The 85,163-nt window shown below is 67.9% G+C and carries 71 protein-coding genes and 8 pseudogenes (1 of these 79 cut by a window edge); 27 read left to right on the forward strand and 52 right to left on the reverse strand.

Annotation, left to right across the window (positions count from 1 at the left end; translation table 11 throughout):
- Positions 1-1,867: the 5' portion of an alpha-L-rhamnosidase gene (locus AB0472_RS26765; protein ID WP_366359753.1), read on the reverse strand. 1,034 nt of this gene lie to the left of the window's left edge; 1,867 of the gene's 2,901 nt are visible here — the first part of the coding sequence; it begins with the start codon at positions 1,865-1,867; the stop codon falls past the left edge of the window.
- A gap of 381 nt (positions 1,868-2,248) precedes the next feature.
- On the opposite strand from AB0472_RS26765, the gene AB0472_RS26770 reads away from it, so the two are divergent.
- Complete coding sequence (locus AB0472_RS26770) at positions 2,249-4,081, forward strand: glycoside hydrolase family 76 protein (protein WP_366359755.1); 1,833 nt, start codon at positions 2,249-2,251, stop codon at positions 4,079-4,081.
- Between the two features lie 218 nt (positions 4,082-4,299).
- On the opposite strand, the gene AB0472_RS26775 is transcribed toward AB0472_RS26770, so the two are convergent.
- From AB0472_RS26775 to AB0472_RS26790, 4 genes are all read right to left on the reverse strand, one after another.
- Entirely contained in the window at positions 4,300-5,355 is a 1,056-nt protein-coding gene (locus AB0472_RS26775) for a glycoside hydrolase family 19 protein (protein ID WP_366359757.1), read from the reverse strand.
- A gap of 999 nt (positions 5,356-6,354) precedes the next feature.
- Entirely contained in the window at positions 6,355-6,876 is a 522-nt protein-coding gene (locus AB0472_RS26780; protein ID WP_366359759.1) for a hypothetical protein, read from the reverse strand.
- A 43-nt stretch (positions 6,877-6,919) separates the two neighbouring features.
- Positions 6,920-7,477: a hypothetical protein gene (locus AB0472_RS26785; RefSeq protein WP_366359761.1), complete on the reverse strand. Its 558-nt coding sequence runs from the start codon at positions 7,475-7,477 to the stop codon at positions 6,920-6,922.
- Between the two features lie 126 nt (positions 7,478-7,603).
- Positions 7,604-9,463, reverse strand: a complete 1,860-nt coding sequence (locus AB0472_RS26790) for a SpoIIE family protein phosphatase (RefSeq protein WP_366359763.1) — start codon at positions 9,461-9,463, stop codon at positions 7,604-7,606.
- A 352-nt stretch (positions 9,464-9,815) separates the two neighbouring features.
- Between AB0472_RS26790 and AB0472_RS26795 the strand changes: the two genes are divergently transcribed.
- A complete protein-coding gene (locus AB0472_RS26795; protein WP_366359765.1) occupies positions 9,816-10,286 on the forward strand; it encodes an SRPBCC family protein in 471 nt (156 codons plus the stop codon).
- A complete protein-coding gene (locus AB0472_RS26800) occupies positions 10,279-11,868 on the forward strand; it encodes an NAD(P)/FAD-dependent oxidoreductase (RefSeq protein ID WP_366359767.1) in 1,590 nt (529 codons plus the stop codon). Before AB0472_RS26795 ends, AB0472_RS26800 begins: the two co-directional genes overlap by 8 nt.
- 509 nt (positions 11,869-12,377) lie before the next feature.
- Here AB0472_RS26800 and AB0472_RS26805 read toward each other — a convergent pair.
- Together AB0472_RS26805 and AB0472_RS26810 are read right to left on the reverse strand one after the other, a co-directional pair.
- Positions 12,378-13,550 carry an AI-2E family transporter gene (locus AB0472_RS26805; RefSeq protein WP_366359769.1) on the reverse strand — a complete coding sequence of 391 codons (1,173 nt, stop codon included), beginning with the start codon at positions 13,548-13,550 and terminating at the stop codon, positions 12,378-12,380.
- Positions 13,551-13,801: 251 nt separating this feature from the next.
- A pseudogene (locus AB0472_RS26810) lies at positions 13,802-14,101 on the reverse strand (iron-containing redox enzyme family protein); the annotation flags it as partial.
- Between the two features lie 17 nt (positions 14,102-14,118).
- Here AB0472_RS26810 and AB0472_RS26815 point away from each other — a divergent pair.
- Positions 14,119-14,190, forward strand: a pseudogene (locus AB0472_RS26815) (dCTP deaminase); the annotation flags it as partial.
- A gap of 181 nt (positions 14,191-14,371) precedes the next feature.
- Here the strand turns inward: AB0472_RS26815 and AB0472_RS26820 are convergent.
- The 7 genes from AB0472_RS26820 to AB0472_RS26850 form a co-directional block, all read right to left on the reverse strand.
- Positions 14,372-15,664 carry a PP2C family protein-serine/threonine phosphatase gene (locus AB0472_RS26820; RefSeq protein ID WP_366359771.1) on the reverse strand — a complete coding sequence of 431 codons (1,293 nt, stop codon included), beginning with the start codon at positions 15,662-15,664 and terminating at the stop codon, positions 14,372-14,374.
- A gap of 201 nt (positions 15,665-15,865) precedes the next feature.
- A complete protein-coding gene (locus AB0472_RS26825; protein ID WP_099054839.1) occupies positions 15,866-16,021 on the reverse strand; it encodes a DUF6131 family protein in 156 nt (51 codons plus the stop codon).
- Between the two features lie 87 nt (positions 16,022-16,108).
- Positions 16,109-16,717, reverse strand: a complete 609-nt coding sequence (locus AB0472_RS26830; protein ID WP_366359773.1) for an alkaline shock response membrane anchor protein AmaP — start codon at positions 16,715-16,717, stop codon at positions 16,109-16,111.
- A gap of 28 nt (positions 16,718-16,745) precedes the next feature.
- On the reverse strand, positions 16,746-17,429 hold the full coding sequence (locus tag AB0472_RS26835; protein WP_366359775.1) for a DUF6286 domain-containing protein: 684 nt from the start codon (positions 17,427-17,429) through the stop codon (positions 16,746-16,748).
- A gap of 52 nt (positions 17,430-17,481) precedes the next feature.
- Positions 17,482-17,889 (reverse strand): Asp23/Gls24 family envelope stress response protein, encoded by a 408-nt coding sequence (locus tag AB0472_RS26840; RefSeq protein WP_366359777.1) that lies wholly within the window; start codon positions 17,887-17,889, stop codon positions 17,482-17,484.
- A complete protein-coding gene (locus AB0472_RS26845) occupies positions 17,886-18,053 on the reverse strand; it encodes a hypothetical protein (protein WP_030645371.1) in 168 nt (55 codons plus the stop codon). The genes AB0472_RS26840 and AB0472_RS26845 overlap by 4 nt, the downstream gene beginning before the upstream one ends.
- Positions 18,054-18,136: 83 nt before the next feature.
- A complete protein-coding gene (locus tag AB0472_RS26850; protein WP_366359891.1) occupies positions 18,137-18,625 on the reverse strand; it encodes an Asp23/Gls24 family envelope stress response protein in 489 nt (162 codons plus the stop codon).
- Between the two features lie 155 nt (positions 18,626-18,780).
- On the opposite strand from AB0472_RS26850, the gene AB0472_RS26855 reads away from it, so the two are divergent.
- From AB0472_RS26855 to AB0472_RS26865, 3 genes are all read left to right on the forward strand, one after another.
- The gene (locus AB0472_RS26855; protein WP_366359780.1) at positions 18,781-19,371 is read left to right on the forward strand and encodes an RNA polymerase sigma factor; all 591 of its coding nucleotides are present in this window, start codon (positions 18,781-18,783) and stop codon (positions 19,369-19,371) included.
- A gap of 62 nt (positions 19,372-19,433) precedes the next feature.
- Positions 19,434-20,042 carry a hypothetical protein gene (locus AB0472_RS26860; RefSeq protein WP_366359782.1) on the forward strand — a complete coding sequence of 203 codons (609 nt, stop codon included), beginning with the start codon at positions 19,434-19,436 and terminating at the stop codon, positions 20,040-20,042.
- Positions 20,039-20,407: a hypothetical protein gene (locus tag AB0472_RS26865; RefSeq protein WP_366359784.1), complete on the forward strand. Its 369-nt coding sequence runs from the start codon at positions 20,039-20,041 to the stop codon at positions 20,405-20,407. The genes AB0472_RS26860 and AB0472_RS26865 overlap by 4 nt, the downstream gene beginning before the upstream one ends.
- Positions 20,408-20,782: 375 nt before the next feature.
- Here AB0472_RS26865 and AB0472_RS26870 read toward each other — a convergent pair.
- From AB0472_RS26870 to AB0472_RS26895, 6 genes and pseudogenes are all read right to left on the reverse strand, one after another.
- Positions 20,783-21,963, reverse strand: a pseudogene (locus AB0472_RS26870) (IS256 family transposase).
- 84 nt (positions 21,964-22,047) lie between these two features.
- Positions 22,048-22,173: pseudogene (locus AB0472_RS26875) on the reverse strand (IS110 family transposase); the annotation flags it as partial.
- 143 nt (positions 22,174-22,316) lie between these two features.
- Complete coding sequence (locus AB0472_RS26880; RefSeq protein WP_366359786.1) at positions 22,317-22,841, reverse strand: transposase; 525 nt, start codon at positions 22,839-22,841, stop codon at positions 22,317-22,319.
- A 432-nt stretch (positions 22,842-23,273) separates the two neighbouring features.
- On the reverse strand, positions 23,274-24,731 hold the full coding sequence (locus AB0472_RS26885; protein ID WP_366359788.1) for a benzaldehyde dehydrogenase: 1,458 nt from the start codon (positions 24,729-24,731) through the stop codon (positions 23,274-23,276).
- A gap of 58 nt (positions 24,732-24,789) precedes the next feature.
- Positions 24,790-26,406 carry a thiamine pyrophosphate-dependent enzyme gene (locus tag AB0472_RS26890; RefSeq protein WP_366359790.1) on the reverse strand — a complete coding sequence of 539 codons (1,617 nt, stop codon included), beginning with the start codon at positions 26,404-26,406 and terminating at the stop codon, positions 24,790-24,792.
- Positions 26,403-27,239 carry a GntR family transcriptional regulator gene (locus tag AB0472_RS26895; RefSeq protein WP_366359792.1) on the reverse strand — a complete coding sequence of 279 codons (837 nt, stop codon included), beginning with the start codon at positions 27,237-27,239 and terminating at the stop codon, positions 26,403-26,405. The genes AB0472_RS26890 and AB0472_RS26895 overlap by 4 nt, the downstream gene beginning before the upstream one ends.
- Positions 27,240-27,474: 235 nt before the next feature.
- On the opposite strand from AB0472_RS26895, the gene AB0472_RS26900 reads away from it, so the two are divergent.
- The 7 genes from AB0472_RS26900 to AB0472_RS26930 all read left to right on the forward strand — a co-directional run bounded on the left by AB0472_RS26900 (position 27,475) and on the right by AB0472_RS26930 (position 34,363).
- Positions 27,475-28,326 carry a hypothetical protein gene (locus AB0472_RS26900; protein WP_366359794.1) on the forward strand — a complete coding sequence of 284 codons (852 nt, stop codon included), beginning with the start codon at positions 27,475-27,477 and terminating at the stop codon, positions 28,324-28,326.
- Between the two features lie 96 nt (positions 28,327-28,422).
- A complete protein-coding gene (locus AB0472_RS26905; protein WP_366359796.1) occupies positions 28,423-29,361 on the forward strand; it encodes a fumarylacetoacetate hydrolase family protein in 939 nt (312 codons plus the stop codon).
- Between the two features lie 19 nt (positions 29,362-29,380).
- A complete protein-coding gene (locus tag AB0472_RS26910) occupies positions 29,381-29,962 on the forward strand; it encodes an NAD(P)H-dependent oxidoreductase (RefSeq protein ID WP_366359798.1) in 582 nt (193 codons plus the stop codon).
- Entirely contained in the window at positions 29,959-31,434 is a 1,476-nt protein-coding gene (locus tag AB0472_RS26915) for a DHA2 family efflux MFS transporter permease subunit (RefSeq protein ID WP_366359800.1), read from the forward strand. Before AB0472_RS26910 ends, AB0472_RS26915 begins: the two co-directional genes overlap by 4 nt.
- Complete coding sequence (locus AB0472_RS26920) at positions 31,431-31,862, forward strand: heme-binding protein (RefSeq protein WP_366359802.1); 432 nt, start codon at positions 31,431-31,433, stop codon at positions 31,860-31,862. The genes AB0472_RS26915 and AB0472_RS26920 overlap by 4 nt, the downstream gene beginning before the upstream one ends.
- Before the next feature lie 171 nt (positions 31,863-32,033).
- Positions 32,034-33,584, forward strand: a complete 1,551-nt coding sequence (locus tag AB0472_RS26925) for an MFS transporter (protein WP_366359804.1) — start codon at positions 32,034-32,036, stop codon at positions 33,582-33,584.
- 11 nt (positions 33,585-33,595) lie between these two features.
- Positions 33,596-34,363 carry a dienelactone hydrolase family protein gene (locus tag AB0472_RS26930; RefSeq protein ID WP_366359806.1) on the forward strand — a complete coding sequence of 256 codons (768 nt, stop codon included), beginning with the start codon at positions 33,596-33,598 and terminating at the stop codon, positions 34,361-34,363.
- Here AB0472_RS26930 and AB0472_RS26935 read toward each other — a convergent pair.
- The 8 genes and pseudogenes from AB0472_RS26935 to AB0472_RS26970 form a co-directional block, all read right to left on the reverse strand.
- A pseudogene (locus AB0472_RS26935) lies at positions 34,266-35,332 on the reverse strand (acetylxylan esterase). The gene AB0472_RS26930 and the pseudogene AB0472_RS26935 overlap by 98 nt on opposite strands.
- Positions 35,333-35,344: 12 nt before the next feature.
- Complete coding sequence (locus AB0472_RS26940) at positions 35,345-36,187, reverse strand: hypothetical protein (RefSeq protein WP_366359807.1); 843 nt, start codon at positions 36,185-36,187, stop codon at positions 35,345-35,347.
- A 157-nt stretch (positions 36,188-36,344) separates the two neighbouring features.
- Positions 36,345-36,452 (reverse strand): annotated as a pseudogene (locus AB0472_RS26945) (SDR family NAD(P)-dependent oxidoreductase); the annotation flags it as partial.
- Positions 36,453-36,725: 273 nt separating this feature from the next.
- Positions 36,726-37,484 carry a DUF998 domain-containing protein gene (locus AB0472_RS26950; protein ID WP_366359809.1) on the reverse strand — a complete coding sequence of 253 codons (759 nt, stop codon included), beginning with the start codon at positions 37,482-37,484 and terminating at the stop codon, positions 36,726-36,728.
- Between the two features lie 225 nt (positions 37,485-37,709).
- On the reverse strand, positions 37,710-38,480 hold the full coding sequence (locus AB0472_RS26955; RefSeq protein ID WP_366359811.1) for a hypothetical protein: 771 nt from the start codon (positions 38,478-38,480) through the stop codon (positions 37,710-37,712).
- A 256-nt stretch (positions 38,481-38,736) separates the two neighbouring features.
- Positions 38,737-39,564: a GntR family transcriptional regulator gene (locus AB0472_RS26960; protein ID WP_366359813.1), complete on the reverse strand. Its 828-nt coding sequence runs from the start codon at positions 39,562-39,564 to the stop codon at positions 38,737-38,739.
- Between the two features lie 355 nt (positions 39,565-39,919).
- On the reverse strand, positions 39,920-40,606 hold the full coding sequence (locus AB0472_RS26965; RefSeq protein WP_366359815.1) for a GntR family transcriptional regulator: 687 nt from the start codon (positions 40,604-40,606) through the stop codon (positions 39,920-39,922).
- 626 nt (positions 40,607-41,232) lie between these two features.
- On the reverse strand, positions 41,233-41,685 hold the full coding sequence (locus AB0472_RS26970; RefSeq protein ID WP_366359817.1) for a DUF3237 domain-containing protein: 453 nt from the start codon (positions 41,683-41,685) through the stop codon (positions 41,233-41,235).
- A gap of 586 nt (positions 41,686-42,271) precedes the next feature.
- Between AB0472_RS26970 and AB0472_RS26975 the strand changes: the two genes are divergently transcribed.
- From AB0472_RS26975 to AB0472_RS26990, 4 genes are all read left to right on the forward strand, one after another.
- The gene (locus AB0472_RS26975; protein WP_366359819.1) at positions 42,272-42,928 is read left to right on the forward strand and encodes a TetR/AcrR family transcriptional regulator; all 657 of its coding nucleotides are present in this window, start codon (positions 42,272-42,274) and stop codon (positions 42,926-42,928) included.
- Positions 42,929-43,138: 210 nt separating this feature from the next.
- Positions 43,139-44,356: a serine hydrolase domain-containing protein gene (locus AB0472_RS26980; protein ID WP_366359821.1), complete on the forward strand. Its 1,218-nt coding sequence runs from the start codon at positions 43,139-43,141 to the stop codon at positions 44,354-44,356.
- A 60-nt stretch (positions 44,357-44,416) separates the two neighbouring features.
- Complete coding sequence (locus AB0472_RS26985) at positions 44,417-45,280, forward strand: sugar phosphate isomerase/epimerase (protein ID WP_366359823.1); 864 nt, start codon at positions 44,417-44,419, stop codon at positions 45,278-45,280.
- A gap of 153 nt (positions 45,281-45,433) precedes the next feature.
- On the forward strand, positions 45,434-45,700 hold the full coding sequence (locus AB0472_RS26990; RefSeq protein ID WP_366359825.1) for an alpha/beta fold hydrolase: 267 nt from the start codon (positions 45,434-45,436) through the stop codon (positions 45,698-45,700).
- A 171-nt stretch (positions 45,701-45,871) separates the two neighbouring features.
- Here the strand turns inward: AB0472_RS26990 and AB0472_RS26995 are convergent, their stop codons facing one another.
- Positions 45,872-46,414, reverse strand: coding sequence for an ATP-binding protein (locus tag AB0472_RS26995; RefSeq protein WP_366359827.1), 543 nt, complete (start codon positions 46,412-46,414; stop codon positions 45,872-45,874).
- Positions 46,415-46,820: 406 nt separating this feature from the next.
- On the opposite strand from AB0472_RS26995, the pseudogene AB0472_RS27000 reads away from it, so the two are divergent.
- The 3 genes and pseudogenes from AB0472_RS27000 to AB0472_RS27010 all read left to right on the forward strand — a co-directional run.
- Positions 46,821-47,508, forward strand: a pseudogene (locus AB0472_RS27000) (transposase); the annotation flags it as partial.
- Positions 47,509-47,969: 461 nt separating this feature from the next.
- The gene (locus AB0472_RS27005; RefSeq protein ID WP_366359829.1) at positions 47,970-48,632 is read left to right on the forward strand and encodes a helix-turn-helix domain-containing protein; all 663 of its coding nucleotides are present in this window, start codon (positions 47,970-47,972) and stop codon (positions 48,630-48,632) included.
- Between the two features lie 204 nt (positions 48,633-48,836).
- Entirely contained in the window at positions 48,837-49,502 is a 666-nt protein-coding gene (locus tag AB0472_RS27010) for a GntR family transcriptional regulator (protein WP_366359831.1), read from the forward strand.
- A 442-nt stretch (positions 49,503-49,944) separates the two neighbouring features.
- Here the strand turns inward: AB0472_RS27010 and AB0472_RS27015 are convergent, their stop codons facing one another.
- The 19 genes and pseudogenes from AB0472_RS27015 to AB0472_RS27105 form a co-directional block, all read right to left on the reverse strand.
- Complete coding sequence (locus tag AB0472_RS27015) at positions 49,945-50,538, reverse strand: TetR family transcriptional regulator (RefSeq protein ID WP_366359833.1); 594 nt, start codon at positions 50,536-50,538, stop codon at positions 49,945-49,947.
- Between the two features lie 729 nt (positions 50,539-51,267).
- On the reverse strand, positions 51,268-51,819 hold the full coding sequence (locus AB0472_RS27020) for a DoxX family protein (RefSeq protein ID WP_366359835.1): 552 nt from the start codon (positions 51,817-51,819) through the stop codon (positions 51,268-51,270).
- Positions 51,820-51,994: 175 nt separating this feature from the next.
- Positions 51,995-53,668 (reverse strand): FAD-dependent oxidoreductase, encoded by a 1,674-nt coding sequence (locus AB0472_RS27025; protein WP_366359837.1) that lies wholly within the window; start codon positions 53,666-53,668, stop codon positions 51,995-51,997.
- 874 nt (positions 53,669-54,542) lie between these two features.
- The gene (locus AB0472_RS27030) at positions 54,543-55,418 is read right to left on the reverse strand and encodes an amidohydrolase family protein (protein ID WP_366359839.1); all 876 of its coding nucleotides are present in this window, start codon (positions 55,416-55,418) and stop codon (positions 54,543-54,545) included.
- 39 nt (positions 55,419-55,457) lie between these two features.
- Complete coding sequence (locus AB0472_RS27035) at positions 55,458-56,249, reverse strand: aldolase/citrate lyase family protein (protein ID WP_366359841.1); 792 nt, start codon at positions 56,247-56,249, stop codon at positions 55,458-55,460.
- 76 nt (positions 56,250-56,325) lie between these two features.
- The gene (locus tag AB0472_RS27040; protein ID WP_366359843.1) at positions 56,326-57,516 is read right to left on the reverse strand and encodes a DUF5624 domain-containing protein; all 1,191 of its coding nucleotides are present in this window, start codon (positions 57,514-57,516) and stop codon (positions 56,326-56,328) included.
- 58 nt (positions 57,517-57,574) lie between these two features.
- Positions 57,575-58,666, reverse strand: coding sequence for a hypothetical protein (locus AB0472_RS27045; protein ID WP_366359845.1), 1,092 nt, complete (start codon positions 58,664-58,666; stop codon positions 57,575-57,577).
- The gene (locus tag AB0472_RS27050; RefSeq protein ID WP_366359847.1) at positions 58,663-59,652 is read right to left on the reverse strand and encodes an NAD(P)-binding domain-containing protein; all 990 of its coding nucleotides are present in this window, start codon (positions 59,650-59,652) and stop codon (positions 58,663-58,665) included. The genes AB0472_RS27045 and AB0472_RS27050 overlap by 4 nt, the downstream gene beginning before the upstream one ends.
- A complete protein-coding gene (locus AB0472_RS27055; protein ID WP_366359849.1) occupies positions 59,649-60,383 on the reverse strand; it encodes an ABC transporter ATP-binding protein in 735 nt (244 codons plus the stop codon). The genes AB0472_RS27050 and AB0472_RS27055 overlap by 4 nt, the downstream gene beginning before the upstream one ends.
- On the reverse strand, positions 60,380-62,215 hold the full coding sequence (locus tag AB0472_RS27060) for a branched-chain amino acid ABC transporter ATP-binding protein/permease (RefSeq protein WP_366359851.1): 1,836 nt from the start codon (positions 62,213-62,215) through the stop codon (positions 60,380-60,382). Before AB0472_RS27060 ends, AB0472_RS27055 begins: the two co-directional genes overlap by 4 nt.
- The gene (locus tag AB0472_RS27065; RefSeq protein ID WP_366359852.1) at positions 62,212-63,099 is read right to left on the reverse strand and encodes a branched-chain amino acid ABC transporter permease; all 888 of its coding nucleotides are present in this window, start codon (positions 63,097-63,099) and stop codon (positions 62,212-62,214) included. Before AB0472_RS27065 ends, AB0472_RS27060 begins: the two co-directional genes overlap by 4 nt.
- Entirely contained in the window at positions 63,099-64,310 is a 1,212-nt protein-coding gene (locus tag AB0472_RS27070; RefSeq protein WP_366359854.1) for an amino acid ABC transporter substrate-binding protein, read from the reverse strand. Before AB0472_RS27070 ends, AB0472_RS27065 begins: the two co-directional genes overlap by 1 nt.
- Positions 64,311-65,043: 733 nt before the next feature.
- Positions 65,044-66,240, reverse strand: a complete 1,197-nt coding sequence (gene fahA, locus AB0472_RS27075) for a fumarylacetoacetase (protein ID WP_366359856.1) — start codon at positions 66,238-66,240, stop codon at positions 65,044-65,046.
- The gene (locus AB0472_RS27080; RefSeq protein WP_366359858.1) at positions 66,237-67,097 is read right to left on the reverse strand and encodes a hypothetical protein; all 861 of its coding nucleotides are present in this window, start codon (positions 67,095-67,097) and stop codon (positions 66,237-66,239) included. The genes fahA and AB0472_RS27080 overlap by 4 nt, the downstream gene beginning before the upstream one ends.
- Positions 67,094-68,292, reverse strand: a pseudogene (locus tag AB0472_RS27085) (homogentisate 1,2-dioxygenase). Before AB0472_RS27085 ends, AB0472_RS27080 begins: the two are co-directional and overlap by 4 nt.
- Positions 68,293-68,307: 15 nt before the next feature.
- Positions 68,308-69,513: a 4-hydroxyphenylpyruvate dioxygenase gene (gene hppD, locus AB0472_RS27090; RefSeq protein ID WP_366359860.1), complete on the reverse strand. Its 1,206-nt coding sequence runs from the start codon at positions 69,511-69,513 to the stop codon at positions 68,308-68,310.
- Between the two features lie 262 nt (positions 69,514-69,775).
- Positions 69,776-70,078 (reverse strand): NIPSNAP family protein, encoded by a 303-nt coding sequence (locus tag AB0472_RS27095; RefSeq protein ID WP_366359893.1) that lies wholly within the window; start codon positions 70,076-70,078, stop codon positions 69,776-69,778.
- A gap of 216 nt (positions 70,079-70,294) precedes the next feature.
- On the reverse strand, positions 70,295-70,462 hold the full coding sequence (locus tag AB0472_RS27100; RefSeq protein WP_366359862.1) for a hypothetical protein: 168 nt from the start codon (positions 70,460-70,462) through the stop codon (positions 70,295-70,297).
- Between the two features lie 55 nt (positions 70,463-70,517).
- The gene (locus AB0472_RS27105) at positions 70,518-72,134 is read right to left on the reverse strand and encodes an AMP-binding protein (protein ID WP_366359864.1); all 1,617 of its coding nucleotides are present in this window, start codon (positions 72,132-72,134) and stop codon (positions 70,518-70,520) included.
- A gap of 89 nt (positions 72,135-72,223) precedes the next feature.
- On the opposite strand from AB0472_RS27105, the gene AB0472_RS27110 reads away from it, so the two are divergent.
- Entirely contained in the window at positions 72,224-72,802 is a 579-nt protein-coding gene (locus AB0472_RS27110; RefSeq protein ID WP_366359866.1) for a PadR family transcriptional regulator, read from the forward strand.
- 55 nt (positions 72,803-72,857) lie between these two features.
- Here the strand turns inward: AB0472_RS27110 and AB0472_RS27115 are convergent, their stop codons facing one another.
- Both AB0472_RS27115 and AB0472_RS27120 read right to left on the reverse strand, forming a co-directional pair.
- Positions 72,858-74,324, reverse strand: a complete 1,467-nt coding sequence (locus tag AB0472_RS27115; RefSeq protein ID WP_366359868.1) for an MFS transporter — start codon at positions 74,322-74,324, stop codon at positions 72,858-72,860.
- A 129-nt stretch (positions 74,325-74,453) separates the two neighbouring features.
- A complete protein-coding gene (locus AB0472_RS27120) occupies positions 74,454-75,878 on the reverse strand; it encodes an FAD-dependent monooxygenase (protein ID WP_366359869.1) in 1,425 nt (474 codons plus the stop codon).
- A gap of 345 nt (positions 75,879-76,223) precedes the next feature.
- Here AB0472_RS27120 and AB0472_RS27125 point away from each other — a divergent pair, with 345 nt between their 5' ends.
- Both AB0472_RS27125 and AB0472_RS27130 read left to right on the forward strand, forming a co-directional pair.
- Entirely contained in the window at positions 76,224-76,775 is a 552-nt protein-coding gene (locus AB0472_RS27125; protein ID WP_366359871.1) for a YceI family protein, read from the forward strand.
- 235 nt (positions 76,776-77,010) lie between these two features.
- Positions 77,011-78,540, forward strand: coding sequence for a carboxylesterase family protein (locus tag AB0472_RS27130; RefSeq protein WP_366359873.1), 1,530 nt, complete (start codon positions 77,011-77,013; stop codon positions 78,538-78,540).
- A gap of 410 nt (positions 78,541-78,950) precedes the next feature.
- Here AB0472_RS27130 and AB0472_RS27135 read toward each other — a convergent pair whose 3' ends face one another.
- Complete coding sequence (locus AB0472_RS27135) at positions 78,951-80,255, reverse strand: dihydrolipoamide acetyltransferase family protein (protein ID WP_366359875.1); 1,305 nt, start codon at positions 80,253-80,255, stop codon at positions 78,951-78,953.
- Positions 80,256-80,287: 32 nt separating this feature from the next.
- The gene (locus tag AB0472_RS27140; protein ID WP_366359877.1) at positions 80,288-82,465 is read right to left on the reverse strand and encodes a thiamine pyrophosphate-dependent enzyme; all 2,178 of its coding nucleotides are present in this window, start codon (positions 82,463-82,465) and stop codon (positions 80,288-80,290) included.
- A 205-nt stretch (positions 82,466-82,670) separates the two neighbouring features.
- Between AB0472_RS27140 and AB0472_RS27145 the strand changes: the two genes are divergently transcribed.
- From AB0472_RS27145 to AB0472_RS27155, 3 genes are read left to right on the forward strand one after another with little or no spacing between them, the layout of a single operon-like run.
- Entirely contained in the window at positions 82,671-83,909 is a 1,239-nt protein-coding gene (locus AB0472_RS27145) for an alpha/beta fold hydrolase (protein WP_366359879.1), read from the forward strand.
- Positions 83,906-84,445 carry a VOC family protein gene (locus tag AB0472_RS27150; RefSeq protein WP_366359881.1) on the forward strand — a complete coding sequence of 180 codons (540 nt, stop codon included), beginning with the start codon at positions 83,906-83,908 and terminating at the stop codon, positions 84,443-84,445. The genes AB0472_RS27145 and AB0472_RS27150 overlap by 4 nt, the downstream gene beginning before the upstream one ends.
- Positions 84,442-85,011 carry a VOC family protein gene (locus AB0472_RS27155; protein WP_366359883.1) on the forward strand — a complete coding sequence of 190 codons (570 nt, stop codon included), beginning with the start codon at positions 84,442-84,444 and terminating at the stop codon, positions 85,009-85,011. The genes AB0472_RS27150 and AB0472_RS27155 overlap by 4 nt, the downstream gene beginning before the upstream one ends.
- Positions 85,012-85,163: the final 152 nt, after the last annotated feature.

Below are 85,163 nucleotides of genomic sequence, written 5' to 3' on the forward strand. Positions count from 1 at the left end.
AGTAGGTGCCGGCGGCCGGGTCGCGGGACCAGGAGGCGTCGACGGCGCCCTGCCACAGGGTGATGCGGCCCTCGGCGCTGGTCAGGTCACCGGGGTGCGGCACGAAGCGGTAGGCGCCGGTCGCCGACTCGGGTGCGGTGCCGAGCACGTCGAAGGTGAGGGCGGAGGTGGGCGCCGAGGACCAGCCGTGGGCCAGGCTCATGAACGAACCGCCGTACGCGAGACCGCCGTCGGCCTTCACGCCCTCCCAGAAGGTGCTCTTCGTGCCGATGTCACTGTCGAGCATGTGACCCCAGGTGCGCCGGATCTGGTCCAGCGCGGTGTAGTCGTCGTTCGCCGCGAAGCGTGCGTTGAGTTCCATGCCGCCCGCGAACGGCGAGACGTTGCCTCCCCATTCGGGGGTGGTGGGGCCGTACGCGCCCCAGTTCTTCCCGAGCCCCGCGACGACACTCCGCGCCTTGGCCGCCGAGTCGGTCAACCCGTACCAGACCGCGAGGGAGTTGCCGTCCTGCGGGTACAGGCCGCTGCTGGGGTTGTCCTTGTACAGGCCCTTCGAGGCGTCCCACAGACGGGAGTTGACCGCCGCCTTGATCGCGTCGGCGCTGGCGGTCCAGCTCGCGGCCAGACTGCTGTCGCCCTCGACCGTGGCCAGGGTCGCGCCGCCCCTGAGCGCCGCGTAGAGCAGTGCGTTGGCGGAGAGGTTCTCCCCGCCCTGCCCGACCCGGGCCCAGTCCTGGGTACGGGTCACGTTCAGCAGGCTGTTGGCGTCGACCTTGTCCGTGATGAAGGCCATCCCGCGCTGGTAGCCGGCCCATTCCGAGTCCAGCCACGCCCGGTCGGCGGTGTACGTGTAGTACGTCGACGTGCCCAGCAGCGTCCAGGTGTGGTACGTGTCCGAGCCGGTGAGATCGAACGGCGGCCCCGACCAGGGGATTTCACCGTCCGCCGACTGCGCGTCGTACATCGTCGTGAGCGCGTTGCGGGTCGAGGTGAGGTCGGCCGAGTACGCGTACTGCGTGGGGACGGCGATGCCCATGTCGCCGGGCCACACCGTGCGGTCCCGCTTGGCGCCGTCGACCAGGACGGAGTCGCCCACGCCGACGGTCGCGCCGTTGTCCCACGCCGAGGCGGGCGGGGGCCAGGCGCGGCCCTGATCCGAGGCGATCGTGTCGAGCTGCACGGTGTAGGCCCCGGCGTACCAGATCCGGTTGAGCAGGTCGTCGCTGGAGTGGAAGTAGTTGGGGTAGTCGGCCGGGTCGGACGTCCCCGGTGCCGGGGTGAAACCGAGGCTGACGTCCTTGAGGTCGACCCAGCCCGAGGTGTCCAGGAAGACGGTCACGTACCGGAAACCGCCCCGGAGTTGAGTGGTGGGGACGGTGTAGGTGCCGTTGGCGGGGACCGTGGTGTACAGGGCGCCGTCCTCACCGTCGCGGCCGCTGCTGCGGTCGCTGTCGGTGCCCACGTACAGGGAGGACTCGCTGAAGGCCAGACCGACCCGTTGACCGCTGTCGCTCGCACTCCCGAAGGACAACGTTGTCACGCCGCCGACCTCCTTGCCGAAGTCGAGGGTGACGGCGGACTGTGAGCCGGAGATCCGGGTCGGCTGTCCGCTCAGCACGTTCTGCGGGTTCGCGACGCTGCCGGACGTCCGGTAGACGGCGGTCGGCTTGAGGGTGCGGGAGGCCGGCGAGTAGTTCAGGGGGTCGGCCGCCGCGGTCCGGGCGTCCGTCGGGGCCTGCTCGGCGGGCATCGGTACGGCCCCGGTGGCGGGAGCCGGGCCCGTGGCGAGCGCGGTGGCCGTGAGGACGGCGAGGCAGAGCAGATGGTGCCGGCCCGGCGGTCTGCTCAGTGGTGAGCGACGGCGCATGGAGACCTCCTGGATGGGCGCGGGTGCCTGGTGACAGAGTCTCTGAAACGATTCAAAATCGTGCCGGGTGAAGCCCCGTGTCTGGTAAGGCAGTTGGATGCACGAGGAGCCTCGCGGAAGTGCCACCGATGATGGGCGCCCGAAAACGGGGTGTCAAGCCGTCGTGGCCGTCTCCCGACTCCCGTGGATCGGTGCGCCCTTGTGGCATTGACAGGGCCTCGCCAAGCCGGTTCACTGCCTCGCAGGCAGGTATGGACCAGTGCTCGATTCCGGCCCGGCCCGACCAGGGCCGCGGGCCCCCGTCACGTGCGCCGACCGTCATCCCCCACCGAGAGATCGAGGCGAGCCCCGGTGCCCTCACGTCGCTCAGACATCGTTGTCATGTCGCGCCTTCCCGGCCTTCTCCTCGCGGCCGCGCTCGCGTTCGCCGCCCTGGTGCCGGTCGCGACGCCCGCGTCCGCGGCCACCCAGGTCTGCGTCCTGGCCTGCGACACGCTCGACCCCTCGCAGGCCCGGCAGGAGACGTTCCCCGTGCCGGACAAGGACCTCAACGGCCGTCGCCTGGAACTGCACGTGTCGGACGCGGACGACATGGCGTGGGCCGGCATCGACGACGGCGTGACCGGGGACTCGGTGTGGCTGGACCGCTCCTGGGACGGCGGCGCCACCTGGGAGGGACTGCTCGGCAAGGCGAGCATCCCGGGCACCTGGACCGGCACCAGAACGCTGATGTACAACATCACCGACCCCCGGAACCACCGCCGCGGACTCGTCAGGGCCTGCGGCGACGCGGCTGGCGTCGGCTGCACGAACTGGGTCCATCCCGCCGTCTGCGACACCCTCTGCGACGGCACGAGCGCGGGCCGGGCCGCCGGCGACGACCAGCCGGTACCGTCCACCACCCTCTACGGCCGCACCATCCGGCTCCACGTCGACCAGCCGGACTCCATGGCCTGGGCGAGCATCGACAGCGGCGGCGCCGGTGACGAGATCTGGCTCGACCGCTCCTGGGACGGCGGCTCGACCTGGCCGGACGGCTCCTCCCTCGGCCGTACCGCCACCCCGTCCGGTGCCACCGGCACCCGTACCGCGATGTACGCCACCCGGGACCCGCGCGGCCTGCTCTACGGCGGTGCGGTGCGCGCCTGCGGCCGGGAGGCGAGCCACAACGAGGGCAGCTGCACCGCATGGGTCAGGCCCGCAGCGACCAGGGCGCGCGCGGCGGCGGACGCGCTGATGACCTCGTACGACCCCTACGACGGCTGGTGGCCGAGCAGTTGGTGGAACTCGGCGGCCACCCTCACCTCCCTCGTCGACTTCGCGAGGACCACCGGCACGCACGACTACGACTGGGCCGTCGCGCGCACCTTCGACCGGAACAAGGGCGCCTTCGCCGCCGGGGTGCGCAGCTCGGACGCGATCGAGGGCGACTTCGTCAGCCGGTCCATCGACGACTCGGGCTGGTGGGCCATCGCCTGGATCGACGCGTACGACTACACCCACGACCACCGGTATCTCGACGAGGCGGTGACCATCGCCGACTACGTCCAGCAGTACTGGGACACCGGCACCTGCGGCGGTGGCGTGTGGTGGGACCGCGAGCGGACCTACAAGAACGCGGTGACGAACGGGCAGTACCTGTGGCTGACCACCGCGCTGCACCAGCGCATCCCGGGCGACACCGTGTGGCTCCAGCGGGCGACGACGTCCGCGGCCTGGTTCAAGGCCAGCGGGATGATCGGCCCGTCGGGGCTGGTGAACGACGGGCTCACCTCGGCCTGCGCCAACAACGGCTCCACCGTGTGGAGTTACAACCAGGGATTGGCCATCGGCGGCTTCACCGAACTGTGGAGGTCCACCGGCGACACCTCGTTGCTGACCACCGCGCGGACCCTCGCCGACGCCGCGATCGGCAACCCGGCGCTGACCGTCGGCGGCGTGCTCACCGAGTCCTGCGACGTCGGCACGGCGTCCTGCGACGACAACCAGAAGCAGTTCAAAGGGATCTTCATGCGGAACCTCGCCGATCTCGCGACCGCCACCGGCTCCGGAACGTACCGGAGTTACGTCCAGAAGCAGGCGGACACCCTGTGGGCGCAGGACCGGACCTCCCTCAACGCCCTCGGCGAGCGCTGGGCCGGCACCGGCCGGAACCAGTCCGACTGGCGGACCCAGGCGAGTGCCCTGGGAGTGCTCACCGCCGCCGCGGGCTGACGCCGGGTCGGAGGGCGGCCCGGGTGACTGGGCCTGCCCCGCGGCCGGCCCGGTCCCCACGTCGAGATGCCCTGGACCGTGCGCCGGGTGTCGAGTCCTGCTCGATGACGACGACTTCGGGTACGGGCGGAGCGAGGACCGACCGTGTCGGCTCCGTTCCGCGCCCCGCGCGGTCGGCGGGCATGCGCCCGCCGGCCGTCGTGATCTCCTCGGGGCGGTCAGCAGGTGAGATTGGAGCCCGCCGGGACGCCGAGGACGGAGGTGAAGGAGAGGTAGTCGTTGACGCGGTCCTGCATCTCGGCGGTGTTGCCTCCGTTGCACTCGATGCTGCCGTTGATGCTGCGGATGGTCTCGCCGAAGCCCGCGCCGTTGACCATGGCGTTGTGTCCGGTCATGGAGCCCGGGCCGGTCTGGGTGTTCCAGTACCACAGGCCGGTCTTCCAGGAGACCGCCGGGTCGGAGGCGACCAGGCCGGGGTTGTCCAGCAGGTCGATGCCGAGGGCGTCGCCGGCGGCCTTGTAGTTGAAGTTCCAGCTGAGCTGCATCGGGCCGCGCCCGTAGTAGGCGTAGGTGCCGGCGGGGCAGCCGTAGGGCTCGCTCGCGCAGTAGTTGCCGGACTGGTCGACCTCGTTGATGTAGACGAGGCCGCCGGTCTCGTGGTCGACGTTGGCCAGGAACGCCGCGGCTTCCTGCTTCTGCACGGTGGCGCTCCCGGTGGTGGCGAAGCCGGGGTAGGCGCTGAGCGCGGCCACCAGGCCGCTGTAGGTGTAGAAGGAGTTCCGGTTCGGGAACATCTGGTTGAACTGGGCTTCGCTGACCACGAATCCGCCGGTGCCGCCGCCCCCGCCGCCACCGGAGCCTCCCGTGCAGCTGTAGGGGGACCAGTACCAGGTGCTGATGGTGGGGTCGTATCCCGGGTTGTCGTGGGTGGCGACGTAGTACTGGCCGTTGGGGGTGTACCGCACGACGGCGCCGGTCGTGTAGGACTGTCCGGCCACCCAGGCGGGGTAGTCGCAGGTGCTCCCGGTGCCTCCTCCGCCGGAGCCGCCGCAGGCTCCCTGATCGGCCCAGACCTCGGCGACGCCGGGCGTCTCGCCCTGGGTCCACCACTTGGCCTGCCAGTTGTCGCCGTGGTAGGAGGCCGTCATGCCGCCGGTGTAGACCGCGCCGGAACTCCAGGCCGCGGCGCAGTCCGCCGCAGCCGCGGGGCGCGCGGTGCCGAGAACGGTGAACGCGCCGAGGAGGCAGGCCAGGACGGCCAACAGTGCTGTCATGCACCTGCCATGCAGAACTCTGCGGGACCCGCCGGGCATGGTTGTGCTCATGTGCCACTCCGGAGGTAGGGGGTGAGTGGTGACCCCAGCAGCAAAGCGTGATTGGTCCAGACCAGTCAAGGGTCAGGTGCAGACTTTTGTCAGGGCATGGGAAGCGGGTCCTTCCCCCGCCTCGCGACCGGAACGGAGGCGGACGACGGACGGTTTCCCGCGGGCCACCGGGGTTCGACAACCAGCTGCCAAGGGGTATCCGGAGCAGCAGTGGGTGTACCGGGTGACCCGGCCGGTGCCCGTGCAGACTGTCTCTGGCCCGGTCGAGTGGAGCCGCTTCGGGCAGGAGCCCTCTGGCCGCCGGGGGAATTCGCCGGGGGAGAGTGCTGACCTCCTCCGCAGCGGTCACTCACCTCAAAGCCGTTCGATCATCGCGTCGAAGGCCAGGCCACGAGGCATATTCGGTTCGGCAGAGGCCGGCTGATCACGGCACGGTCATCGCTCGCCTGCCCTCCGCACCGGCTTCGAGCGTGTCCCGCGCAGTATGTCGTGCCGTCAGGACTGCGGCCCACGGCTCCGTCGATCAGCCGGCGGGCATTCCGGCGCTCCTCCATGAGGACCGTGAACCGCCCTCTGTCGCCCGGAAGTGGCGGGCTACAGGTGGGATCATGTCCGGTGGGTCCGGCCCGTGGCGCACGGGGCGTCGCACTGCATGACGTCGCCGAGTTGCGCCTGCAGCTCTCTCGCCCTTTTCCGACCCGCCGCGATCACGGCGTAGGGCAGGGCTTGGCGGTCGGAGGCGATGTCGAGGGCCAGTCGCCCGCCGCCGCTGCATTGACACCTGTGGGGCCGTCGCCGTCGTGATGCCGGACGAGGGCGTCCCTCCTGGAGCGGTGGCCCCTCTGCCTCAGCGATGGACCGCGGCGGGTCAGTGGTCGCGGAACTGGGCTGGGTGCGGACCTGGACCCGGGCGATGGCGACCGGGTCGGACGGACAGCGGAAGGAGTCTCACGTGGTGAGCAGCCGGTTGAAGAAGGAGCGATAGCGACGCAGAGCCCTGCGCAGCTCCTCCGTGTCGACCTGCTCGCCCTGCCCCCACTGGTCCTCCAGGTCCCTCTTGTGCTGAGCGAACGTGGTGGCCAGGGTCTGCATGACGTCTGCGACGAGAGCGTCGGCGCCCTGCACGGCCTCGCGGGGGTCGTCCACGAAGTTGTTCTGGATCCTCTGCCAGCGGTCACGGAAGCCCAGGTCCTCGTCCTCCGTGAGCAGCGGCGGAGCCTGGTCGTCCGAGGTGTCCGGGGCGCGCGCGGCGTCCGTGGCGGCGGCCGGCGCGTCGGACCGGTCTGCGTCGGGGACTGAGGCGGGGCCTCTGGTCTGCGGCGTCGCGACGCTCTCACCGGGGTACATCGGGGCTCTTCCGGAGCCGCCCTCTGCTGCTTCGGGCGTCCCCGTGGTGGCGCCGGAGGGTTGTGCGAGATCCTCGGTGGTCAGGCCGCTGGTGGCGCGGCTCGTGTCGTCGTTGTTGTCCATGGTGTTCTCTCCGCCCAGGTCAAAGCCGAGGTCGAGGTCGGCGTCAGGAACGGGTGGGCTGGGCCTGGCCGCCGTCGGTGAGCAACTCGTTGAACAGCGTGCGGTAGTGCACCATGGCGCCCCGCAGTTGCTCGGTCGTCGCCCGGCTGTGGGTGCTGAGGGCTTCCACCTCGTGTGCGGCGCGATAGTGCTCGAGGGTGCGCCCGTGCTCCACCGAGAGGTCCTTCGTCTGCTGATCGAACCCTTCGGTCGGGTAGCCGCGGTCGTGCATCAGCGAGGTCACCAGCTGATCCGCGTCGTGCACCGCGTCTTGCGGCCGGTCCACGAACTCGTCCTGGACGTTGCTCCATTCACGTGTGTAGCGGTCGCGCGAGGCCGCAGGCAGCGGTTTGATGTCAAGCGCGTCGTGCCGCTTCTCGCGTTCCCTGAGTTCTCGTTCGGCGGCGAGCCGACCGCCGGAGCTCTCCATGGTCCGTTCGTACTCCGGGCCGAAGCGCTCACGGAGATGGCGGCGTCGCGCCATGAGCGCGATCACTACAGCGGCAACGGCCAGCACCACTACGACCGCAATGATGATCGTCAAAAGTGTTCCGGTGGACATGAGCACAGGCTCCTTGCGGAGAGGTGAGGTACCTCGTCCGAGTTCCCGTTTATCCGACATTCACCACTTTCGTACCGAATGGCATATCGGGAGACACCGCGACGTGGGCGACGAGACCCGACGGCATCAGGGCACGCGCACGGCGAGCACGACCACGTCGTCCCCGGGACGTGGGTCCGCCAGCCGCTTGCTGATTCGCTGGACCAGCTGGTGCAGCGGCTCGTCCCCATGGCGGGCCAGCAGGTCGACGAGGCGCGCGATGACGGCGTCGATGTCCTGCCCGGGGCGCTCGACGAGGCCGTCGGTGTAGAGCAGCAGGGTCGAGTTCGGAGGGAGTGCGAGCCGGTGCTCGGTGCGGGTGGACGGACCGAAGTCCTGGTGCAGGAGGATGTCGTGCTGGGTGAGGAGGGCGACGTGGCCGTCGGGAGTGCGGAGGAGCGGCGGGGGGTGTCCGGCGTTGGACCAGGTCAGGTTCCAGCCCGGGCCGTTGGCGACGGGGTCCAGGCGGGCGTGGACCAGTGTGCCGCCGGCCTCGATGGGCAGGACGGCGCAGGCCGCCTCCAGGGCGGTGACAGCGGTTGCGGGGCTGTAGGGGGGATGGTCGAGCGTGGCCTGTCTCAGCATGCTTCGGACCTGGCCCATGACCGTCGCGGCGTGCATGTCGTGGCCGGTGATGTCGCCCACCGTGATCATGAGAGGAGCCGGTCCGCCGGAGGGGGCGGATTGCAGGTGGTAGGCGTCGTACCAGTCTCCGCCGATCATGTTGTCGTTCGCGGACGGTTGATACAGGGCGCTGAGCTCGACGTGGTCGGCCAGGTGGAGATCGGTGAGCATGGCTTCCTGCAGCTGCCGGGCGACCGAGATCCGCTCGTCCAGGTAGAGAGCACGCTCCACCGCCTGCGCGATGTAGCCGGACGCGGCAGCGAGCGTGGCCCGCTCGGTGATGCTCACCCTGTGTGGTGTGGTCCAGCAGATGGTGAGGACCCCGAGCAGGGCGCGGCTGCCCCAGAGCGGCAGGCACAGCACCGTGCTGAAGCCCATGCGGTCGAAGGCGGCGACCGCCTCAGGGCCGTGGTCGGCGACGAGCGCCAGGCGGTCGGGTACGAACACCGTTCGGCGTTCACGGAAGGCCAGGGCGCTCGGGAAGGCGGCATCAGTGGCGAGAAGGGGGACTTCCCGTTCCAACGCGTACACGATGTCCGGATGGGGGATCCGGCGCAGTTCTTGCTTGTCGGCGACCAGCAGTCCCACGTACGCGGGCTTGCCGACGCCGCTGAACAGATCCCGCAGCCGCCGCCGCACGTCCTCCAGGCCGGAGGTCTGAGCCAGCTCCTCCGAGGCCCTCAGCAGCAGCTCGGCGTGGTCGAGGCCGGCCTGGGCCTCGTGCTCCAGGCGCTCCGCGTCGCTCCGGGCCTGTTCGGCGGTGGCCCGCGCGGTCTCCAGTACCTTCTGCGTGGACCGGCGCTGGGCCGACAGGATCCGCAGGCGCAGTTCGGCGGAGCAGGCGGCCGCGAGGTCGGCCAGGTCTCGCCGTTCGCTGTCGCTCCAAGCGCGGGGCGCGTGGACGTGGGCGCACAGGGATCCAAGGACGAGGCCGTCGGCGTCGGTGAGCGGCATGCCCGCGTACGCGACCACCCCGAGGTCCGCGACCGCCGGGTCGGTGCGCAGCCGGTCGTCGGCACGGGCATCGGGCACGATCAGCGGCTGCCCGGACGCCACCACATGCCGGGACAGCGAACGCGCCGGCGGCAGCGCGCGCCTGCTCGCCCAGGGTTCGGGCAGACCTGTCATCCCGGGCAGGATCACCCTGTCCTGCTCCATGAGTGACACGAGTGCCACGGGCACACGAAGCAGTCGTGTCACCAGCCGGGCGAACCGGTCCATGCCGGTATCGGGGGCGGACGAAAGACCGGCTCGTCGCAATGCCTGCTGCCGTGCGGCGTCCGGGCCCGTCTGCGCCGTGGGCTTCCGGATCTGCTCGGCCATCTGCCCCTCCGGTACCACCGCCCGATGCCGCTCTCAACGGCATCGTAGAGCAGCGGGGGCGTGCCGACCGGTGCTCGGTCGAGGCCGCTGTCGCCGCTGTTTCGGTACCGGTCGGGCAGGCACGGGTGGAATGCGCCGGCGGAGGCCGAGGCGCACTTTCCGGGGAGACTCCTCCGGCCCGGGTGAGATGCGAGGGCATGCGAGTGCGCGCACCATGGCCGTGACGCCGCATGGCGGATGAAGGCGCCGGCCGTGCCGAGTGTTCCCGCTCCGTGCGAGCGCGGGTCGGCACTCCACGGGCCGTGTGACGCGGCTGTGTGAAACATCGTCCGTTCCCGTGGAAGGGGCTCCCGTGGCCGTCCACCATCAGCTGATCCGGCGTCCCCCGCGCGCGGTATGGGCGGTGCTGGCCGATCCCGCATGTTACGGAGAGTGGGTGGTGGGGCCCACCAGGTCCGTTCCCCTCGACCGGACCTGGCCCGCGGTCGGATCCAGGCTCCGCTACACCGTGCGGCTGGGGCCCTGGTCGGCCGACGGGGTGACGACGGTCCGTCACCAGGAACCCGAGGGTGAGCTGGAGCTGGAAGCCTCGTTCAAGAAGCTGGGCACCGCGCGGATCTTCTTGCAGCTCAGGCCCTGGGGCGAGGAGGAAACACTCGTCATCTGCGACGAGCACCCGCTGCGCGGCCTGGGCGGCACCCTCCACAACGCCGGCAGTGAAGCGCTCTTCCTGCTGCGGCACCGGGGCATGCTGGCCCGTCTGGCCAGGATCGTCGAAGAGAATCCCGTAGAGCATGATCGGGCCGGGGCCGGCCGTGCCTGACGCGGTGGTGATCGGCGCCGGCCCCAACGGGCTGGTGGCGGCCAATCTGCTGGCGGACGCCGGGTGGGGCGTCGAGGTCCTGGAGGCGCAGCAGGAGCCCGGGGGCGCCGTGCGCAGTGACCGTGGCGTCCACCCCGACTACGTCTCCGATCTCTTCAGCGCCTTCTACCCGCTGGCCGCCGCCTCCCCGGTCCTGGCCCGGCTGGATCTCGCGGCGGAGGGACTGCGGTGGAGCCACGCCCCGCGCGTACTGGCCCACCCGCTCGGGGACGGGAGATGCGCCGTGCTGGGGCGCCGGGTGGAGGAGACCGCGGCGAGTCTGGACACCTTTGCGCCGGGTGACGGCGCCGCCTGGCGGGACCTGTACGAGGTGTGGAGCCGTGTCGGGCAGGACCTGGTGCAGGCCATGTTCACGCCCTTCCCACCGGTCCGCGCCGGGCTCAGGCTGGCGGCGAAGTTCCGGTCCGCGGGCGGACTGCGGCTGGCCCGGAACCTGGCCCTGCCCGTGCGCCGCCTGGGCGACGAGGAGTTCCGCGGCGAGGGCGGACGGCTCCTGCTGGCCGGGAACGCCCTGCACGCCGACCTGGCCCCCGAGGCGGTGGGCAGCGGCGGATTCGGCTGGCTGATGTCGATGCTCGGACAGAGCCACGGCTTCCCGGTCCCCGTCGGCGGGGCGGGCGCCCTGACCGCGGCGCTCGTGAGCCGGCTGCGGCGCCGTGACGGCGTCCTGCGGTGCGGGGAGCGTGTCGTGTCCGTCGTCGTACGGCGCGGCAGGGCGGTGGGCGTCAGGACAGCCCACGGCGAGACGGTCAGCGCGCGCCGCGCGGTGCTCGCGGACACGTCGGCGTCGGCCCTGTACCGGGAGCTGGTGGGCGAGGAACACCTTCCCGCCCGCCTTCTGCGGGACCTGGAGCGCTTCCAGTGGGATTACGCGACCTTCAAGGTCGACTGGGCGCTGACCGGCCCGGTGCCGTGGACGGCTCCGCGGGCCTCCGGCGCCGGAACGGTCCACCTGGCCGACGGCATGGACAGCCTGACCCGGTTCGCCTCCCAGATCGCCATGGGACAGGTACCCGATGAGCCGTTCGCCCTGCTCGGACAGATGACCACGGCAGATCCCAGCCGTTCACCCGTCGGCACCGAATCGGCGTGGGCCTACACCCACGTCCCGCAGGACATCACCTCCGACGCCGGCCCCGACCGCATCAGCGGGCGCTGGGACATCCGCGAGCAGCAGGCCATGGCGGACCGTGTCGAGGCCCAGGTGGAGCGGTTCGCGCCCGGCTTCCGCACCAGGATCCTCGCCCGCCGGATCCTGGCCCCCAGCACTCTCCAGGCGATGGACGAGAACCTCCACAACGGCGCCATCAACAACGGCACCACCGCGCTGCACCAGCAGGCCGTCTTCCGTCCCGTCCCCGGCACCGGCCGGCCCGAGACCCCCGTCAAGGGCCTCTATCTCGCCTCCGCGGCCGCCCATCCCGGCGGCGGAGTCCACGGCGCTCCCGGAGCCAACGCCGCCCGAGCCGCACTGCGGGCCTACCGGCCGGCCACCCTCCTCCACCGCGCACCACGACTCTGAACCGCCCGGCTGGACACCGCTCCCGGTGGGGGCGTGATGGGGGGAGGGGATGGGAGAGGCCGGAAGCCTCGGGGCCTCCATGGGCCTCCCCGGCCCTCCCCGGCCCTCCCATACCCCGGTACCTTCCGCGGTGTCGGAACCCTACGCGATGCCGCCTCCCGGGAGCCGATCCTCAACTGCCGTCTTCCAGCGGCGAGTCGACGAACCACCTCGCACCTTCCAGCCGTCGCGGTCCTGTTCACCGCCGCCTGAGGCGAGGCGAGCGCGGCTGTCCGGTGAAGTTCCGCTCTCCGCGTGCGGCTGCCGGCGGGCGGCGGCCTTCTCGGCGCGACGCTCACGGCCGCGATCGTGCCGAGCGCAGGAGGAGTGATCCCCGCTCCACGTGGGCGGCAGGGACGGGGACCGTCCATCGGCGAGGGCGGTCAAGCCGGGCTTCGAGGCCGCGTCTCATCCGCGCCGCTTCAGCGCGCACGCCGCCGCGTCCGGAAACGCCCACGAACGACGCGGCGTCAGTTTCGTTCCTTCTTGGGGAACACGTACTCGTCGAGGACCAGGCCGACAGCGACGGCCGCCGGGATGGCGACGAGGGCGCCGATGACGCCGAGGAGCGCGCCGCCGACCAGTACCGCGAGGACGGTGACCAAGGGGTGGACGTCGACGGCGAACTTCATGGCCCGCGGCACGATGAGGTAGTCCTCGGCGACGCGGAAGACGACGTAGAAGACCGCGGTCGCGATCGCGATGGGAAGGGACACGGACAGGGCGACGAGGCTGACGACGATGCCGGCGAGAGTGGAGCCGACGATCGGGATCAGGTCCATGAGGGCGGTGAAGACGCCCAGGGCGGCGGCATAGGGGACGCCGGTGGCGGCGCACCAGCCGAAGGTCGCCACTCCGGCGATCCCCGAGGTGACGAGGTTGCCGAGCATGAACTTGCCGATCCGGTTCATGATCTCCTCCGCCACGCCCTCGACGCGCTCACGCCGACTGGCGGCCACGAAGCGGTAGCAGAACTCCTTGATGGCCGGCAGCGCCGCCATGCAGTACAGGGTCACGGTGATCACGATGGCCGTGGATGCGACTGTGCTCAGGACCTTCTGGCCCGCGCCGAGGATCCCTCCCGCAAGGCCGGATGCCCCGCCTCCCGTACCGATCTGTTCCTTGCCCTTCTCGACCAGGTGGAAGCGGTCCTCCAGGTGGCCGATCGTGGACTGGTGGTCGTGGAGTTGCTTCAGCCAGCCGGGCACCGCGTTCACCAGCGCGGTGATCTCCTTGGTCACGGGCGGGATGACCAGGGCCAGGAAGCCGCCGAGCACGACGACGAACCCCGTCAGGACGATCGCGACGGCCCAGCCCCGGCGCAGCCCACGGCGCGTGAACCACGCGACGATCGGTTCCAGGCTGATCGCGATGAACACGGCCAGCATCAGCAGGGTCAGCATCGAGCTGACCCGCATGACCGTCTGCACCGCGAGCCACGCCAGGCTCGCCCCCAGGCCCAGACCGAAACCCACCGTCACCCAGGACCGCGTGCGCGCGCCGCGTGAGTCCGGGGCCGACGGTTCCCGCGGCGCCTCCCCCTGTTCGCCCCGCGCCGGGCTGAGACGGGACCCGTTCAGGGCCGTCCCGTCCGGCGCACCGTGCTCCTCCCGAGCCGGCTCGGGCCCGGACTGCGCAGACATCGCGATGCCTCTCCTCGACTGCCTCGTGGGGCATGGAGGTCGCCGCGGCGTTCCCTGACCGCCACTCACCCTCTGTGTCATCGCCCACGCGCAGGTCGTCCGGGCGAAGAGTGCGGCACCGCCTTCGGGTACCCAGGCAGTCCGCTTGTACCGCCGACGCGCCGCTTCGCCTGTCCGGCATCTGGTGGACGCGTCGGGGGCACAACGGGGTACGCAGTGAGGCACGGCCGTCGCGCCGGGCGGAGAGAAGGTTCCACGTGCTCGGTGCAAAAGTGGACGCGGGCGGGGTCCGCACCGCCCCGTCGCAGCCCGTGGACGATGCGCCGTCAGCCGGGCGACGAGGTGGTCTCCACCGCCGCGAAGTGACCCACCAGCGCCCCGCGCAGCGCACGGAGCGGTCCGAACGGGGACATGAGGTCGACGCTGGTCGGCATCTCCGCGCCGGCCGTGTCGACGTAGCGCCCGTAGGCGCTGTCCAGATCGGGGTCGGCCATCAGGTCGGCGAACAGCCGGACGTGGACGCGCTCGGCCCGGCCGGCGCCGAACTCGTCGCACCTCGGCCACACCCCTCGAAGAGGTCGGCTCCGACACCTTCGTCCCGCTGCTGTTGGGCCGCTCCTCCGTCGGACGCCTCGGCCTCGCTCGCCGGGCTGGAGGACGTGGCCGTCGTGGCTGATCGTGGACTCGGCGACGGGGTTGGACCGGTGGGCGTCGAGCACGTCGGAGGTGTAGGTGAGCAGGGTGGGGCCAAGGCGGACGTCGTAGCTGTCGGGGCTGACCTGGTCGGGAGCCGACGGTGTGATCCGCGGCTGACCGGCGGCTCACTCCAGGAGGGCGAGACCGTCGGCGGCGCTTCCGCGCCATTCGATCAGCAGGAGTGTCGCGTCGTCCGTGGTGATCCCGCCCCGCGCCCGTTGCAGCGTGTGGGAGAGGGAGCGCGCCACCGTCCGGATCTGTCGGGACGTGGGCTCGAGGCGGTTCACCCACGCGATGAGCTGCTCCTCACCGAATTCCTCGCCGCCGACATCGCGCTCCTCTATCAGTCCGTCGGTGAAGCACATGATCCGGTCGCCGGGGGCGAGATCCGCTTCACTGATCCGGGGCTCGTGACCGCCGAAGCCGATGGGCAGCGTCGTCGGGCCCTGCAGCCGTTGTACGACACGGTGTCCACGGATCAACAGAGGAGCGGGATGTCCGGCGTTGACCCACTGAAGCCTGCCCGTGGCCGTGTTGAGCCGCATCATCTGAGCGGTCACGAAGTGGTCGGGGCCGAACTGCTCGGCGACGGCCCGGTCCATGAACGCATAGATCTCCGACAGGCCGACGCTGATGCGCCGGGCGTGCCGGTACGCTCCGATGACGACCGTGGCCATCGTGGCGGCATCCAGTCCGTGGCCCATCGCGTCGACCATCGCCACATGCAGGACGTCGCCGTTCAGGGCGTAGTCGAAGCTGTCGCCGGCCACGTCGTAGGCAGGTTCCAGCATCCCGGCCAGCTCGACCCGGGGCGTCGACATCGCCAGCGGTGGCAGCAGCGACCACTGGATCTCCGCCGCCACACTCATCGGTTCCCTGCGGCGCAGCCGGAAGAACAGATCGGTGTAACCGTGCTTGGTCACCAGCATGTCGGCCACGAGCGAGGCGAGCCTGCGCAGCAGCGGTCGCTCGTCGTCCTGGAGGCGGTCCAGGGTGACGGCCATGACGCCCACCTGGTCGCCACCGTCCAGCAGGGGCAGATAGACCCGCACACCGTCGGCCTGCGGCACCTCGACGGGACGCGCCTCCTGGAAGGCACGACCGGCATCGGAACCGTCGATCGGCTGCGGTTCGCCGGCCGCCAGCCCGTCACCCGGCAGGGGGACGAGCCACACCTGGCCGTAGTCCTGCAAGAAGATCGAGGTCTCGCGGCCGTCGAGCCCGCCGATCTGCCGTGCGACGAGCGGACCGAGCTGATGCGGTGGCAACTCGTGCCCCTGGTCCAACAGGACTCCCAGGAACTCCTCCGCGAAGCGCTCCGAGCGGGTGGAGCCTTCCGCGGGTCCCCGCCGCTCACCGCCCGTCCTCGCCGTGGCCCGGGGGGGACGTGCTTGCGGATCTTCAAAGGTGCTGTGCATACGAACTCCCGACGGAGACTCACCGGCCGACGACCATCGGGCGCGCCTCTGCCGAGCAGCGGCGGGTGGTCGGCACCGGCGGCGGCCTCAGCCGGATCGACCTCTCCGTCGTCGTCCGCCGCCGCGCACGTCTTGGTGGTGGGCGCCGTCTGCCGGCCTGCCCGCAGCCTGGATCACTGCTCTGCAGGGCAACTGTCCCGCCTACCAGTAGTGGCGTCGCCCGGCGACGGCGTGTCCCATCGCGCCGAGGATCCACAGGATGGCTCCGACGACCAGCAGGATGATCCCGATGGTCCACAGGATGGACAGGCCGGTGAGGAAGCCGACGACGAGCAGTATGACGCCCAGGATGATCATGATCTCTCCTTCGGGGAGTGGTGTCGGCGCGCCCGCGAACTGCTGTGGGCCGCAAGGGCGTCGGCGGGAACGGCGTCTCTCTCCTCCCTACTCCACGCGGTGTGGACCGTGACGGCTGACCTGTAGGCGGACCTCGGTGGGCATGTCGATGAGGCCGGTGGACCGACGCGCGGTGCTGAGCGGGCCTTCGCACAGGGCACCGAGAGTGGCGCCGGGCGCGCCCTCGGGGGTGAGGGTGAGCTTGATGTGGGTGTGGGTGCGGCCCGGTCGGCCGGTGATGAGTACGGCCGCATGGCCTACCCCTGGCAGGGCACCGGCTTCGTTCGCGATCGCATCGCTGAGTGCGCGCTCGCGCAGTTCGACGCCCTCCTGCGGGGCGGGTCGGCCGACGGTCAGAAGGCCGGGGCGGCGTCGGCCCAGCTGGGCGAGCAGCCACCACAGGGCGAGCAGGGCGGTGAGGACGAGGGCGGCGATGACCGCGGGCCACCACCACCAGCCCTGGCCGCTCCAGCGGGCCCGGTCGGCGGAGGCGAGCAGGACGTCGGCCGGGTGGGTCAGGGGCCAGCCGGTGGGCGGGGCCAGATCGTGTCGACGGTAGAGGTCCAGTCCGGCGAAGAGGATGAGCAGTCCGCCGCCGAGGAGGGCCAGTCCGGCGAGGGCCAGCAGCATGCGGTTGAGTGCGGATCGCGGTGTCATGGCGGGCTCCGGTGCTACGGGTGCTGCGTCAGTGGATGCGTCGCCGCACCCGTACGGCGATGCGGGGAGGACGGGCGAGGGTCAGCCGGTCGCGTTCCTCGTCCAGGACGGCCGTGAGGTCGTCCCTCACCTGTCGGGGGTCGCGGAAGCGGACGTCCGCGCGAGCTTTGATGCGGTGGCGGCCCACCAGGACGTGCGCCGCGCCGACTCCGGGGACCCGCATGGCGGCGTCACGCAGCAGGACGGCGGCTCCGTCGCGGTCCACGAAGGCCCGCACTCGCGGGCAGCCGGCGGGTGAGCGCAGGGGCAGCCAACGGCGCCGGCCGGGGGTGAGGGCCAGGACGATCAGCCAGATGCCGACGGCGGCCGCCACGGCGGCCCCCGTCAGCATCCACACGTCGTCCACCGGACGGGTTGCCAGTTCGTCGGCCAGGTGCCGTCGCCAGGCCGCGGCAGGACGCCCGGCCCGTACGGCGACGACGTCGACGAGCGTTGCGACCGCGGCCACGAGGATCACCGCGGCGACCAGCGCCGCCGTGATGCGGCGTGCCGACCACCCGCGATGGGTTCGGCGCCCTTCCTCGCGCTCACCGGCTGTGCGGTCCGAGGCGGACACGCCCTCTGGAGGGTCGGGCTCCTTTGCCAGCGGCACCGCGGCACGGTGCGCGGACGACACGGAGCCGCGGCCCGGGGGACGTGGATCGGATGTCATCGCGATCGTCCTTCCCGCACGGCGTGCCCGGTGACCTGGGCCGCCCGGCCGCTCACCGTACCCGCCCCCGGCCGGAGTCGGCTGCGGTCACCAGCCGCCGGACGGTGAGGAGGACCTCTCCCACCCGCAGCCCGGTCAGCTGGGCGACCCGTTCGGCGACGTCCCGCTGGATCCGCTCGCAGACACGGGGGATGTCGGTGGGGTAGGGCAGGTCCATGGTCAGATGCAGGCGCACCGATCCGCTACGGACGGCGGCGCAGGCGTGGGGTGGCGCAGGTCCGCCCCGATCGGGCGGTACGGCGGCGCGCCGCGACTGCGCCGCGCGTGCGGCCTGCGCGGCGATGCGGGCGACCACCCGGTCCGGGATGACGGTGGCGCCCCGCTCGGCCGGGGGCGGCAGCCCGGCGGCCGGCGCCGGCGGAACCGACCCCTCGCCGGGGGAACCGGGCCGGGCCTTCACCGCTGTCTCCGTGTCCGGAGGTCGAGGTCGCCCTGTACGACCAGACCGACGATCAGCCCCGCCGCACCCAGGACCAGCACCAGCAGAAACGCCCAGAAGCCGCCGAAGTAACCGGCGAAGCCCAGGGCCATACCGGCTGCGAGGCCGGTCGTTGCTGTGTTCATCTTGCCCTCACCCGTCTCGCGAGCGTGCCTTGCGCATGGTCATCCGCTCACGCCCGAGGACACGGCGGTGGTCCCGGCAGCGGTCACCTCACGCGGCCCTCGTCCCGGTCGGTCTGCTCCTCCTCGTCGGGCAGGTGGACGTCGTCGACGGCGACGTTCACCTCGACGACCTCCAGGCCCGTCATCCGCTCCACGGCACTGATGACGTTGGTGCGCACGCCGCCCGCGACATCGACGATGGAAACGCCGTACTCGACGACGACGTCCAGGTCCACCGCGGCCTGCCGCTCACCGACCTCGACCTTGACGCCGCGGGTGACCGCTCCGCCTCCGGCAGCGCCGGGGACGCGTTCCCGCATGGCGCCGAAGGCGCGCGCCATCCCCGCTCCCAGGTTGTAGATGCCCGGTACCTCGCGGGCGGCCATGCCCGCGATCTTGGCCACCACACCGTCCGCGATGGTGGTCCTGCCCCGCGTCTCGGCCGGAGCCCCGGCCCCGGTGCGGCCCTTGAGCGCGCTCACGCCTGTCTCGGGTCGGCTGCTCCTGCCGACACTGGTGATGTTGTCCGTCATGGTGGTCGCCTCGATCGGTCGCGCGGACACCGGTGCGGCGCCCTTCGATGGGTTGGACATGGCGGGCGCCACGATCCTCACACTCGGTGAGTGTGATGTGGGTCACGTGCGACCTGTCGGGTACTCGGCAGTTCCAAGCCGTGTGCGAGGGCGCCATGATCGAAAACGCTGTTCTCCCGACGTCGGGGCGTGACCCGACGGCAGGCGACCTGCCGGACCGACTGCTGGCCGTACGGGCGGCGGAGGGGGACGACGACTCCTTCGCCGTGCTGGTCCAGCGGCACAGCCAGTCACTGCTGACCCTGGCCCGCTGCATGCTGGGCAACCCGCAGGACGCTGAGGAGGCCGTCCAGGACGCCTTCATCAGCGCTTGGCGTCACTTGCCGGAATACCGGCACGGCGCGGAGTTCCACACCTGGCTGTACCGGATCACCGTCAACCGCTGCCAGACCATGCGATGTCGCCGGCCGTCGCCCGTCCCCCTGGACACCGTGGCCGAACCCGCGGCGGGCGATGCGTGGAGCCAGCCCGCCCGGGCCGCCGAGCAGGACGCGGCCACGGCCGCACTGTCCTGCGCACTTGCCGAACTGGACGCCGGACAGCGGGTCTGCTGGATCCTGCGGGAGGTGCAGGGCCTGCCCTACAAGGAGATAGCCGACGTGACGCGCACGGGCGAGCAGACGGTACGCGGCAGACTTTTCAGGGCACGCAGATCCTTGCAGGAGGCGATGGGCCCATGGCGCTGAACGGCCCGCACCCGGGGCCTCCCGGACCCGACGGGTCCCGCGACGCTTCAGTCGCCGCCGGCGTGCCCCCGTTCGCCGGTGATGAGGTGCTGTCCTGCGGCCGGCTGCTGAGCCGGGTCTGGGAACAGGCACGGGACGCGCAGCCGGCCCCGGACCCGCACGCGGTGTCCTGTCCGCACTGCCGAGAAGCCGTCGACGGACTGGCCACGGTGGACGCGGCTGCCCGGGCGCTGCTCGGCAAGGACCCCCCGGGCCTGCGCGCACTCGTCGACCGGGTCATGGACGTCGTCAGGGCAGAGGCCCGGTTGGGGCGACTGCTGCCCCTGGCCGACCCCGACCCCGACCGGGACCGGGACCGGGACCTGCGGATCACCGAGAGCGCCGCGGCGAAGGTGCTGAGGCAGGCCGCGGACACGGTCCCCGGTTCCAGGGCCGCAACCTGCCGGCTCATACCCGAGGACAACGGCACCCACGTGCGGGTGACCATGACCCTGGCCGCCGCCCTCGACCGCCCGCTGCCCCACCGGGTCGACCAGGTGCGCCGAATGGTCCTTCACTCTGCCGGACAGGATCTGGGGCTCATGGTGACAGCCGTCGACATCACCGTGGCCGACGTACTGGAACCGTGGCCGACCCTGGGTCCCCGCCTCGCGACGGACGGTGGCTCATGATGACCGCCGCCTGCACCACCTCGCTCCTCGGCGTCGCGGCCGAGGCGGCCCTCGCGGTTCCTGGCGTGGCGGCCCTGCAACCCCGCCTCGCCCGGCGCCTCGCGGCAGCCGCCGCGCCCACCCGGGCGGACACCACGCCGCCCGAGGCCGGCATACGCGCCGACCGGGCGCCGGACGGTTCGGGCTGGCACTTCGAGGTGCGCTGCGTCGTGGCAGGGGGACGGCGGGCGCTGGACATCGCCCGAGACGTCCACGACCGGGTGACGGCCGCCCTCATCACCCACCTCGCCACCCACGGCCTCACGGAGCCGGTCACCGTCGCGGTCACGGTGACCGGGATTGCCGCCCGGCACGACGCGGCATGACCGGCGGCGCGGGCACAGGCACCGCGAACCGTCGCTTCTTCGTGCTCGCGCTTGACCCATCGCTCCGCCTCGGTCCGCCCGGTCCGGACGGGGAGTACGGTGCGATCACCGAGAGCATTCCGTATGGCGGCGGGGGCTCACCCGCGCACCGGGAATGACCCTACGACCTGGGCTGGCTGCGGGCTCACCACAGGATGGCGAGGTGGTCCGCGGTACCCCCGCGCCAATCGATCGACCAGTGTTGCGACGACCGGTTGAGTCCGGGGACCTGACGCCGGTCGTCGTGGGCGAATCACAAGGCCGGCCGTCGGCGCCCTCGCGGTCACGTCCGCTGGAGTGGTGTATCGACGGCCACTCGGTGATCTCGTTTCGAGGCTATGCGGTGAGTTCGGTCGGGAGGACGGTCTCCTCGGTTTCTGACTCGATCGGGTGGAGGCGGGCCTTGGCCAGGAGGTCGAGTCCCATGTATCGGTGGGCTTCGGTCCACTCGTCGTTCTGCTCGGCCGGCACCGCGCCGACCAGGCGGATCAGGGCGGTGCGGTCGGGGAAGATGCCAACCACGTCGGTGCGGCGGCGGATCTCCTTGTTGAGTCGTTCCTGTGGGTTGTTCGACCAGATCTGCCGCCAGATCTCCCGCGGGAACGCGGTGAACGCCAGCACTTCGCTCTGAGCGGCGTCCAAGTAGGCTGCGGCCTTGGGAAACTTGGCCTCCAGAGCATCGAGGACGTGTCGCATCCGGGCCTGGACGGCGTCGGTGTCGGGTTGTTCGAATATGGTCCGCAGCAGGGGGGCCACCCACGGCTGGGCCGACTTGGGGACCTGGCTGAGCAGTGCGCGGGCGTAGTGGGTGCGGCATCGCTGCCGGCTCGCGCCGGGCAGGGTGGCGCCGATCGCGTTGATCAGACCCATGTGTGCGTCGGCGATGACCAGTTGGACGCCGGACGGGCCACGGGCGATCAGCGAGCGCAGGAAGGCCAGCCAGCCGGCGCCGTCCGCGGCGGTGGCCACGTCCAGGCCGAGAGTCTCGCGATGCCCGTCGGCGTTGACGCCGACCGCGATCAGCGCGTGGACGTTGACGATGCGGCCGCCCTCGCGGACCTTCTGGGTCAGGGCATCGGCCCAGACGAAGGCGTCGTCCAGATGCTTCGCCATCGCGCTGAACTGCGACTTCGACAGCTGGGTGACGCCCAGGCTCTCGGCGAGCTTCTCCACTCGGGGGGTGGAGACCCCGAGCAGGTAGGCGGTGGCGACTACCGAGATGAGGCCTGTTCGGCCCGCCGGCGTCGCTCCAGCAGCCAGTGCGGGAAGTAACTGCCGGACCTGAGCTTGGGGATGGCCAGTTCGACGGTCCCGGCCCTCGTGTCCCACTCGCGCGGGCGATATCCGTTGCGATGGTTGACTCTCTCGTCGCGGACCTGGCCGTATTCGGCGTTGCAGAGGGAGTTGGCTTCGGCGGACATGAGTGCGTCGGCGAACGTCTTGACCATCGCGCGCAGCAGATCGGGACTCGCCGCGGCGAGGTTGTCCTCGGCGAGGGCGTGCAGGGGCAGACTGATGCCCCTATGGATGTCAACTGGTCTGCGGCGTTGGGTCTTTCCTGAGGATGCCTCGACTGGGCTGACGCCTGCCGGAGGGGCGAAGGCAACTTCGCTGTGAAGGCGCTCAGGGTTGTCACCTGCGGCGATCAGTAGATATGCCGTGATATCGGGGCCGACGCCATGCTGGTCAAGCAGCGTAGGTGCTGTGCCCTGAACGGCGTGCTTCATGCGAGTGGTGCGGTCGTCGATCTCTTCGCTCAGGTTCTGGACGCGTCGAGCCAGGAGCCGGAGGGTGTGGCGGGCGGCATCAGAGGCCGTGGAGATGGTGCCGGGGGCGAGCTGTGTGCAGGCGCGGACCAGGCGAGCGATACTCAAGCCCGAAAGGCTCTCGCGCAGGCGGGATCCGTCGCCACCAGGACAGACTTGAGCTGATTGATCGCCTGAGTACGCGAATTGATCGCAGATGCCTTGGCCGGCTTGAACAGCCGCAGCATCTCCACGGAACCGTGGCCTGACTTCGCGGTGGCAGTAGCTCGGCCGGACAAGACGGCGTGCGCCGCTGCCTGAGCGTCGACAGAGTCCGATTTGACATGACGTCGGCGCGCTTGTTTGTCGGGTTGGTTCACCTCCGTAACCGAGACATCCTCGGCTTGGAGGTAACGCGTGAGTGCCGCGCCGTAGGAGCCGGTGCATTGCACTCCTGCGCGGCGCACCAGCCCGAACAAGCGTGCCCAGGAGAGCAATTGGCGGTATCCGTCAGCAGTCGCGGGGAAGCTCCGGCTGTCCAGGACGGTCCCAAGCACGGTCAAAACCGCAGCGACGTGGGTGTCTTTGTGGGTATCCACACCGAGCAGGACCTGTTCGGTGGCTGGGGAGGGCGCCGTGAGGGGCTGCATCGCGGTGAGTCATGCTGAGCACAGTCGCTGCCTTCGTGTCGCCGGAACGGGAGAACCACCAGGCCAGAGACGGTCAGGACTGTGAAGGTGCCGGTCGCGAAAGCCCCTATCGGGACACGTCCGCTGGCTGGGAGGCGTGTTGCACCCCGGACGACAGCCAACGGATCAGCCTCAAGGCACGCAGCCAGTCGGGTGCCGGGTCAGACCGCCGTCCGGGACACCGACATCCTCACAGTCGGGTGCGGTCATCGTGCTGGTCTCCTTCGGGCTTCGACACCTCGAAGACCAGCCGGTGGCCGTTCATCCATGCGGGCATCATCCCGACGCCGGAGCAAACCCCCGGATCAGGTCGAACGCGTACACCATCTCCCTGGACGCACCCTCGGCTTCTGCCTGCATGAGGTCGGATCGGCGTAGGGGAACCACGGATCGTCAGAACGGGTAAACCGCCTGAGTCGACCGGAGAGTGGTCCATCGTGTCTCTGTGAAGGCCTCGATGTTCGCCGAGCCTCCGAAGCGGGCGCCTGTCCCGGACGCGGCTACACCGCCGAAGGGCGCGATGGCCTCGTCGTTGACGGTCTGGTCGTTGATGTGGAGAAGACCTGTTGGAATACGTTCGGCAAGTTCCAGTCCGCGCATGACATCTGCTGTCAGGATGCCGAGCGACAGCCCGTACGAAGTCGCGGTGGCCAGGGCGACCGCTTCCTCCAGGTCGGAGAAGACGCGAACCGGGGCTACTGGTCCGAACACCTCCTCCGTATAGGCGGGGGACGAATCGGCAACATGGGTGATGACCGTAGGTCGGTAGAAAAGATCCCGGTATGTTCCTCCGGCGGCCAGAATGGCACCGCCTTCGAGACTGGCCGTGACCAGGCTGTGGATCTTGTTCAGCTGCTCCGAGTCGATGATGGGACCGAGTGCGACATCCTCCTTGGCCGGGTTGCCCACGGCCAGATGTTCGGCCCTGTGCGCGAGCCGTTCGACGTATTCCTCTGCCACGTCGGCGTGCACCAGGTGCCGACCGGTGGTCATGCAGACTTGCCCCTGGTGGAAGAAGGAGCCCCACGCGGCTGTTGAGGCCGCGCGCTCCAGATCGGCGTCGGGTAGGACGATCAGGGCTGAGTTGCCGCCGAGTTCGAGATGCGCTCGCTTGAGATGCTGAGCGGCAGCCGCGCCGACCTTGCGGCCGGCGGCCGTGGACCCGGTGAAGGAGATCACCCGGACCTGCGGCGCGGTCACCAGCGCTGCTCCGGTGTCGGCGTCGCCCGGCAGCAGATGCAGGACATCGTCCGGCAATCCCGCCTCTTGGAAGACCCGCATGATCGCCACCCCGCCGGACACGGCGGTGCGCAGGTCGGGCTTCAAGAGCACCGCGTTACCGAGAGCCAGAGCAGGGGCTACGGAGCGGATACCCAACACAAGAGGCACGTTGAAGGGCGCGATCACACCGACAACTCCCGCCGGTACCCGGCGAGTCAGGCTGGTCCTTGGTTCGGCCGAGGGCAGCACCTCGCCCAGAGGATGGCTGACCAGGGCCGCTGCTTCGTAGCACTCCTGAGCGGCGGTGGTCGTCTCGAATTCGGCCTTGCCCGGGACGCTTCCGGCCTCCCGCACGATCCACCGTTGGATCTCCGCTGCATGGCGGGTGAAGAGGTCGCCCGCGCGGCGCAGGACGGCGGCACGATCGGTGTACGGGACCCGTGCCCAGGCTTGCTGGGCACGGGTGGCGAGTTCGGCTGCGGTCGCAACGTCCTCGGCCGTTGCCAGTCCGATGGACTCAAGTATGTCGCCCGTAGCGGGCTCCACAACTGGGCGGATGCCTCCGACCGTAGTCGTCCACTGTCCGATGACAGCTTTTCCGGACCAGTGGGTGGGATCCAGCAGAGCCATGGTGACCTCCGGAGGTCGGGGGGGCCGCACGCGGGCGGAGGGAAGTTGGGCATGAGAGTCAGGGCTGGAAATGGCCGTCGGTTGTGACAGCTACTTCGAGGACGAGGGGTTCGACACGGTCTGGCAGGCTCTGACAGACCGCGTCGAGCGTGGCGCACAGATCGGCGTGATCGCTGATGCGGCGGGCCGCGCAGCCGAGTGACTCGGCGAGTCCGCTGACGCTGATCTCTCGGAAGGCGGGCCAAGGGGGCTTGCCGCCGTGTTGCGCGGCGAGTTCATCCATGATGGCGTAGCGACCGTTGGCGAGAACGACGAAAACGGCGCCGACGCCGTAGTGCGCGGCTGTCCACAGGGCCTGGATCTGGTAGAGCGAGGATCCGTCGCCCACTACTGCGACGACGGGCCGGCGCGGTAGTGCCATGCGCACCCCGATCGCGGCGGGGAGGGCGAAGCCAAGACCGCCCATGGCGGCGCTGAGGAAACCGAGCGGGGTTCGAGCAGGGACCAGGGCGTGCAGGTCCGGACGGGAGGAAGGTGTCTCCTCGACTACCACGGTGTCAGGCGGTAGCCGCTCTCCCAGCGCAGCCAAGACTTGTGTCGGCGTCAACGGACCGTCCCCAGGGGGCGGTGCGGCGCGGGTTGCGCGAATGGTCTCGGGTTGGGGCCTCTGAGTCCTGGCGGGGAGGCGGCGCGCCAGACGGTCACAGAAGTCGGAAAGAGGCGCGACGACAGCCAGTTCGGCCTGGGAGTGGCGAGCCTCTGCAGGATCGTCCGTGACGACTACGACCCGGGTATCCGTCAGGGGGCCCGGCGCGTAAGGATACTGCCTGAGGAACGGGGCGCCTATGCACAGCACGAGGTCGTGCTGGTCCAGCAGGGCGCGCAGCCGTGTCCGGGTCGCAGGCAGATGGCCGGCGAACGAAGGATGATCCTGGGGGAAGCCGGCACGGGCGCCGTAGGGTTCCTGCCACACCGGGCAGCCGAGGCGCTCGGCGAGTGAGATGAGAGCGGTCCATGTGTCTCGCTGGTCGGCACCTGACCCCACGACAAGGACGGGCGAGGCTGCCTCGGACACCAGCGCGGCGACGTCGGCAACATCCCGTGGGGCCGCTGCGGTGGAGTGTCGTACGGAGGTGGGCGCCGGCATCGGCAGGTTCTCGGCGGCCTGTTCCCAGTCGTCCATCGGGACGATGACCAGAGCCGGCCCCCGGCTCTCGACGGCGGCATGCACCGCCCGGGCGATGGTGCTGGGAACGTCTGCGGCCCGGACCGGTGACTCCACCTGCACGGGGATGTCACCGGCGAGTCCCTCCAGCCGTCCGGCCAGAAACGGCTGAAAAGCCAGGTGTCGGCGGTCCTGTTGGCCGACAAGAACCACGAGGGGGGCCCGATTGACACGCGCGGTGGCCAGCGCCCCCACCGCGTTGCCGAGTCCGGCGGTGGTGTGCACCACGACCAGGGCCGGCGTGGCTCGGGCCAGCGCCCACCCGGTGGCGGCGCCCACCACAGCGCCTTCGTGGAGGCCCAGCACGAAAGCGAAATCCTCGGGTAGGTCGGTCAGAAACGAGACCTCGGTCGAGCCAGGATTGGAGAAGACGGTAGTCAGGCCATGCAGTCGGAGAATGTCGAGCGCGGCGTCGCGAACGGAGCGGGCTCCGGCGGGAGGAGTCGTCATGACAGGGTGCTTCGGGGCATGGTGGTCTGTCCTCCTATGGTGACGTTGGACCGCAGCCACGCAGTGAGCGCTTCGGTCAGAGTGCTGTCCTGCGCATGGGGCCGGCTGCCGATCTCGCGGATCTCGGCAATTCGTTCCGGCACCTGACGGTGGTGGTCGTGCACGGCTGCGGAAGCGCGCCGCGAGTCTCGGGCGGCGACCGCGGCCACGATTCGCATCCGTTCCGTGTTCAGTGGCCCTGCGATGCGCCCTAAGCCGCCGGCCTCTCCACCGGACAGCCTTACGGCCAGTCCGATCTGCATCTCCGTGATGAACCGGCACAACGATGCGAGCAGCGGGTTGTGTGAGATCTCAGACAGCACTGCGAAGAAGTCCCGCACTGCGGCAGCGGAACTCTCAACACTGTTGGCCCGTGGGACAGCACCGGCTGCTTCCCTGAGGCGGGCGATCTCGTCGCTGTCGGCGTGTTCGGCGGCCAGTTCGGCGGCATACCCGTTGAGGGTGCCGAGCAGGCCGAGCACTTCGCGGGCCCTGACCCTTTCGAACTGTACGACCGAGGCGATGGACATGGCGAGCAGGGTGTCGCCCTGTGCGGTGACGGTCGACCGGTTGCCGTTGCGGGCGTTGACGAGACCCATGGCAGTCAGAACGCGGACAGCTTCCCGGACGGTCGGACCACTGACGTCGTAATTCGTCGCCAGTTCCCGTTCGGACGGCAGCCGTGAACCATCGGGCAGGGCACCGCCGAGGATCTGCGAGCGGAGGTCTTCGATGATCTGGTCGGCCGCCCGTTCCCGTCGGATCGCCGAGCTGCTCTTCTGAGACGCGGACATGCCACTCCTGGCCGGGTGCCGAGACGAGACGCGGGGGTCTGCTCCATGAATATAACCTACTTGGTAGGTACGGGAAGGCTGGGTGTGACCTTCAGGGCCGCGGTAGCCCTGCTGACTTCCCCACTTTCTGTGCGAATCTGTGATTCTCATAAAAACACGCTCGCAAGGTTGACCCGTAACCTACTAGAAAGGTTGAGTGGGTGGCGCGTCGAGAAGCCGACTGCGGAGGACTGTGATGAAGATCGCGCCGTTCGAAGAGAACGCGTACAAAATGGACCACCCCAGGGGGACGGTCTCGTTCAACTACCTGCTCATGGGCGATCGCGAGAAGCCGCTGGAGAACTACCGCTACATCCTGGGCCGCCAGGAGGCGGACTTTTCCATGCCGCGGCACTGCCACACCTTCGAGCAGATCCGGCTGCCCCTCGTGGGGGACATGAACATCGGAGAGCAAGGGATCCTGCGCGAAGGTGAGGTCGGCTACTTCCCGGAGGGCCAGACCTACGGTCCCCAGGACGACAAGCTCTCGGAGCCGAGGCAGCTGCAGTTGGTGCTCCAGTTCGGCGGTGCCTCCGCGCTCGGCATGGGCGCCGGCAGGGGCCGCGGCCCCGACAACAAGGAAGCCCAGGCCGAGCGCCGCGCGCGCCGGGAACAGCGGTTTCCCAAGCCCCGCTACAACGGGGTCGTCATCAGCAATCCCGACCACTTCAACTGGCTGCCGGTGGTCGGCTGGCCGGGGGTGAAGCGGCGACACATCGGCACCTACACCGAGCGGCAGTTCTGGATCGAGTTCGTCAAGATCGACGCAGGTGCGGAGTGGGTCTCGGAAAGCGACCACGCCAAGCGGTTGACGGTCGTGTTGTCCGGCGCCGGAACCGTAGAGGGCAGTGAAGTCGGCAAGCTCGCTGCGGTGGAAGCCGAGCCGGGCGAGAAGGTGCGCTATAGCGCGACCGACGAGTTGGTGTTGTTCACCGTCGGGCTGCCGCCGATCCAGCTCCCCGTGGAACCTGACGACGACAAGTTCGTCAGTGTCGTCACCGACGGCGGCATCCGCTTCGAGAACCCCAGGGACGCCGACAAAGGCTGAGCCCGCTGGACCGGTCCGCTTGCTCGGGACGGATTCGTCCTCCCGGGCTTCCGCGGCCCCACCTCACTCTCCCGCACGGAAAGTTCCTTACGCACCGTGAAAATCGCTTCTCGGCGGACTCCCATCGGTGACCGGCTCTGTTTCGCCGACGTGGTCCCCCAACACCTCCTCGACGTGCAAGCCGCCCATGTGCGGCGGCAGGAGTACGGCGGGGTCCGACGGCTGGATGCTTTGGAGCATTCCGCACGCGTCATTGTCCAAGACCTTCCCGGCCTGCTCCGCAGTGACCCGGAGCTCGAATCCACCCGGCGTCTGTTCGAGTGGTCCGTCGAGCACGCTGACACCGGCGTACTTGACGAGGACTGTCTGTGGCCCGACCGTCCCGGACTGTTGGGGCCACCGATCGGAAGTCCGCGCACCATCTGGTGCATGCTCGCGAACTACCCACGTCGGAGGTCTGCGCCCGACGAGGTGGCACTCCGACCGCCCGCTCTACAGGGATGTCTCAAGGCCCCGGGTTCCCTGGCCGGTCCGCATGACGAGCTGCAGCATCCCTCGATCAGCGACAGGGTCGATCCGGAGATGGAGCTCGCTGTCGTCATCGGGCGCCACGCCCGCCGTCTCGTCCCGGAGAACGCCATGCGAGCCCTGGCCGGCTACATCGGCTTTTGTGACGTCGGATCCCGGGACGTCTCCGAGCGGGACAACAACCGAATGGACCGCGGCAAGGGGTTCGACACCTACGGCATCTGCGGACCCTGGTTTGTAACGGCAGACGAGATAACCGATCCCCACAGCCTGCGTATTCGCCAGTGGGTCAACGGCGTGGTGCGCCAGGACGGCAGCACCGCCGAGATGGTGCACTCGATTCCCGAGCAACTGGCCTGGCTCACTGCCGCGCTCACCCTCGCTCCCGGCGATGTGCTGTCCACGGGCACTCCAGCCGGTCATGGAGCCGTGCGGTCTGGCGACGTAGTCCGAGGCGAGGTCGAAGGGCTCGGAGTCGTCGAGAACAAGGTCGTCCTTGACGACTGACCGACCGGAGGTCACCCCAGTGCGCCACCCCAGACTGCAGATCATCATCGGCAGCACCCGGCCCGGACGGCGCGGGCCCGCCGTCGCCGACTGGTTCCTCGCCCGAGCGCGGGAACACGCCGGCTTCGACTGCGAACTCGTCGACCTCGCCGAGGTCGCACTGCCGCTCCTCGACGAACCGCGACCGCCGCAGCACGGCAGGTACGAGCACGACCACACGCGCCGTTGGAGCCAGATCGTCAGCGCGGCCGATGCCTATGTGTTCGTGGTGCCGGAGTACAACCACAGCTTCAACGCGGCCACCAAGAACGCCCTCGACTACCTCGCCGGGGAATGGGCCGGGAAACCTGTCGGCTTCGTGGGGTACGGCGGGCTCGCCGCTGGCGCCAGGGCCGTACAAGGGTTGCTGCCGGTTGTCACTGCGCTTGGGATGCTGCCGGTCGCCGGATCCGTGCACATTCCTCATGTACGACGTTCGTTCACGACCTCAGGAAGGTTCGAGGCGGCTGCAGGACTTGAGCAGAGCGCCGTCGGCGTACTGGACGTCCTCTTGCAGATCACCGAAGCGACCGCGGCCGCCCGGACACCCATCACCATATGAGGGCGTTCCAGGTCACAGAGCCCGACGAGGTGACGCCCGATGGCGGGTGCGTCGTCAGCCAGAAGGCGGCCGTCTGTGTCGTCTACGTGGCCGGGTTGTTCCTGAGCACTCTCGACATGACGATCGTCAACGTCGCACTGCCTACCATCGGCCGTGCCTTCGGCGTCCCGGCCACAGCCGTGGACACCGCGTCCATCTCCTATCTGGTCGGTCTCGCGGTCTTCGTGACGGCCTCGGGCTGGCTCGGAGACCGGTTCGGCGGGAGGCGCACCCTGCTCACCGCCGTCGGCGTGTTCACTGCTGGCTCCGCGCTGTGCGGCATGGCGACCAGTCTGGTTCAGCTCGACCTGTTTCGCGTGCTCCAGGGCTCGGGGGGCGGGATGCTCGCCTCCGTCGGCATGGCGATGCTGCTGCGGACTTTCGCCCCGCACGAGAGGGTGCGGGCTTCGGGAATCCTCAGCATCGCCAACGGCCTGGCTCCCACTCTGGGGCCGGTGCTCGGCGGTGTACTGGTCAGCCAGGTCTCGTGGCGGGCCGTCTTCTTCGTCAATGTGCCGGTAGGAGTCTTCGCCGTCGTCTTCGGGATGCTGTTCCTGCATGATCAGCCCCCACGGCCCACCGAAAGGTTCGATCTGGCCGGATTCCTGCTGGCAGCTTCGGGCTTCGGACTGGTGATGTACGGGGTTTCCGAGGGACCGCAACAGGGTTGGATATCCACGCCGGTAGTCATCGCGCTGGCCGGCGGAGCAGCGCTGGTGGTCGTACTGGTCGCGGTCGAGCGCCGTGTTCGCGCGCCGATGATCGACATCCGGCTCCTCCGGGACCGGCTGTTCTCCTTCGGTACGGCGGTGATGACCCTGGAGTCGGTGACCTTCCTGGGCGCCCTGTTCACTCTGACGCTCTACCTCCAGGACGAACGGGGCATGAGTCCCGTGGAAGCCGGTCTCACCACTTTCCCCGAGGCCCTCGGAGTGGTCACCGGTTCGCAGCTCGCCAGCCGTCTGCTCTATCGCAAGCTCCGCCCGCGCCGGCACCTTATGGTCGGCGCGGGCGGGACCAGCCTGGCCATCGCGGCAATGGCGCTGCTGCTGTCGCCGCACACCAGCCTTTGGCTCATGATCCCCGTGCTGTACGGCATGGGACTCGCCGTCGGGCAGGTCTTTGTGGGCACGCAGTCCGCTTCCTTCGCCACCGTGTCCAGCATTTCCGCGGGCCGGGCTTCGACCCTCTTCAACGTGGGTCGCCGGCTCGGAGGAGCCGCCGGGGTGGCGACAGCCACTTCCGTCCTGGTGGCGGCGGGAGCCGCCCACACGGACGGTACTTCCGCATACCGCGCCGCCTTTCTCACCCTGGCCGCGGTGAACCTGCTCGGTCTCTGCGTGGCGACCCGGGTCAGTGACCACGAGGCGGCGAGCACGATCCCCCCGGCACAAAAGAACACCAACCCCGGAGAAGAGGAACTGCAGCCATGAGTGGACTGACACTCGTACAGGCGTCCGAGATCGTCGACGCCGCTCTGAGCCATGCCCACGAACTCGGGCTCCGCCCGCTGACCGTCACCGTCCTGGACCCCGGAGGCCATCCGCTGGTCGTCAAGCGCGAGGAGAAGGCCGGCATCTTGCGCCCTCAGATCGCCCATGCCAAGGCGTGGGGCTCCCTCGGCACTGGTCAGGGCGGTGCCGCCGGGGCCCGGCACGCCACCCGCGATCCCGCGTTCTTCGCCGCGCTCGCAGCGATCTCCGAAGGCCGGATCGCCTCGTCCAAAGGAGGGGTGCTGATTCGCGACGAGTCGGGCGACCTGATCGGTGCGGTCGGCGTCAGCGGTGACCGGCCCGACAACGACGAGGCTGTCGCCGTGTTCGGAGTCCAGAAGGTCGGACTCGTCGCCGACGTCGGCTGAGACTGCCGCCCCGCGAGGCCAGAACCACCTCACGGCGGCTCCTGCCCTCGGTCGAAAAGGATGCGGCTCCACAGAATGAGCCCCCGTTCCCCAGGGCCCCGGGCAGGACGCCCCGGCCCCGGACGGTACCGCTCCACCTGTACGAACGCCGATGGGAAACAGAGGTACGCCATGGCAACGACGCCGGAAGACCTCAGCGCAACACCCGACACAAGCGATGGCGGAGCACAGGACTCCACCCACTCCGCGGCCTCTTCTCCGACAGGCCGACAGCGCTCCCGGGCCTCCGCCGTGTGCGTCGCCGCGGCCTTCCTGACCCTGCTCGACGTGAGCATAGTGACCGTGGCGTTGCCCTCCATGGAGCATCAACTGGCCATGTCCTCTGCGGAGGCGACCTGGGCGGTGGCCGGCTACACCCTGACCTTCGGGCTCGCGCTGATACCGGGTGGACGGCTCGGCGACGAGTTCGGGCGCCGACGGGTCCTCCTCGTCGGAATGACGCTCTTCACCATCACTGGCGTGCTGTGTGGGCTCGCCTCCAGCGCCGCCTGGCTCGTGGCCGCACGGCTGGCCCGAGGCGTGGCCGCCGGTCTGATAGCGCCCCAGGTGGTGGGTCTGATCCATCAGATGTACCGGCCGGGCGAACGAGGCCGCGCATTTGGTTACTACGGCGCGGCCGTGAGCCTTTCCACCGCCATCGGTCCCCTGTGGGGCGGAGTCATCCTGCAAGGTTTCGGAACGGCTGAGGGCTGGCGCTGGATCTTCTTCCTTTTCATTCCCTTCGACCTCGCCGTACTGCCGCTGGCATTTCGTCTGTTGCCCGAGAGCCGGCGCGCCACGCGGCCCAGTGGCCTTGACCTTGTGGGCGCCTTCACTCTGGGCGTCGCTGTCGCCGCGCTTATGCTGCCACTGCTCCAGACCGGTCCGTGGGGGACCCGTCGCTGGTGGCTGACCTGGATCGGTTTCGCCCTGCTGGCCGTGTTCGTCCTGTGGGAACGTACGGTGATCCGCGGGGGGCGTCGCCCCCTCGTGGACGTGGGTCTGTTCAAGGAACGCGCCTACTGGGTCGGTGTCCTCGTCGCCGGCGCTCTGTACGGCGGTTTCACCGGCATCTTCATCGTGCTGGCTCAGTTCCTGCAGCAGGGCGTGGGCTACTCGCCGTTGGAGGCATCCCTGTGCACCGTGCTGTTCACCGTAGGCTCCGCCGTCTGCGGAGTGGTCAGCGGTCGTCTCGTCCACCGGGCGGGCCGGCTGCTGGTGATCGTGGGTACCGCCCTCACCGCGATCGGACTGGCCCTCACCGCTCAACTAGTGGGGGGAGTCCAACCAGGTGACAACATCATGGTCCTTGTCGGCTTTCCGCTGCTCGTGGCAGGGTGCGGCGCCGGGCTGGTCATCGCCGCGAATCAGACTCTCGCCCTGGACTCCGTCCCCCGCCGGGAGGGCAGCACGGCCGCCGGCGTTTACCAGACCGGCATGAAGATCGGCACCTCACTGGGAACAGCACTCGCGAGTTCCTTCTACTTCAGCCAACTCGTCACCACCCACCGGAATTTCCCCGCAGCCGCACGTTCCGGCCTGCTGTGTGCTGCCGCACTCGCCGCGTTCGCCTTCTTGGTCGCCCTTCCGGGCCTGACGCTCAGCGTACGGAAGTCTCTCGCGCCCGGGAAGGTTGGCGTCGCCGAGGTGACTCGGGCGACCACGAGTGGCCAGGACGTATGAGAGGACAACGCATGACGACCGCACGAGGAACGACCGTCGACATCGGCACACCGGGCGGTGTCGCCGACGCCTACCTCGTCCAGCCGGCTCATGGTCTGCCGCGACCGGCAGTCCTGATCTTTTCCGATGCCTTCGGACCGCGAGCTCATGTGCGGGCCATGGCCGACCGTCTCGCTGAGGCGGCCGACCGCACGGTTCTGGTGCCCAACTTCCTTTACCGGCACGGACGGGCGCCGGTGGTGGCGCTGCCCGATGTCATCGACCATCGGACTCGCGGCGAGGTCTGGAGAGTCCTCAGACCCCTTCTTCGCTCCCTAACGACACCGGCGGCGCTCCGGGACGCGGGTGCGTATCTCGACTGGTTGGCGGATTGCCCTCAGGCGGCTGCCGGACAGACGGCACTGGTCGGCTACTGCGTGGGGGCCCGCCTGGCGCTGCTCACGGCAGGCTCCGGTACGGACCGGATCGCGGCGGCTGCCGGGTTTCATGGGGGAAGGCTGGCCACCGAAGACGCGGACAGCCCGCACCTGGTGGCCTCCCGGATCACCGCGCCGGTCTACCTCGGTCACGCCGACGACGATCCCGCGCTGCCGCCGGATCAGATCCGCCGCTTGGACGAAGCGCTGACGGCCGGGGGAGTACGGCATCTAAGCGAGGTCTACCAAGGAGCTCGACACGGCTTCACCCAGGCCGACACCGACGCCTACGACAGGGAGGCGGACGAACGGCACTGGGAAGCCCTGCTGAATCTGCTAAGGCATTCGCAGATCTCAGGCTGACAACGCAAGTTTCAGGCATACGAGTTGAGCTACCGAACCTTCGCCGCCTCCTCGTAGGGGCCGCCCCCTCGTGGTCGTTGAAATCGTAGACCTCGATGGCCCTGTCCTTGTGCGCCCAGGCGTTGTACGCGGCGAACACGGTCGACGGCGGGCACGTCTGGTCTTCCAGCGCGGTGGAGAACAAGGCCGGGGCGCGTCCTCTGGCCGCGAAGTGCCCTCCGTCGAACTAGGACAGTGTGTGCAGCACCTCGGCTGACTGTCCGCGGTGAGTTTGTAACCGGCCCATCTTCCGGTACGGGTGGCGGTCCGTCAGCCCGACCGCACGCGGGAAGTCGCACAGGAACGGGACGTCCGGCGCGACGGCGACCAGGTCGGACACCAGCCCTCCAACGGCCAGGGCCAGCCCGCCGCCTCGGCTGTGGCCTGTCGCGACGGTCCGCGTGGCGTCTGCCAGTGGGTGACTGCGGGCCGCTTCCACGGCACGGACCGAGCCGGTAATCACCCGGCGGTAGTACTAATCCTCCGGTGCGTCGATGCCTCGCGTCATGAACCCCGGGTACGCCGACGCGGATCCGACCGGGTCCGCCGGGGCGCCTCCGCCGCCGAAGGCGCTGCCCTGGCCACGGGTGTCCACGACGAAGTGTGCCCGCCCGGTCGAAGCCCACAGCAGATGTTCGTGGGACAGGCCGCGCCCGTTGCCGTAGCAGACGAACTCCACGACAAGGGGGAGGTGCCTGGAAGTATCAGCAGGCAGCCGCAGCCAGCCTTTCATCGGACCGAAGCCGGCGAACGTCACGTCGTACACCTTGACCGCGGACAGGCCGGTGTCCACCGCTTCAAAACGTACGTCAAGTTCATGGGTGCGGGCTTCTCGAGAGTCTTCTGCCAGAAGGCGTCGAAATAATCGGGTTCGGTGGATGTACTGCGGTAGCAGCGGAGTTCCCGAAGAGGAAGGTCGAACTGAGACATCGACAACTGCCTTCACATCAACATGTAGAAGTTGGACGACAGGTGGGTCTCGTCGGCGTCGAGCGTGAGGAAGCACTGGTTCGTCGGTATCTGTGACTTGTCGGTGGCGGCGGGTGCGATGGCTGTGGCCTCGTCGAACATGGCGATGAAGGCGGACTGGGTCCCGCAGCGCGCCGCGGCAACAGCTTGATTCCACATGAACTGACCGGCCTTGCGGGGAATTTCGTTCTTCGGCGAGCCGGCATGCCGGTTGGACCATGCGAGGCCGGGTTGGAGGACGGGCTGGTAGTCCTGGCCACCTGTCTTGAGTTTCGCCATGTCGTCGTTGAACAACTGCTGGTCGACGTTGGGGTTGCCGACGTTCCACGGCGACACCATGTTCAGCGCGGCATACACCGGGCCGTAGCCGGGCTTGGCGTTGGCGTCGGTGCGCCAGCCGCGCGGCACGCCGCCGATGACATAGCAGCCTTGTTCCTTGAACCAGTTGAACAGCTCCACGGCACTGTCCACGATGCCAGGCCGGTTGGTGAAACCGAGGCCCCGCAGGTGGACCACGAGCTTGCCGTTCTCCCGCGCGTAGTACGGCGAGGAGTTCAGGTCCGGGGTGTCCGTGATGGTGCCCGTCCAGTCGTTCTGGACGGTGGCTACCATTTTGGTGTCATTGAGGCCGCTGAGGCCGTACTCGATGTAGAAGTCGCGGTCGTACTTCTCGGCTGCGTTGCGGTCCTTGGACTGGATGCCGTTGTGCTGCTGCAGGCGCGGCTGGCCGATGTTGACGATGCCGCTGCCGAAGCGCTGGAGCGCTGCGCCATCGATGCCGTACTTCTTCATCCACTTGAAGTGCTGGTCGATCACGGTGGTCGAGTACGAGCTGAACAGCCTGGCGGCCTCGCCGATGCCGAGGTTCGTGTAGCCGGTCTGGTACAGCCCGGCGTCGGGGTAGACCGAAGGTGTCGAAGGCCGCTCGGGCGGCCTCGTCCGAGACCTCCTCGACCGCACCTAGGAATCCGCGTCTGGCGTTGTTGACCACCACGTCGATACGGCCGAAACGGGCGACGGCTTCCTCGACCACGGTGGTGGCCCGGGCGCGGTCGGTGACGTCCAGGGAGGCCGCCCACAGGGAGGGGCCGGCGTCCGGGAAACGCGCCTCAGCGGCGGCGTCGCACGCTGTCGCGGCGACCTGGTGTCATGCGGCCAGAGCGGCGGCGACGATCTCCGCGCCGAGGCCGCGAGAGGCTCCTGTGACCAGCCAAACGCTCACGGAACTCCCTTCTGTTCACGTGTGTGTCCGGGCCGGTTGACTCGGGGGTTTGGCCAACCGGCCCGGTATCCGGCACCCGGTTCATCCCGGGATCGCGCAGCGGCTCCGCGCGGACCGGTCGGGTGCCGGAGGCTACGTGGCCGCGCGGTGGGCGTGCCGCGATTCGGGGCCGACGGAAACGCCGCTTGCGGCGTCTTCCTGCGAGAGGGACCGCAGGGATTCCCCACTGGCGCGCGCGATCGCGAGCAGACCGATACCGACCATCCACAGATTGAAGGGGTAGCCCGCCAAGCGTTCCAGACCGCCTACGCCGAGCCCCGGGATCGGGCTGTGCCCAGCGCGCTGGGACATGGTGAAGAGGGTGCCACCGGCGAGGCCGACGACGCTGGTGGGGATGCCGAGCCACTGCACCACGGGGTGACTGCGGCGCACCGAGAGGCTCAGCAGCAGGACCGCGACGCTGCCGATCACGAGGTTGGTGGCGCCAAGGGTGTGCAGCGCGAGGTTCTTGTTCTCGGGGGCAAGGCCCACCACGATCTTCAGGAGACCGGCGAGTAGGAGCAGGACTTCACCGACCCGGGCAAGCTTGGTGTGCGGCCACAGGCGCCACAGCAGCAGTGCGCCGACAATGAGTAGAACACCGGACAGCATGAATGACGCGTTCATCACGCCATGCTTGGGTGAGCAGACTCGGGAGACATGCTCGGAGAGCGAGAAGTCACCGCAGGCGGTGTTTCCCAAGTCACTGATGTAATTGCGATTCCAGCTGTACGAGGGGTTCTTCCAGGCAGCCGAAACCAGGATCTGCGCCGCGAAATACTGGAGGGTCGTGACAATGAAGACGAGCCCTCCCAAGATCCAGGCATGATGCTTATGGCTGACTGTGCTCATAACATTTCCTTCCGCTGTCCAGTCGGCTCCAACGTACGTCCGGCACAGAGCTCCGACCACTCGAGAATGCACGAAGGGACGTAACGATCTGGCCTGCTGGTCACGGTTGTTTCACGCCATACGACTGAGGAGCGTGTGGGGGCGAGCGGGAGAAAAGCCGCCCCCGACACGGGGAATTGTCGGGGGCGGCGGGTCAGCTGTGCCGAGGCCCGTGAGGCCGGCTTCCTACTCCCAGCCGACCACCTTGAATTGCTTGTTCACGAAGACGTGGTGCGGCCAGTTGATGCTGATGTTGTGCACCTCGTACTCGCCGTCGTCGAGCCTGACGACGCGGTCCGCGATACCGCCGGGCACGACGGCCTGCGCGGCCTGGGTGGCCTTGTCGGCGGTCGAGCCACTGACGACGGTGCCTTCGCCCTCTGTGTAGTCAGGAATCGTGCCCACCGACTTCGCGGGGGACGGTGTTCCCTGCTGGAAAGCGATCACGCCGGCCCCCTCGGCGGCGGTTGCTCCACCGTCCCCGTGCGGCTGGACGATGACCTTGGACGCCGTGATGTCGGCGCTGTCGACCAGTCCCAGGACGAGGACGCTGCTGCCCTCCTTCACCTCCTTGGCCGATGCGCGGTGGCTGCTCTTCGTGAATGTCGTGGAGGCGGTATCGCTGACCGTGACTGTCACGCCGGTGGCTGTCTTCAAAGTGAAGCCAGAGGCCGACTTGGACTGGACGATGCCCGTCGCGCCGCCGTCGGCCGGTCCGCTCCGCTGGCCGCCGTCCGTGGGAAGGGCCGACGGGGTCACGGACGGATCCGCTGACGGGGTGGAAGCCAGTGAAGTACCCACCGTGGCGAAGCCGGCCAAGGCGCAGGTAAGTACCGCACCGGCGATCAGGAAGGCCTTCCTGTTCTTCAGCTGCAGTCCGCCCTTTCGATGTGTGCGGTTGGCGGTGGTGCTTGGGTCGCCGTCGCCCGACGGGCCTGCAGGGTCAATTGCATTCATGAGGTGGCTCCTCGGTCGGTTTGATACCAGCGGAATCATTCCTGTCGAGAATGTGAGAGGAATTGAAATTACTTAAGAGTTCCCTATGTTTAGGAAACATTCGATGTGAGGTAACTCAAATGGCCGATCGGCGGTGACGAGACCGCTTTGATCGGCTGTTTGCGCTCTGATTGGAGAATTACTCGGGCGTTGAGCGGACAAGGCTGTATGGGAAAAGACCGCTCCGATCGAGACATCCTCGCGGATGGGGGATGCCTTACAGAAGGCTGCCCCGAGTGTTCGATGCCTGGCCGCCCAGGGTGACATTTGTCCTGAGCCACGAGGTCAGTGCCTCGGTGAGTCCGGTCTCTGAAACGGCACTGTCGCCAGCGGCCTTGCGGGCCTCGGTGATCTGCTCGACGGCCAGTCGGTGGTAGTCACGAACCACGGCGGCCGCGTGTCGGGGGTCGCGGGAGGCGACGGCGGCGACGATCCGCATGCGCTCGGTGTGTAGCGAGCCCACGACCTGTACAAAGTCGCGGTTGTCGCTGCCCGCAAACTTCACTGCGAGCTCGATCTGCATCTCGGTGATGAAACGGCACAGTGCGGCAAGCAGGGAGTTGTGCGAGATAGCGGAGAGTGTGTCGAAGAACTCGCGCAGGGCTGTGGCGGTAGGCGCCACGCCCTCGCTGGCAGGGATCGCCTGTGACGCCTCCCGTAGTCGGGTGACCTCCTCGTCGCTCGCTTGAGTGGCGGCGAGTTCGGCTGCGTAAGCGTTGAGGACGCCGAGCAGCCCGAAAACTTCCCTTCCACTGACCTTCTCGACCTGGACCAGCGAGGCGATCGACACCGCGAGCAGGGTGTCGCCCTGGGCGGTCACAACCGCCCGGCTGCCGTTACGTGTGTTGACCAAGCCCATCGCGGTGAGGACCCGGATCGCCTCACGGACAGTGGGACCGCTGACGTCGTAGTAGGCGGCGAGTTCGCGCTCGGACGGCAGCCGTGAGCCGTCGGGCAGGGTGCCGTCGAGAATCTGTCTGCGCAGGTCCTCGACGATCTGGTCGGCTACTCGCCCGCGGAAGATCCGTGTGGCTGTCTCAGGCATGGACATATCACTCCCCGACGTTCTCCGTTTGCGAAAGTACCTACTTGGTAGGTATGCGGACGACTATAGCACCCCATGCCTGCGGTCCTTCGGTCGTGGGATGCACAACAGCCTGTCCACCGAAGCGCATTTAGGCAGGGATGTGCCTGTAGTGCACATCGCGTACCGTGGGTCTGGGATGAGTGCCGAGAGTCGGTGGTTCAGTACCTACCTGAAACCCGTGCGCAGCAATGAGCCTGTGCTTCAGTGTCACGGCGCCCCTCCCCGGTCACCGGGGCCACGGTCGCGTTCGACCTGTCCGCCTTCCATCGACGCCGGCGCCGAGCGCGGCCGGCAAGTGGCGGGCGCTGCTTTCTCATGTTTGGCGGCTGTCGTACATGTCGGCTGCGTCCTGGACATGGCCTGCCGCGGCTTCTGCCGCCCGGGCTGGGTCCCCTGCGGAAATAGCCGCGACGATCTCCGCATGCGAGCGCCGAGGCATCACCGTCCGTGCGGAGATGTTGCCGTGGCTGACAACCGCGAACCGCACCCAGATGCGGTCGAGCGCTTCAACGAGCAGCGGGTTGCCCGAGAAACGGGCGAGCAGCATGTGGAAGTCGAGGTTGGCTCGCCACGCAGCGCGAAGGTCCTGACATGCTGCCACCTCTTCGACCCGCGCGGAGGCGGCCCGGAGCTCTCGTAGATGAGCGGGGGACAGCAGGCCATCGCGCTGCGCAGTGGCTGCAAGACGGGCGGCCAACGCCTCGAGCGTCTCCTGTAGTTGCATGGCATGGCGCATATCGTCGTCCGACAACGAGGACACGACCACGCCCCGGCCGGTGGGCGTGAGAATGCCTTCGCTCTGCAGCCGTCGGATGGCCTCGCGGACAGGAGTACGGCTCATGCCCAATTCCTCACAGAGCGCGAGCTCAATGATCTTTTCGCCGGCGGGGTACCGACCTTCCAGAAGGTGTTCGCGCAGGCGGTAGTACGCAATCTCGGCCTGGTTGTGAACTCCTGGAGCAGGCTCCAGTGGGGTAGGGACGGGTCCCGAAGTCGACATCCCTAATGTATACATTGTATGAGATGGGTGGGGCAATGATCCACCCTTGTCTCGGCCGGTGCCGGCTTCTGAGGGGTGCAGCAGGGCCGGGCCGGTCGGCGCCTCCCAGCAGCCGACGCACGGTACGTCAGCTCGTGTGGAACAACCGCTCGGCGAAGTCACCAGGAGCTGCGCACAGTCCGACCCCGAGGGGGAGAGGCACGTCGAGGACCGTTCGATCGGCGATGCCGCTCAGTACAAGGAGCTCGCGGTGACGCTGACAGGCGTCGGTGAGAGCGGCCACCGCGTCCGTGAACCATGGGCACCCGCTTTGCTGCGCGACCGCCATCGCTGCCGTGCGGAGCGACCCCGGGCACTTGCATCGATGGGCGAACTTCGGAGCAACTGCTGGGCTGGTCGCTTCAGCTGCCGTTCCCTCCGGCGCCCTGCGGCGAATGGATATGGCGACCTGTGCCGACGGTGCCGGGGGGTGTGTCACCCGAGCCAGTGCAACAGGCCGCCAGGCGGTAGGGGAGCGGTTGGTCTTCGCGTCATCACCGTGAGGAACGGAGCGGTGCGACGCCCGAGAGGAGGACGAAGCGAGCGCGGCTGCCGACGCACTGCCGTGATGCTGTTGCTGGCGGCCCTCATTCCACGCGATGAACGTGGTACTCCACGCCTGTCCGTGTCACACGGCCCTGTGCCACGAATGCCTTCTGGTTGACCCAGGAGTATCGCTCGTCCCCGGTCTCGAGGCACAGGGCTGCCCGATAGTACTGATCTTCGAAGGCGGTTTCGCGATTCCGGTCCCTCATGGCCGTGCGGACGGCATCGTTCAACTCCATGACCCCGTTGTAGGTGACGTAGACGTCGGCCCCGTCGTCCGTCCGTAGCTGAGCCCGGACATCAAGGCGAGCCCAACCGTCAGGCCCGACCAGCAGCCAGTCGCCGCCGTGACCGACGAACCGCCCGCTGAAACGCGTGCCTTGGGCTCGCCCCGCAGTGATGGGAACGATGATCCGGGTACCGAACGGTGCACCTGACAGGACCGAACTCGCACCAAGTTCCACGCACATGGCAAATTCAAAGACAAGGTTCATGACCTTCCTTTGCGGAACCCGCGGTCGGTGGAGGCGGCTCCAGGGCCGGACAACGCTTGCTACGCCTCCGAGGGGGAGTGGTTGGCCCCAGGTCGAGCAGTACTCCCAGTGGGATCTGGGTCCCACCCGCCGGGGGTGCTGCCGCCGTGCCATCGTGGAACCGAGAGCAGGAACCCGTCCCCGGTTTCGCTGAGATCTGCTCTGCTGCCTTCGAACGTGAACTTTTGCAGCTCAACGCACAGACTCGCTCCTCCTGCGGCTACGCCAAGGACGAGAAGCCCCGCGTCGACAGGGCGCCACCGGGCATGGTGATCACTGAGGAGATCGGTCCGGGTGCCATAAATAGAACGCTGTTCTGGTAAGGCGTCCAAACTGTGGCACACCCCGGTTCCGATCGTCAACGCGTTTCGGGTCCGATCCGGCGCCGAGGCCCGGAGATGTGGCGTGCTGTCCATGGGCTCCCGGGCAGGCTGGGTTGTTCTCGTGCGATCAGAAGGCTCTCGCCGACGTTCCCGGGCGCTTGTTCGCCTGCTCTTGGCCGTACGGGGCGCCGTCTGTGAATGGTGCGGTGGTTATGCTTTGCGGCATGAGCGGCTCGCAGGCGGCGCACGGACCCGGGCTGTCGCTGCCTGCGTCTGCACTTCCCAATCCACCGCAGGCTCGCGGTCGGCGTAGCCGTGACCGGGTGATCGCAGCAGCCTGGAAGCTGCTGGACGAACACGGTGCGCACAGCGGTGAGGTCACTGTCCGGGCCATCGCGGCAGCCGCGAACGTCTCCACCGGCTCGATCTACCACCATTTTGCGGATCTCGACCAGATCATTGCGGCGGTCGCCGAGCGGTATGTCGCGGAGATGAGTGCCACGGTCACCGCGGCACGGGATGTTGCCAGCCGTCAGAGCTGGGAAGAGATGGTGGATGCGGCTCTCACCGGTTACGTGGACTTCTTCCGCCGGCATGCCGGGCTTCGCGACCTGTGGTTCGACGAGTACGGGTCTCCCGGAGTCGTGGAGCTGCATCGTGCGCATCGTGAGCGGATTGCCCAAGAGCTGCGAGGCAACTTCACCGACCTCACCAGCGTAGATTTGGGCCCGGTGGTTCACCGGGTTGCGATCGCGATCGCTGGATCTCTCTTCGAGCTGGCATTCCGTGCCGATCCCGCTGGCGACGCGGAAGTCATCGCTGAACTGCACAGGACTCTGCGCGGCTTCTATCGCGACCGTCTCGAAGCCTGCACCCAGTAGTAGGGCGCCGCTGTCCGTGCGCGGCGCGAAACCGGCTCGTGGCGCACTCCGGCTGTGTTGTCGGACTGATCACAGCTGTGAACTTCCAGCCGTGGTGGCCTGCTTGTTGACCCAACCCTCAGCCGCGTGTCAACCTGACCCAGCAGCGAAACATAACGTCGTTCTGTTTCTGTCCTTCGAGACGCGAGCGCTGTCTTGTGCGGAGATTCCATGGCACACCTCAAGGTTGAGGTTGATCCGGCGGAAGCCGGGTTTGACGCTGCACGGCTGGAACGTATCGACCGTGCGTTCGGTAGGCATGTCGATGAGGGCCGACTGCCCGGGTGGCTCGTGGTCGTCGCGCGGCAAGGGGAGATCTTGCATCTCTCTTCCGGTGGTCGACGTGATGTGGCGAACGACCTTCCCGTTGAATTCGACACGCGATGGCGCTTGTTCTCCATGACCAAGCCGATCACGTCTGTTGCAGCGATGACGCTCTACGAAAGGGGTGTTTTCGACCTGACGGACCCCATATCGCGCTGGCTGCCGGAGTTCTCGAACCCCAGGGTGTACACGCATGGTTCCGCGCTTGCACCGGTTACGACGCCCGCCACAGAGCCAATCAGGATCTGGCACCTGCTCAGCCACACCGCAGGACTGACGTACGGATTTGGTCAGGCTCACCCGGTCGACGCGTTGTACAGGGAGTCCGGTTTCCCAGGAACGTCCCACCCTCAGTGGGACCTCGCCGAAAGCGTGGCCCGGCTCGCCCGGCTTCCGTTGCTGCATCAGCCGGGCCAAGCATGGAACTACTCGATGGCGACCGACGTCCTTGGCCGGTTGATCGAGGTGGCGTCAGGGACGTCGCTGGATGAGTACGTCACCGAGCAGGTCCTGCACCCTTTGGGCATGTGCGACACGACTTTCGGTGTGTCCGGCCAGGATGAAGAGAAGCTGGCCAGGCTGTACGCGCTCACTTCGAAGGGACCGGTGCCAGCCGACGAATCGTTCGACAGGCAGGGACGCGGTCATCCGGTGTTCGAGTCCGGAGGAGCCGGCTTGGTCTCCACCGCGGGGGACTACAACCGCTTCGCGCGGTTCCTCTGCCGTGGCGGCGAGCTGGAGGGCACGAGGCTGCTTGCTCCGCGCACGCTGAAGATGATGACATCCAATCATCTGCCGGACCGATCGGACATTGCCGCCTTCGGCAGCCCGCTGGCGCTCAGCTTCGAGGGTTACGGCTTTGGCCTCGGATTCGCCGTCCTGCAAGACCCTGTCGCGGCACACCTCACGTCGAGTGTCGGGGAGTTCGGGTGGGGCGGCGGAGCAGGAACGGACTTCTGGGTCGATCCGGTCGAGGAGCTGACTGTGCTCTTCTTCACGCACCAAGTACCCAGCATGGGGCATGGCCGAGAACTTCGTCGGCTCGTCTATCAAGCACTGGTCTGAATCCGCGCGCTGAGCCGGTCGGCTTGCGGGTATGTAAATTCTGTTCGAGGGACTGCGGTTGTGACGATCAAACTCGGCGTGGACACCCTGAGCTACTACTGCCGCATCGCGGAGGGTCATATAACCGTCGAGGATGTCCTCAGGGAGTGCGCCACGCTCGACGCGGACTTCGTACAGGTCACGGCTGGACACGTACGCGGATGGAGCGACGCGAGGCTGGAAAACCTTCGAGGCGAGGCGGACGAACTTGGCCTCGGGCTTACACTCGGCGGCGGTCCGATCGGGCAAGCAGGACGCGGAGACGTTCCCCAGCAGGGGGCGGACCGTATCGCAGTGATGACCCGGGCCGCGCGGCGACTTGGAAGTCCGTTTCTCGTCACCTTTGCGGGCTTCTACCGATCAGAGCTGTGGCGATTTCCGCAGCAACTCGAACGTGAACGTCGTTACCTCGTCGAGGTGTTGCGCCTCGCTGCCAGTGGGCCGGACGGCCCGGTGATCCTTCTGGAGAATCATTCGGACTTCACCTCGCGGGAGTATGAGGAAATTCTCGCCGAAGTGGCCTCGCCGCGTGTCGCCTTGTTCCTCGACCTTATCAACCCGGTGAGCACTCTCGACGATCCGCTGACTACAGCCCGGCGCCTGGCCCCGTATGCGGCGGCCGGCCACGTCAAGGACTTCCGGCTCGAATCCTGTCTCGTCGGATACGGCAGTAGGTTGCGCAGAGGCTTCGACGTGCGGTGGTGTTATCCCGGCGAGGGAGTGGCAGACCTTTCCGCGCTCCTGGACGTCGTCGTCACACAACCGCGCAGTGACGTGTACCACCTGTCCATCGAAGGCCTCGACAACCACGGGGATGTCGCAGATCAGAAGGACAGGCTCAGTCGGGCCCTGTCATTGCTCAGACAGCTTCTTGACACCGACTAGGCGCCGTACCACGGGGCTCTAACAGCCGATGTCGGCTGTCCGCTGACGAACAGGCGAGAGACAGCATGTACGCCATGTCCAGGCAACGGGCTGTCGGGCCAATCATGTTGACTGCTGCCGTGGCACCCACCGCACAGCTCAAAGGAATGAATCGTGACCAACTTCCCAGATCGGCGCCTGACTTTCCTGCTGGTGCATGGCGCCTGGCACCAGTCCTCGTGCTGGGCGCCGCTTCAGGCCGCACTCGCCGAGAACGGGTGGCGCAGCGGCACGGTGGACCTGCCGAGCTCGGGGGACCAGAGCACCCCGAATGCCGGCATGTACGACGACGCAGTCGCCATCGAAGAGGCCCTGCAACGCGTCGCGGATGTTGCATTGTTGGCATGGGTGCTGCCCGCCGACACTATGTGCGTCGTGTAACCCGGCTTGCCCCGGTCCATGGGTCGCGGACCTGTGTTCGCCCCTTGCCGACCCTGACCGGGGCGGCCGTGGCGCCCGCGTTGAGGTCCGCCAGACGCCCGACATGCTGACGATCGCGTCGTGATAGGGCTTGATGTGTGGTGGTCACCAACGCCTCCGAGACAGCACACATTAGGGCAGGGGTACTTCCGCCCACCGCATGACCCCGCCGTCGTCAAAGGTCATGACACCCGAACGACTGGCAAGCGCTTCAACGATCATGTTGCCTCGGCCGCACTCACCAGGGGACCGATTATCCAAGTGCCGTGACGTAGCCAAAGGGCCTCCGTCTGAGACTTCGATTCGGATCGACTCACCGGCTGGCACCCCGATCCGCACGACTGTCGGGGCTTGGGCATGAATCAGCGAATTGGTGACTAGCTCGGAGATGATCAAAACGACGCTGTCTACGGTGTCTGCATTCACCGTCCGTGACTGGAGGGCCGCTCTGGCTGTCTGACGCAGTGCGGCAAGTGACTTCGGGCTGTGTGGTACCAGCCACTGGAGCTCGCCGGTGAGTGGAAGGGCATTGGAGCTGCATGCATGTGCAAGGGTTGTGGTCATAGTGTGCCTGCTCAGCAGCCTCGGGTTTGTGTACGGTCTGGCGGTGCGCGTGCGACCGCGTCGGAGTATGTGCAGGTCTCCGCCGTTTCGCGATTTCACAAGGGTCCGCATCGGAGTCCTAGGTCAATTCGGCGTCGACCATGGTATCCATGGCCATTCGGGCGGAGCGTCTGGAATTTAAATCTGTCATTCAGGCCAGCTAGGGAGGCGACGAGCGTTAAAGATCGTCACGGCAGCACTTCTCTCCTGGATCGGCGAGAGTGCGGATAGATCTGTCTGGTCGAGCTATTCCACCCGAAGAACTCCTGGATGGATCCATACCCAAGCTGGCATGTCGCCACTGTGGCGTCAAGTCCTACTTTAGGGGCATCTATGGATCCATTAAGATTGGATCGTCTGCTTGGCTGATGCGCGGATCGCGGCTTCGTGCCGGGTCCTCACCGTGCGTGATAACAACGGCTCGGACAGGGAGGCGGATCAGCTTCAAGGCCGTGCCAGGCGGTAGTCGAATGCTCGGCTGGACGCCGGGACGTCGCCGTGGATCGCGTCGTATGAGCTGTGGGACCACCCCGAGCCGCTGTTGCCATGGCGTGAGCGGCACTTCCGGTATCCAGGACGTAAGGCCGGCCCTGCCCGGATGGAACGTGCTGCGCACCGGGATCCAGTGGGAGTACCTGCGGCAGAACCGACTTCGGCTCGGGTGTGACGTGCAGGCGCCGCCTGGGGGACCGGAACGAAGCTGGCGTCTGGCAACGACTGCACGAGGCTCGCCGAGCCGAAGGCAGGCTCACGTCTGGACTTGTCCCGCTGCGTGGTCGACTCCTCCCACGTCAGCTCGCTACATGGGGAGGAGCCAGGCAGACCCGTCGACGGTTGACCGCAGGCGGGCCGGCTCGAAGCACCACTTGGTCATCGATGAACATGGCAAGCCGCCGGCGCTCCTGCTGACCGGGGGCAACCGCATCGACGTCTTGCAACCGGTGCCCCACCTCGATGGGATCCAACGGGTCCGCGCCCAGGTCGGCCGTCCCCGCCGCAAGCCGGATGTGCTGTTCGCCGACCGTGGCCATGACCACGATGTCTGCCGTGACCAGGTCCGCGCTCGCGGCATCGTGTCCGCCATCGCCCGCCGCGGCACCCTGCACGGCACCGGACGGGGCACCTACCACTCGGTCGTGAGGAGTCTTGCATGGCTGCACGGCTTCCTCCGCCACGTATCCTGCACCGTCGAGGGTACGGCGGTCGTTGAAGCGGCATGGCTGGAGCTGGCAACAACCGACTGGGCCATCGAGCGCGACGACGATGCGGTCGAGACGTGGAAGAAGGACCTGGCCGGGGGAAAGAGCACCGCGGCGAAGCACGGTGCCTGGGCCGTCCTGGAGGACGAAACTGGGCAGTTGAAGGAGCCGGCGTCTCTGTTCACGTGGCTGGCCTCATTGACTCGGCCTTGGGAATCTGTGCTACGTGACCACTGGCCACGTCGACCGCGATGTGTCCGAGCAGACCACTCGTGGCGACCGGACAGTCGTATCCCCGCTGGCGGAGCACCCACCTTTGGGCGCGCTGATCCTGCTGTCTGATGCACGCCTCTCGCGGTTGCATCCGACGAGCGCCATCTATCATGTCGAGGCCACGCGTACCTTCCCGAGCCATCCGAGGTGCACCGATGCTGGAGCGGCAGCCCCTGCGCAGGGACGCGGAACGCAATCGCCACCGTGTCCTGGCGGCCGCCCGCGAGGTGTTCAGGGACCACGGCACAGCCGCGACACTGAACGACGTCGCACGGCATGCCCGGCTCGGGGTCGGCACCGTCTACCGCCGGTTCGCAAACAAGGAAGAGTTGATCGACGCTCTGTTCGACGACATGGTCGACAAGATCGAAGCATGTACACAGAGAGGGCTCGCGGCAGACGATGCGTGGGTGGGCCTTACGGAGTGCCTGATCGGCGTGTGTGAGGTGCAGGCGTTCGACCGTGGGCTGCGTGAGGTGATGCTCGGGACCGGCAAGGGCCCGGAGCGTCAGGCACAGGTCCATGAGCGCGTGGGCGATGCGGTGGCGGAACTGCTCAGGCGCGCTCAGGACGAAGGAACCCTGCGGCCGGACATCGTTTCGGGGGACATCCCCCTGATCCAGCTCATGGTGGCCGCCATCACCGACCACACGGGCCAACCGGAACAGTGGCGGCGCTATCTCGCCCTGGTCATCGAGGGCATGCGCGTGCATCCCGGCCCCATGGCACCTCTTCCGCCGTTCGTCGCTGCGGAGGAAGACGTGCAGAGGGCCATCCTTGCGAGCAGCATGGCCCATGACACGCGCAGCTCGGGCTGAGGCCCAACGCTGCCGGGCTGCGACGGCCCCCGTAAACAATCTGCGAGGACCCCGGCTGTCGGTGCCGGGCCCGGATGCGGTCGTCAACGATGACGGATTTGCCGAATGGCCGGGCCTGTGGGTGCGACGTCCGACTGGATGAGCCACGGCGGCCGCTGTTGTGGCAACCTGGGAGAACTGATCAGTCGCCACGTTAGGAAGACCATGCAGCAGGGCCTCGATGGATCGTCTTCAGTCGTCAGCCAGAGAGTCGCCGAAACGCTGCGCAAGCAGATTCTTGCCGGAGAGCTGACTCCCGGTGCGAGGATCATGCAGGAGGAGGTTGCCTCTTCACTCGGCTCGAGTCGGCTACCGGTGCGTGAGGCTTTGCGCATGCTGGAGGCGGAAGGCCTGGTTGTCCTGAAGGCTAACAGTGGGGCCTGGGTTTCGAAAATGGACCTTGCTGAATGCCAGGCCACGTACAAGCTGCGAGAGCGCGTCGAGCCACTTGCTCTCGCCGAGTCCATGCCGAACCTCACCTCCGACGACTTCGCACGGCTCGACGACATTCAGCGGGAGATCGAGGCAAACGACGATGTCGACCGTTTCCTGAGTCTCGACAGGGAACTGCACTTGATCACGTACTCCGGTTGCCGCATCGAGCAGCTCGTCACCATGGTCAGGCGCTTCTGGAACACCACGCAGCATTATCGGCGTGCCTACGCTCGCCTCATCGACCCTTCGGGGCAGCAAATGATCAACTATGAGCACCGGCTGATCATAGAGGCGGTCAAGCGCGGTGACCCAACGGATGCCGAACGATTCCTGGCCGGGCACATCCGCCGGACCAGGCTCGCGCTGTCGCAGCATCCCGAGCTCTTTTCCGCGTGACGATGAGGGCTGGCCGGGGTTCGCTGTCTACTGTCCCGGCGCGGCTTGAGTCCGCCGCGGTGGCCTGCTTGCACACGTTTGGCCGGCCCCTGCGGAGTGCCCGAGACGAAGAAGTCGAGGAACTCGTCCCTGGCGTCGGTCCGGGGCGAGGTGACCAGCATGACCGAACGAAGTCGTGTGAGGTTTGGTGTGGCCTGATCGGAGTCGGTGGCCCGCTCCCGTCGACGTGTCGTAGGAATCTTTGTTCGTCGAAGATGCGAGCGATCACGCTCACTCGTGTGGAGTGGCGCAGGATCAGACGAGGCGCCAAGAGTTCGTAGTGGCCCAGGAATGGGGCACGACTTCAATGTATACGTTGCATGCGTATTGTGGGCCTGGCATGGAACGATCACTTCCGCACCGGGTATGCAGCCAGCAGGGCGTTACCGACGTCCCCTGTGTGTCAGGTGGTGAGGATGGCGCGGATCGTCCGGGTGAGATGCTCGACGAGCTGGCCGGGAGACAAGGCGACCAGTGGCCCGCGGCGGATGACGTAGCGGCTGAACGTCACGCCGATCAGTTGGGCGCCGAGGAGCTCGATGCGGATTTCCGGGTCCGTCGCGCTGACCACCTTGAGGTAGCCGGCCATGCTGCGTTCGTGCATCGCGGTATAGAGCTTGACCGCGGTGTCCTCATTGGAGGCGGCACTGCGGATGAGTGCCACGAAGGGATCGCCGGCGGCGCCTCGTTCCATGCGGGTGACGTAGCCCTGTGCGATGCGCTCGGGGAGTGTGGCCGGGTCGCCCACCACCAGTTGCTCCACGTCCCTTGCGCCCGGCACGGCTGCGACGAAGAGGTTCTCCTTGGAATGGAAGTGACGCATGACCAGTCCGTGTGTGACGCCGGCCTCACGGGCGATCTCCCGGATGGTCGCGCGCGTGTATCCGTGTTCGGCGAAGGTGGCCCGGGCGGCGTCCAAGATCGCGGCCCGATGTGCCTCCGGGTTTCGAACGCGCTTGCGCGTCGGCGTCACAGCAGGATTCTTCGCGTCTTTCATGGGCTCAGACTATGGTGATCCGTCGAAGCCTTCATGACCACCTGGTCACCATGTCCCTGAGGGGCAGGCGTACCGCGACAGAGCAGACTCCCGTTCGCGACCAGCCGGGCTTCGGGCGGAGCGCCTTCAGCGCGGTCTTCTGCCCTCCCCCCGGCTTGACGCTCTCCAGGTCGCCGTCCTGCCAATGCGCCAGCATGAGTCCGTCCGCCACACCACGATCGCCTCGCCTTGGTGTCCCGATGATGGTGAGTACGGGGTGCCGGTGCAAGCAGTCGTCGAGCTTTCCTCAGCCGGGACCAGCCACGCGAATTGCGGGTATTCGGCGAACCCGGTTCGCGTGCTCCAGGCCAGTGAGGTGAAGATGCCGTCGGTGTTCGTGATCCCCCGCCTTCCAGGTGACGATGCGCCGCCCGGCCCGGCCCCGCAGCTTCCGGATGGCGGCGCGCGCCCGCCTGGAACATCGACTTGGGATTGGAACGCCGCTGTTGAAGCGCCTTGAGGAGTTCTGCGCCGTCGTCGACGGTCGCCGCGCTCTGCGCTATGTGTCGGGTGGGACCGTCGCGATGTCCTGGGCCATGCCGTCGAAGTTCGTGGTACGTGCCCCGTAGGTTTCTGGTGGACGGTTCGTACGCCGAGTCGAGTGAGCTGCTCTTGAAACGCCTTGAGACCGACGGCGCTGTTCGGTCCAGGAGGGGCGGCGACGAGCGTGGTTGCGTGCGGTCAGCCGCGTCACCCGTCTCCTTCCGCCTGCTGGAGTGGGAGTGCTGTGCCCTGACGGAGGGGCGCGCGCCGCAGGGCGAGACCCGTGACCAGACCGGACACGACACCGATCCCCATGGCCGCAGCCCCTGTCCCGACGGGAAACCTCCAGTTCAGAAGGCCTGTGTCCAGGGCGATCGTGCCAGGCCCTGTCAGCGCGAGTGCCGCTCCGATGGCGGCGAGGACCAACGGGTACTCGAAGCCGCCTCTTTGCGCCCAGAGGCCGTTGGGCGCGTGGGCCAGTGCGGCGACCACCATGACGCCGATGAGCGCCGCTCCCCCCAGCGGTGTCGCAAGACCGAGCACGAGCATCAGACCGAGCAGGAGCTGCGTCCCGCCGGCGGCCGCCGCGGTGCGAACGGCACCGCGAAACCCCAGAGCGGTGAAGGCATCACCAGCTCCGGCCAGACCATCGCCGCCGAAGAGCCGGGTGAACTTCTGCAAGCCGTGACAGATGGTCAGGCCGCCCGCTGTGAGACGCAGAATGAGCAGCCCTGCGTCGACCATCGATGGATCGGTCATGGTGGTCCTCGGTCTGGGACGATCGGCGTCGCGGGAACGGAACGACGCGCGCTTCGGATGTGTTCTGTTGGGCGACCGCGGACCACGGTGAGGCCGGCCTCATTCCGAGTCGGCGGGCTGGGGCTCGAATAGGAGGAGCGGTACCAGCAGCGCAAAGGCCGTGATCGCGGAGAGGTCAGAGCGTGGCGGCCGGTCGGCTGAGGATCTGACCGAGTCCTGCGCGCAGAACGGCCTCGGGATTGGACGGAGCCGTGTGTACGCGCATGCCCACGTGTCCATCGGGTCGGACAAGCACGGCTCCTGTGGCGTCGATGCCGTAGAGCGATTCGAAGGACGTTCCTCCAGCGGTCATGGCAGGGCTGATCACAACGCAGCGGAGACCCAGTGACTCGGCGGCCCGGCTCCAGGCTTGTCCCGTTTGCCCGGCGAGTACCACGAAGTCACCGGCGGGCAGATCAAGCGTGGACTCGAACTCGCCAGTCGGGTCCTGAAGCCGCACATACGGGGCGCGAGCGCCGGGATGTCCAGTCGGGCGGTAGTCGCTGACCGTGGAGTGCTGGGGTTCGGTGCCGTCGCCCACCAGTGCCGACGAACGGTAGATGAAGCCGAACTGCTGTCCCGCGGAACGGAATTGTTCGTGCTGCGCGGGCAGCGACTCCGTGATGCGCCGACGTATCTTCTCGCCTTCGGGCAGCTCGATCGTGGTGAGCTCGGACGGCTCGGAGACCATGAAACCGGTGGCCTTCAACCGCTCGGTGTTGATCAGGCACTGCTCGATGTTGTACTCGGCCACCGGCTTGCGTTCCTGCTCGTAGGAGTCCAGCAAATCATCGCCCGCGGTGCCGCGCAGGACGCGCGCCAGTTTCCAGACCAGGTTGGCCGAGTCCTGGACTCCGCTGTTCATCCCGAACCCTCCGTGGGGCGGAAAACGATGGGCTGAGTCACCTACCAGGAAGACGCGTCCGGCGCGCCACGAGTCCGCGACCGCAGCCTCGTGCCGCCACCGCAGAATGCTGATCACGTCGACGTCCACGTCGGGGTCACCAGCGGCCTCGCGCAGACGGGCGGTACAGAACGACTCGTCGTAGGCGCTGTCCGGGAGCTGCGGGTCACGTGCGAAGTTGAAGATCCATTTGTTGTTCTTGGGGCCGCGGGCGAAAGAGCCGACGATGTCACCGTTGATGATCCACGACAGGGCGTACGGGCTGTTCTCGCCGATCTGAGTGAGCCGGCGACTGTGGAAGTAAACGCCGACGGACTCGCCGAAGACGGGACTGGTGGTCTCCATGATGCCCAGCGCATCACGTGTCCTGCTTCGCACGCCGTCAGCCGCTACCGCATAACGCGTACGAACGGTCCGCGTCCCGCTCTCGTCGGTGAGGGCCACGTCGACACCGTCCTCATCCTGGCCCAGGATCTCGGCTGTGGTGTTGAATGCATAGTGTCCGCCCGCACGAAGCAGGGCCTGGTGCAGGATCGCTTCCACTTCGTCCTGAGGCGTGAAACAGGCGGGCTCCGGACTGGCTTCGCCGGCTTCCGCCAGCGCCTCGGCGTCATCGGCGAACAAGATGTGCCCGAGATGGATTCCGCCGACGAACCGGGTGGCCCAGCGGAAGCCCTCCGCCTGGTGGGAGGGAACGGCCTCCGAGCGGACCGCGTCAATGATGTCCCACTGGCGGAACAGCTCGAGCGTGCGGGGATGAAGGCCACCCGCCTTGGGATGCCTCGAGTGGGTTGCACGCCGCTCTACACACCACGCGTCGATGCCGAGTCTGGTCAGTTGGAGCGCGGTACTCAGCCCCACCGGTCCGCCGCCGATGATCAGGACGTCAAGTTGCTTCTGGTTCACCGTGATCCTCAAGGTTGAGCCGTGCGGGCTGGTGGAGGGGGAGTGGATGTGCGACGAGGACGGGGCGACTTCCCGGACGGATGCCGGAGAAAGTCATCTTCGGAGAGCGCGCAGCAAATCACAGCCACTACGGGCTTCAGGGTGCTTCGCGCGGCAGCCCTCGATGTGTGGGACTGCTGGTGAGCGCAGGTGAAATACGCTTTGTGGATCCATGCGCAACGTCAGCTGAACGCTGAAGGGACGGTTGGGTTTCCTCATCTGGCTCAACGGTCAACCTTCCGTTGTGGCTCTGTCAACCCTCTTCGGGCTATGGATCCATTTGATGGCGACTGCGGCCGTAAGGCGCCCTTCGTGTCGGGTCAGGTGGGCGCAGTCCACCGCCTCTGGACAGGCGCAGACATGGGAGAAGGGGTATCCGTATGCGCTGGGACGCGCTCGGACACGGGCATGTCCTCGGGGTTTCCTGCTGGTCCGTCAGCGTTCACCCGTGTCCTCTCCACACGAGTCGAGGTGTCTTGCCGTCTTCTCGGAAACGAGCGGCATGGCGGGGCGGCAGGCTGGCCCGACTGAGGAGTCACCGGCACAGCCGTGGCGCGGAGTTCGCGAGGCCACTCGGTCCGGTGGCGGTCCGGCGGGGGCGCCACAACCGGCGGCGGCGAGCATCCCTGCGTTCCATGGTGTGCGGACTGATGTGCGGCTCACGACCACGGGCGTCGTCAACGTCTTCATCGTATGAGACGACAGCGGTCATGGGCTGCTCGTTTCTACGGAGTGACCGTCGTAGGCTCTCCTGAGCGGTGCCATGCCGAGTCGCCCCTTTGCCCTGGCCGGAGCAGAGGGGCGAGCGGGCGTCTCGCGGGAGGAGCGTCGGCCGTCAGTCGTTGTAGAACAGGCGCGCCGGTGTCTCCACCAGGATCTGCTGCCTGTCCGCCGCGCTCGGCGCCCAGTCGGCGAGAAGATTGAGCAGCTCACCGGTATCCCGCTGCCCGTCGATCAGGTGGGGCCAGTCCGAGCCCCAGACAAGGCGGTCGGGGCGGGCGTTGACCAGGGCACGGCCGAGGTGTTGCACGCTGGACAGTGGCTTGTCCTTGGCGATCCGGTAGGCGCCGGACAGCTTGATGTAGCAACTCCCGCCCTGCAGAACGCGCACCAGGCGGTCGAAGTCGGTCTGGGTGAGACCGTCCGACTCCTTCATATAGCCCATGTGGTCGATGACGAAGGTGTCCTGGAAGTCCTCGAAGAACGGCAGGAGATCACGTACCACTGTTCCCGGCGTGTAGAACTGCAGGTGCCACCCACGGGGCCGGGCGCGGTCGGCCATGCGGCGCACGTAGGCGATGATGTCCTCGATCGGCCAGGAGGCGCGTGCGAACAGGTCGAGCCGGATCGCACGCACTCCCAGCTCGTGAAAGGTGTCCAACTCCTTGTCGGTGGTGTCCTCTTCGATACGGACGACACCGCGGCACCGGGAGCCGACCTTCTTCAGTACGTCGACCAGGAGACGGTTGTCCGTGCCGTAGTAAGTGGGCTGGACCAGCACCATGCGTTCGATGCCCAGCCACTCGAGCACGTGCAGGTACTGCTGCAGACTGCCGTCGGGGAAGGCATACAGCGGATCTGCCACGGCATCGTATTCGGGCTCGAAGACGTGAAAGTGAGTGTCGCAGCTGTTGGCCGGCACGTCGAAACGTGGCTTGGTATTCGTCTCCGCGCTGCGCATCGGGGAGGGAACGGGCAGTGACTCAGACATGGTTCGTCCTTCGCTGAAGGTTGCAGAGGTCGGCGAGGTTCATACGGCGATGGGCGCCGCCGCACGGTCGGCCGCGAGCTTGGCGGCGGAGAAGAGCAGAGCGGTATCGGTGCCGGTGATACGCAGGGCGCACACCCCGAGCGGAAGCAGCGGGTCGAGGATGGCCCGATCGTCGATGCCCCCCAGCACCATGAGCTTGCCGTGACGGCGGCAGGCCTCGGCGAGGGCGGTCACCGCCTCCTTGACCCGCGGGTCGCTGTACTGGCCGGGGATGCCGAGCTCCGCGGTGAAGTCGTTGGCGCCGAGGGCGAGCATGTCGACACCGTCGATCGCCGCGATGGCGTCCGCGTTGGCGACTCCCGCCGGTGTCTCCAACAGGATCTGCACGATGGTCGTCTCGTCGAGGGCGGGGTTGAGGTCCTTGGCGGGAGTGGGCCGCATACCCAGCTGAGGCACCATGTTGGTCTGTGAACGCTGGCCTCGGGGTGCGAAGCGGCACGCGCGCGCCACAGTCCGGGCCTCCTCGGCGGTCTCGATCCGCGGTGCGATGACACCGTGCGCGCCACCGTCGAGAAGCCGCCCGATCATCCCGTACTCCCGCTCCGGGACCCGGACGAAGGCGGTGAGGCCCAGACTGCCGGCCGCCGCGCACAGGTTCGCCGCCACGTCGGTCGACATGGTGGAGTGCTCGAGGTCGACCATGATGCTGCGGTGCCCGGTCGAGTGCGCGATGTGGACGATGTCGGTGGTGCGGCTGCTGCGGATGGCGAGCTGGAGACTGAGCTCACCCGATCGCAGACGATCGAGGAAACCGCCGCTGTGGTCAGGCATGGGGGTGTTCCTTCCGGTGCTCAAAGGTGACAGGGCCCGTCCGGTCCGGCGGCCGAAGGCAGTGGGACGGATCGGCTCACTGCTGGGTCGCCCACTCGGGATAGGGCTCGCCGTCGAGACCCGGGACCGTGACGGCCAGGGGATTGTTGTCATGAGCGATGAGTGACTCCGCCGCGAAATCCGTCACCGCGCCCGACAGCAGTTGCCGGGGGTCCTCCATGACGAAGCGCAGGCGGGTGACGAGGGCGAACCAGTCGTCCGGACCCTTGATGCGAGGTCGTTCGGTGATGACGGCGCTGGTGGCGGAGACGTCCTGGCCGAGGAAGCTCGCCGGATCGCCGTCGCCCGGAGAGAAGGCGGGGTAGGCCTCGAACATCGCGCCGCCGAGTTCGACGGTGATCCGGATTCCGGCCCACAGCTGGCGCATCGCCGGCTCCAGCGCCTCGACCTCCGTGAGGTCGCCGTCGACGGGAGTGGCGAAAACCTTGGCGTGCGGTGCCATGTAGAGGCGGTTCAGGGGCAGCTTGTGCCGTGAGGCCGCGACGATGAGGCTGGCGACCGAGCTGGTCTGCCAGGTCACTCCCGCGGTGGGGCGTCCCTGTTGGCCCGCCACGACCACCATGGTGCGTTCCCAGTCGATGCTCTGCGCGTCGCACCAGGAGATCAGGCGGTGGGCGTTGTCCATCCCGACGAGGAAGAAGGTGGCTACCATGATGCGGTTGAACGACACGGCGAGATTCGGGCCGTCCTCCAGGTACTGCTCGCGCAGCGTGCGATGGTTCAGCCGGCTCGGGTCGGCAAGTGCGCGGGTCAGGAAGTCCTCGGTGAGTGCGCAGGCGTGGTCGACCATCGCGGCGATTGCCTCCTCACGGCCGCGGAAGGCGAGCGCGGCGATGGTGTCGCGCCACAGCCCGGGGGAGTTGGCCCTACGTGATGCGTGCAGTCGCCGGAGCAGTAGCTCGGCCGCGGGACGCCAGAGATCCTCCCGTCCGCTCTCGGAGAGTTCCACCAGCGAAGCCAGCGCGCAGCCGAGGTGGGAAACGCCGGCCAGTTCCTTGAATCCACGGGTCGCCAGCCGAAAGCCCAAGACCGTCGGGGGCTGCCCGTTCCCTGGGTAGAGAGCCATGTCCGCGTGAGTGACCAGCAGGAGCGGCTCGGACGCGTGGGTGTCGGCGGCCGAGCGTCTCAGTTGTGCCCCGATGGAATCGGGTGCGGCGGTGTAGGCCGTGAACAGATCGATCAGTTCAGGGCTTTCATGTGCAGACATCTCGGGACCTTTCCCTGCATGGCAGGCGTTACTGGGCTGCTGTGGCCGGGGGCGGCACTCAGCCCGAGAAGCGGTAGACGACGGTGTGGGTGGCGAACCTGAGGTTTGCCGCCAGGGCGTTGGTCTGCACGATGAGCGGGCCGTCCGGACTGTCCAGGACAGCCAGGTCGGTCCCCCCGCTCGTCGGGAACTCCTCCACGACCGTCAGCCGACGGTTCTCCCATCGGTAGACCTGAGACATCAGGGCGGGAACGGGATTGTCCGGCGTGCCCTGGATGAAATTGACGCGGATGACGTACAGGCGGTCGGCGGCCCGCACCACCGCGAGTTCACGTGCTCCGGTCCCGTCGAGGTCATGGTGCTGCACGAAGAATCCGGTCACGGGATCCCATCGCAGAACGCGGCTGCCGTCACCGATGCAGGCGACGACCAGATAGGTGTCACCGTCGGCGTCGAAGGTGGCAAAGGCGCGGCCTGCGCTCATCGCGAGTTCCTGGTGAGCCACGAAGCGGGTCCCGTCCCAACGGTGGAGCACACTGCTCACGGCGTGGTCGGCATGGGCGAGGAAGGCCGTGTCGCCCATGGTGAAGAAGTGCCAGTTGTACCCCCACCGCGAGTTGATCTCCTGGAAGTGCACGAACCGGGTGCCGTCCCATCGGAGGATGACGGAGGGGCGGGTGTCCTTCTCCGTGCCGGGGACGGTGACCCCCTGAGCCAGAGCGAGGAAGTGCTGTCCGTCCACGACGAAGTGCCGAAACTGTTTGGCGGCGAAGCCGTCGACGGCCTGGAAGGGAACGAACCCCGTGCCGTCCCACTCGAAGATGTGGGACGGCACAGTGAAGTCGTACGGGCGCCCGGCTCCGGTGCGGATGCTGGCCACGGCCAGGAACGACCTGTCGCCGATCGTGAAGAACTCCGCGTCCTCCCCACCCGGCGCCTTGAGAGAACCCCACGGCTCGAAGGAATCTCCGTCGCGCCGAAGAAGGAGCACCTCGGTCTCGCTGTCGCCGCCGTTCATGCGCGGCTCGGTGCCGGGAATGTCGTACGAGAGCTGGGGAATGGCCAGAAGCTCCAGCGGGCCAAGACGGAAGGGCTCGGCCGCGCGGGCCCCGGAGGTGGGGAGCAGCTGCAGTCGGGTGAGGTGACTCATGAGGAGGACTCTTTCGGTGCGGGCAGGGGCGCCGGGTCTTCGGAGGTACGGCTGTCCCGGGTGACTGCAGCCCGGGAACGCGGCGGAGCACTGTCCGTGCTCGTCCGGCGGTTGACCTCATAGGCGCGCGCGAGCTGGGAGAGATCCAGACGGCCGGCGCCGGCCCGCACGAGCTCGGTGAAGTGCCGCTGCGCGGCGGGGTACACCTGGAGCCGCAGCCCCAGGCGCGCCACCGCTTCGGTGATGCGCGCCCGGGTGACAGCAGCGCTTTGGATGGTGTCGTGAGTGACGGCACTCGTGGACGTCAGGGTCGCCGGGAGCAACTCGTCCAGAACGGTGCTGGCTGCCCTGCCCTGGATGAGAGCTCGCTTGCTCTCACGCGGAGGCAGGCGCAGTTGTGACAGCAGGGCGGACGCTTCCGCGGCTGCGACCGCGTGCACGCTGACCAACAACTCGTGCACAAGGGCGAGTTCGAGCCCGCAGCCAACGTCTCCCAGTGCCACGACGTCCCGGCAGTACGCCATCAAGATGGGGCGTATCGAGGCCGTGAGCTCCGGTGAACCTCCGGCGAAGCCGATCAACTGCCTCTTCTCTGCCCGCGAGGGTGGCGCGGAAAGAGGGACATCGATGAAGGACGCCCCTTGCTGCTGGGCATAGCGGGCACAGGTGCGGGCCAGGCCGGGGTCGAACATGCCGTGCTCCACGAAGACCTGGCCCGGACGCGCCCTGGTGAGCAGTCCCGCGGTGCCGAGATACATGCGCTGCACGCCCGCGTCGTCCAGCTGATGACCGATCACGACATCGGCCGCTGCCGCCGCCTCCGCGGCGGCAGCGGCTCCGACAGCACCGGCCTCGATGTACCCATGGACGGTCTGGCCGGTGCGCGAGTAGGCGACGACCTCGTGTCCCGCACTCAGCAGCCGCCGCACCATCGGCAGGCCGACGGTGCTCGCGGTGACGAAGGCGATGTGCTGTGCCGCGCTCATGACGCTTCGGACTCCGCGGGGGCCGCTCCGAAGAACAACTGGCCCATGTCGGGATCGGCGAGCAGGGTGTCGGCGTCGCCCGTGTGCAGGACCCGCCCACCTTCCATGACCACTGCATGGTCGGCGAGTGTCAGGCCGAAGCGCACGTTCTGCTCGACCATGAGGACGGTCACGCCCTCCTTGTTGAGGGTGGTGATCGAATCGGCCAGCTGCTTCGTCGCCTTGGGGTCCAGTCCCAAAGTCGGTTCGTCCAGCAGCACCACGCGTGGGTTGAGCATCAGGGCGCGGGCGAATTCGACGACGCGGCGCTGGCCGCCGGAGAGCGCGGCCGCCTTCTCGTTCGCGCGCTGCGCGATCAGGGGATAGACCGCGGCGATCTCCTCGTAGCGCCTGCGGTTGCGCTCGCGTTCCTTGCGCTTCACATAGGCGCCGAGCAGTACGTTCTCGCGAATGGTCAGCGCCGGGAACAGCCCGTGGTGCTGCGGGACCTCAACCAGTCCCTGGCGCAGGATCTCCGCCGGTGAGAAGTTCTGGATCTCCTCGCCGCCGAGCAGCACCTTGCCGCCCCGGGGTCGCAGCAGGCCGCTGCACGCCTTCAGAACTGTCGACTTGCCTGCCCCGTTGGGGCCGACGATGCACGTGATGGCGGACTCGGCCGCAGTGAAGTCCACTCCGCGCAGGATGTCGCCGGCGCGGCCGTATCCCGCCACCAGGTTCTCGAATGTGATCATGTGGTGACTCCAGAGGTGGCCGGGTTGGTGCCCGGGCCCGGGGCGTGGTCGCCGAGATAGGCGTCCAGGACGTCCGGGTTCCGCTCGATCTCGCCGGGCGGGCCGCTGGCGATGACACTGCCCTGGGCCAGGACGTGGATGTGGTCGCAGAGGGAGAGCACCAGGGGCATGTTGTGCTCGACGATCACCACGGTCGTACCCGCATCGTTCAACTTGCGGACGATGCCCGTGAGCCGCTCCATGAGCGTGGGGTTGATACCTGCGGCCGGTTCGTCCAGCAGCAGGATCTCCGGCTCCAGCATGAGCGCCTGGGCCAGTTCGATGAGTTTCTGCTGTCCGTAGGACAGAGACCCGGCCCGGTGCTCTGCGTAGTCGCCCATTCCAACGAAGTCGAGCCATTCGCGAGCCCGCGCGGCCTCCGTTCCGTTCATCGCCGACGTCCCGAGCCGCGGTGTGGCGAAGGAGCGGCTCGGCACCGCCAGGTTCTCCAGAGCGGTCAGGTGCGGGAAGACGCGCGTGGCTTGGAAGACGCGGGCCAGGCCGGCGTGGGCGCGCCGCCAGCGCGGAAGTCCGTCGAGACGCTCGGCACCGAGCCTGATGACGCCGCTGTCGGAGGGCAGGCTGCCGTCGAGCAGATTGAAGACGGTTGTCTTGCCCGACCCGTTGGGCCCGATCAAGCCGGTGATGGAGCCTCTTTCGACGGTGAACGAGCAGTCGTTCACGGCCTTCACACCGCCGAAGGACTTGCTGAGTCCTTCCACCGCCAGGAGCGGGCCACCCGTGGCCGCCTCGTCTCGCCGGCGGGCCATGACAGGAGCGGGAAGGCCCCCGTCCGCGACCGACAGTCGCTTCCCGGCCGTGGCCTCGGGATCGATATGGCGCAACCGCTTGAACCAGACGACGGCCTCCGCGAGGACACCCTTCGGGAAGAACAGCACGATGGCCGCCAGCAGGGTCCCGTAGATGATCAGGCGCCAGGAGCCGGCGTCGGGGCCGCTCAGGCTCTGGTTGGTGAACTGGTTCAGCGGCTCCAGCGTGAACGCGCCAAGAACAGGGCCCCACAGGGTCCCGACACCACCCAGGTGGGCTGCGAGGACGATTTGCATGGCGATGACGATGTCGAACATCGACGCCGGATCGAGGAAAGCGATGTAGTAGGCGTAGACGCCACCCGCGACACCGATCGGGAAGGCGCTCGCCGCGAAGGCGAACATCTTGTAGCGGTCGGTGCGCACGCCGACGCCGTCCGCCTTGGACTCGTCGTCCCTGATCGCGGCCAGGCCTATGCCGAGCTTGGATCGGCGGATCGCCCATGAACCCCACACCGTGATGATCAGCAGTGCGAACAGGTAGTAGTAGAACGGCCAGTTCAGGTAGTCGCGGTTCCAGGTGGGCAGCGGCAGCGCGAGCCCGTGGTTGCCGTTTGTCAAGGACGACCAGTTGGACACCACCAGGGCGGTGAGTTCCAGGAAGGCGTAGCTGATGATGACGAAGGCGATACCCCGGGTGCGCCGTCCCACCATGCCCAGGACCAGCGCCCCTGCGGCGGCGACCACCCCTCCCATCGGAGCCGCGAGCAGCGGGGAGACACCGGTGTGGATGGACAACAGCGCCGTGGTGTAGGCCCCTATCCCCAGGAAGGCACTCTGGCCGAGGGACACGTAGCCCGCGTATCCCGAGATGATGTTCCAGCCCGAGGCCATGATGGCCAGCAGGAACGCCATGATCGCCATGTTTTGCCAGTAGGCGTTGCCGTTCACCAGCGGGAATATGGCCAGCAGCAGAATGCCGCCGGCTACGGTGGCGGTTCGCAGTCGGTTGACGGTGATCATGCGCGGCTCATGTCCTCTCGGAGCCGGGCTCCCAGCAGACCCTGCGGGCGGGCGACCAGCGCCAGGATGATCGCCAGGTACGGCACGGCTGAGGCCCAGTCGGGGGAGATGTAGGTGGCGGTCAACGACTCGGCGGCGGCGATGACGAGGGCGCCGAGAACACTGCCGGCCAGGCTTCCCATACCGCCGAGCACGACGATGGCCAGCAGCAGGCCGATCCAGTGGTCGGCCGAGCTGGGCATGAACGGGTACAGCACGCTGAGGAGCGAGCCTCCCGCTCCCGCAGCGGCCACGCCGATGGCGTACGCGGCCGCCCAGGTGGTGCGGACCTCGATGCCGATGAGACGGGCGCCGTCCGAACTCGACGCCGTCGCCTGCACGGAGCGGCCCAGCCATGTGCGGCGCAGCAGCAGGTACAGCGCGCCGACTACGCCGACCGCGACAAGGCAGGCGTACACCTGTGCCTGAGGCAACTTCAGACCGAGGATGTCGAAGGAGCGGTCGGCGTAGTCAGGGGTGACGGACTTCGGCTCGTTGCCCCAGATCAGGGCGATGATGCCCTTGGTGATGAGCGTGAGCCCGAAGGTGGTCACCAGAGCCATCGAGGCATCGGTGGTCCGGGAGCGTTCGATGAAGACGTAGTAGGTCGCCCAGCCGACGACGAGCAGGCAGGGCGTGGTGATGAGTACCAGCAGCAGCGGATCCAGACCGGTCGTCTCCCACAGCGTGTAGGTCAGGTACGCGCTGAGGATGAGCATGCCGCCCTGGGCGAGGTTCACCACCCGCATGACGCCGAAGATCAGGCTCATGCCGGATGCGGCCAGGGCGTACACGCCGCCGACAAGCAGGCCGAGAAGGAGAGCCTGGAAGAACGTCGTTCCCATCACGACCACCCGGGCTTGGGGTTGATGACCGTGTCGACGGTCCTCTGGGCCTCCGGTGCGACGAACTCGAACTTCCCGTTCTGCCACTGAGCCAGCAGCATGTCGCCGTCGGGTACACCCCGCTTGTCCCATTTGAGCGGACCGACGATGGTCTGGACGGTGTTCTTGTGCAGCCAGTCGGCGAGCTTGTCCTGGTCCAGGCTGCCCACGCCCTTGACTGCGGCCTCCAGCACCTGACCGGCGGTGTACGCGTTGGCTGCGTCGTCGGTGGGCGCGGACCCGTTGGCTGCGGTGTAGGCCTTCACGAACTCCGCGTTGCCCGGGTAGTCGGCCTTGGGGCTCCAGGCTGCAGTGGTGAAGATCCCCTCGGTGTTCTTCTCGCCGATGGCCTTCGGGTAAGACTGGGTGAGGCTCGGCGAGTTGGTCTGGAACATCAGGTCCGGGCTGAAGCCCTGTTTCTGCAGCGCCTTCACGAGCCCAGCGCCGTCGGAGGAGACGGCACCGTGCACGATCAGGTCGGGCTTGGCCCGCGCGATCGAGCTTGCGATCGAGTCGAAGTTGACGGTGTCGGGGGAGTACTTCTCGCTGTAGACGGACTTCACCCCGAGCTTGGTGAGTTCCTTGCGGAAGACGTCGATCGTGACGTCTGTATTGGGGTCGTCCTGCGTCGGGTATGCGGCCGTTTTGGGCCGTTCGTCGGCCGGCAGCGACTTGATGTACTGCACGAACTGCTTGGGCAGGTCCAGTGATGTGCTGGGCTGCGCGAAGAACAGGTAGTCGTACCCGCGGGTGAAAATCTCCTCCGCTCCGCCCGAGGGCTCCACATAAAGCATCTTGTTGCGCTCGGCCACCGCCGAAGCCGGAAGATTGAGCTTGGAGGAAAAGGTGCCGAGCAGCAGGTCGGAGCGCTCTTGGCTGATGAGCCGGTTGTAGTTGGACACCACCGTGTTCTGGTCGAAGCCGTCGTCCAGGACCTTCAGTTCGACCTTGCGTCCCAGCAGGCCACCGTCGTCGTTCAGCTGGCTGAGCCACAGCTTGTAGCCGGCGTAGGCGGGCTTGGAGGCGTCGGCGACGGGTCCCGAGAGCGGCAGAGACGCGCCGATCTTGATGGCGCCGCCGCTCGAGCCGGAGCTCGTGCCGCAGGCCGTGGCGACGAGCAGTGTCGCTGCTGTGGCGGCGAGTGCGGCAGCGGTTCGGCCTGTTCCTGGCATGGTATGCACCTCGGTTGGTATTCGTCACGACGGTTCGAGCGGACAACCGTGGCCGGTCGGGGCAGTCCCTCCCCCGACCGGCCACAACAGTCATGCGCCAGAGATCTAACCGAGTGTCGAGTGAGTCTCTGGGGGCGCTGTTGGTGCTGGGCCGTTGCGCTCGGAAACCCCTCCGGAGTCTGAGCACTGACAATGTGCGGCTGCGCGTCCGGGCCGAGCAGGACGGCCAGGTCGTTGATATGCAATGTATACATTGCACTCGATGCCTGTGCAAGGGGACGAGCGGCAGTTGGTACCCGAAAGCTCTACCTGCGGGTAGCTGACGCACAGGCCACGTCGAAGTGCCGCACGGCTGCCGCTGAGCCGCCCCTGAGCGACTTGGCGCGATGTCGGCCGAGTGCGATGTCGCGCCGTCCAGGCGGCCCGGTATCAAGGGCGTTGTGTCGGCTCCGCTCGACGACGACCAGGAGACCTCGGGCGAGCACCTCGCCGATGCCAGCGGCTCCAAGCTGTTCCAGGCCGACGTCCGGGGCGGTTCTGCCAGGCGCAGCCCTCGGGGTCACGGAGCACCAGGCCGACGTCCGGCGGGTGGCCCCATCCCGGAACCGCTGTGGTACAGCGTGGTGATCAGGGCCGTCGGGACGCAGCGCAGGCCGAGACCGGCGAAAGCGGCCAAGGCTCCGTCGGGGAGGCCGTGAAGGGCCGCGGCATTGCCCGGGACGGGCCTTGTTCATCAGGGCACCCGCGGGCCGGGGTGAATGCGTCCGGTGACCTCGCCCAGACCGATGCGCCCGCCATGCGGACCGGGGGCCGTGCCGGTGATGACGACTTCGTCGCCGTCCTCGAGGAAAGTCCGCTCCGAACCGTCCTGGAGGAGCAGAGGCAGTTTGCCGGCCGAGGTGAGTTCGATCAGGGATCCCCACTCGGTGGCGTTCGGTCCGCTCACGGTGCCCGACGCGTAGAGGTCGCCTGTGCGGGTGGAGGCGCCGTTGACCGTCATGTGCGCGAGCATCTGAGCGCCCGTCCAGTACGTCGCTGCGAAGGGCGGGTGGGAGACGACCCGGCCGTTGACCGACACCTCAAGGGCCAGGTCGAGTCCCTGCTCGCCGCTGTCGGCAAGGTAGGCGAGGGGCTGCGGCGAACGCGTCGGCGGAGCCGTCCACGCGGAGTCCAGGGCATCGAGCGGGACGATCCACGCGGAGACCGACGTGGCGAACGACTTGCCGAGGAAGGGGCCGAGAGGGACGTACTCCCATGCCTGGAGGTCGCGTGCCGACCAGTCGTTGAGGAGGCAGATCCCGAAGACACGGTCGCGGAAGTCCGACACCGTCACGGGCTCCCCGAGCCGGGAGCCGGTGCCGATGACGAAGCCCACTTCGGCCTCGATGTCCAGGCGGCGCGACGGGCCGAAGTCCGGCGCCGGGGTATCAGGCGCCTTGCGCTGTCCGTTGGGCCGCAGGACGGGGGTGTCGGAGACCACGATGGTGCCCGACCGGCCGTGATAGCCGATCGGGAGATGTTTCCAGTTGGGCGTGAGCGGTTCGCTGTCCGGCCGGAACAGCCTGCCCAGGTTGGCGGCGTGGTGCTCGCTCGCGTAGAAGTCGACGTAGTCTCCGACCTCGATCGGCAGATGCAGCCGTACGTCGCTCAGCGGGTACAGGCGGAGCTCGGTGCTCCGACGGTGACGCTCCTCGGTCAGTACGGTGCGCAGGCGCTGTCGTGCGGAGGACCATACGTCGCGGCCCTGCGCGAGAAACGGGTTGAGGGTGGGCTGGGCGAAGATCCCGTCATCCAGGGCGGCGGCCACGTCGAGGACGTGGTCCCCGATGCGTACGCCTACGCGTCGTCCGGCGCCAGGTGTGCTGAAAACGCCGTAGGGGAGATTGTCTGCCCCGTACAGGTGGTCGTCGGGCAGGTCGAACCAGGTCATTGTGCATCGCTTTCTGCGGGGTGCGGGTGGGCGGGCTTCGCCACCAGCCCCAGGGACACCAGGTCACCGAGCGGATCGGAGACACTGCACGTTCCGAAGGAAGTGAAGAAGGCCCGGGCGTGGGCGATGCCGTCGTCACCCAGACGCCGGCACTCCTCGGCCACGATGCCGGGGTCTCTCTGGGCCAGCAGCGTCGCCAGTGTGTCCGCTCGGTGACCCTGGAGCGCTGCGGATGTCGCAAGTACGATGTTCAGGAAGCCATGGTGCTCGAACTTGGTGATGTCGTCCCGGTGCCGGACCGCATGGTGCAGTCCCGCCGTGCACTTGAAGGGAACCTTGTGCCGCACGCACCCGAGGATCCAGGTGGCGAGTTCGCGTTCGTCGGGAAACGCCGGCGCCCGAGTGCCACCGGTGCGCAACTTGGCGTGGTGGTTCGTCCCTTCGAGGGCCTGCAGCAGCACGTTCCGGGTTGCCGAACGCGGCAGTTCGACATAGACGCGCACGTCGGTCGGCAGGGACTCGCCGACCGTCGCAATGACCTGCCGTCCGGCCAGTTCCGGGGGGACGACCATTTCCAGGGCCGTCACCCGCGGGCCGGCGGGCCGCTCGGAGAAATCGCGTGCCTGGGCCAGTTGCGGCGGACCCTCGGGAAGCAGCACCGACACGTCGCAGCTGCGGCCGGCGAGTTCCCGGGTCAATTCGTCCAGCCGACTTACGGGGCTGATGAGCGGGCCCATCAACTGCGCGTACCAAGCTCGTTGATGGGCGATGTGTGCCGGGACGGCCTTCTCGAGCGGGGCGTTGCCCGGCGGGAAGAGGGCCGCATCGTCGATCAGGCCTGCCCAGAGTGAACTCATGACGTCTCTCCTGCGGCCCATGACCATGCGTACCCCTCGGCTTCACAAGCAGCGGCGGCCTCGCCCAGGCGCAGTGGGCCGAACGTGTCGACCATGACGGCGAGTTCGTCGAGGAACACGACGCCGACACTGCGTTCGTAGGCACCCGGCTGCGGGCCATGAGCGTGGCCGCCCGGATGCAGGGACACCGACCCCTGCCCGATTCCGGATCCCTTGCGAGCCTCGTAGTCGCCGCCGGCGTAGAACATCACTTCGTCGCTGTCGACGTTGGAGTGGTAATACGGCACCGGAATGGCCTGGGGGTGGTAGTCCACCTTGCGCGGCACGAAGTTGCAGATCACGAAACCCGCTCCTTCGAAGACCTGATGAGCGGGGGGCGGCTGGTGGATCCGGCCCGTGACCGGCTCGAAGTCCGCGATGTTGAAGGTGTAGGGGTACAGGCAGCCGTCCCATCCGACGACGTCGAACGGGGATGGGAGTACACGTAGCGGGTGCCTGTGACACAGCCCTGCGGTCCGCGGTGCTTGACGAGAACTTCCACATCCGTACCGGTCTCGAGCAGCAGCCCTTCGGGACCGTGCAGGTCGCGCTCGCAGAACGGGGCTTGCTCCAGCAGTTGGCCGTACTTCGACAGATAGCGTCGGGGCGGAGCGATGTGTGAGTTCGCCTCGATGACGTAGGTGCGAAGGACGTCGTTGCCCGTGGGGACCCAGCGATGGGTGGTGGCCCGGGGCAGGAGAACGTGGTCGCCCTGGCGCGCCGTCAGGGTTCCGAAGACCGTCTCGACCGTTGCCTCGCCGGACTCTACGTAGACGCACTCGTCGCCTGTGGCGTTGCGGTAGAGCGGCGAAGGCTGGGCCGCGGCGCTGTAGGAAATGCGTACGTCGTCGTTGCCGAGAAGCAGCCGTCGGCCGGTGACGGTGTCGGCGGCCTTGGCCGTGTTCTCGTCGAAGAGACCGTGCGTTCTCAAGTGGTGCGGCAGCAGAGGGTGGTGGGCCCGCAGCTCTTGGTCCGGAAGGTTCCAGGGAGCGGCCTCGGTGATGGCAGAGGGGATGAACTGGCGATACAGCAATGATGAGTCGGAGGAGAATACCTCCTTGCCCATGAGTTCCTCGTAGTACAGCCCGCCGTCCGGTCGGTGATGCTGGGTGTGGCGTTTGGGCGGCAGGTGCCCCGCGCTGCGGTAGTAGGCCATCGTGGGTGCTCCCGATCAGAAGTTGCCGCGCTTGGCCTGTTCGCGCTCGATCGCCTCGAACAGGGCCTGGAAGTTGCCCTTGCCGAATCCGAGAGAGCCGTGGCGTTCGATGAGCTCGAAGAAGACGGTGGGCCGGTCGCCGAGCGGCTTGGTGAAGATCTGCAGCAGGTAGCCGTCCTCATCGCGGTCCACGAGGATGCCGCGCTTCTTCAATTCCTGGATGGGCAACCGGACTTCACCGATGCGCGCCCGCAGCTCGGGATCCTCGTAGTAGGAGTCCGGGGTGGCGAGGAACTCGATGCCCTCGGCGCGCAGCGCGTCCACGGAGGCGACGATGTCGTTGGTGGCGAGCGCCAGGTGCTGGGCGCCCGGTCCCTTGTAGAACTCCAGGAACTCGTCGATCTGGGACTTCCTCTTGCCGAGCGCGGGCTCGTTGAGCGGGAATTTCACGCGGTGGTTCCCGTTGGCCACCACCTTGCTCATGAGCGCCGAGTACTCGGTGGCGATGTCGTCACCGATGAACTCGGCCATGTTGGTGAAGCCCATGACCCGGTTGTAGAAGTCGACCCACTCGTCCATCCTGCCGAGCTCGACGTTGCCGACCACGTGGTCAAGGGCCTGGAATATGCGCCGGGGCGCACCGGGACGCTTCACGAAGGATGACGTGCGGGCGACGTAGCCCGGCAGGTAGGGCCCGTCGTAGCGGGAGCGGTCGATGAGCGTGTGACGGGTGGTGCCGTAGGTGGCTATCGCGCCGCGGCGGACGGCGCCGTGCTCGTCGCTCACATCATGCGGCTCCTCCAGGACCGTCGCGCCCTGGGCCTGGGCGTGAGCGATGCAGCGATCCACGTCGGGCACTTCCAGGGCGATGTCGATGACTCCGTCACCGTGCTCACGGTGCGCTTCGGCGATGAGACTGGCCGGATCGACGGCGCCCTGGAAGACAAAACGGATCGCCCCGCTGCGCAGCACGTACGACTGGTGGTCGCGGTTGCCGGTCTCGGGACCCGAGTAGGCGATCAACTCCATGCCGAAGGCCGACTGGTAGAAGTGGGCGGCCTGGGAGGCATTGCCCACCGCCCACACCACTGAGTCCCAGCCGGTGACCGGGAAGGGGTCGCCGGCGGCGTCGTACTCGACCAGGCCGACCAACTGCTGAAGCTGCGGCAGGTCGAGCTCGGCCAGCCGTTCCTGGCTGGTGAGAGTCTGCTCGATGGTCATGACGAGGCACTCCTTCACTCCTGGGTGACACGTGGCGAGGCACCATCGGGCGCGGGCGCGGACGGTCATGCCCCGTGGTGGGAACAGAACAAACGCGCATCGGAATCTGTGCAAGAGTCAGCGCTTCGGCTGGACACTCTGTTCAAGATGTCCATTGAAACCGCGAAACTGCTGTGCAAGATGTGCAGAAGGTCGGCAGGAGGCCGAGCGGAACGCCATACCTGGCCATGGTGAGACCTTCGTGGTGCGCTCGGCCACCTGGTCACAGGACGGGACGCAGAAACCGCCGTTCGTAGCGCCTGATACATCCGGTACGCCGGGCGAGTTCGAAGGCTTCCTGACATTCCGGGTCCGTGGTGCTGTCCATGCGGTACTGCTCGTACTGAGCCAGGCTGGGGAAGGAGAAGACGGCGTAGGCGACGTCGCTGTCGCCCTCACTGGGCAGGAAGTAGCCGTGGTGCGTCCCACCGAAACGGTTGATGAGCGCGATCCAGCGGCGCCCGTACTCCTCGAAGTCGGCTGTGTGTTCGGGATCGATCTCGTAGCGGATGTGCACGCTGATCATTTCTCTCCTCCGTAAAGGGAAGACGTCCCGGGTGCGTACGCCCGGGCCCGAAGGGGGTGTCGTGGGTGAGCGCGGCCACGCCACGAACGGGTCGGGGATGAGGGGCACTGCGGGGTCCAGGATGTAGCGGGCGAAGTCCCGGACTCCTTCATCGGCGAGAACGTCGTCGTCGAGGTGGAGCGGTCTGTCGGCGGCTGTGTGCATCATGTACCGCGGTCACAGCATGTTCCCCGTGATGCCCCTCGGGCGGAACTCCTCGACCCGTCCGCCGGCCGCGGTGATTTCCGCGGCGATCACGATCCGCGCGGCGTCCGCAGCGGTCCGAAGAGCGATGGCGTGACCGGCCTCCGTGATGAAGAGGGTTCTGTCCTTGAGCGAGGCCATGGCGGTTCCCCGGTTCTTGACCAGCGGGCACGGCTGTTGCGACAGACCTTCGGTGTCAGGCGCCGTTGCCGTGCACGAGCCTGTCTTTGAGCACGAATTTCTGGATCTTCCCGGAGGCGGTCTGAGGGAATTCGGTGACGAATTCCCAGACCTGGGGCACCTTGTACGACGCCAGGCGCTGCCGGCAGAACGCCGTCAGCGCCTCGGCGTCAGCGGAGGTCTCGGCGCGCAGGCTGACAACGGCTGCGACGATCTCGCCCCATTCGTCATCGGGCAGTCCGACGATGCAGACGCCGCGGACATCCGGGTGCTCGAACAGCACGTCCTCGATCTCGCGAGGGTAGATGTTCTCGCCGCCGCGGATGATCATGTCCTTGAGTCGGCCCTGAATGCGGAGGTAGCCATAGGAGTCGAGGGAGCCCAGGTCGCCCGTATGGAGCCAGCCTTCCGCGTCCAGAGCGGCAGCCGTGGCGTCCGGGTCGTCGTTGTACCCCTCCATCACACAGACGCTGCGGGTGCAGACCTCGCCCACCTCGTTGAGAGGCAGCGTGCTGCGATCGACCGGGTCTGCGATCTTCACCTCGACCTGAGGCAGGGGCCTGCCCACGGTCTCCCACCACCTCGGATGAGGATCGTCTGGCCGGGTGTGGGTGATGTAGGGCGACGCCTCTGTCTGCCCGAATCCGATACCCACGCGGACACCGAGTTCCCGCTCGGTGCGGCGCACCAGTTCCGGCGGCACGGGAGCGCCGCCGAGCGTGGCGATCCGCCACGACGGCAGGTCACGGGGCAGGGACACCTGCTCGTCGAGCATGCGGATGAGCATGGTGGGCACGCTGAGCAGAATCGTGCCGCGGTGGGCGGCGAACAGGTTGAGCATGGCCCCGGCGTCGAAGGCCGGCGGCAGTACATGGGTACCTCCGGTCTGCAGGGCTCCCAGAGTGACCAGGCCGCAGCCCGCCGTGTGGAAGAGCGGCATGGGGTTGATCCACACGTCGTCGGGGCCGGCGCCGATGACGCGCGCGTACAGGCGTCCGTTGTTGGTCAGCCCCCAGTGAGTCAGCAGCGCACCCTTGGGAAAGCCGGTCGTGCCGGACGTGTACTGGATCTGCGCGGTGTCGCCTGGGCGGACGTACGGCAGGGCCCCGTCCTGGGCACCGCTGCGGATCAGACCGGGCCAGTCGCCGAGTGAGATCACTTCACAACGCCACGGCAGTTCCCTGCTCACGCCGGCTGCGATGTGCAGCAGGTCACGAGATCGGTGTCGCTCCTGGACCACGATGCCTTGTGCTTTCGACTGGCGGAGAACATATGAGAGTTCCGAGTCGCGGTACGCAGGGTTCACCGTCACGAGGGTGAGGCCGGCCAGCGCGGCTCCGAGCTCCAGCAGGACCCACTGGGGGCAATTGGCCGACCAGACGGCGACGCGGTCACCGGGAGAGAAGCGGGTGAGCAGGGCATGCGCCACGCGTTTGGCATCCGCCTCCAGTTCCTCGAACGTCCAGCGGGGACCGTCCTGTTGCGGAGACCCGTCGATCAGAGCCGTGCGCTGCGGCCAGGTGCTCACCGCGAGGGCCAGGGCGCGGCCGATGGTGTGGTCGCGTATTTCGTCGGACTGGTCGGGCGGCCAGTGCGACGAGGTGATGAGTTGGCCGCGGTCCTCGTCGCCCATGGCACCTCCGTCGTGCTCGCGACCCCGCTGCGCGCGGACGCGAGCAGGTAAGATGGTCCGAAACATACGATCCGAAACGGACCATGTCAATGAGCACTGACGCTGATGGACCAGGCGGAGACGCCAGACAGGCTTCCGTTCGGCTGAGCCCCGTCTCCTACCTGGTCCTCGGACTGATCGGACTGCGCGGAGCGTCGACTCCGTACGATCTGAAGCGGGCGGCCGGCCGCTCCATCAGCTATTTCTGGCCCTTTCCGCACTCCCAGCTCTACAGCGAGCCCAAACGGCTGACAACCGCGGGCCTGCTCGCACAGCAGGTTGAGGAAGGGGGGCGTCGGCGTGTGCTCTACAGCCTCACCGACGCAGGCCGCGTAGCACTGGAGCGGTGGCTGCGCACGGCGCCGCAGGAGATCTTCGAGATGCGGGACACCGCTGTCATGCAGTTGTTCTTCAGCGAGTTCCTGTCGTCCGAGGAACTGACGGCGCTCGCCGAGCAGCAGATCGAGCTCTACCAGGAGCGGCTGGCCGTGTACCAGGACATTCTCTGCACTCGGTCGGCGGACGGGCGGGAACGGCGTATGGCGCCGTTGCGCCTCGGCATCGCTCTTGCCGAGACCTATGTGTCCTTCTGGCGGGAGATTGCCGAGGACCCGCCGCCGGGGCCTTGACCTGGGCCCCGGCGGCTCTGGCGCGGTCGCCCGCCCTTGAGTCGCCGGGATGCGGTCATGCATCCTCGGGCATCTGGGGCTTTGGCAGGAACAGCGAGAGGAGCAAGGCGAACGCCATGGCAGCGGCGAGGGCGATGTAGGCCTGCCGATAGCCCGCGTCGCGGTAGAAGGCGGTGCCCTTCATCACCACGGATGTGTGGCCCATGATCGTGAAGATGACCTGGGAGGCCACCGTGGTCATCAGGCCGACGAGCATCAAGGACATGCCGCTGGCGACTCCCTGGTCGCGAGCGGTGACCGCGCCGACCACAAGAATGGGCACGCTGGCATAGAGTATGCCCATGCCCAGACTGGCGACGACTCCGGTCACGATGATCTGGGATTCGTTGTGGTGGTGGAACGCCTGGAGCACCAGACCGCCCGTGGCCAGCGCCAGACCGAGCAGCCACGGCAACCGGGGATCGACGCGCCGGGTGACAAGACCGGCGGCCATGCCGGCCAGGAAGAGCACGATGCCCGCGGGCAGCCCGATGAGGGCGCTGTGCATGGCGGTCCAGCCGAGCCCGTCCGAGACTCCCGGAATGTGCGGATATAGCGGGATAACCACGGTCATCACGGCCGCGGCGGCGAACGCGGTCCCCTGGGCCACCGAGGTGACCACGAGTACGGTGCTCACCCGAGGTCGCATCAGCATGCGCACGTCCATCATGGGGTGCGCGACGGCCCGTTCCACGAGGGCGAAGCCGACGAAACCGACCAGGGCACCTGCGGTGAGGCCCACCATCCGGGAATCTGTCCAGCCCCATGTGGTGCCCTGGCCGATGGCGTAGATGAGGGCACTGATGCTTCCGCCGAGAAGCAGGCCCCCCGACCAGTCGAACGGCTCGCCGCGGCTGCGGCGAGGGGTCTCGGGGAGGAACAGATACACCAGGATGAACGCTACCGCTGTCACGGCGGCGACGAACCAGAGGGCGCCGCGGAAGCCGAAGTCGTCCATGAGCCATCCGGCGATCACCGGACAGATGGCCACGACCGCGCCGAGGGTGGCCCCGATGACACCGCTGACTTGACCGACCCTGCGCGGCGGCAGGACGTCGCGGGTGGTCGCGAAGACCAACGCGGCCATGGGCGCGTAGCACGCGGCGACGGCCCGCCCCACCAGCAGCACGCCGAACGTTGGAGCCAGCGCGGTGAGCACGTCACCCACCAGGCCCAGGGCGATGAGGGCGAGCATGACGCGCCGCTTGCCGAAGATGTCGCCGAGCCGCACGGCGAACGGCGTCATCAGCGTTCCGACAAGGCTGTATATGAGTCCGAACCAGGCGATGTGCGCGGTGTGGAAGTGCTGCGCCACGTCGGCTTGGGCAAAGGCCGCGATGACGCTGGAGGCGCTGAGGACCTGGGCGGTCCACAGCAGAGCGGTGAGAAGCCCTCTGGGGTGTCGGCCCGAGGCCGGTACGGCCTCGGAGTGGGCGTCGGGCAGGGACTCGGGCCCGGCCTGTGGCGATGGCGTGTGAACCATGAAATGTCCTCTCGGAAACGCTGCGTGCAGGACGGGGCGCGCGGGGAGCGTGCGCCCGCCACCGTGTCGATGACTCGACGACCAGAGCGGAATGCAGAACGTGGGGGGAGGACGTGGCGGCTGTGGCGATTAGGGGGTGCCGGATGCACGGAAGGTCTGGGCGAGGGCTGCGCCTGACTGTTCTGCGGGGTCCGTAGGGAGAGTGCGCGACCGCATGGCCACGTGCCCGTCTGGCCGTAAGAGAACGGCACCGGTCGTCTCCGCGCCGTACAGGGCTTCGAAGGATGTGCCGCGAGTCGTCTCCGCCTGGTCGGTCACGAAGCACCTGAGGCCTGACGCGTCGGCCGCCCTGCGCCAGTCCGCACTCGCCGAACCGTCGAAGATCGCAAGGTCGTTGTCGCAGAGGCCGATGGTCGATCGACGGCCGGGGCCCGGCCTTTCAGCCACGGATGCGGTGTGCGGGTCCCGGGGTGCCGGATCGGCCGGAAGAAGGCGACCGTGGAGCGTTCCGGAAACGTCCCGTCGTTCACTGTGGCCGCGGACTCGTACACGTACCCGAACTGCTGTCCGTGCGAGCGTAGTTGTTCGTGCTGGGCCGGCAGACCGTCCGCGATGCACCGACGTACTGCTTCCCCTTCGGGCGTCTCGATCGCGGGGAGTAGGGAGGGGGCGTCCGGCATGCACTCGGTCGACGTGCGCCGCTCGGTGTTGAGGAGGCACTGCACGATGTGGTGGCCGGCAACCGGCGTGCGTTCGTGTTCGCAGGAGTCGAGCAGGCTGTCGGACGTTTTGCCCGGCATCGCATGTATGCGTTTCCATACGAGGTTGCCGGTGCCCTGGATGCCACTGTTTCATCGCGAATCCATCGTGCGGTGGGAAACGGCGTGCCGCGTCGCCGGACAGGAGCACGCGTCGTGAGCGCCATGAGTCGGAGATCGCCGACTCGTGGCTCCGGGCCAGGATGCTCAGCACCTCCACGTCCGCCGCGGGATCGTCCCCCGCGTGCGGCACGTCGGCCGCGATCACGTGACGCGCGCGGACGGTACGGGGCGTCCGGCGCGCGGATTCCGGACTTGCCTGTGTGCCCGGCCTCGCACCAGCGGCGTCGTCGGACCGGATGTCGCCCAGAGGGATGCCGTTGACCAGGGGAGTCCCCCAGGCGGACTCCTGGGCGCGGTGTGCAGGAATCCCTGCGGCGCAGATCCCGTCTGCGATACCCCACTGGCGCAACAGCTCCGTCGTCGGTGCGTGAATGCCACCTGCCGTGGGATGGCCGGACAAGGTGGGGCGGCACTCGACGTGGCGCGCACCGGCGCACGGGCGAGCGAACTGAAGGGCAGTGCTGAGGTCGGCCGGCCCGCCGCCGATGATCCGGACGTCGCAGTAGTTCTGATTGCTCATGTGGTCCTTCGGCGTACGCATGCGCGAGACGAGTGAGGAGGGCGCGCCGCCCGCGGTGGCGAGTGTGGCTTCTCGGGTGAAGGAGCTACGCGCCGCCAGGTGCGCTGAACGCGTACGGCTCGCTGCTGTACGGGGCGTCGTCTGTGGATCCATGAAGAGGCGTATCACTGAGTTGCGCGTGGGGTGAAATGCCCTCAGCTGCTGCCCATTACGGTTAGTCCTGAGTTGCCAGCATGTCAAGAGTGCGTGAATGGATCCATTGTCCGGTTGCCTCTCGGGGGTGGAGCCGTGGCTCGGCCGGCTGCGGCTCAAGCGATGAGGCTCTCCGTCCGAAGGCTTCCCCTCCCCTTGCGATGCGGATATGGTCTATCCACTTGTGGGGCCGCGGCTTCGTCCACGACTCGCACCCGGATGCTTTCCGGGCGGCTGGGCCCACCTGTGTCTGGGGCCGCCCACCGATTCTGGTCACCCTCCCTCAGCTCTCCCAGAGGACCACTCATGTCCGGATCCGATCCCTCCGTGCCCATCGCCCGCGCCGACGCCGTCGCTCTCGGGCAAAGCCGCTGGTCCCTGGACCCCGCGCACTCGTCGGTCACCTTCACTCATCGCACCCTCTGGGGCCTCGCGACCGTCCGGGGTGCGTTCACCGACGTCACCGGGGAGGGCCGGATCGACTCCACCGGCTCGGCGACCGGCACTCTCCGTATCGCTGCGGCGTCGATCGACACCGGTCACGCGCGGCGCGACACACATCTACGGGAGAAGGGCTTCTTCGCCGCTGAAGAACACCCCGAGATCGTTTTCACCGGCACGCGGACCGAGATCGCCACCGACGGCCGTACGGTTTCGATCACCGGCCGTCTGTCCCTCCGGGGGCGGGTGCAGCCATTGGAGCTCAGCGCGGCGCTGGACTGGGAGACCGATGAACGGGTGGTCCTTTCGAGCGCCACGGAGGTGGATCGCGCGGCCTTCGGGCTCACGTCCAACCAGCTCGGAATGATCAAGGGGTCGGCTCGCGTGTCCGTCGTCGCGGCCTTCGTCCGTCAGTGAACCGAGAGTAGTGCCGCACCAGGCGCGCGGGCACGGACGGGATGTGTGATCACCGACCGGCCGAGGAGCGGCGGCATTACCGCTCACCTGCCCGTTGCCGGTGCAATCGCCCTTTCCACCGCGACAGCCTCCCTCTTCGATCGTGTCCCTTCCCCGCGTCCGTCGGCGCGCCGGCCGAGTCCCGGCCTGCGGGAGCCGGAGACCGGTGCTGCCGCCTCCACCCAGGAGCTGACAAATGAGCAACCGACCCCTCGTGCGTACGGCCGACGGCGCCCTGCGCGGTACCTCGGACGGCGTCGTGAGCGTGTTCCGCGGAATCCCGTACGCGCAGCCCCCCACCGGCAGACGCCGCTTCGCCGCTCCCGTCCCCGCGGCGCGGTGGGAGGGCACACGGGACGCGCTGGAGTTCGGTCCTCCGGTGTCGCAGTTCGTGCCCGGGCAGGGTCCGGTCCCGGTGAACGAGGACGAGGACGGTGTCGGGGCTCTCACGCTGAATGTGTGGACCCCGGATCCCGGCGCGGCCGGGCTGCCCGTCCTGGTCTGGATCCACGGTGGTGCCTACCTGCTCGGTACCGGCTCCGACCCCGGCTCCGACGGCAGCCGTCTTGCCGCACAGAACGGTGTAGTGGTGGTCAGCATCAACTACCGGCTGGGCGCCGAGGGATTCGCCTGCCTCGAGGGTGCCCCCGACAACCGGGGCCTGCTCGATCAGATCAGTGCTCTCACCTGGGTCCGGCGCAATATCGTGGCCTTCGGCGGCGACCCCGACCAGGTGACCGTGTTCGGCGGATCTGCCGGGGCGAACGCTCTCGCCGCGCTCACGGTCATGCCGGCCGCCCGGGGGCTGTTTCGGCGCGCCGTCCTGATGAGTCCCGCTGTCTGCTACTTCACCCCCGAACTCGCGAAGACGATCTCGGCGCAGCTGGCGTCCGACCTTGGCTGCAGGGCCGCGGCGGCAGCCTTCGCCCGACAGTCGGCGGCGAACGTCGCGCAGGCCGACTTCGGCCTCTTCGTTCGCCACGGTGCCTACACGCAGGCATGGGGGCAGGCCGGAATGCTGCCCACCATCTACTCGCCGGTCGTGGGCGGCGAAGACCTGCCCGTCGATCCGTTCACGGCCATCGCGGCCGGGGCGGCGGCCGATATCGAGCTGCTCATCGGTTACAACCGTGACGAGTACCGGTTCTTCCAGCTCTTGGCAGGTCCTCCGCCGCCCGGTACCGAAGCCGATGGTCCGGGTGAGGCCGAACTGGAAAGCGCTCTGGCGTTGCTCGGTCCCTCCGGTGCCGATGCCGCCTACCGCGCGGCGTACCCCGGCCTGGACGTCGGGGCCCGGTACGAACTGGTGATGTCCGACTGGACGTTCCGCATGCCTTCGGTGCGGCTCGCGGAGGCGCAGGCAACGGCCGGCGGCAAGGCGCACCTGTACGAGCTGGCCCACCCGATCGAGTCGGCGGGCGGAACGACCCCTCATGGTGCTGAGGCGCCGCTCGTCTTCGGAACCGTCGGGGGCGACATCAACCGCCTGTTCTACCCGCTCGGGTTCTCCGCCCACGAGGAGGAACTGAGCGCGAGCATGCGTCGGGCGGTCACGGACTTCTCCCGCGGTGGTGACCCGGGCTGGCCCGTGTTCGACACCGAGCGATGGATCACCCGTGTCTGGGGTGAGGCGGGAGCCGTACTCGGAGTGGACCGGGCGCTGCCGACCCGGGCCTCTCGCGACATCTGGGCGCCGGTGTCCTTCAGCGCGCTGACGCTGCCGTAACAGGCGGCTGGGAGCAGGCTGCACGTGGCGCCGGGATCAGCTGAGCGCAGGGGACCGCGGCGTACCGCGGTCCCCTGCGCCTGCGCAGAGCCGACGACGGAGCTGCTCTTCTCGCCCCCGGGCAACGACCAGCACCTCCAAGCCGCTGCCGCCGAGATCCGCCGACACACGGGCCGATGTCCGTGCGGCCGTGCCCACCGTGGTCGAGGACTGCGAAGGCCCGACGCGGCACAGGCACGCGCAGCTGACCACGACCCCACTGCGGCAAGATCGAACCGATCTCGTCTTCGCTACGTGCACTCAAGACCGGCGCCACGCCGCAGACCTGGGAGATCGCTGCCGCACCCGAAGCGTCCTGGACAGGAACCTGCTCCGTCCCCTGGCCGCGGTGGGGACGGAGCAGGGTACGGTCAGATCAGCAGCCGCATCGGCTTCTCGACGCTCTCTTGCAGGGCGGCGAACCACCGTGCCGCCAGAGCACCGTCCACGGGCCGGTGGTCCGCGGAGAGCGTCAGCGTCATCACATCGGCTGCCTCCAGACTGCCGTCCTCGGCCACGACCGGTGTCCGTGTCGTGGTGCCGACGGCCAGGATGGCTGCCTGCGGGGGATTGATGATCGCGCTGAACTCCTCGACTCCGTACATGCCGAGGTTGCTGATGGTGATCGACCCGCCCTCCAGATCGCTCTGGCGCAAGGTGCCGTTGCGCGCCTGCTCGCTGAAGGCGCGCACCTGGGCGGAGACGGCCGACAAGGAGAGCGAGTCGACATCCCGCAGTACGGGAGTGACCAGACCGCCCTCGGTCGCCACGGCGACCGAGACATCGACCGAGTGGAAGCGGTGCACCGCCTCCGCCGTCCAGATGACGTTCATCTCCGGCACCAGCACGTGTGCCCGCGCAATCGCCTTGATGAGCAGGTCGTTGACCGAGATCTTCACCCCGGCTTCCGCGTTGATCCGCTGCCTCAGGGCGAGGAGGGCCCCGGCGCGGACCTGTCCCTTCAGGTAGAAGTGAGGAGCGCTCTGCTTGCTCTCGGTGAGCCTGCCGGCGATGGCGCGGCGAATCCGCGAATGCGGGATCGCTTCGTACGCCGCGCTGCCGACAGCGACCGGCGACGAGGGCGCAGGAGCAGCGGTCTCGGAGGCCGGTGCCGGGGCGGTGGTCGGGGCCTGAGCGGTGGTCGGCTGTGATGCCCGCGCGGCGATGGCCGCGTTGACGTCGTTGCGGACGACTCGGCCTCCGGGCCCTGTTCCGGTGATGGTGCTGATGGAGATGCCCGCTTCGCGGGCCAGCCGTCGTGCCAGCGGACTGGAGAAGAGCCGCACCTCCGAAGCCGCGGCAGCGGAATCCGGTGACGGTGCAGTCTCGGCGAGCGGACCGCTGTCGGGCACATCCCGCCGAACCGCCGACTTGGTCTCTCCCGATTCCACCACACCCAGTTTCGCGAGCAGCTCGGCGAGGTCGCCCACCTCCTCACCCGGCGCGGCGATCACCGCAATCGGGCTGCCCACCTCCACCTCGGTCCCCTCGGGAACAAGGGCCTTGAGCAGCGTTCCCCGGACGGTGGCCGGGACGTCCACCTCGGCCTTCTCGGTCTCGACGATCATGAGCGCGTCACCCGCCTGGAACGACGCGCCCTCAGGCACGGGCCAGCCTGACAGAACCGCTGCTGTCGAACCGGCTGCGACCTCCGGCATGCGGAGTAGCTCAGCCATGGTTTCCTCCGTGGTGCATAGGTGTATGCGGTTCAGCGACCGGTGATGTTCTTGAGTGCTGTGGTGACCTCGTCGGCCTGGGCGATGGCGGCCCGTTCCAGCACCTTGCTGATGCTCGGGGACGCTTCGCCACCCGTGACCCGCTGGACCGGCTGGTCCAGCCAGTCGAAATAGCGGCGCTGGATCTCGTCCGCCAGCCAACCGCCGTAGGAGGTGCCGACGGCTCCCTGCTCGGCGATGAGTACGTTGTTGGTCTTGCGAATGCTTTCGCCGATGGTGTCCCAGTCGATACTTGCGCGGTCCAGCCAGCGCAGATCGATCACCTCTGCGTCGAGGTCGCTGTTCTCCACCGCCTCCAGGACGTAGTTCGTCATGGCGAGGTAGGTCAACACGGTGAGGTCCGAGCCGGAGCGCCGTACCGCGGCCTTCCCCACGGGCAGGCAGAAGTCGAGGTCGTCCGCCGGGACTCCGCCCGTCGTCGGATAGAGGTCCACGTGCTCCAGGACGACAACGGGGTCGTTGCAGCGCAGCGCGCTGTTCATCAGGCCTATGTAGTCGAACGGGGTGGACGGTGCGACGATGCGCCATCCCGGAGCGGTGGCGAGGATCCCGGCGGGGTCCATGGAGTGCTGGGAGCCGTAGCCGGTACCCATGGCGACCTTGCTGCGCAGCACTAGGGGGACGTCGTTGGTACCCCCGAACATGTGCCGGGCCTTGCCGATCTGGTTGAACAACTGGTCGGCGGCCACCCACATGAAATCCGCGTACATGAACTCGACGACGGGCCGGTAGCGGCCCTCGAGCGCGATGCCGCCGGCCAGGCCGGCGAACGCGTTCTCGCTGATCGGCGTACCGAGGACGCGGTCGGGGAAGGCCTCGAACAGTCCGCGGGTGGCGCCGTTCGTGCCGCCCTTGAGCCGGTGGACGTCCTCTCCCAGGACGACGATCCGCTCGTCCTCGGCCATACGCCGGCCCATGACGTCGGCCACGACGTCGATGAACCTGCGGTCCTGCAACCGGCCCTGGAAGGAGGAGAGATCGGCTGTGCGCGCTCCATCGAACTCTTTGAGGTCTCCGCGAACGCCGACGTCCCGGAAGTCCGGGTCGGGCCACAGGTTCGGTTTGATCTGCTGCTGACCCGGCTTGCCGCCGGGCTTCGGCTCGAGCAGTTCGCTCGCCACGGCCTCCATCTCGGCTTTGGCGCGTGCCGTGCAGTCGGCCACCTCGGTCTCGGTGAAGATGCCCCGGCGGATCAGGTGGGAGATGACGAGCGCCAGCGGGTCGCGGTCCCGCCACTCCCTCTCCTCTTCCTTGGAGCGGTAGCCGAAGGCACTCCCCGGGAACGGGCCGTTCTGGTGGAAGTAGCGGTAGACGTCCGCTTCCACGACCGTGGGCCCCAAACCGGCCCTCATATGGGCGACCGCTTCGCTGGTGGCCAGATGGACGGCGAGGGGGTCCATGCCGTCGACGCGCCAGCTGGGGATGTTGAAGCCCAACCCCCGTGCGGACAGCCGGGGTTCGGCCGTGACCTCGTCGACGCGGGTGGAGACGGCGTACCGGTTGTTCTCGATGAAGAAGCATACGGGGAGCTGCCAGGCACCGGCGAGGTTGAGCGTCTCCAGTACGGATCCGATGTTGACCGCACCGTCACCGAAATAGGAGACGGAGACCGCGTCCGTGGCTGCATGGCGCGCGGACCAGGCGAAGCCGGCGGCCTGCGGGACTCCGCCTCCCACGATGGCGTTGGTGCCCATCGCGCCGGCTTCACGCCACTGCAGATGCATGGATCCACCGCGTCCGCGACAGAACCCGTCGGCCAGTCCGCAGATCTCCGCCAGACTTCGGGAGAGCACGGTGCGAACCGCCTCGGGGAGGGGAAGCCGCGGGTCGATCCCGTCGGGTGCCACGTAGCCGAGGGCTTTGGCGAGAAACTGGTGGTGTCCGCGGTGCGAGCCGTTGACGTAGTCGCTCGCGGTGAGCGTGAGCACCGAGCCGACGGCTCCGCCCTCCTGCCCCACGCTCGAGTGGGCGGGCCCGTGTACCAGTCCCTGGGACGCCAGGGAGAGCACGTACTCCTCGAAAGTCCTGATGAGAAGTGTCTGGACGAAAATGGAGGTCAACAGTGCCGGATCGGCGGCGTCCCAGTCCTTCTTCGTCGCGGTGACCTCGACCCAGGGGGCAGCTGGGCTGAGCTTCTTGTGTGTGGGCACGGATGCCTCCCAAACATGAGCACATGGCTCGGCCGGGCTCGAACGCCCAGCTCTTGCGGTTGTCCCACGTTCCCGTCGAATGGATCCATACGCAAGGTGAAGTTATCATTATGTTACTAAGGCATTGCCGGTAGGGGCATTGACTAGGGATGTTCGACGAGTGATGGTCGGCGTGAAACCAACATGGATCCAATGGAGGATGGTCATGTCGAAGGCACCGAGGGGAACCGCCGACCTCAAGGAGTTCGAGCAGGACTCCTGGTGGGAGGCGGTCCGAGCCGAACTGAACGCGGACGCGGAGTGGACGGAGGCGGCCAGGTACTTCCCCGCCCGCATCGAGTTCCGCAGTGATCACGGCTCCTGGACGGTGGACACACGTGACGGGCATGTGGTCTCTGTGCGGCAGGGATCCCACCCGCAGGGCGCGGACGTCACCCTCGTCGCCCCGGACGCCGAATGGCGCCGCGTGATCGACGGTGAGACCGACTGGTTCGAGGGGACGTCCCCGGGTCTCGGCGAGATCACCGTCGAGGGCGACGGCATCGCCGCCATGCGCAACGTCAAGGCCATGTGGCGTCTGCTCGGTGCGCTGTCCACGGCGGGCAAGCCCGCGGCCGAGCCCGGCCCGTACTCCCCGGACCCCGAGACGGGCCGCCACACCGCGCTCACCGGCCACTACATCGAGGTCAACGGCCTGCGGACGTACTACGAAGAGGCCGGCGAGGGAGATCCGATCGTCTGCATCCACGCGGCAGGCCAGGACACCCTGATGTACCGGCATGTCCTTGAGGGACTGTCCGACGAATTCCGCGTCATCTCCATCGACGCCCCCGGCCACGGCAAGACCTTGGAACCGGTCGGCGGCGCCTTTCGCGACATCAGTGACCACGCCGACTTCAACGAGGCGTTCATCGGCGCTCTGGGCCTGCAGAATCCGGCGATCGTGGGCTGTTCGATGGGCGGCAACATGGTTCTCGAACTCGCCGCCCGCCGGCCGGACTTCTACCGGGCCGTCATCTCGGCGGAGGGCTCCGACTACACACCCACCGTCAGTGACACGCTGCTGGAAATGCTCCTGCTGAACGGAGCGCAGATCCTGGAGGGCTGGTCCAGCTCTATGACCGGCTACCGCACCCCGCCCGAGCGGGCACGCGAGGTGATCTGGCAGCTGCGCCGGGTCTGCCCGGAGGTGATCGCGGCGGATCTCACCGGCTACGCCGGTTTCGACCGACGCGACCAGGTCGGGCGGATCAAGAGCCCGGTACTGCTGCTCCGCGGAGACGCCGACTGGCTGGTCCCGCAGGCGATGGTCGAGGAGGTCTCCAGCCGTATCCCCGGAAGCCGCATCTCGGTGCTCGAGGGCACCGGCCATTATCCGATGATCGAGAACCCCGTCGAGTTCAACCAGACGGTTCGCGATTTCGTGAAGGAGAGCCGGCGATGACCGGGCTTCCCGGCGGTCTGCCCCGTCCCGGCGTGCTTCCGGCGCCGCTGGCGGGGCTGCCGGTGGGCCAGGTCGGCATTCTCGTGCCGGACCTGGCAGCGGGCATCGAGACCTGGTCCGCCCTGGTGGGCACGGACGAGTGGCTCGTCTACACCTACGGGCCCGACACGGTTCCGCAGCTGAGCTACCGCGGTCGGCCCGGCACGTTCCGTATGCGGGTCGCACTCACCGGCAGCGCGCCTCAAGTGGAACTGATCGAGTCGCTCGAGGGCCCGAGCATCTACACGGAATGGATCAGCGAACACGGCTACGGCCTCCATCATCTGGGATTCCGGGTTCCGTCCGTGGAGAAGGCGATTCGTGAGGTGACGGCGAGCGGTGTGGAGCTGCTCCAGTCCGGCAGCGGTTACGGACAGGACGGCGACGGCGGTTTCGCCTACTTCGACACCCAGGAGAGCGTCGGCCTGATCGTCGAGGCCATCGAGGTACCGGGCCGGCGCAGGCCGTCGGAGTCGCTGCCCGAGGTCGGACGGTGACGCAGGACCACGGCCGTGGTCTGCCGGGGCTGGCCGGTGTCGAGCACGTCGGCTTCACGGTACCCGACCTGGAAGCGGCCACCCGGTTCTTCACCGAGGTCATCGGGTGCGAACTCGTCTACACCTTGGGGCCGTTCCGGTCCGACGACACATGGATGACCGACCATCTCAACGTCCATCCCCGGGCCGTGATGCAGCGCCTGGCCTTCTTCCGGTGCGCCAACGGACCCAACTTCGAGGTGTTCCAGTACGAATCCCCGGACCAGCACCCTGTCCCGCCCCGGAACAGCGACGTGGGCGGACATCACCTGGCCTTCTATGTGGAGGACCTGGACGTCGCCGTCGCCCACCTTCGGGCGCACGGGGTGACGCTGCTGGGGCAGCCGACCGAGAGCACAGGCCCCAGTACCGGGCAGCGCTGGCTGTACTTCCTCACCCCGTGGGGTATGCAGTTGGAACTCGTCTCCTTCCCGCAGGGAAAGGCCTACGAGGCTGCGCTCCATCAGAGCGGGGGCGGGGCAGTGCGATTGTGGCAGCCGGAGCTGCCGGATCACTCGCAACGATAGGAAGGCCATGGCGCGAGGCCTCGTCGGACCCTCCGCCGTCACCGGCCGAGGGAGCGCCGACTCCCCGGCACGGTAGTCCGAGCCGGCCTTCGTCAAGGGCCGGGGCGGCAACGGCCTCTTCCTCTACCTGGTGCTCGACGCCTCCCGCGCCA

It is taken from the genome of Streptomyces sp. NPDC086777 (assembly GCF_040702065.1).
Lineage (GTDB): Bacteria > Actinomycetota > Actinomycetes > Streptomycetales > Streptomycetaceae > Streptomyces.

Coding starts and splice junctions, on each gene's coding strand:
- AB0472_RS26770 (WP_366359755.1), top strand. CDS start 2,249: ATGTCGCGCCTTCCCGGCCTTCTCCTCGCGGCCGCGCTCGCGTTCGCC.
- AB0472_RS26775 (WP_366359757.1), bottom strand. CDS start 5,355: ATGACAGCACTGTTGGCCGTCCTGGCCTGCCTCCTCGGCGCGTTCACC.
- AB0472_RS26780 (WP_366359759.1), bottom strand. CDS start 6,876: ATGGACAACAACGACGACACGAGCCGCGCCACCAGCGGCCTGACCACC.
- AB0472_RS26785 (WP_366359761.1), bottom strand. CDS start 7,477: ATGTCCACCGGAACACTTTTGACGATCATCATTGCGGTCGTAGTGGTG.
- AB0472_RS26790 (WP_366359763.1), bottom strand. CDS start 9,463: ATGGCCGAGCAGATCCGGAAGCCCACGGCGCAGACGGGCCCGGACGCC.
- AB0472_RS26805 (WP_366359769.1), bottom strand. CDS start 13,550: ATGTCTGCGCAGTCCGGGCCCGAGCCGGCTCGGGAGGAGCACGGTGCG.
- AB0472_RS26820 (WP_366359771.1), bottom strand. CDS start 15,664: ATGCACAGCACCTTTGAAGATCCGCAAGCACGTCCCCCCCGGGCCACG.
- AB0472_RS26825 (WP_099054839.1), bottom strand. CDS start 16,021: ATGATCATCCTGGGCGTCATACTGCTCGTCGTCGGCTTCCTCACCGGC.
- AB0472_RS26830 (WP_366359773.1), bottom strand. CDS start 16,717: ATGACACCGCGATCCGCACTCAACCGCATGCTGCTGGCCCTCGCCGGA.
- AB0472_RS26835 (WP_366359775.1), bottom strand. CDS start 17,429: ATGACATCCGATCCACGTCCCCCGGGCCGCGGCTCCGTGTCGTCCGCG.
- AB0472_RS26845 (WP_030645371.1), bottom strand. CDS start 18,053: ATGAACACAGCAACGACCGGCCTCGCAGCCGGTATGGCCCTGGGCTTC.
- AB0472_RS26850 (WP_366359891.1), bottom strand. CDS start 18,625: ATGACGGACAACATCACCAGTGTCGGCAGGAGCAGCCGACCCGAGACA.
- AB0472_RS26855 (WP_366359780.1), top strand. CDS start 18,781: ATGATCGAAAACGCTGTTCTCCCGACGTCGGGGCGTGACCCGACGGCA.
- AB0472_RS26865 (WP_366359784.1), top strand. CDS start 20,039: ATGATGACCGCCGCCTGCACCACCTCGCTCCTCGGCGTCGCGGCCGAG.
- AB0472_RS26880 (WP_366359786.1), bottom strand. CDS start 22,841: ATGCAGCCCCTCACGGCGCCCTCCCCAGCCACCGAACAGGTCCTGCTC.
- AB0472_RS26885 (WP_366359788.1), bottom strand. CDS start 24,731: ATGGCTCTGCTGGATCCCACCCACTGGTCCGGAAAAGCTGTCATCGGA.
- AB0472_RS26890 (WP_366359790.1), bottom strand. CDS start 26,406: ATGACGACTCCTCCCGCCGGAGCCCGCTCCGTTCGCGACGCCGCGCTC.
- AB0472_RS26895 (WP_366359792.1), bottom strand. CDS start 27,239: ATGTCCGCGTCTCAGAAGAGCAGCTCGGCGATCCGACGGGAACGGGCG.
- AB0472_RS26900 (WP_366359794.1), top strand. CDS start 27,475: ATGAAGATCGCGCCGTTCGAAGAGAACGCGTACAAAATGGACCACCCC.
- AB0472_RS26915 (WP_366359800.1), top strand. CDS start 29,959: ATGAGGGCGTTCCAGGTCACAGAGCCCGACGAGGTGACGCCCGATGGC.
- AB0472_RS26920 (WP_366359802.1), top strand. CDS start 31,431: ATGAGTGGACTGACACTCGTACAGGCGTCCGAGATCGTCGACGCCGCT.
- AB0472_RS26925 (WP_366359804.1), top strand. CDS start 32,034: ATGGCAACGACGCCGGAAGACCTCAGCGCAACACCCGACACAAGCGAT.
- AB0472_RS26930 (WP_366359806.1), top strand. CDS start 33,596: ATGACGACCGCACGAGGAACGACCGTCGACATCGGCACACCGGGCGGT.
- AB0472_RS26950 (WP_366359809.1), bottom strand. CDS start 37,484: ATGAGCACAGTCAGCCATAAGCATCATGCCTGGATCTTGGGAGGGCTC.
- AB0472_RS26955 (WP_366359811.1), bottom strand. CDS start 38,480: ATGAATGCAATTGACCCTGCAGGCCCGTCGGGCGACGGCGACCCAAGC.
- AB0472_RS26960 (WP_366359813.1), bottom strand. CDS start 39,564: ATGCCTGAGACAGCCACACGGATCTTCCGCGGGCGAGTAGCCGACCAG.
- AB0472_RS26965 (WP_366359815.1), bottom strand. CDS start 40,606: ATGTCGACTTCGGGACCCGTCCCTACCCCACTGGAGCCTGCTCCAGGA.
- AB0472_RS26970 (WP_366359817.1), bottom strand. CDS start 41,685: ATGAACCTTGTCTTTGAATTTGCCATGTGCGTGGAACTTGGTGCGAGT.
- AB0472_RS26975 (WP_366359819.1), top strand. CDS start 42,272: ATGAGCGGCTCGCAGGCGGCGCACGGACCCGGGCTGTCGCTGCCTGCG.
- AB0472_RS26980 (WP_366359821.1), top strand. CDS start 43,139: ATGGCACACCTCAAGGTTGAGGTTGATCCGGCGGAAGCCGGGTTTGAC.
- AB0472_RS26995 (WP_366359827.1), bottom strand. CDS start 46,414: ATGCGGACCCTTGTGAAATCGCGAAACGGCGGAGACCTGCACATACTC.
- AB0472_RS27005 (WP_366359829.1), top strand. CDS start 47,970: ATGCTGGAGCGGCAGCCCCTGCGCAGGGACGCGGAACGCAATCGCCAC.
- AB0472_RS27010 (WP_366359831.1), top strand. CDS start 48,837: ATGCAGCAGGGCCTCGATGGATCGTCTTCAGTCGTCAGCCAGAGAGTC.
- AB0472_RS27015 (WP_366359833.1), bottom strand. CDS start 50,538: ATGAAAGACGCGAAGAATCCTGCTGTGACGCCGACGCGCAAGCGCGTT.
- AB0472_RS27020 (WP_366359835.1), bottom strand. CDS start 51,819: ATGACCGATCCATCGATGGTCGACGCAGGGCTGCTCATTCTGCGTCTC.
- AB0472_RS27030 (WP_366359839.1), bottom strand. CDS start 55,418: ATGTCTGAGTCACTGCCCGTTCCCTCCCCGATGCGCAGCGCGGAGACG.
- AB0472_RS27035 (WP_366359841.1), bottom strand. CDS start 56,249: ATGCCTGACCACAGCGGCGGTTTCCTCGATCGTCTGCGATCGGGTGAG.
- AB0472_RS27040 (WP_366359843.1), bottom strand. CDS start 57,516: ATGTCTGCACATGAAAGCCCTGAACTGATCGATCTGTTCACGGCCTAC.
- AB0472_RS27045 (WP_366359845.1), bottom strand. CDS start 58,666: ATGAGTCACCTCACCCGACTGCAGCTGCTCCCCACCTCCGGGGCCCGC.
- AB0472_RS27050 (WP_366359847.1), bottom strand. CDS start 59,652: ATGAGCGCGGCACAGCACATCGCCTTCGTCACCGCGAGCACCGTCGGC.
- AB0472_RS27055 (WP_366359849.1), bottom strand. CDS start 60,383: ATGATCACATTCGAGAACCTGGTGGCGGGATACGGCCGCGCCGGCGAC.
- AB0472_RS27060 (WP_366359851.1), bottom strand. CDS start 62,215: ATGATCACCGTCAACCGACTGCGAACCGCCACCGTAGCCGGCGGCATT.
- AB0472_RS27065 (WP_366359852.1), bottom strand. CDS start 63,099: ATGGGAACGACGTTCTTCCAGGCTCTCCTTCTCGGCCTGCTTGTCGGC.
- AB0472_RS27070 (WP_366359854.1), bottom strand. CDS start 64,310: ATGCCAGGAACAGGCCGAACCGCTGCCGCACTCGCCGCCACAGCAGCG.
- fahA (WP_366359856.1), bottom strand. CDS start 66,240: ATGACCTGGTTCGACCTGCCCGACGACCACCTGTACGGGGCAGACAAT.
- AB0472_RS27080 (WP_366359858.1), bottom strand. CDS start 67,097: ATGAGTTCACTCTGGGCAGGCCTGATCGACGATGCGGCCCTCTTCCCG.
- hppD (WP_366359860.1), bottom strand. CDS start 69,513: ATGACCATCGAGCAGACTCTCACCAGCCAGGAACGGCTGGCCGAGCTC.
- AB0472_RS27095 (WP_366359893.1), bottom strand. CDS start 70,078: ATGATCAGCGTGCACATCCGCTACGAGATCGATCCCGAACACACAGCC.
- AB0472_RS27100 (WP_366359862.1), bottom strand. CDS start 70,462: ATGGCCTCGCTCAAGGACAGAACCCTCTTCATCACGGAGGCCGGTCAC.
- AB0472_RS27105 (WP_366359864.1), bottom strand. CDS start 72,134: ATGGGCGACGAGGACCGCGGCCAACTCATCACCTCGTCGCACTGGCCG.
- AB0472_RS27110 (WP_366359866.1), top strand. CDS start 72,224: ATGAGCACTGACGCTGATGGACCAGGCGGAGACGCCAGACAGGCTTCC.
- AB0472_RS27115 (WP_366359868.1), bottom strand. CDS start 74,324: ATGGTTCACACGCCATCGCCACAGGCCGGGCCCGAGTCCCTGCCCGAC.
- AB0472_RS27120 (WP_366359869.1), bottom strand. CDS start 75,878: ATGGATCCACAGACGACGCCCCGTACAGCAGCGAGCCGTACGCGTTCA.
- AB0472_RS27125 (WP_366359871.1), top strand. CDS start 76,224: ATGTCCGGATCCGATCCCTCCGTGCCCATCGCCCGCGCCGACGCCGTC.
- AB0472_RS27130 (WP_366359873.1), top strand. CDS start 77,011: ATGAGCAACCGACCCCTCGTGCGTACGGCCGACGGCGCCCTGCGCGGT.
- AB0472_RS27135 (WP_366359875.1), bottom strand. CDS start 80,255: ATGGCTGAGCTACTCCGCATGCCGGAGGTCGCAGCCGGTTCGACAGCA.
- AB0472_RS27145 (WP_366359879.1), top strand. CDS start 82,671: ATGTCGAAGGCACCGAGGGGAACCGCCGACCTCAAGGAGTTCGAGCAG.
- AB0472_RS27150 (WP_366359881.1), top strand. CDS start 83,906: ATGACCGGGCTTCCCGGCGGTCTGCCCCGTCCCGGCGTGCTTCCGGCG.